The sequence below is a fragment of the Corynebacterium sp. ACRPE genome (genome assembly GCF_022347435.1).
In the GTDB taxonomy this organism is placed as follows: domain Bacteria; phylum Actinomycetota; class Actinomycetes; order Mycobacteriales; family Mycobacteriaceae; genus Corynebacterium; species Corynebacterium tuberculostearicum_D.
This window is the reverse complement of the sequence record NZ_JAKRNA010000003.1, coordinates 1-113,793: the sequence shown is the minus strand read 5'-3', so window position 1 is coordinate 113,793 and position 113,793 is coordinate 1. Positions and strand designations below refer to the sequence as shown.

At 60.4% G+C, this 113,793-nt stretch carries 107 protein-coding genes and 4 tRNA genes (1 of these 111 only partly in view); 44 read left to right on the top strand and 67 right to left on the bottom strand.

Annotation, left to right across the window (positions count from 1 at the left end):
- Positions 1 to 1,232: the 3' portion of a carboxylesterase family protein gene (locus MHY13_RS03005; RefSeq protein ID WP_239280636.1), read on the top strand. Its footprint begins 67 nt before the window's first position; the window shows 1,232 of its 1,299 coding nt (coding positions 68–1,299); its start codon lies off the left edge, out of view; its stop codon occupies positions 1,230 to 1,232.
- Positions 1,233 to 1,248: 16 nt separating this feature from the next.
- Here MHY13_RS03005 and idi read toward each other — a convergent pair whose 3' ends face one another.
- Positions 1,249 to 1,785, bottom strand: a complete 537-nt coding sequence (idi, locus tag MHY13_RS03000; protein ID WP_239280634.1) for an isopentenyl-diphosphate Delta-isomerase — start codon at positions 1,783 to 1,785, stop codon at positions 1,249 to 1,251.
- Positions 1,782 to 2,330 (bottom strand): hypothetical protein, encoded by a 549-nt coding sequence (locus MHY13_RS02995; protein WP_239280632.1) that lies wholly within the window; start codon positions 2,328 to 2,330, stop codon positions 1,782 to 1,784. The genes idi and MHY13_RS02995 overlap by 4 nt, the downstream gene beginning before the upstream one ends.
- A gap of 185 nt (positions 2,331 to 2,515) precedes the next feature.
- On the opposite strand from MHY13_RS02995, the gene MHY13_RS02990 reads away from it, so the two are divergent.
- The 4 genes from MHY13_RS02990 (at position 2,516) to MHY13_RS02975 (ending at position 8,436) form a co-directional block, all read left to right on the top strand.
- Positions 2,516 to 4,426: an ABC transporter ATP-binding protein gene (locus tag MHY13_RS02990; RefSeq protein ID WP_239229428.1), complete on the top strand. Its 1,911-nt coding sequence runs from the start codon at positions 2,516 to 2,518 to the stop codon at positions 4,424 to 4,426.
- 52 nt (positions 4,427 to 4,478) lie between these two features.
- Entirely contained in the window at positions 4,479 to 5,609 is a 1,131-nt protein-coding gene (locus MHY13_RS02985) for a MalY/PatB family protein (protein ID WP_239280630.1), read from the top strand.
- Positions 5,610 to 5,813: 204 nt separating this feature from the next.
- A complete protein-coding gene (gene brnQ / locus MHY13_RS02980) occupies positions 5,814 to 7,214 on the top strand; it encodes a branched-chain amino acid transport system II carrier protein (protein ID WP_239280628.1) in 1,401 nt (466 codons plus the stop codon).
- Positions 7,215 to 7,416: 202 nt separating this feature from the next.
- Complete coding sequence (locus MHY13_RS02975; RefSeq protein WP_239192482.1) at positions 7,417 to 8,436, top strand: LLM class flavin-dependent oxidoreductase; 1,020 nt, start codon at positions 7,417 to 7,419, stop codon at positions 8,434 to 8,436.
- Here the strand turns inward: MHY13_RS02975 and MHY13_RS02970 are convergent.
- Positions 8,433 to 8,969 (bottom strand): hypothetical protein, encoded by a 537-nt coding sequence (locus tag MHY13_RS02970; protein WP_239280626.1) that lies wholly within the window; start codon positions 8,967 to 8,969, stop codon positions 8,433 to 8,435. The genes MHY13_RS02975 and MHY13_RS02970 overlap by 4 nt on opposite strands.
- Before the next feature lie 200 nt (positions 8,970 to 9,169).
- On the opposite strand from MHY13_RS02970, the gene MHY13_RS02965 reads away from it, so the two are divergent.
- The 6 genes from MHY13_RS02965 (at position 9,170) to MHY13_RS02940 (ending at position 16,544) form a co-directional block, all read left to right on the top strand.
- Positions 9,170 to 9,934, top strand: coding sequence for a GntR family transcriptional regulator (locus MHY13_RS02965; protein ID WP_239280624.1), 765 nt, complete (start codon positions 9,170 to 9,172; stop codon positions 9,932 to 9,934).
- Between the two features lie 39 nt (positions 9,935 to 9,973).
- Entirely contained in the window at positions 9,974 to 11,545 is a 1,572-nt protein-coding gene (locus MHY13_RS02960; RefSeq protein ID WP_239280622.1) for an ABC transporter substrate-binding protein, read from the top strand.
- Entirely contained in the window at positions 11,545 to 12,513 is a 969-nt protein-coding gene (locus MHY13_RS02955; protein ID WP_239280620.1) for an ABC transporter permease, read from the top strand. Before MHY13_RS02960 ends, MHY13_RS02955 begins: the two co-directional genes overlap by 1 nt.
- Positions 12,513 to 13,334, top strand: a complete 822-nt coding sequence (locus MHY13_RS02950) for an ABC transporter permease (RefSeq protein WP_239280610.1) — start codon at positions 12,513 to 12,515, stop codon at positions 13,332 to 13,334. Before MHY13_RS02955 ends, MHY13_RS02950 begins: the two co-directional genes overlap by 1 nt.
- Positions 13,331 to 14,785, top strand: coding sequence for an ABC transporter ATP-binding protein (locus tag MHY13_RS02945; RefSeq protein WP_239280609.1), 1,455 nt, complete (start codon positions 13,331 to 13,333; stop codon positions 14,783 to 14,785). Before MHY13_RS02950 ends, MHY13_RS02945 begins: the two co-directional genes overlap by 4 nt.
- Positions 14,786 to 14,852: 67 nt before the next feature.
- The gene (locus tag MHY13_RS02940; protein WP_239280607.1) at positions 14,853 to 16,544 is read left to right on the top strand and encodes an FUSC family protein; all 1,692 of its coding nucleotides are present in this window, start codon (positions 14,853 to 14,855) and stop codon (positions 16,542 to 16,544) included.
- On the opposite strand, the gene thpR is transcribed toward MHY13_RS02940, so the two are convergent.
- The 3 genes from thpR to MHY13_RS02930 form a co-directional block, all read right to left on the bottom strand.
- Positions 16,541 to 17,083, bottom strand: coding sequence for an RNA 2',3'-cyclic phosphodiesterase (gene thpR / locus MHY13_RS02935; RefSeq protein WP_239280605.1), 543 nt, complete (start codon positions 17,081 to 17,083; stop codon positions 16,541 to 16,543). The genes MHY13_RS02940 and thpR overlap by 4 nt on opposite strands.
- 3 nt (positions 17,084 to 17,086) lie before the next feature.
- The gene (locus MHY13_RS12170) at positions 17,087 to 17,209 is read right to left on the bottom strand and encodes a hypothetical protein (RefSeq protein ID WP_255342548.1); all 123 of its coding nucleotides are present in this window, start codon (positions 17,207 to 17,209) and stop codon (positions 17,087 to 17,089) included.
- A gap of 85 nt (positions 17,210 to 17,294) precedes the next feature.
- Positions 17,295 to 18,677 (bottom strand): YeeE/YedE thiosulfate transporter family protein, encoded by a 1,383-nt coding sequence (locus MHY13_RS02930; protein ID WP_239280603.1) that lies wholly within the window; start codon positions 18,675 to 18,677, stop codon positions 17,295 to 17,297.
- A 275-nt stretch (positions 18,678 to 18,952) separates the two neighbouring features.
- On the opposite strand from MHY13_RS02930, the gene MHY13_RS02925 reads away from it, so the two are divergent.
- Positions 18,953 to 20,782, top strand: a complete 1,830-nt coding sequence (locus MHY13_RS02925; RefSeq protein WP_239280726.1) for a BCCT family transporter — start codon at positions 18,953 to 18,955, stop codon at positions 20,780 to 20,782.
- Positions 20,782 to 21,162 (top strand): hypothetical protein, encoded by a 381-nt coding sequence (locus tag MHY13_RS02920; RefSeq protein WP_239280601.1) that lies wholly within the window; start codon positions 20,782 to 20,784, stop codon positions 21,160 to 21,162. The genes MHY13_RS02925 and MHY13_RS02920 overlap by 1 nt, the downstream gene beginning before the upstream one ends.
- 6 nt (positions 21,163 to 21,168) lie before the next feature.
- On the opposite strand, the gene MHY13_RS12240 is transcribed toward MHY13_RS02920, so the two are convergent.
- From MHY13_RS12240 to MHY13_RS02890, 6 genes are all read right to left on the bottom strand, one after another.
- Entirely contained in the window at positions 21,169 to 21,822 is a 654-nt protein-coding gene (locus MHY13_RS12240; RefSeq protein ID WP_239280599.1) for a response regulator transcription factor, read from the bottom strand.
- The gene (locus MHY13_RS02910) at positions 21,819 to 23,030 is read right to left on the bottom strand and encodes a sensor histidine kinase (protein ID WP_239280597.1); all 1,212 of its coding nucleotides are present in this window, start codon (positions 23,028 to 23,030) and stop codon (positions 21,819 to 21,821) included. The genes MHY13_RS12240 and MHY13_RS02910 overlap by 4 nt, the downstream gene beginning before the upstream one ends.
- Before the next feature lie 66 nt (positions 23,031 to 23,096).
- On the bottom strand, positions 23,097 to 23,762 hold the full coding sequence (locus tag MHY13_RS02905) for a response regulator transcription factor (protein WP_239280595.1): 666 nt from the start codon (positions 23,760 to 23,762) through the stop codon (positions 23,097 to 23,099).
- Positions 23,759 to 24,370: a hypothetical protein gene (locus MHY13_RS02900; protein WP_239280593.1), complete on the bottom strand. Its 612-nt coding sequence runs from the start codon at positions 24,368 to 24,370 to the stop codon at positions 23,759 to 23,761. The genes MHY13_RS02905 and MHY13_RS02900 overlap by 4 nt, the downstream gene beginning before the upstream one ends.
- Positions 24,367 to 25,587, bottom strand: a complete 1,221-nt coding sequence (locus MHY13_RS02895; protein ID WP_239280591.1) for a sensor histidine kinase — start codon at positions 25,585 to 25,587, stop codon at positions 24,367 to 24,369. Before MHY13_RS02895 ends, MHY13_RS02900 begins: the two co-directional genes overlap by 4 nt.
- A gap of 42 nt (positions 25,588 to 25,629) precedes the next feature.
- Positions 25,630 to 27,006 (bottom strand): M20 family metallopeptidase, encoded by a 1,377-nt coding sequence (locus tag MHY13_RS02890; RefSeq protein WP_239280589.1) that lies wholly within the window; start codon positions 27,004 to 27,006, stop codon positions 25,630 to 25,632.
- A gap of 157 nt (positions 27,007 to 27,163) precedes the next feature.
- Here MHY13_RS02890 and MHY13_RS02885 point away from each other — a divergent pair, with 157 nt between their 5' ends.
- Positions 27,164 to 28,153 carry an HNH endonuclease signature motif containing protein gene (locus tag MHY13_RS02885; protein WP_204611200.1) on the top strand — a complete coding sequence of 330 codons (990 nt, stop codon included), beginning with the start codon at positions 27,164 to 27,166 and terminating at the stop codon, positions 28,151 to 28,153.
- Between the two features lie 103 nt (positions 28,154 to 28,256).
- On the opposite strand, the gene lepA is transcribed toward MHY13_RS02885, so the two are convergent.
- Complete coding sequence (gene lepA / locus MHY13_RS02880; protein ID WP_239280587.1) at positions 28,257 to 30,107, bottom strand: translation elongation factor 4; 1,851 nt, start codon at positions 30,105 to 30,107, stop codon at positions 28,257 to 28,259.
- Positions 30,108 to 30,125: 18 nt separating this feature from the next.
- Between lepA and MHY13_RS02875 the strand changes: the two genes are divergently transcribed.
- Together MHY13_RS02875 and rpsT are read left to right on the top strand one after the other, a co-directional pair.
- A complete protein-coding gene (locus MHY13_RS02875; RefSeq protein WP_204611198.1) occupies positions 30,126 to 30,662 on the top strand; it encodes a type II toxin-antitoxin system PemK/MazF family toxin in 537 nt (178 codons plus the stop codon).
- Between the two features lie 271 nt (positions 30,663 to 30,933).
- Positions 30,934 to 31,197 (top strand): 30S ribosomal protein S20, encoded by a 264-nt coding sequence (rpsT, locus tag MHY13_RS02870; protein ID WP_049378501.1) that lies wholly within the window; start codon positions 30,934 to 30,936, stop codon positions 31,195 to 31,197.
- 117 nt (positions 31,198 to 31,314) lie between these two features.
- Here rpsT and MHY13_RS02865 read toward each other — a convergent pair whose 3' ends face one another.
- Positions 31,315 to 31,893, bottom strand: a complete 579-nt coding sequence (locus MHY13_RS02865; protein WP_204611196.1) for a TetR/AcrR family transcriptional regulator — start codon at positions 31,891 to 31,893, stop codon at positions 31,315 to 31,317.
- A 333-nt stretch (positions 31,894 to 32,226) separates the two neighbouring features.
- Here MHY13_RS02865 and MHY13_RS02860 point away from each other — a divergent pair, with 333 nt between their 5' ends.
- Entirely contained in the window at positions 32,227 to 33,069 is an 843-nt protein-coding gene (locus MHY13_RS02860) for a DNA adenine methylase (RefSeq protein WP_239280577.1), read from the top strand.
- The gene (locus MHY13_RS02855) at positions 33,062 to 34,393 is read left to right on the top strand and encodes a hypothetical protein (RefSeq protein WP_239280575.1); all 1,332 of its coding nucleotides are present in this window, start codon (positions 33,062 to 33,064) and stop codon (positions 34,391 to 34,393) included. Before MHY13_RS02860 ends, MHY13_RS02855 begins: the two co-directional genes overlap by 8 nt.
- On the opposite strand, the gene MHY13_RS02850 is transcribed toward MHY13_RS02855, so the two are convergent.
- The 18 genes from MHY13_RS02850 to MHY13_RS02765 all read right to left on the bottom strand — a co-directional run bounded on the left by MHY13_RS02850 (position 34,390) and on the right by MHY13_RS02765 (position 52,795).
- Complete coding sequence (locus tag MHY13_RS02850; RefSeq protein WP_204611193.1) at positions 34,390 to 35,037, bottom strand: LysE family translocator; 648 nt, start codon at positions 35,035 to 35,037, stop codon at positions 34,390 to 34,392. The two genes, MHY13_RS02855 and MHY13_RS02850, sit on opposite strands and share 4 nt — an antisense overlap.
- Positions 35,034 to 35,423 carry an ankyrin repeat domain-containing protein gene (locus MHY13_RS02845; RefSeq protein ID WP_239230333.1) on the bottom strand — a complete coding sequence of 130 codons (390 nt, stop codon included), beginning with the start codon at positions 35,421 to 35,423 and terminating at the stop codon, positions 35,034 to 35,036. Before MHY13_RS02845 ends, MHY13_RS02850 begins: the two co-directional genes overlap by 4 nt.
- Positions 35,424 to 35,433: 10 nt before the next feature.
- Positions 35,434 to 36,414, bottom strand: a complete 981-nt coding sequence (gene holA / locus MHY13_RS02840) for a DNA polymerase III subunit delta (protein ID WP_239280573.1) — start codon at positions 36,412 to 36,414, stop codon at positions 35,434 to 35,436.
- 1 nt (position 36,415) lies between these two features.
- Positions 36,416 to 37,828: a ComEC/Rec2 family competence protein gene (locus tag MHY13_RS02835; protein ID WP_239280571.1), complete on the bottom strand. Its 1,413-nt coding sequence runs from the start codon at positions 37,826 to 37,828 to the stop codon at positions 36,416 to 36,418.
- A gap of 18 nt (positions 37,829 to 37,846) precedes the next feature.
- Entirely contained in the window at positions 37,847 to 38,545 is a 699-nt protein-coding gene (locus tag MHY13_RS02830; protein ID WP_239280569.1) for a ComEA family DNA-binding protein, read from the bottom strand.
- 99 nt (positions 38,546 to 38,644) lie between these two features.
- Complete coding sequence (locus MHY13_RS02825; RefSeq protein ID WP_239280567.1) at positions 38,645 to 39,520, bottom strand: DegV family protein; 876 nt, start codon at positions 39,518 to 39,520, stop codon at positions 38,645 to 38,647.
- Positions 39,520 to 40,218, bottom strand: coding sequence for a histidine phosphatase family protein (locus MHY13_RS02820; RefSeq protein WP_239280565.1), 699 nt, complete (start codon positions 40,216 to 40,218; stop codon positions 39,520 to 39,522). Before MHY13_RS02820 ends, MHY13_RS02825 begins: the two co-directional genes overlap by 1 nt.
- 6 nt (positions 40,219 to 40,224) lie before the next feature.
- The gene (gene rsfS / locus MHY13_RS02815) at positions 40,225 to 40,668 is read right to left on the bottom strand and encodes a ribosome silencing factor (protein ID WP_239280724.1); all 444 of its coding nucleotides are present in this window, start codon (positions 40,666 to 40,668) and stop codon (positions 40,225 to 40,227) included.
- 146 nt (positions 40,669 to 40,814) lie between these two features.
- Positions 40,815 to 41,432 carry a nicotinate-nucleotide adenylyltransferase gene (nadD, locus tag MHY13_RS02810; RefSeq protein ID WP_239280563.1) on the bottom strand — a complete coding sequence of 206 codons (618 nt, stop codon included), beginning with the start codon at positions 41,430 to 41,432 and terminating at the stop codon, positions 40,815 to 40,817.
- 23 nt (positions 41,433 to 41,455) lie between these two features.
- The gene (locus MHY13_RS02805; RefSeq protein WP_239280561.1) at positions 41,456 to 42,724 is read right to left on the bottom strand and encodes a glutamate-5-semialdehyde dehydrogenase; all 1,269 of its coding nucleotides are present in this window, start codon (positions 42,722 to 42,724) and stop codon (positions 41,456 to 41,458) included.
- A 96-nt stretch (positions 42,725 to 42,820) separates the two neighbouring features.
- Complete coding sequence (locus tag MHY13_RS02800; RefSeq protein WP_239280559.1) at positions 42,821 to 43,123, bottom strand: hypothetical protein; 303 nt, start codon at positions 43,121 to 43,123, stop codon at positions 42,821 to 42,823.
- Entirely contained in the window at positions 43,123 to 44,028 is a 906-nt protein-coding gene (locus MHY13_RS02795; protein WP_239280557.1) for a D-isomer specific 2-hydroxyacid dehydrogenase family protein, read from the bottom strand. The genes MHY13_RS02800 and MHY13_RS02795 overlap by 1 nt, the downstream gene beginning before the upstream one ends.
- A complete protein-coding gene (locus MHY13_RS02790) occupies positions 44,028 to 44,957 on the bottom strand; it encodes a D-isomer specific 2-hydroxyacid dehydrogenase family protein (RefSeq protein ID WP_239280556.1) in 930 nt (309 codons plus the stop codon). The genes MHY13_RS02795 and MHY13_RS02790 overlap by 1 nt, the downstream gene beginning before the upstream one ends.
- Before the next feature lie 33 nt (positions 44,958 to 44,990).
- Positions 44,991 to 46,223, bottom strand: a complete 1,233-nt coding sequence (gene proB, locus MHY13_RS02785; RefSeq protein ID WP_239280554.1) for a glutamate 5-kinase — start codon at positions 46,221 to 46,223, stop codon at positions 44,991 to 44,993.
- 60 nt (positions 46,224 to 46,283) lie between these two features.
- The gene (gene obgE / locus MHY13_RS02780; RefSeq protein ID WP_239280552.1) at positions 46,284 to 47,816 is read right to left on the bottom strand and encodes a GTPase ObgE; all 1,533 of its coding nucleotides are present in this window, start codon (positions 47,814 to 47,816) and stop codon (positions 46,284 to 46,286) included.
- A gap of 244 nt (positions 47,817 to 48,060) precedes the next feature.
- A complete protein-coding gene (rpmA, locus tag MHY13_RS02775; RefSeq protein WP_005324079.1) occupies positions 48,061 to 48,339 on the bottom strand; it encodes a 50S ribosomal protein L27 in 279 nt (92 codons plus the stop codon).
- Between the two features lie 42 nt (positions 48,340 to 48,381).
- Positions 48,382 to 48,687: a 50S ribosomal protein L21 gene (rplU, locus tag MHY13_RS02770; RefSeq protein WP_049377209.1), complete on the bottom strand. Its 306-nt coding sequence runs from the start codon at positions 48,685 to 48,687 to the stop codon at positions 48,382 to 48,384.
- A 226-nt stretch (positions 48,688 to 48,913) separates the two neighbouring features.
- Positions 48,914 to 52,795, bottom strand: a complete 3,882-nt coding sequence (locus tag MHY13_RS02765; protein ID WP_239280550.1) for a translation initiation factor IF-2 N-terminal domain-containing protein — start codon at positions 52,793 to 52,795, stop codon at positions 48,914 to 48,916.
- Positions 52,796 to 52,998: 203 nt separating this feature from the next.
- On the opposite strand from MHY13_RS02765, the gene MHY13_RS02760 reads away from it, so the two are divergent.
- Positions 52,999 to 53,766 carry a hypothetical protein gene (locus MHY13_RS02760; RefSeq protein WP_239280540.1) on the top strand — a complete coding sequence of 256 codons (768 nt, stop codon included), beginning with the start codon at positions 52,999 to 53,001 and terminating at the stop codon, positions 53,764 to 53,766.
- On the opposite strand, the gene arsB is transcribed toward MHY13_RS02760, so the two are convergent.
- Positions 53,763 to 54,827, bottom strand: coding sequence for an ACR3 family arsenite efflux transporter (gene arsB / locus MHY13_RS02755; RefSeq protein WP_239280539.1), 1,065 nt, complete (start codon positions 54,825 to 54,827; stop codon positions 53,763 to 53,765). The genes MHY13_RS02760 and arsB overlap by 4 nt on opposite strands.
- Positions 54,828 to 54,935: 108 nt before the next feature.
- On the opposite strand from arsB, the gene MHY13_RS02750 reads away from it, so the two are divergent.
- Entirely contained in the window at positions 54,936 to 55,286 is a 351-nt protein-coding gene (locus MHY13_RS02750; protein ID WP_239192360.1) for a metalloregulator ArsR/SmtB family transcription factor, read from the top strand.
- A gap of 269 nt (positions 55,287 to 55,555) precedes the next feature.
- On the opposite strand, the gene ndk is transcribed toward MHY13_RS02750, so the two are convergent.
- The 6 genes from ndk to MHY13_RS02720 form a co-directional block, all read right to left on the bottom strand.
- The gene (ndk, locus tag MHY13_RS02745) at positions 55,556 to 55,966 is read right to left on the bottom strand and encodes a nucleoside-diphosphate kinase (protein WP_005324068.1); all 411 of its coding nucleotides are present in this window, start codon (positions 55,964 to 55,966) and stop codon (positions 55,556 to 55,558) included.
- A 79-nt stretch (positions 55,967 to 56,045) separates the two neighbouring features.
- Positions 56,046 to 56,357 (bottom strand): hypothetical protein, encoded by a 312-nt coding sequence (locus MHY13_RS02740; protein WP_239280537.1) that lies wholly within the window; start codon positions 56,355 to 56,357, stop codon positions 56,046 to 56,048.
- 46 nt (positions 56,358 to 56,403) lie between these two features.
- Positions 56,404 to 56,916, bottom strand: coding sequence for a DUF4233 domain-containing protein (locus MHY13_RS02735; RefSeq protein ID WP_239280535.1), 513 nt, complete (start codon positions 56,914 to 56,916; stop codon positions 56,404 to 56,406).
- Complete coding sequence (locus tag MHY13_RS02730; RefSeq protein WP_239280533.1) at positions 56,913 to 58,448, bottom strand: folylpolyglutamate synthase/dihydrofolate synthase family protein; 1,536 nt, start codon at positions 58,446 to 58,448, stop codon at positions 56,913 to 56,915. The genes MHY13_RS02735 and MHY13_RS02730 overlap by 4 nt, the downstream gene beginning before the upstream one ends.
- Positions 58,448 to 61,168 (bottom strand): valine--tRNA ligase, encoded by a 2,721-nt coding sequence (locus tag MHY13_RS02725; protein ID WP_239280531.1) that lies wholly within the window; start codon positions 61,166 to 61,168, stop codon positions 58,448 to 58,450. The genes MHY13_RS02730 and MHY13_RS02725 overlap by 1 nt, the downstream gene beginning before the upstream one ends.
- Positions 61,169 to 61,248: 80 nt before the next feature.
- The gene (locus MHY13_RS02720; RefSeq protein WP_239280521.1) at positions 61,249 to 62,199 is read right to left on the bottom strand and encodes a malate dehydrogenase; all 951 of its coding nucleotides are present in this window, start codon (positions 62,197 to 62,199) and stop codon (positions 61,249 to 61,251) included.
- Positions 62,200 to 62,532: 333 nt separating this feature from the next.
- Between MHY13_RS02720 and MHY13_RS02715 the strand changes: the two genes are divergently transcribed.
- Complete coding sequence (locus MHY13_RS02715) at positions 62,533 to 63,297, top strand: TetR/AcrR family transcriptional regulator (protein ID WP_204611162.1); 765 nt, start codon at positions 62,533 to 62,535, stop codon at positions 63,295 to 63,297.
- A gap of 10 nt (positions 63,298 to 63,307) precedes the next feature.
- Here MHY13_RS02715 and clpX read toward each other — a convergent pair whose 3' ends face one another.
- On the bottom strand, positions 63,308 to 64,603 hold the full coding sequence (gene clpX, locus MHY13_RS02710) for an ATP-dependent Clp protease ATP-binding subunit ClpX (protein WP_204611160.1): 1,296 nt from the start codon (positions 64,601 to 64,603) through the stop codon (positions 63,308 to 63,310).
- A gap of 227 nt (positions 64,604 to 64,830) precedes the next feature.
- On the opposite strand from clpX, the gene fabG reads away from it, so the two are divergent.
- Positions 64,831 to 65,598, top strand: coding sequence for a 3-oxoacyl-ACP reductase FabG (gene fabG, locus MHY13_RS02705; protein WP_239280519.1), 768 nt, complete (start codon positions 64,831 to 64,833; stop codon positions 65,596 to 65,598).
- Between the two features lie 96 nt (positions 65,599 to 65,694).
- On the opposite strand, the gene MHY13_RS02700 is transcribed toward fabG, so the two are convergent.
- The 6 genes from MHY13_RS02700 to MHY13_RS02675 form a co-directional block, all read right to left on the bottom strand.
- Positions 65,695 to 65,949, bottom strand: a complete 255-nt coding sequence (locus MHY13_RS02700) for a hypothetical protein (RefSeq protein ID WP_239280517.1) — start codon at positions 65,947 to 65,949, stop codon at positions 65,695 to 65,697.
- Between the two features lie 166 nt (positions 65,950 to 66,115).
- Positions 66,116 to 66,406, bottom strand: coding sequence for a hypothetical protein (locus MHY13_RS02695; RefSeq protein ID WP_239280515.1), 291 nt, complete (start codon positions 66,404 to 66,406; stop codon positions 66,116 to 66,118).
- 3 nt (positions 66,407 to 66,409) lie between these two features.
- Complete coding sequence (locus tag MHY13_RS02690) at positions 66,410 to 67,708, bottom strand: inorganic phosphate transporter (RefSeq protein ID WP_239280513.1); 1,299 nt, start codon at positions 67,706 to 67,708, stop codon at positions 66,410 to 66,412.
- A 319-nt stretch (positions 67,709 to 68,027) separates the two neighbouring features.
- Complete coding sequence (locus MHY13_RS02685; protein ID WP_200435300.1) at positions 68,028 to 69,530, bottom strand: peptide MFS transporter; 1,503 nt, start codon at positions 69,528 to 69,530, stop codon at positions 68,028 to 68,030.
- Positions 69,531 to 69,765: 235 nt separating this feature from the next.
- Complete coding sequence (locus tag MHY13_RS02680; protein ID WP_005324052.1) at positions 69,766 to 70,389, bottom strand: ATP-dependent Clp protease proteolytic subunit; 624 nt, start codon at positions 70,387 to 70,389, stop codon at positions 69,766 to 69,768.
- A 20-nt stretch (positions 70,390 to 70,409) separates the two neighbouring features.
- Positions 70,410 to 71,009, bottom strand: a complete 600-nt coding sequence (locus tag MHY13_RS02675) for an ATP-dependent Clp protease proteolytic subunit (RefSeq protein ID WP_005324051.1) — start codon at positions 71,007 to 71,009, stop codon at positions 70,410 to 70,412.
- Positions 71,010 to 71,147: 138 nt separating this feature from the next.
- Between MHY13_RS02675 and MHY13_RS12205 the strand changes: the two genes are divergently transcribed.
- The 7 genes from MHY13_RS12205 (at position 71,148) to MHY13_RS02630 (ending at position 77,917) form a co-directional block, all read left to right on the top strand.
- The gene (locus tag MHY13_RS12205) at positions 71,148 to 71,828 is read left to right on the top strand and encodes a metal-dependent transcriptional regulator (protein WP_005324050.1); all 681 of its coding nucleotides are present in this window, start codon (positions 71,148 to 71,150) and stop codon (positions 71,826 to 71,828) included.
- A gap of 115 nt (positions 71,829 to 71,943) precedes the next feature.
- Positions 71,944 to 72,411 (top strand): class Ib ribonucleoside-diphosphate reductase assembly flavoprotein NrdI, encoded by a 468-nt coding sequence (gene nrdI / locus MHY13_RS02655; protein ID WP_150850436.1) that lies wholly within the window; start codon positions 71,944 to 71,946, stop codon positions 72,409 to 72,411.
- Positions 72,412 to 72,461: 50 nt separating this feature from the next.
- On the top strand, positions 72,462 to 74,657 hold the full coding sequence (nrdE, locus tag MHY13_RS02650) for a class 1b ribonucleoside-diphosphate reductase subunit alpha (protein WP_005324048.1): 2,196 nt from the start codon (positions 72,462 to 72,464) through the stop codon (positions 74,655 to 74,657).
- A gap of 52 nt (positions 74,658 to 74,709) precedes the next feature.
- A complete protein-coding gene (gene nrdF, locus MHY13_RS02645) occupies positions 74,710 to 75,735 on the top strand; it encodes a class 1b ribonucleoside-diphosphate reductase subunit beta (protein ID WP_005324047.1) in 1,026 nt (341 codons plus the stop codon).
- An 85-nt stretch (positions 75,736 to 75,820) separates the two neighbouring features.
- Entirely contained in the window at positions 75,821 to 75,991 is a 171-nt protein-coding gene (locus MHY13_RS02640) for a hypothetical protein (RefSeq protein ID WP_005329175.1), read from the top strand.
- A 39-nt stretch (positions 75,992 to 76,030) separates the two neighbouring features.
- On the top strand, positions 76,031 to 76,612 hold the full coding sequence (locus MHY13_RS02635) for an NADPH-dependent FMN reductase (RefSeq protein ID WP_005329174.1): 582 nt from the start codon (positions 76,031 to 76,033) through the stop codon (positions 76,610 to 76,612).
- A gap of 88 nt (positions 76,613 to 76,700) precedes the next feature.
- Positions 76,701 to 77,917, top strand: a protein-coding gene (locus MHY13_RS02630; protein ID WP_143111770.1) for an IS3 family transposase whose coding sequence is annotated in 2 segments (ribosomal slippage) — positions 76,701 to 76,962 and positions 76,962 to 77,917 — 1,218 coding nt in all. Because the reading frame shifts where the segments join, the coding sequence is not laid out codon by codon here.
- A 195-nt stretch (positions 77,918 to 78,112) separates the two neighbouring features.
- Here the strand turns inward: MHY13_RS02630 and tig are convergent.
- The 3 genes from tig to MHY13_RS02615 all read right to left on the bottom strand — a co-directional run bounded on the left by tig (position 78,113) and on the right by MHY13_RS02615 (position 80,591).
- Positions 78,113 to 79,471, bottom strand: coding sequence for a trigger factor (tig, locus tag MHY13_RS02625; RefSeq protein ID WP_005324044.1), 1,359 nt, complete (start codon positions 79,469 to 79,471; stop codon positions 78,113 to 78,115).
- Positions 79,472 to 79,561: 90 nt separating this feature from the next.
- A tRNA-Pro gene (locus MHY13_RS02620) sits at positions 79,562 to 79,635 on the bottom strand.
- Between the two features lie 134 nt (positions 79,636 to 79,769).
- Positions 79,770 to 80,591, bottom strand: coding sequence for a DUF1542 domain-containing protein (locus MHY13_RS02615; protein ID WP_239280511.1), 822 nt, complete (start codon positions 80,589 to 80,591; stop codon positions 79,770 to 79,772).
- 122 nt (positions 80,592 to 80,713) lie between these two features.
- Between MHY13_RS02615 and MHY13_RS02610 the strand changes: the two genes are divergently transcribed.
- From MHY13_RS02610 to MHY13_RS02595, 4 genes are all read left to right on the top strand, one after another.
- Positions 80,714 to 80,788: transfer RNA gene (locus MHY13_RS02610), tRNA-Gly, on the top strand.
- A 105-nt stretch (positions 80,789 to 80,893) separates the two neighbouring features.
- Positions 80,894 to 81,586, top strand: coding sequence for a nitroreductase (locus MHY13_RS02605; protein ID WP_239280509.1), 693 nt, complete (start codon positions 80,894 to 80,896; stop codon positions 81,584 to 81,586).
- Between the two features lie 180 nt (positions 81,587 to 81,766).
- A complete protein-coding gene (locus tag MHY13_RS02600; protein WP_239280501.1) occupies positions 81,767 to 82,399 on the top strand; it encodes a hypothetical protein in 633 nt (210 codons plus the stop codon).
- Positions 82,400 to 82,417: 18 nt separating this feature from the next.
- Entirely contained in the window at positions 82,418 to 83,251 is an 834-nt protein-coding gene (locus tag MHY13_RS02595) for an aldo/keto reductase (RefSeq protein ID WP_239236224.1), read from the top strand.
- 82 nt (positions 83,252 to 83,333) lie between these two features.
- On the opposite strand, the gene MHY13_RS02590 is transcribed toward MHY13_RS02595, so the two are convergent.
- A complete protein-coding gene (locus tag MHY13_RS02590) occupies positions 83,334 to 83,807 on the bottom strand; it encodes a ribose-5-phosphate isomerase (protein ID WP_005327249.1) in 474 nt (157 codons plus the stop codon).
- Positions 83,808 to 83,923: 116 nt separating this feature from the next.
- On the opposite strand from MHY13_RS02590, the gene MHY13_RS02585 reads away from it, so the two are divergent.
- Positions 83,924 to 84,331 (top strand): MFS transporter, encoded by a 408-nt coding sequence (locus MHY13_RS02585; RefSeq protein ID WP_204611138.1) that lies wholly within the window; start codon positions 83,924 to 83,926, stop codon positions 84,329 to 84,331.
- Positions 84,332 to 84,519: 188 nt separating this feature from the next.
- On the opposite strand, the gene MHY13_RS02580 is transcribed toward MHY13_RS02585, so the two are convergent.
- Positions 84,520 to 84,681, bottom strand: coding sequence for a hypothetical protein (locus MHY13_RS02580; RefSeq protein ID WP_005327251.1), 162 nt, complete (start codon positions 84,679 to 84,681; stop codon positions 84,520 to 84,522).
- 256 nt (positions 84,682 to 84,937) lie between these two features.
- On the opposite strand from MHY13_RS02580, the gene MHY13_RS12235 reads away from it, so the two are divergent.
- The gene (locus MHY13_RS12235; protein WP_367398069.1) at positions 84,938 to 85,129 is read left to right on the top strand and encodes an excalibur calcium-binding domain-containing protein; all 192 of its coding nucleotides are present in this window, start codon (positions 84,938 to 84,940) and stop codon (positions 85,127 to 85,129) included.
- 257 nt (positions 85,130 to 85,386) lie between these two features.
- On the opposite strand, the gene MHY13_RS02575 is transcribed toward MHY13_RS12235, so the two are convergent.
- Positions 85,387 to 86,010: a disulfide bond formation protein DsbA gene (locus MHY13_RS02575; RefSeq protein WP_204611136.1), complete on the bottom strand. Its 624-nt coding sequence runs from the start codon at positions 86,008 to 86,010 to the stop codon at positions 85,387 to 85,389.
- Between the two features lie 97 nt (positions 86,011 to 86,107).
- Here MHY13_RS02575 and pepN point away from each other — a divergent pair, with 97 nt between their 5' ends.
- Positions 86,108 to 88,624 carry an aminopeptidase N gene (pepN, locus tag MHY13_RS02570; RefSeq protein WP_239280499.1) on the top strand — a complete coding sequence of 839 codons (2,517 nt, stop codon included), beginning with the start codon at positions 86,108 to 86,110 and terminating at the stop codon, positions 88,622 to 88,624.
- On the opposite strand, the gene MHY13_RS12230 is transcribed toward pepN, so the two are convergent.
- The 7 genes from MHY13_RS12230 to MHY13_RS02535 all read right to left on the bottom strand — a co-directional run bounded on the left by MHY13_RS12230 (position 88,617) and on the right by MHY13_RS02535 (position 96,592).
- A complete protein-coding gene (locus MHY13_RS12230) occupies positions 88,617 to 89,399 on the bottom strand; it encodes a GntR family transcriptional regulator (protein ID WP_239280497.1) in 783 nt (260 codons plus the stop codon). The genes pepN and MHY13_RS12230 overlap by 8 nt on opposite strands.
- A gap of 75 nt (positions 89,400 to 89,474) precedes the next feature.
- Positions 89,475 to 90,191: an SDR family oxidoreductase gene (locus tag MHY13_RS02560; RefSeq protein ID WP_204611133.1), complete on the bottom strand. Its 717-nt coding sequence runs from the start codon at positions 90,189 to 90,191 to the stop codon at positions 89,475 to 89,477.
- Between the two features lie 65 nt (positions 90,192 to 90,256).
- Complete coding sequence (locus MHY13_RS02555; RefSeq protein ID WP_204611132.1) at positions 90,257 to 91,471, bottom strand: alkylhydroperoxidase domain protein; 1,215 nt, start codon at positions 91,469 to 91,471, stop codon at positions 90,257 to 90,259.
- A gap of 29 nt (positions 91,472 to 91,500) precedes the next feature.
- Positions 91,501 to 93,123 (bottom strand): ABC transporter ATP-binding protein, encoded by a 1,623-nt coding sequence (locus MHY13_RS02550; RefSeq protein ID WP_239280495.1) that lies wholly within the window; start codon positions 93,121 to 93,123, stop codon positions 91,501 to 91,503.
- Positions 93,123 to 93,935 carry an ABC transporter permease gene (locus tag MHY13_RS02545; protein ID WP_204611130.1) on the bottom strand — a complete coding sequence of 271 codons (813 nt, stop codon included), beginning with the start codon at positions 93,933 to 93,935 and terminating at the stop codon, positions 93,123 to 93,125. Before MHY13_RS02545 ends, MHY13_RS02550 begins: the two co-directional genes overlap by 1 nt.
- Positions 93,932 to 94,933: an ABC transporter permease gene (locus MHY13_RS02540; RefSeq protein ID WP_204611128.1), complete on the bottom strand. Its 1,002-nt coding sequence runs from the start codon at positions 94,931 to 94,933 to the stop codon at positions 93,932 to 93,934. Before MHY13_RS02540 ends, MHY13_RS02545 begins: the two co-directional genes overlap by 4 nt.
- A 3-nt stretch (positions 94,934 to 94,936) precedes the next feature.
- Positions 94,937 to 96,592, bottom strand: a complete 1,656-nt coding sequence (locus MHY13_RS02535; RefSeq protein ID WP_239192284.1) for a TIGR04028 family ABC transporter substrate-binding protein — start codon at positions 96,590 to 96,592, stop codon at positions 94,937 to 94,939.
- Positions 96,593 to 96,794: 202 nt separating this feature from the next.
- On the opposite strand from MHY13_RS02535, the gene MHY13_RS02530 reads away from it, so the two are divergent.
- The gene (locus tag MHY13_RS02530; RefSeq protein ID WP_239280493.1) at positions 96,795 to 98,663 is read left to right on the top strand and encodes an FAD/NAD(P)-binding protein; all 1,869 of its coding nucleotides are present in this window, start codon (positions 96,795 to 96,797) and stop codon (positions 98,661 to 98,663) included.
- A gap of 35 nt (positions 98,664 to 98,698) precedes the next feature.
- On the opposite strand, the gene MHY13_RS02525 is transcribed toward MHY13_RS02530, so the two are convergent.
- Entirely contained in the window at positions 98,699 to 99,856 is a 1,158-nt protein-coding gene (locus MHY13_RS02525; protein ID WP_204611124.1) for a cystathionine gamma-synthase, read from the bottom strand.
- 142 nt (positions 99,857 to 99,998) lie between these two features.
- Between MHY13_RS02525 and MHY13_RS02520 the strand changes: the two genes are divergently transcribed.
- Both MHY13_RS02520 and MHY13_RS02515 read left to right on the top strand, forming a co-directional pair.
- Positions 99,999 to 101,009 carry a mechanosensitive ion channel family protein gene (locus MHY13_RS02520; RefSeq protein WP_239280491.1) on the top strand — a complete coding sequence of 337 codons (1,011 nt, stop codon included), beginning with the start codon at positions 99,999 to 100,001 and terminating at the stop codon, positions 101,007 to 101,009.
- Complete coding sequence (locus MHY13_RS02515; RefSeq protein WP_239192278.1) at positions 101,010 to 101,393, top strand: globin; 384 nt, start codon at positions 101,010 to 101,012, stop codon at positions 101,391 to 101,393.
- 95 nt (positions 101,394 to 101,488) lie between these two features.
- Here MHY13_RS02515 and ald read toward each other — a convergent pair whose 3' ends face one another.
- The 6 genes from ald to MHY13_RS02485 form a co-directional block, all read right to left on the bottom strand.
- Complete coding sequence (gene ald, locus MHY13_RS02510) at positions 101,489 to 102,580, bottom strand: alanine dehydrogenase (protein WP_204611120.1); 1,092 nt, start codon at positions 102,578 to 102,580, stop codon at positions 101,489 to 101,491.
- A 256-nt stretch (positions 102,581 to 102,836) separates the two neighbouring features.
- Complete coding sequence (locus MHY13_RS02505; protein ID WP_204611119.1) at positions 102,837 to 103,475, bottom strand: hypothetical protein; 639 nt, start codon at positions 103,473 to 103,475, stop codon at positions 102,837 to 102,839.
- 42 nt (positions 103,476 to 103,517) lie between these two features.
- Positions 103,518 to 103,934: an acyl-CoA thioesterase gene (locus tag MHY13_RS02500; protein WP_204611118.1), complete on the bottom strand. Its 417-nt coding sequence runs from the start codon at positions 103,932 to 103,934 to the stop codon at positions 103,518 to 103,520.
- Positions 103,935 to 103,959: 25 nt separating this feature from the next.
- Complete coding sequence (gene ettA / locus MHY13_RS02495; RefSeq protein ID WP_204611117.1) at positions 103,960 to 105,630, bottom strand: energy-dependent translational throttle protein EttA; 1,671 nt, start codon at positions 105,628 to 105,630, stop codon at positions 103,960 to 103,962.
- A 119-nt stretch (positions 105,631 to 105,749) separates the two neighbouring features.
- Positions 105,750 to 106,394, bottom strand: a complete 645-nt coding sequence (locus MHY13_RS02490) for a single-stranded DNA-binding protein (RefSeq protein WP_204611116.1) — start codon at positions 106,392 to 106,394, stop codon at positions 105,750 to 105,752.
- 182 nt (positions 106,395 to 106,576) lie between these two features.
- A complete protein-coding gene (locus MHY13_RS02485) occupies positions 106,577 to 108,628 on the bottom strand; it encodes a cytochrome c oxidase assembly protein (RefSeq protein WP_239280489.1) in 2,052 nt (683 codons plus the stop codon).
- Between the two features lie 66 nt (positions 108,629 to 108,694).
- On the opposite strand from MHY13_RS02485, the gene MHY13_RS02480 reads away from it, so the two are divergent.
- From MHY13_RS02480 to cmrA, 3 genes are all read left to right on the top strand, one after another.
- The gene (locus MHY13_RS02480) at positions 108,695 to 109,612 is read left to right on the top strand and encodes a LysR family transcriptional regulator (RefSeq protein WP_239280487.1); all 918 of its coding nucleotides are present in this window, start codon (positions 108,695 to 108,697) and stop codon (positions 109,610 to 109,612) included.
- A 39-nt stretch (positions 109,613 to 109,651) separates the two neighbouring features.
- Positions 109,652 to 109,725, top strand: a tRNA-Arg gene (locus tag MHY13_RS02475).
- A 553-nt stretch (positions 109,726 to 110,278) separates the two neighbouring features.
- Positions 110,279 to 111,079 carry a mycolate reductase gene (gene cmrA, locus MHY13_RS02470; RefSeq protein WP_005327278.1) on the top strand — a complete coding sequence of 267 codons (801 nt, stop codon included), beginning with the start codon at positions 110,279 to 110,281 and terminating at the stop codon, positions 111,077 to 111,079.
- Here cmrA and MHY13_RS02465 read toward each other — a convergent pair.
- On the bottom strand, positions 111,076 to 112,623 hold the full coding sequence (locus MHY13_RS02465) for a sodium:alanine symporter family protein (protein WP_239280485.1): 1,548 nt from the start codon (positions 112,621 to 112,623) through the stop codon (positions 111,076 to 111,078). The genes cmrA and MHY13_RS02465 overlap by 4 nt on opposite strands.
- A 211-nt stretch (positions 112,624 to 112,834) precedes the next feature.
- Between MHY13_RS02465 and orn the strand changes: the two genes are divergently transcribed.
- Entirely contained in the window at positions 112,835 to 113,482 is a 648-nt protein-coding gene (gene orn, locus MHY13_RS02460; protein ID WP_239230017.1) for an oligoribonuclease, read from the top strand.
- A 49-nt stretch (positions 113,483 to 113,531) separates the two neighbouring features.
- Positions 113,532 to 113,607: transfer RNA gene (locus tag MHY13_RS02455), tRNA-His, on the top strand.
- The last annotated feature ends 186 nt before the right edge of the window (positions 113,608 to 113,793 follow it).

The window sequence follows — 113,793 nt, the reverse complement described above, 5'->3', positions numbered from 1 at the left end:
ATGGCCTGCACTATTTCCACTCGGTGCGCTATAGCACCATACCCAGCCCCTTCTCCCCCGCCAAGCCACTAGAGGGCACCTGTGACCAGGATGCCCGCGAGCCGCATCCAGACGACATTGCGCTGTCTATTACCGCGCCTGCCGACGCCGCCGAGTGCCCCGTCGTGGTCTATATCCATGGCGGGCGCTACGAGCACGGAACGCACGAAGACCCGCGTCTTACGGGTACGACAAATGCGCGCCACGGCGTTATTCAAGTGCAGGTGGGCTACCGCGTCGGTTTGGCTGGCTTCGCGCGCTTCGACGGCGACGAGGCAGACCGCTACCGCGGCATTGATGATTGCCTGCTGGCCCTAGAGTGGCTGCAGGACAATATCGAAGCCTTTGGCGGCGATAAGACCAATATCACCTTGGTGGGCCAATCCGCCGGGGCGGCGATTAGCCTGTGGCTGGCGCGCCGCGATCATTTTCGGGGCGGGTTCCGCCGCGTGCTGGCACTCTCGCCGGCATTCCCGCGTGACCGTTTTGAGCATCGCATCACCGACCTGCGCCGGGCCCTCGGCGTGCCGGTCACGCGCCAGGCGCTGGAGAAGATGGACCCGGAATCGCTGGCCAAGGGCTATGCCAAATTCCGCAAGAAGTACCGCTTCGACGTTGCCTTGGGCCCCGCACCACTGCGCGCCGAAGAACTAGCGGATATTCCCATCGTGGTGACCTCCACCCGGGATGAGTTCTACAACATGCCCGCGGCCCAGCGCATAGACAAAATGGCGCTGGCCGGCTTTATCACCAGCTACCTTTCACCCAAGTTTGGGATATCGCAGGGGCGCTTCAAGCAGTGGCGGCAATTGGCGCACTACGTCGATCCGCAGCGGCCGATGGGCCGACTCATCGGTGATGCCGCCGTGCGCCGGTGGACCGCCCAGGTAGCCGAGCACGCTCCGGGCCCGACCTGGATGATGGAATTTACCCGCTCTGATTCGCCCGCAGTGCACTGCGCCGAGTTGGACCCGCTCTTTGGCGGCAGCGGAGGCGAGGAGGCGAACAACGCTCCCGCCGGTGAGCTCAATGAATGGCTGCGCCACTTTGCCACCACTGGCGAGCCCGGATTCCCCAGCTACGGCGATGACCATAACGTGCTGGAATTTGACCTGGATACGGACGAGCGCCGCTTAGCCTATGCCACCTTGGATTATGTGGCCGCGGCCTTCTACGACGAAGATGACCTATAAAACTGGCGCACCGAAATTACAGCGCAGCGCGCAATTTATCGTCCGCTAGCTCGTCAATCATCCACGGGCTAAAGACTCCGGGCATGGCATCGGCCGCGGCGAAAAGCTGCGCCGGCTCGACCCATTGATAGGAATCCACCTCGTCTGGGTTGGGTTCCCACGCGGCGTCGGTAGAAAGCTCCACCGTGTACACGGGGCAGATTTCATTTTCTACCGTGCCCGAGGAATCCACGGCGCGATAAGAAAAATCCGGCAGGATAAGCTGCGGGGTAGACAGGTCTCCAGGCGCAATACCCAACTCAAAGGTGGCGCGGCGCAGTACCGCATCGGCGGTTTCCTCGCCGGGGGCGGGGTGGCCGCAGAAGGCATTGGTCCACACCCCGGGCCAGGTGAGCTTACCCAGCGCGCGGCGGGTTACCAGCACCTTGCCGCTGCAGGTTAGCCAGGCGGAGAAGGCAAAGTGCAGCGGGGTATCAGTGGTATGAACTTCGGCCTTGGGAGCGGTGCCGATGGGTTCGCCCTCGGCAGAGGCCAAGACTACAAGTTCTGTCATAGATTAAGGTCTCCCACCCAGGTCACGTTGCCAATGTGCAAGCGCGCATTCCACAGGTTGCCGGGCGTCACGTCAAAGCGGTACTGCAGGTTGACCGAAGCGCCCGCGCCCAACGGGTGATCGAGTCCCGGTGGCTCCACGTCTGGGGCAGATTCCTTGTCATAGGGCAAGGAGTTGATCTTGGCCCAGCCGCCGTTGCCGTCGGCACGCTCAAGGGTGGGATCCTCAAAGGCGTCGACCGGCAAGGGCACGTCGTTGTCGTTCTTCAGCAGGATGGTCACCACGGAGCCACCGGAATTGTTATCGGAATACACTCCCTGTAGTTCCCAGCTCACGCCAAGGCCCTTATCCTCAACGGGTTCGGCCAGGTTAGAGGTGACCTCTTTATCATCGGTGTCCTTGGCCTCGTACGGGGCCTCTTCGGAGCTGGAGACGGTGATATTGTCCCCGAGCCCTGTTTCTTCCGGCTGGAGAACGCTGCATCCGGTCAGGGTCACGGCGAGTACGCTGACCACGCCCGCGCCGAGTGTGTGGGAAATTTTCACCGTGGATGGATCCTTTGCACGCGAAGATTGTTGTATTTCTGCACAAGTACCTTAGCCTAAACCTCCCTGAACTTAAGTATTTACGCTCGTTAACGCCGCATGTGGCATACTGGGCAGTCGCTTAAATCTCTCCTATTTCCTAAATTCGCGCACTACCCGCCGTTTTGAATTGAGTGTGGTCATTTATGAATTCCATTTTGCGCATCACCCGCAGTGCTTCTGCCCTGTGGCCTTTTTATCTCGGCGTGCTAGCCGCCGCCGCGGTCACCGCGGTGCTGGCTTTGGTCTCTCCCTTTTTGACCCGCCAGGCCACCGATACCATCGTGGAGGCTCTGCAAAACGATGGCCCGGTCGACGCTGCGCTGCGCACCGTTTTACTCTTGGCCTTTGCGCTTTTTCTTGCCGACGCCGCCAATGCCCTCTTCCGCAATATCGGCGGCTATATCGGCGATGTCATGGTCGCGCGCTTGCGCCAAATCCTATCCACCCGCTACTTTGCCAAGCTTTTGGCACTTCCCCAAGGCTATTACGATAACCAGGTCACCGGCACGATCATCGCCCGGCTAGATCGCTCGATTGCCAATATCACGCAATTCGTACAGTCCTTTTCTAATAACTTTTTCACGATGATCATCCAGACCGTCGCCGTGCTGGCCATTACCGCGTGGTATTACTGGCCGCTGGCCATCTTGCTGGCTCTGCTCTTCCCCGTCTATATGTGGCTTACGGCGCTGACTTCGAAGCGCTGGCAGAAATTTGAGGCCACCAAAAATGAAAATATCGACTTAGCCAATGGCCGCTTTGCGGAGGTCATCGGCCAGGTCAAGGTGGCCAAGTCATTTGTGAGCGAGACCCGCGAGCTCGACCATTTTGCTCGCCGCTACCGTAGCGTGGTTGATACCACCAAGCCGCAATCCAACTGGTGGCACTTGATGGATACCTTCCGCGGGATTGCCATGGCATTAATCTTCTTGGGCATTTATGCGGTGGTCTTTTGGCGCACGCTCGAGGGCCACTTCACCCTCGGTGACATGGTCATGCTGTTGCAGATGGTGGCCATGGCCAAGCAGCCGGTGTTCATGATGAGCTGGATCGTCGACTCTGCCCAGCGCGCGATCGCCGGCTCTAAAGACTATTTCAAGGTCATGGAAGAAGACCTCGAACCCACCGCCTCGCGCGAGCTGGTAGCCGCCACCACCGGCTCCGATACCCCGCAACTGGATCTCACTCCTATCCCGCCGCTCGAGCCCACACCCGGCGCGCCGGTCTTCTCCTTTGACCACGTCTCCTTCGCCTACGAGGAAGGCAAGCCCGTGGTGGAGGATATTTCCTTCGCCGCCTCTGAGGGCCACAAGGTGGCGCTCGTGGGCGAATCCGGCGGCGGCAAGTCCACGTTGGTCAATCTCCTGCTAGGCCTTTACCACCCCTCGGCCGGGCACCTGGATGTATTGGGGCACCGGGTAGACGATCTCACCGCCTCGCGCCTGCGCGCCTCGGTGGGTGTGGTCTTCCAGGAGTCCTACCTCTTTTCCGGCACCATTCGCGAGAACATCGCTTATGGCAAGCCGGGTGCCACGGAGGAGGAAATCGTGGACGTCGCCAAGCGCGCCAATGCCCATGAGTTTATCCAAGCCTTCCCGGACGGCTATGACACGGTCATTGGTGAGCGCGGTCTGAAGCTTTCCGGCGGGCAGAAGCAGCGCGTCTCCGTGGCGCGCGCCATGCTCAAGGACGCGCCCATCCTGGTCCTGGATGAGGCCACCTCGGCGCTGGATACCAAGTCCGAGCGCGCCGTGCAGGCCGGCCTGGATGAGCTAATGAAGGACCGCACCACGCTGATTATTGCCCACCGCCTGTCCACCATTGCGGATGTGGATACCATCATCACCCTGGATCGCGGCCGCATTGATGAAATGGGCTCGCCGGCCGAACTGGCGCAATCCGGTGGCATTTATGCCGAGTTGCTCAAACTCACCCAATCCACCTCGGCCGCGGACCGCCGCCGGTTGAAGAAGTATGGTTTTGTCTCCGGCCCTGCCTCCGAATCCGAAGACGCGGAGGAGGACTCCCGGTGGGCTGACAAGGCAGATGAATAAAAGCGCATAAAAGCGCTGGGGTGGCCGCGGGCTTCGCGTTATGGTTATGGCCATGGAGTTTCCTAGCCTAGAAGAGTTGCAAGCCCGCGGAACCCGCAAGTGGACCGTCTTCGAGGAAGACGTCCTGCCACTGTGGATCGCCGAGTCCGATTTCCCCACCGCGCCCGCCATAAAGAAGGCGCTGGAAGACTTGGTGGATAAGGAAACCTTTGGCTATACCCCAGCACCCAAGGCCTCGGGGCTGCGCGAGGCTGTGGCTGATTTTTATGACACGCGCTATGGCTGGCGCCCCAACTCCGACCATATTTTCTGGATCGGCGATGTGGTGCGCGGCCTATTGCTCGGCGTACAGTACTTCACTCGCGAGGACTCCCCCGTGATTGTGCCGGTTCCTTCCTACCCACCGCTTTTGGAGCTGCCGCGCACCGCGGGCCGCGAGAAAATCGAGACCAGCTTGGAGCTCGACGATATTGAGCGTGCCTTCCAGGCGGGCGCGGGCTCTATTTTGCTGGCCAATCCCTATAATCCGCTCGGGCGCGTCTTGGATGAGGAGTTCCTCACCGAGCTAGTGGAGCTGGCGGAGAAGTATGATGCGCGCATCTTGGCCGATGAAATCCACGCCCCGCTGGTCTATGAGGGCCGGCATATCCCGGTAGCCTCGCTCGGCGCGGTGGCCGCAGAGCGCACCATCACGGTCACCGCTACGTCTAAGGCCTTTAATACCGCCGGGCTCAAGTGCGCCCAGATGATTTTCTCCAACGCGGCCGATGTTCAGACCTGGAACTGCCTTTCTGGCGTGGCCAAGGATGGCACGGGCACCTTGGGCGTGTTGGCCGCGGAGACCGCGTACCGCGAGTGCGGCGATTTCCTCGATGAAGAGGTGGCCTACCTGCGCGGGACTCGCGATTGGTTGGTGGAGGAGTTGCCCAAGCGCATTCCCGGCCTCAAGACCAGCAAACCGGATGCCACCTACCTGCTGTGGTTGGATTTTGCCGATACCGCCATCGGCGGCAATCCGCAGCCGGCCAAGTGGCTGCGCGAGAATGCCAAGGTGGCACTCAATGAGGGCGATACCTTCGGCACCGGCGGCCCGGGCCATGCACGGTTGAACTTTTCTACCTCGCGCGAAATCTTGGAAGAAGCGCTCGACCGCATGGAGCGCGCCTTCGCGGACCTCGATTAGGCCGGCCCAACTGGGGCCACCATGTATTCTGCATCACCCCCACGCTTTGATTTCTCACCATGTGGGCGGTAATGTCTCATTACACGAACAGGCGTGACCCGCCATCTCGGACCGCGAAGAGGCACCCCGCCTCCGCCACCACCCTCGGCGGAATGGGAAAGCTTCCTCGCATTCTAGCTGTACATGGAAAATTAAGGAGCCACAATGGCTACCCCAGTTGCGTCAAGCACCTCCAAGCCCGGCGCCACCATCGTAATTGCGTCGCTGATGCTGTTTTCGATGTTCTTCGGCGCCGGCAACCTCATCTTCCCGCCCATGGTGGGCGTTTCGGCCGGCACCAACTTTTGGCCCGCCGTCCTCGGCTTCCTGGCCGCCGGCGTGCTCCTTCCGGTCCTAGCTATTATTGCCGTTGCCATTTCTGGCCGCTCCGTGCGCGATTTGAGCTCCAACGGCGGCGCCCTCTTCGGCTTGGTCTTTTCCGTGATGGCCTACCTGGCCATCGGTGCTTTCTACGCCCTGCCGCGCACCGGCGCCGTGTCCATGGAAACCGCCATTACCCCACTTCTGGGCTGGGAAGGAACGATGGCCAATGGCATCTTCAATATCGTCTTCTTCCTTATCGCTTTAGTGCTGGCCTGGAGCCCGAACACCATCATCGATACCTTGGGGAAGTTCCTTACCCCAGCCCTGGTAGCGCTGTTGATCGTCCTTATCACTTTGGCCGCTTTTAGCAACGGCCGCGATCCCCAGACCCCTACCGAGGATTATTCTTCTTCCCCCATGGTCACCGGCCTGTTCGAGGGCTATAACACCATGGACGCGATTGCCGGCTTGGCCTTTTCCATCGTGATTGTTGCGTCCTTGCGCTCCAAGGGTTTTAAGACCCGCAAGTCCCTGGTCAACGGCACCATCACCGCCGCGCTTATTGCGGGCTTTTTGCTGGCCGCAATCTACCTGGGCTTGGCCTGGGTGGGCCAAACTATCCCTAACGGCCAGTCCTATGAGTCGGGAGCGCCCCTGCTTGCCGACGCCGCCAATCTCACCATGGGCACCATCGGCCAGGCAGTCTTCTCTGCCATCGTCATCCTGGCCTGCATGACCACCGCGGTGGGCCTTATCACCTCCACCTCGGCCTTCTTCGAGATGCTCATGCCCAAGGTCAAGTACCACGTATGGGCGTGCCTGTTTACCGCGCTGTCCATCCTCTTTGCCTTCCAGGGCCTGGATACGGTGCTGTCTATCGCGGTTCCGTTCATCACCTTCTTGTACCCACCCGCTATCTCCCTGATCGCCCTCACCCTGATCCAGCCGGTGGTAAAGAAGTCCGTCGTCTTTTACTGGACCTACCGCCTGGCGCTGTGGGTATCGGTGCTGTGGTCGGCTCTGTCCGTCATCGCCGCCCAGGGCTGGGGCGCCGACACACTCGATCCCCTCTTGAGCCTGGCGCCCGGCCAGTCCGTGGACTTGGGCTGGATTGTTCCTACCGCTATCGCGGCAGTCATCGGCCTCGTTGTCGATATCGCCACCAAGGCCGGCGAGAAGCACGCCGCCGCCAACCCGCAAGCGGAAGAACCGGCCGAGGCTGAGGCCCTCGCAGAGGCCTAGTCGCCTTTCGCTTCCTCCACACTCCCCTCCCCTCTCTCTCCGCTGCATCGCAGCGCCGAGGCGGAGGGGAGATTTCTGTGTGCCTACCGCTCCCCACGCAGCCTTGCTGTATCGCCCCCGGACCGGAATAGTCGAGCGGCGCGTACCGTTGGAAGGAGAGAACTTATAGAGCATCTACCGAAGCAAAGGAAGGCCCTCCACCGTGACCGAACGCGCGCATCTTTCCGTCTTGGACTTCTGCACCATCTATGAGGGCGAAACCCCAGCACAGTCCATCGCCCGCTCCGTGCAATTGGCACAGGAAGCAGAGAAACTGGGCTACTCCCGCATGTGGTACACCGAGCACCACAATATGAAGTCCATCATGTCCTCTTCCCCGGCCGTGCTCATCGCCCACATCGGTGCGAAGACCGAGCGCATCCGCTTGGGCTCCGGCGGCGTGATGCTGCCCAACCACTCTCCTTATGTCATCGCCGAGCAATTCGGCACCTTGGAGGAGATGTACCCCGAGCGCATTGACTTGGGCGTAGGCCGCGCCCCCGGCACGGACATGAATACTCTGGGCCGCGCGCTGCGCCGCGACGCCCACTCTGCCGAGCGCTTCCCCGAAGACGTCAAGGAGCTCAACTCTTACCTCGAAGGCAAGTCCTATATCCCGGGAGTCAGCGCCATTCCAGGCGCGAATACCAACGTGCCTATCTATATTTTGGGCTCGTCCATGTTCGGCGCCTCGCTGGCCGCCAAGCTCGGCCTGCCTTATGCGTTTGCCTCCCACTTTGCCCCGCAGCACCTCGAGCAGGCCACCACCTACTATCGCGAGCACTTCCAGCCTTCCGAGCGCTTTAGCAAGCCCTATGTCATCGCCGGCGTCAACGTCACTGCCGCCGATACCACCCAAGAGGCACAGGAAGAATACGAGCGCGTGTGCTTCAACCGCGTCAAGGCCTTCGCCGGCCGCGGCAAGCACCTCACTGATGAGCAGGTAGAGCAGATCATCGGCTCGTACCAGGGCCAGCAGATCCTCGACATGTTGAAGTACTCCGCCGTCGGCACCGCCGATGAGGTGGCCAACTACCTCGATACCTTCCAGGAGCACGCCAAGGCCGATGAGCTCATGGTCTCGCTGCAGTCCAGCTCGCACGAGGAAGTAATCAAGAATATGCAGCTGCTCGCGCAGGGCTGGCAGCTCGATCCGGCACGCGTTGCCGGCACCCCGAGCTAGTCTTCGGCCCGCACCTGGCCCAGGTGGTCAATGGGAACGCCGGGGAACCGTTCCCGGAGCTTTCCCTCGAGTTCCCGCGGGCCCAGGTTCGCCTGCTCCGGCAGGCGGGCCGAATACCGTTGGGCCTCGTCCAAGGTAGAAACGCGCACCCCGCCTGGAATCAGGGCGAGGAAATTCTGACCCAACTCGAGCGAATAGAACTGCACGCGCTCTAGTTCAGAGGCGGCGAAACTGGTCTGCTGGTGGGGCAAGGAGATCTCCTCGCCGATCCGCAGCACCGGACGCGCCCGGCGCCGCACGGAGGCCACCACCGCCAGCATGGCGCACAGCGCCCCGCCTAGGGGCATGAGCGCGGCAATGAGATAAACGGAATGCAGGCGCGTATCGGCCGGTTCCTGCAACGCCGAGTAGATAAGCACCCCACCGATAACCAGCAGCGCGATGGCGATGATGATCGCCACCGCTACCGCCTTTCCTAGGCGCGCGCCGCCGCTGGCCGCGCGTACTTCAATCGTTTCGGTGCTCTCGTCCACGGACACTTAGCCTAGCGCGCTCGCCTAGCATCTCGGTGCTGGTCGGACGGCGCGTGACTTATTATTTTAACGCCTTTACCCGGGCAACGCGTTGTTTCTCCGTGACGCTGTTGCATTAGCGCGCCTTTGCAAAATGGAATAACATTACTGTGCTTCGCTCCGCTGGGAAAGGCCCCGGAGAAACTAAGGACAAAGGTTGAATGAGCCCACGCGATAAACAGCAGCATAAGAAGATCGCTGATTTCCTGCGGGAGCAGATCAGCTCCGGCGTGCTGCAACCAGGCGATTTCCTGCCTAGTGAAGCAGACTTGTGCGAGAAGTTTTCTTCCTCCCGCGGACCCGTGCGCCAGGCCGTTGCGGCCTTGCGGGCCGAAGGGCTGGTTTCCTCCGGCCGCGGGCGCCGCTCTACCGTTTTGGCCTCCACCCAGGCAGAGCTTTTTGAATCGATTTACTCCATTTCCAGCTGGCTGAGCGAATATGACGTGGATCCGCAGCAGCACACCCTGTGGTTAGCTCGCCGCCGCGCTCCGCGAGACATCACCCGCTTTCTGCGCGTAGACCCAGAACAAAATGTCGTCTTTGTCCACCGCGTGCGCTATGCCGAGGACCACCCCATTGCCATCGAGCGCATGTATTTCCCCATGGTGGTGGGAAAGCACATCCTGGACTTCGATGCGGATGCCGGATCCATTCATGCGCACCTGCGCGATTGCGGCGTGGACTTTGATAATGTGCGCCGCGAACTCACGTTGGAAGAAGCCAATGCGGAGGACGCTGAAGCGCTTGGCGTGGCTACGGGTACCCCACTGTGGCGGCTGCAGATGGAGATTTCCAACCACTCCGGCGAACCGGTGGAATTGGCGGTCTACCTCTACCGCGCGGACCGCATGAAGCTGGCGATGAATAGCGTGCGCGGGGGCGTTTCACCCCTAGAAGTTATCCCCACTCCGGGAAATTTTGCATAAGTTTCACGGCAGCTAAACCCACCGGCTACCCTGCTTTCTATGAGAAGATTTCGCGCCAGTAGGGCGCTGGGCAGCCTCGCCATGGCGGCCGCTGTAGGAACCCTCTCGGCGTGTTCCGCGGGCCATACCGCGGTGGTTGATACCACCCAGGCAGACAGCGACGCCGCACCTTCTGCCCTCACCGTGGCTTCCACCTCTGCGGCCACCTCGCTGGATTTCACCACCACCGGTGGCGCCGCCATCCCCGCCGTGCTTATGGACAATGTGTACGAGACCCTCGTGCGCATCGATGAAGACGGCTCCATTACCCCAGGACTTGCCACTTCGTGGGATATCAGCGAAGACGCCCGCACCTATACTTTCCACCTGCGCAAGGGCGTCACCTTTTCCAATGGCGATGCCTTTAACGCTGACACCGCCGCCTTTTCCATTAACTATGTGCGCGAGAAGTGGACCAACGGCATCGCCGCCGCCATGGATCCGGTAGACACGGCCACGGCAGTAGACGATCACACGCTGCAGGTGCACCTCAAGCAGCCGTCGAATGGCTGGTTGTGGTCCATGGGAACAGCCACCGGCGCGATGATGACGCCCCACGGCATGGATAACCTCGCCGCCCAACCGGTGGGAACTGGCCCCTATGAGGTTTCCCGCTTTGCGCCCTCGGAATTCGTAGAGCTGCACGTTCGCGACGGATATTGGGGAAAGCCCGCCGCACAGGATGTCACGGTGCGCTATTTCCCGGATACCATCTCCTCGGTTAATGCGCTGCAGGCCGGCGGCGTGGACGTGGTCTGGGGCGTGCAGAACCCGGAGCTTCTTGATGACGTCAAAGAGGGCATCGCTACCGAGGTCGGCACCACCAATGGTGAGGTGCTGTTGTCCATGAATAATGCCCGCGCACCTTTCGACGATCCACGGGTCCGCCAAGCCGTGGCCTATGCCGTAGACCGCACGGCGGCCAATGACATTTTGTGGAATGGGATGGCCAAGGACACCGGCGGCGCACCCATCCCGCCTACGGATCCATGGTTCGAGGACAAGCACTACTACGATTACGACCCAGATAAGGCCCGCCAACTGCTCACGGAGGCCGGCGCAGAAGGCGCCGAAATTACGCTGACCACTCCGACGCTGCCCTATGCCCAGACCGTCGCCGAGCTGCTGTACTCGCAGCTTACTGAGGTTGGTTTTAAGGTGACGCTGGAATCCGCCGAATTCCCGGCCGTGTGGCTAGGCCAGGTGATGGGAGCAAAGGACTATCAGATGTCGCTCATCTCCCACGTGGAGCCGCGCGATGTACCCACCTTGTTCGGCGATCCGGACTATTACCTAAATTACGATTCCCCGCGCACCCGTGAGCTTTTGGCCCAAGCCGATTCCGCCCCCGAGAAGGACTACCCCAAGCTCATGGCGCAGGCCGTGGACCAGATCATGGCTGATGCGGGCGCGCTGACGCTCATGAATATGCCCAATATCGTGCTCACCCGCGCCGGCGTACGCGGTCTACACCCAGATCAAATCACCGACGCGCTCATCCTGCGCGACCTCACCACCGCTGAGGCGGGCGCGAGCGGCAAAGCCACCAACAATATCGAAAAGGAGGCCTGATGAGTTCCCTTCGCACCACGGGGCGCGCCATCGTGCGCCCGTTGCTGCGCTTCGCGTTGACGCTCTTTGTAGCCTCCATCATCATCTTTGCGCTCATGCGCGCGGTGCCGGGCAACCCGGCGCGGGTGGCGCTGGGGGTCAATGCGACCGAAGAGGCCGTCGGCAAGCTGAGCTCCGAGCTGGGGCTGGACCGCCCGCTACTTACGCAGTATTGGGAGTGGATAAGGGGCCTCTTTACCGGCAGCTTTGGGCAGTCATTGTCCTCGCAGCAGGATATTACCCCGCTGGTGTTAGACCGCGCCCAGGTCACGCTCATCCTCATTGGCCTGGCGATGTTGCTTGCGCTGGCCGGGGCCATCCCGATGGGCATGTGGCTGGCGCTGCGCAACCGTACCCGCGGCGCGGATGTGGTGTCGGCCGGCACGCAGCTGGGCATTGCGGTGCCAAGCTTCCTCCTCGGCATCATTCTGGTGGCCATCTTTGCCGTCCATCTGGGCTGGCTGCCGGCCAATGGGTGGGTGCCGCCGAACCAGGGCGTGGGCGAGTTTATCCGCCACCTTATTTTGCCGGTCATTGCGCTGGCCGTGGTGCAAGGTGCGATGCTCACGCGCTATGTGCGCTCGGCGGTGCTTGATGTGCTGCATCAAGACTATATCCGCACCGCCCGTGCGCTCGGCCAGTCCCCGTGGGAGGCGCTCAAGCGCCATGGCCTGCGCAATGCGGCGCTGCCAGTGCTTACCGTGGCGGGCGTGCAGCTGACCACGATGGTCGTGGGTGCGGTGGTGATCGAATCCGTCTTTGTCATCCCCGGTATTGGTTCCATGCTGTTGGAGGCGGTGGCGGTGCGCGATCTGACTACGGTGCAAACCCTGGTCATGCTCCTCGTTGCCTTCGCCTTGGTGGTCAATGCCTTAACGGATGTGGCCTACCGATTCATCGATCCGCGCATCACGGCAGGTGAGAAATAATGAAGCTGCGTTTTTCTGGCTGGCTGGGAGCCTTCCTCGTTGCCGCCACGGTGCTGGTGGCGCTACTTTCGCTGGTGTGGACGCCGTATGACCCGACGCTCGCGCACCCGGATGTGCGCCTTGCTGGCCCCAGCGCCGAGCATCTCCTAGGCACGGACCGCTTTGGGCGCGATACCGCCTCCCGCATCATGGCGGGAGCCCAGATTACGGTCTTCGTCGGGCTCATTGCGGTGGGCATCGCCGCCCTCGTGGGCGTGCCCTTGGGCATCCTGGCCGGCATGCGCCGCGGCAGGTGGGCCGATGCGCTGGTGATGCGCGGCGCGGATCTACTGCTTGCCTTCCCCGCGCTGTTGTTGGCGATCATTGCCGGCGCGGTGTGGGGCCCTTCGACGCTGACGGCCATGGTTGCCATCGGCATCGCCGGCATTCCCTCCTTTGCCCGCGTGGCGCGTTCGGGCACGCTGCAGGTTATCACGCAGGACTTTATTTCCTCCGCGCGCATTTCCGCGGTGCCGGGCTGGAAGGTGGCGCTGCGCCATATCCTTCCCAACCTCACCGGGCTGCTCATCGTGCAGGCCTCCGTCTACTTCGCCCTCGCCATCCTGGCCGAGGCCGGCCTGTCCTACCTCGGCCTGGGCACTGCCCCACCGGCGGCCTCTTGGGGCCGGATGCTGCAAGATTCCCAGTCGCTGCTGGGCACCGCTCCCCTGCAGGCCTTCTGGCCTGGCCTTGCCATTGCTGCAACGGTGCTGGGCTTTAACCTGCTTGGCGACGCCCTCCGTGACCTCCTCGATCCCCGCCTGAAAGGATCCGCGCGATGAGCCTGCTCCACGTAGATAACCTGACGGTTACCGCCACCGGGTCCACCACTGCCCTACTCGGCCCCATCAATATCGAGCTCGCGGCCGGCGAGAAGCTCGGCATCATTGGTGAATCCGGCTCCGGCAAGTCCCTCACGGCGCTATCCATCATGGGCCTTCTGCCCAATGGGGTGCGGGCGAGCGGCTCCGTCACCGTGGATGGGACCGAGGTGATCGGCGCGCGCGATGCCCGCATCCGCCCCTTGCGCGGGTCCACCATGGCGATGGTCTTCCAAGAGCCGATGAGCGCGCTGGATCCGCTCATGCGCATCGGCACGCAGCTCTCCCAGGCCGGGGTGCGCGATTGCGCGGCCGCGCTCGACGAGGTGGACCTAGCCGCCGATGTCGCCTCCCGATTCCCGCATCAGCTCTCCGGCGGGCAGCGCCAGCGCGTGCTCATCGCCATGGCCATGGCCGGGCGCCCCGATCTGCTCATCTGCGATGAACCAACCACCGCGCTGGATGCCACCACCCAGGACGGCGTGCTGCGCGTCATCGAGCGGGTGACCAAGGCCCACGGCACCGCTCTAATCTTTATCACCCATGACCTGGGTGTTATTCGCCGCATGTGCCCCACCGTTCTAGTCATGCACCAGGGCGCGGTGGTGGAATCCGGCCCCACCGAGCGCGTACTTGTCCACCCCGAGCATCCCTATACCCGCACGCTCATCGCCTCCTCGCGGCCGCCGGAGCTGAGCCTTTCTCCGGCCACGGCGGAAGATGCGCTGGTGACGCTACGCGGGGTCAGCAAGGTCCACGGCGCACATGCCGCGCTCGATGGTATCGACCTGCGCGTGCACCACGGCGAGCGCCTCGGCATCGTGGGCGGCTCCGGCTCGGGCAAGACCAGCCTGCTCAAGCTCATCGCCGGGCTCGACCAGCCCACGAGTGGTGACATCGACGTCCGCGGCCGCGTGCAGATGGTCTTCCAAGACCCACAAGGCTCGCTCAACCCGCGCCTGAAAATCTGGAAATCCATCGCGGAGGCCATCCCCGGCAACCTCGGCAAAGCCGACAAGCGCGCTCGCGCCGCGGCCGCGCTTGAGGAAGTCGGCCTGCCGGCCGATAGCCTCGACCGCTTCCCGCACGAGTTCTCCGGCGGCCAGCGCCAACGCATTTCAATCGCCCGCGCACTGTGCGGCGAGCCGGATATCTTGCTGGCCGATGAAGCCGTCTCTGCCCTCGATATGTCCGTGCGCGCCCAGGTGCTGGAGCTATTGGCGGGGGTCATCGCCAAGCGCAAGCTCACCCTGCTCTTTGTCACCCACGATCTCGCGGTGGTGCGCCACCTATGCCATAGCGTTGCGGTCCTTGACCGCGGCCGGCTCATCGAGCACGGCGCGACCGACTCCATATGGTCCTCGCCCAGCACGGACTACACGCGCCGGCTCATCGCGGCCGCCGACATGTAAAGCGGGTGGCTTCGGGCGTAAGGTAGTCGGGTCAGATAACTCCGCCGAGAAAGGATCCTGCTGCTCCGTGGCCACCCAGCTTGACTATCCCATCCCGCAGCGCCCCAGCACCACCCAGTTGCTCACCGCGTTTAATAGCGCCTCGGTGCGCTGGCCCAGTGCCCTGCGCGCGGGCTTGGCGATTCTCATTCCCGGCGCCATCGCGCTGCTGACCGGCCACGACTACGCCATCCTGCTCATTTCCACCGGCGCGTTCACCGTCATCTTTGGCGAGGACCACCCTTATCGCACCCGCCCGCGCGTCATGCTCACCGCCGGTACTGCACTCATTACCGTCGCGGCCGTGGGCGTATTGGTAGGCCACCTCATCTTTGCGCCTGGCCACGGCCATTGGTGGCTGTTGCTAGCGGGCCTGTACACCACGGCATTGGCCGCCGTGTGCGGCTTTGCCCAAAATGCCCTGCGCTTACCACCACCGGGCACCTTCTTCTTGGTCATGGTTGGCGGCGGTTCGGTAATGCTCGCGCGCACCGACGTCACCGTGGGCCAGCTGCTCTTTTGGGCGCTGACGGGCATGGTGGCCAGCCTCGTGCTCGGCATGGCGCCGGCCCTGATTGATGCCCACGGCCCCGAGCGCCGCGCGGTCGCCGCACTGGAAAAGGCCGCGGCCGCATTCAAGGATGACCGCGACGATTCCTTGGCCCGCCACCACCAGGCGCAGACCGCGCTCTTTGCTGCCTGGCAGGCGCTTTCCGACGCCCGCATTATCCGCGGCGGCCGCGTCATCGACTCCCAGGGCGCCCACCTAGTAGAGCGCACCCTCGCAGCCCAGCACACCATCGTGGCGCATAACCGTGCCTTGGATTTGGGCGCCGATTCGGATCAGCTCACCGATAATGTCACCGACGTCGATCCGGATCGCACCGCCATCCCGCACACCCGCCCCACCGGCCGCTACCGCCTGTACCGCGCCGCGGTCCGAGATTCGCACGCCATGGTCACGACACAAAAGGTGGTCCTTTCCGCGGCCATTACCGTACTGGTGGGCCTTACCCTCGGCTTCGACCGCCCGGACTGGGGCGTGGTCTCTGCCTTCCTCATGCTGCAATGGGGACCCGAGCACGTGCCGGGTACCGTCCGCGGCATCCACCGCATGCTCGGCTCTGTCGTCGGCGTACTGCTGTTTTCTATTCTCCATTACTTTGGCATTCAAGGTTGGACGCTCCTGCTCGCGCTGGCCGCGTGCCAATTCTGTGCCGAAATCTTCGTGGCCAAGAACTACGCCATCTGCGTTATCTTCTCCACCCCGCTCGCCCTCCTCATGGGCAATTCCGCCACCCGTCCCCTGTGGCCCACCATCCAGGCTCGCTGCGGCGAAATCATCTTGTCCATCCTCATCGCCACCGCGGTGCTGTGGCTGTGGCAGCGCAGCGCCCCCGTTCGCAATCAGGCCCGCCTGCAGGTCCGCGCGATGGAGTCCATGGCCACCCTGCTCGGTCTGCTCTTTGTCAATACCCCAGATGCCGTACTGTCCGCGCGCCGCGACCTGCAATACGAGCTGCTCTCGGAGCGCCGCGCCATCCAATCCCTCGCCGTGGATAACCCCGATGCCGTGCGCCAATTCTGGGCCCGCCACATTGCCGTACAACATGCCGGTTACTTCCTGCTAGATTTCTGCACCACCCATCCGGATCGTACCGCCACCCGCGCGGAGCTTGATTCCCTCGTCCGCGAAATCCGCACCGCACGCGCCGCTTAAAACAGCGGATACTCCTCTATAACTTCGTAGCGTGGGCCACCGCCGCGGCCCTCACCGAGGTGCGATTGCATCAGGCACACCCGGTCCGCGCGAAATTCCGGCCCCCGATACACCGATAACGCGCGCACATAATCCGCCAGCGCCCACGGCTCGCGGGTCCGCCGACCAGCGCGCGCGACGGTGAGGTGGGGGCGGTGGTGGCTAAAGGGGACGTCGGCAAGCTGGCACTCCGCCATCAACTCCCGCACACCGCGCGCCTGCCCGCCGACGCCCACCCATAGCGTGCGCTGCTCAAAGCTCCCCGCCCCGCTCAGGTGCACATCCAACGCCGCGCGCCCAGCCACCGCGTGGGCTAGGTGCTCGCGCACCGCCGCGGCATCATTGGGCTGCTCTCCATAAAACGCCATGGTCACATGCCAATTATCCGGATCCGTCCAACGCAGCTCATTAGTAGTTGCCGCGTGGATGGGCCGCAGCGTATGCCCCAAATGCTCACGCGCGGCGGCCGAGGGCAATAACGCAGCAAAGACGCGGATCATGGCCTAGCTGGCATAGACGTTGAGCCGCAGTTCCGCGTCCAGCAGGTGTTCTTCCTCGCGCTCAAAGACGGCGAAGGCATGCAAAATATCCGCAACAGCGGTGGAATTATCATCAAACTCGGGCATGCAATAACTTCTTTCAAACCACAAAGGAGGCACAAGAATCACGCTCGATTCTTCTGCCTCCACATAGTAGCTGACAATGATGTAATTATCCGCCCTTGACCACCGTGACCTGCCAACCAGCATCGCCCGAGCGATGGAAATCACGAATCTCATAGCCCTCATCGGCCGCCCACTGCGGAATGGATTCGGTGGCCTGGGTGCAGTCAAAGTCAATGACAAGCGCCTCGCCCGGCTCCAGCTCCGCCATGACCTGCTTGGCCTCAATCAGCGGGAACGGGCACACCGCGCCGAGGGTATCGAGCGCATAGCGCCCGTTACCCAACGCGCGAGCCTTCTCCTTGGCCTGCGGCTTGGTCTTGAGCGCTACCGCCCCGGTGGCAGTGGCGAAGCTTGGCAGGACCTTGTCCTCGGCGGAGACCACCGAGTTATCCACGGATTCCTCGGTGGAGTAGGTCTGCGGCTGCTGCGGCTCACTCTTGGGTTTCAGCCACAGGCGCGCGCCCGCACCTACGCCCAGGGCCATAAAGAACAGCGCTACCCAGCCCTGGAAGCTAAACAGGGAGGTCTCCACCATGCCATTGCCCACGGTGCAACCGCCGGCCAGCGACGCACCCACGCCCATCATGATGCCGCCCCAAATGGCGCGGGTTGCAGTCTGTGCATCCGGGACACGCACGCGGAACTCACCGGCGGACTTCGCGGCAAGGAAAGCACCTACCAGAAGGCCGATGACCAACAGGGTGCCCCAGTTCATGCGCGCGGAATCGCCGGTGGCGGTCCAGCGAACGATGTCCGCCGTCGGCGTCGTGATGCCGAGGCCGCCATTGCGGCCGGCGTTGGCCGAAAGAACAAAGCCCACTGTGCCAATGACGCCAACGAGCACGGCCGCGACATTTATATTCAGCGGCTTGGCGTACCACGCTTGGCCCAGGTCTACCTTCGGGCGGCCGGCGTCTTTGGCGCGATAGTGGCGCCACAGCAGGAAGGTCACGACCCACAGGACCGCCACCAGGATCCACGGCGAGATATGCAGCGCGCCGTGGATGGTGGTGACCGGGAGGCTCCACTGCTTGAACCAATCATTCGCCCCAGCCAGCGGGCCGGACTTCATGGCCGCGGCCGAAAGCCCGTAAAACAGCAGCGCAATCCACGAGCCGACCAGGCCCTCGGCCGAGCGGTACCACGTGCCGGACGCGCAACCGCCGGACAAGATGATGCCGAGGCCAAAGATGAAGCCGCCCACGATGACGGCTACCGGCTTGAAATCGCTAATCTCCGGCGAAAGCACGCCCGTGCCTGTCAACAGAGTCAGGCCAAAGGCATGCACCGAAATCAAAATGAGCAGGGCGGTAAAGCCGCGCCAGGTCTTATTGAGAAAGATATCGCGCAGCATTCCGGTCACGCAGAAGCGCCCGCGCTGCAACACAGCACCGAAGACGATGCCGGTGAGAAGTCCCGTAATGATCACTGTGTCTCCTTGTATCGAGTCAGGGGCTTCAGCCTACGACAATAAAGACCGAATTGTCTATCTTTTGTGCACCAGTTGGTCCCATAATGCAGTATTTATGCACTTTATTTGCGGTTTTACAGGCGGTGCAGGACAATAAGAGGACCGTCTAGTAAGGCAGGGACCTACCCTTGCCGCGTAAGGAACTCGTGAACTCCCCTCGATCCGCCCGCGCATATAAGCGCTCCCTCGAGTCCAATGACAAGGGCAGCGCCGTGGGCATTTACCCACATGACATGCATCCGGGGCTGGTTCCCGGTATCAACGTCGAAGACCAGCGCAATAAATTTGGCCTGGATAAACCGCTGTTTTTCATCACCGCCATTCTCATCGTCGCCTTCATTTTTTGGGGCGTCCTCATGCCAGATAGCGTGGCCAGCGCTTCATCCTCCGCCTTCGGCTGGGCCATTACCAACGCCGGCTGGCTGCTCAATATCACCATGATGCTGGCCATTGTCACCATGGCCTATATCGGCTGCTCCCGATTGGGTCGCATCAAGCTCGGCACCGATGACGAGGAGCCCGAGTTCAGCTACTTCAGCTGGGTAGCCATGATGTTCGGTGCCGGCATCGGCGTGGGCATCTTCTTCTATGGCCCGTCCGAGCCGCTATCGCATTACCTCACCCCGCCGCCGCATACGGTAGACGGCAATACCGTCGAGTCCCTGCACCAAGCCATGGCCCAGGCCCACTACCACTGGGGCATATCCCCATGGGCGGCCTACGCGCTGGTCGGCGCGGCGATTGCTTACTCTTCCTACCGCCGCGGGCGCGTGCCTTTGGTCTCTTCCATCTTCAAGCCGCTTTTCGGCTCCCGCGATACGGATGGGCCGGTGGGCAAGCTTATCGACGTCCTCGCGCTCATCGCCACCCTCTTCGGCACCGCCGCAACCTTGGGCCTATCTGCCATCCAGATCGGTGAGGGCATCAGCATCATCCGTGGTGCTGGCCCTATGACTAATACCGCGCTTATCGTGATTATTGCGGTTCTCGGCTGCGCGTTTATCATCTCTGCGGTCTCCGGCGTGGCGCGCGGCGTGCGCTACCTTTCCAATATCAATATCTCGCTGACCCTAGGGTTAGTGCTCTTCGTCTTCCTCGTTGGCCCCACCCTGCTCTTGCTGAACCTCATCCCAGCCGGCATTGTCACCTACATCGATCAGCTTCTGCCAATGATGGCCAAGGGTTTGTCCTGGGGCGATGAGACCATCGAATTCCAGTCCTACTGGACCGCCTTCTACTGGGCCTGGTGGATTGCCTGGACGCCGTTCGTCGGCCTCTTTGTCGCCCGAATCTCCCGCGGCCGCACCATCCGGGAATTTACTGCCGTCACGGTATTCGCACCTACCACCATCCTCATCCTCGCCTTTACCATCTTTGGCGGCACCGCGATTTCCTTTAACCGCGAAGGCATCGCCGGCTTCGACGGCGAATCCTCTAATGAGCAGGTGCTCTTCGCCATGTTCCAGGACCTGCCTTTAGGTTCCATTACGCCCTATATCCTGCTTGTGGTGTTGGCCGTTTTCTTCGTTACTTCCGCGGATTCCGCTTCCGTGGTGATGGGAACGATGTCCTCCAAGGGTGATCCCACCCCGAATAAACTCGTAGTCATCTTCTGGGGCGTGTGCATGATGGGCATCGCCGCCGTCATGCTGCTGACCGGCGGCGAAGACGTGCTAACCGGCCTGCAAAACCTCACTATTCTCGCCGCCCTGCCCTTCTGCCTAGTGCTTTTGGCCATGATGGTGGCCTTCATCCGTGACCTGCGCTCGGACCCGATGTTTATCCGCCGCACCTACGCCCGCACGGCAATGGACAATGCGATCATGCGCGGCATCGAAAAGCATGGCGATGACTTCGAATTCACCGTTCAACACGCAGAAGGTGACCGCGGCGCCGGCCACGACTTCGACTCCTCTGCTGAGCGCTATACCGAGTGGTACCAGCGCACCGATGAGGAAGGCGAGAACGTCGACTATGACTTCGATACCGGCGCATGGTCCGACGGGTACGACCCCAAGCACGATAAGAATCACCCCAACTTCGAGGGTGAGAAGGAGAAATAATGGGAATCCCCGGCGACGTTGTCCTTGATGGATATACCCTCATCGAGCAACACGAAATTGACCATGAGTTCTTGCTGCGCGGCTCTCCGCTGGGCACCGAAGCTCCCCTGTTATTTGCGCTGACCATCGCCGGCATTGTGCTCGTTGTGGCCAGCTTCTTCCTCCGCGGAGGCAGCCGCGTCGCCGCCGGCCTGGTGGGCGCCATCCTCACGCTAACCAAGCTCTGGTGGATGCCCATCGCGCTGTGGCAGCACTTCGACGACGGCCAAGTATTCGGCTACACGCTCAAGTACTACCCGCAGTACTGGCTGGCTGCCTCCATCATTGTTGGCGTTATTGCGCTTGTGGGCCTAGCCTCCGCCATTTTCCGCCGGCCCTAGCCACGCCTAACCGCCGAGCACCGCAATCGCGATGTGCACCCGGTTGGTGCCATCGATCTTGGCCAGGATGTGTTTCATGTGCGTTTTAACCGTGGTCAGCGAGATGAATAGCTGCTCGGCAATCTCGGCGTTGCTCAGTCCTTGGGCCACCAGCTGGGCAATTTCATTTTCGCGCTCGCTCAGCTCGGCTAACCCGCTGGGCTGAATCATCTCCTGCTCTGGCTGCGGCGGCGTGTCCGCCAGCCCCACCAGGTTTTCTAGCACCTTCGGGCTGAGCTGTTGCTGGCCTTGGGCCGCCGCTCTTACCGACGCCACCAGCGCCTCCGGCGCCGTCGTCTTCAACAAGAAGCCCACCGCCCCAGCGCGCAGGGCGTGCAGGATGAACTCGTCGGTATCAAAAGCAGTAAGCATCACCACCGGGATATCGCGCGCGCCTGCAAGCGAGTGCAGCTGCGCCGTCGCCTCAATGCCGTCCATGACCGGCATGCGAATATCCATCAGCGCCACATCTGGTTCCTCTGCCAGGATAAGTTCGATGCCTTCCTTGCCGTTGCCGGCCTCGCCGACGACGCTAATGCCCGGCGCGCCTTCCAAGATCATGCGCAGCCCGTGGCGCAGCAGCGGCTCATCGTCGACGAGCACCACCCGAATCTCACTCACTGTACTTCCTTCCTCGGCAGGCGCAGCGTCCACGAGAAGCGTCCTTCCTCATCGTTTACCTGCAGCGATCCGCCCACCACACTAGCGCGCTCGCGCATGCCGACGATCCCATACCCACCACTGTGCAAACTCCCCTTCTCACCAGCCTGGGCTGCGGGGTTAGACATGGTGATAGACAGGGCGTCGGCAAGCGCGGCGATGGTGATGGTCACCGGCTTACCCGGCGCGTGCTTGCGGGCGTTGGTCAAGCCCTCCTGGACCGCGCGGTTGAGCGCGTGGCCGGCCATGGTGCTCAGCTCCTCCAGCGATTGCGGCCCCGCGCCCGCCTGGTAGCGCACTTCCACCTCCATGCCCGCCTGGCGGGAACGCTCCACCAGCGATTCCACGCCCTCGCGCGGATCGATGCGCCCCTCGCTGCGCAGCGAGTGCAGCGCCTCGCGCAGATCCCCCACGGCGGCCTCGGCTTCATCGCGAATCGTGCGCGCGGATTTCCGCGTCTCTTCCGGATCTAGGTCCTTACGGTAGGCCAGCCCGCCGGCATAGACCGCAATCATGCTCAGCCGATGCGAGAGCGTATCGTGCATATCCCGCGCAATCCGGTCGCGTTCCTCCTGCCGCGCAAAATTCTCCCGCGTAGCCATTTCCTCGTGTGTGAGCTCCGCCTGCGCCTGCAGCGCAATCGTGCGCTCTTTTTGGTTCGAGCGGACCAATCCGACGATCAAAACCACTACTGCTGGGAGGATGATGCCAGAGAAAAATCCCAACTTCCCGGGCGCACTAAGCCCTTCGCTTCGAGATATATCAAAATCGACCAACTCCGAGAGCACCATGGCCGTGCATACCAGCGCCATCCACAACCGGCTGCGGCGCGAGGCCGCAGAAAACGCCGCTATAAATACCGAAGGCCGGAACTCAGCAATCGTCACCGTCGCCGAAATAATGGTTGCGGCTACCAATGCACTGCGCGGGCCAGGCTGCGTGCTGCGCGGGTCACGCTCCCCAACGGCATGGCGCAAAGCCAAAGGTAAAAGCGCCCAAGTACCGACCAACACCGCAAGTATAACAAGCACCCGATTCTCTGAGACATCATTTACCGAAACACTATCCGACGCGGCCAACACGTCGCCGACGACAGCGATTACTGCGATGAGAATTTTCTGCCACAGCGGACGCTGGAGCATCTCGTCGGATTTTCGGAACAACTTCATAACGCGCACCAGTCTAAGCCGACCCACCGCCAGCGCGGTATCCCCCGCAGGGAGGATTCTCCGGCCTCAGCCACGCGCCTCTAAGACCATAATTGCGATGTGCACGCGGCTCGTGCCGCCGATCTTTTTCAAAATGTGCTGCATATGGGACTTTACCGTGGCCATGGACACCACGAGCCGGTCGGCAATTTCCTGGTTATTCAAGCCCTGCGCCACCAGCTCGGCGATTTCGCGCTCGCGGGAGCTAAGCCTACCTAGGCGGTTGCGGGCGGTGCGGGTGTGGTGCGAATGGGCGTCGTCAAGCGCGGGCCCCTGCATGCTTACCAGCTTGTCGACGACCTGCGGGCTCAACAACGGCTGCCCCGCCGCGGCCGCACGCACGGCCGCCATGAGCGATTCCGGCGGCGTCGACTTCAGCAGGAACCCAGCCGCCCCGGCACGCAGAGCCCGCAGGATGAAGGAATCGGTATCGAAGGCCGTGAGCATGATGATCGGCACTGCGTGAACGGACAGAATCTTCTCCACGGCCGCGATGCCATCCATGACCGGCATGCGAATATCCATCAGCACCACATCGGGCTGCGCGTCGAGCACGGTAGCCACCGCGTCCCGGCCATTGCTCGCCTCGGCCACGACCTCGATATCGGGCGCGTTGGATAGCAGCAGGCGCAGGCCGCTGCGGACTAGATCCTCGTCGTCAACGAGCACTACACGCAGTGCGTCGGCCATCATGCTTCCTTTCCCACTGGTTGATTCCACCGCGCGCGCCAGAACTGCGACGCAACGGGCGTATACGCCACTGTAAGCGCCACGAAGATCGCCAGTACTACCGGCACTATCTTGGCGTGGCCCGCCACTACGGCGTTAAGGAACGAGGGCACGAGAATATCGTTTAACTTTTCGAAGAATTTCGGGAAAAAGTCGATGACTAGAGTGGCCGCAATGAATGTCAGCGCAGTCTGCAGGAGCAACGTCCATAAGTTCACCCGATGCAGGCGCTTATCGACGTCCACCTTCCCCACCGCCGCAAACATCACCCTTGCTCCTTGTCCGCGAAACTCCGGAACGATGTAACCACGGCGCTCATGTAACTCGACGCGATCTGCGTCTTCGGGAGCATTATCATCGCTATTTCCGCGCAGGAATTCCACGCTATAGGCCGAGTCATCGGTGTCGATATAGCTGAGCTTGCGCGTGGTTCCGTCGACCGTAGAAGTAAAAAGGCTGCGCGTGGAATCCAAGTACTTTCCGGTCCACCCCTCGCGCTCCGTGGTCTCTTCCAAGTCGATGCGCATAAGCCCGTAATCGGGATGGCGCAATTGCCAACTCATTTCGCTCATTGTGTGGCCTCCTTGTGCGCCAGTGGTAGCAGGATGCTCCAGCTAAATTCCTCACCTTCTTCGCCGACGTGGACATTCATGCGCCCGCCGGATAGCTCCACACGCTCGCGCAGTCCCACCAGCCCGTAGCCGCCGGCGCTGGCACCTGCGCGATCCCCGGCCTTAGCCGCCGAGAGCGGGTTGCGCATCTCGATGCCCACCTCACCGGCCACCTCGCGCACCGTAATGCTCACCGGCTGGCCAGCGGCGTGCTTGCGCGCATTGGTCAGGCCTTCCTGTACTGCGCGGTGCACGGCGTGCTGCGCCATCGTGGATAGCCCAGTAAAAACATCCGGGCTGGCACCGTCCGCGTAGGTCACGGTCACCTCGGCTCCGGCCTCACGCGCGGCCGCGACTAGCTCTTCTAAGGTGGTGCGCGGATCCTCGGAAAGGTCTTCGCGCAAGGCGCTTAAGACGGTGCGCAAATCTTCTACCGCGTTCTGGGCTTCCGTGCGGATGGTGCGCGCTGCGTCTGTGAACTCGTCGGGCACGCCCTCGCGCGGATAGCTCAGCGCACCCGCATGGATGGCCACCAGGCTCAAGCGGTGCGAGAGCGAATCGTGCATGTCCCGCGCGATATTCGCGCGCTCCTCTTGCCGCGCGCGTTCTACCCTGGCGCGCATCTCTTCGCGATTCATCCGGGCTTGTTGCTCCACCCGCCACCGCTTTTCGCGCAGATTGCCACGCTTTTGGCCTACCAATAACCCCGCGACCATCACAACAACAACGAAGATGGCACCAACCCATCCGATATCGTCCCAGGCCATATAGGGGTTAAAGCTAGTTTCAACCGCAAACGCCACCACGAAGCACGCCACTGCGGCCACCGAACGCAAGGTCGATCGGCGCGAGACCATGGAAATAAAAGCCACAACTCCACTAGCCGCACCAAAATAGGAGCTCGACCCCAACAGCACGATGCAACCGGCGATGAAGCTGCGGGTGGAGCCGGCATAGTCGACGTCGGAAAGCTCGCGCGGCTGGTGCTCTAAGGCAAAGGGCAGGGCAATAATCGTCAACACGCCCACCGCAAAGCCGGTGCAGATATAGGGCCCGTACTCCTCAAACGACGGCGAGTATTCCTCAATATCGAAGCTCATCAACGCCACGCCGATGAGCCAATTCGCCACTGCACAAGCGGCAACAATTCCCGCCGTGCTCCACTTCGTTCTGACCATGGCCTCAAGCTTAAGCCGGCGGCCATAGTCCCTAGGGATGAATTATCTTTGCACCCCGGCCGCATCGCGCATGGCCTTCGTCTGCGCGGACGGATGCTCGTTCTCGGTAGCGAGGCGCTCAAACGCCACGGCCGCCAGCGCGGCGGCCTGCATGCCGAGTACGGAATCATCAAAGCGCATCATTGGCGAGTGATTCCACTCGCGCTGATTTTCGGGCTTTTCCGGATTGGCCGTGCCCATCCACATAAAAGTGCCCGGCACCTGGGAGAGGACGTAGCCGAAGTCCTCGGAGGCCATCATCGGGGCGTCGAAAGGCTGGACATTCTCCGCGCCAAACATCTGGCCCCACAAGGTGGCGGCGAACTGGTTCTCGCGCGCATTCGTCTTGGTGGTCGGGTACAAAATCTCAAAATCCACCTGCGCGGTGCAGCGGTGCGAGGCAGCGACGGAGCTGGAGACCTCCGTAATCATCTGGCGCACGGCGTCGATCTTCTCATCGCGCAGCACGCGGACTGTCGCGCCCAAGGCCGCGCGCTCCGGGATGGCGTTATACGCGCCGTCGCCCGCCCACAGGTTGGTCACGGTAATCACGATGGGCTCCAGCGCATCAAAACGGCGGGTCAGCGCCGTCTGCAGCGACATCTGAATCTCCGCCAGCGCCGCTACCGGGTCGATGGCATCGTGCGGGCGGGAGCCGTGCCCGCCCTTGCCCAGCACCGTGATGGTCAAGTTGGAGGAGCTTGCCATCATCGGGCCTGGCACATAGTGAAAGGTGCCGCGGTCTTGGGGGCCGACGTGCAGGCCGTAGGCGGCAATGGGGCGTCGGCCAGCGGCGTCGAGCACGCCCTCCTCAATCATCGGCAGCGCGCCGCCCGGGCCTTCCTCGCCGGGCTGGAACATGAAGGTGACATCGCCGTGCAGCTCCTCGCGGTGCTCGCACAGAATCCGCGCCGCGCCCACGAGGCCGGCCGTGTGCAAGTCATGGCCGCAGGCGTGCATATAGCCATTCGTCGACGCGAACGGGCTGCCGGTCTGCTCGCGCACCTCCAAGGCGTCCATGTCCGCGCGCAAAAGCACCGACACCGGCCGCTCGCCGCGCTGGCCGCCGCGCAGCACGGCCACCACCGAGCTCAAATCCTGGCCCACGTGAATCTCCAGCGGCAGGCCCTCCAGCGCTTCTAGGACCTTCTTCTGCGTGCGCGGCAGGTCCAGGCCGATTTCCGGGTTGCGGTGCAGGTCGCGGCGGAAGTTCTGCAGCTCCTCGAGCATGCCCTCGCCCATTTCCTGGAAAACCTCGGTGGCTACCCGCTCACCAATGCGCGCCCGCGTCACCGGCAGGGGCGGCAGCTGCTGGGCCTGGCGCGGGGCAGCCAGGCGGCCAGGGTTGGTGGGGCGAATACGCTTGGTCGGGTCAGTCATGGGGAGCTCCTTTTCTCGCTTTCGCATTCGAGGGTACCGCAGGTTATCCACAGGCCGCCCGGCGGGTTCGGGGTTGGTGTGACAGGTGGGGCGAGTTATCCACAGGCGGGCGCTGGTGGGCTATCGCGGGCTTGCGGGGTGCCTTAGGCTCACCGGCATGACCCGCTTGCAGGACTACGCCCGCCAACTTACCTCGCCGATGGAGCTTCTCGGCGAGGTCTCTGGCGCGCGCGAGGCCGACCTGCGGCGGCTGGGGCTTCCTCGGCAGGAGGCCCGGAGCCTCCTTGCGCTTGCCGACGTCTACTTTGGCCCCACTCCCTTCACCCGCCGGCAGCGCTCCTGCCGGGCGACCAAGCATTGCTTGGCGACGTTGAAGATTATCGAAAAGTACGTCTCGCGCACGAAATCCAAGCGGGATGCGTGGGCGCTGCGCGCTGAACTATGCGCGACCGACCAGGACGTGGAGCGGCTCGCGCGCACGCGGTTGAAGGAGCTGTATCCGCCGCGGCAGCCGGAGAAAGGCGTGCGGATGACGCGGCGCAAGGGTGGCCCGTCGACGCTATCGATTACCGGCGATTCCGATTTCATTGCTGACCTGCACGCCAGCATCAACGAGGAGATGCCGCTTGATTCCGTGGAGCATATCTTCTTCCGCGGCGGGGCTGCGGCGCGGCCTGCCGCGACGACGAATATCATCATCCAGCTCGATGAATTGGATGAAATCTTAAGCGGCGGAGGTGAGGAAATTACGCTGCGGTTAACCAATGGTGCCGAAATAAGCGGCGCGAAGCTGGTGGAAAAGCGCTTGGCCGAATGCGGGCTTGTCACCCTCGTCCATCCTTATGAGGGAGCGGTGAACCTGTATCGCACCTCGCGGCATGCCTCGGATAAGCAGCGGCTGATGGCGGGCGCGGAAAATCCCACCTGCCCGTGGGCCGAGTGCAACTATCCGGCGGATAAGTGTCAGATCCACCACTTGCAGGCGTGGAAACACGGCGGCGAGACCAATATGGCAAATCTCAGCGTGGCGTGCCCGTATCACAACGGCGTCAACGACGACGATCCGCACGCGCCGCCGGTGCGCGGCAGGCTTGAGCGGCGGCAGGGCCGAATAGTCTGGGTCCCGCCCTGGGCCGGATCGACCTAGTTACACGCCTTGAACACTCAGGTCGTCCGCTCAGGCCGTCCGCTCAACCTGGCCTCGCAACCACGGCATGGCTGCGAGGTGGGTTCGGCGTGCGTGGGGTGGATTAATCGTCGGCGTCGGTAGACAGCGCGGCCACGAAGGCTTCCTGCGGCACCGAGACGGAGCCCAGCGTCTTCATGCGCTTTTTGCCGGCCTTCTGCTTTTCCAGCAGCTTGCGCTTACGGGAGATATCGCCGCCGTAGCACTTGGCCAGCACGTCCTTGCGCATAGCGCGGATGTTTTCGCGGGCGATGATCTTCGAGCCGATGGCCGCCTGGACGGGCACCTCGAACTGCTGGCGCGGGATGAGCTCCTTGAGCTTCTTGGTCATCTTATTGCCATACCACTGGGCGGAATCGCGGTGGACGATGGCAGAGAAGGCATCGACTGGGTCGCCATTGAGCAAGATGTCGACCTTTACCAGGTCCGCGAGCTGCTCGCCGGCCTCCTCATAGTTCAGCGAAGCGTAGCCCTTGGTGCGGGACTTGAGCATATCGAAGAAATCAAAGATGATTTCACCGAGCGGCATGGTGTAGCGCAGCTCCACGCGGTCCTCGGAAAGGTAGTCCATGCCACCCATCTGGCCGCGCTTGGACTGGCAGAGTTCCATGGTGGGGCCGACGAACTGCTCGGGCACGATGACGGTCATCTTCACCACGGGCTCATAGACCTCGTTGAGCTTTCCTTCCGGCCAGTCAGACGGGTTGTGGACCCACTTTTCCTCGCCGTCTTCGGCCACCACGCGGTAGGTTACCGATGGCGCGGTGGAAATCAGGTCGAGGCCGAACTCGCGCTCCAAGCGGTCGCGGGTAATTTCCATATGCAACAAACCCAAGAAGCCGCAGCGGAAACCAAAGCCGAGGGCGACGGAGGTTTCGGGCTCGAAGGTTAAGGAGGCGTCGTTAAGCTGCAGCTTTTCCAACGCATCGCGCAGGTCCGGGAAGTCGGCCTGGGAAATGGGGAAAAGGCCGGAGTAGACCATCGGGTCCGGGTCCTTGTATCCCTTAAGTGGGGTTTCGGCGCCGCCGTTGGACCAGGTGACGGTATCGCCCACCTTGGTCTCGCGGACGTCCTTTACGCCGGTAATGAGGTAGCCCACCTCGCCAGGACCCAAGCCCTCACACTTTTGCATCGTGGGCGAAACGATGCCGATTTCCAGCAGCTCATGGTTGGCGTTGGTCGACATCATGGTGACCTTCTGGCGCGGGGTGAGCTTGCCGTCCACCATGCGGATATAGGTCACCACGCCGCGGTAGGTGTCATAGACGGAGTCAAAAATCATGGCGCGGGCCGGCGCATCGGCGTCGAACTCAGAAGATGGCGGCGGAACTAGCTCGCAGACCTTGTCCAGCAGCTCGACGACGCCCTCGCCGGTCTTGCCCGACACGCGCAGCACCTCTTCCGGCTCGCAGCCGATGATATTGGCGATTTCCAGCGCGTATTTTTCCGGGTCGGCGGCCGGCAGGTCGATTTTATTGAGGACCGGGATAATTTCCAGGTCGTTTTCCATCGCCAGGTAAAGGTTGGCGAGGGTTTGGGCTTCGATGCCCTGGGCGGCGTCGACAAGCAGGATAGCGCCCTCACACGCCTCGAGCGCGCGGGAGACCTCGTAGGTAAAGTCCACGTGGCCGGGGGTGTCAATCATCTGCATGACAATCTGTTCCCCCTGCACAGTGCCGGACTGGGGCACCCACGGCAGGCGCACGTTCTGCGCCTTAATGGTAATGCCGCGCTCGCGCTCGATGTCCATATTATCGAGGAACTGGTCACGCATATCGCGCTCCGCAACCACCTTGGATAGCTGCAGGATGCGGTCCGCCAGCGTCGACTTGCCGTGGTCGATGTGAGCAATAATGCAGAAGTTTCGGATTCGGGCGGGATCCGTAAACGTCGTGGCCGCAAAGTTTTCAGACATACGTCTACAATAGTCGACATGAAAAGCGCCATGCTCACCCGTCTGCGCCAAGCGCTGGGAATCAGCGAGCGCGAGCCCATAGACACCGGCCTGAGCCGCATTAATTCCCGGTTGGGGCTGGATAGGTCGGATGAGTTCCACGGGCCGCGCAAGGCCGCCGATATCCAGGTAGAGGCCACTGCCTCCCACCCCCGGTCCATATTTTTCACCCCCGATATGGACGGCCAGGCCGATTCCGGCGAGGTGGTCTGGGTGTGGGTACCGGCCGAAGGTAAGCAGGCACCACCGCGCGAGCGCGCCATTTTGGTCGTCGGCCGCACCCGCACCACGGTGATGGGTTTGCTTATCTCCCCCAACCCAAAGCATGCGCTTGACGACGCCTGGCTGGAAATCGGTTCCGGCGAATGGGACGAATCCGGGTGCGATTGCTGGGTGCGCCTCGACCGCCTGCTCGAGGTATCCGAGGAGCAGGTGCGCCGGCAAGGCACTCTTTTTCCGGAACGCAGATTCGAACGAATCGCGAATAGGTTGCGGGCGCGCTACCACTGGGCCTAGCCGCCGCGCGGCCGGCGGCTAGGAAGCCAGCGGGCCGGGAGCCAGCGACCTGGGAGACGGCTGTCGCGGGGAGGGTTTTGGCAGGTCGGGTTCGGTACTGCTATTGTGTGTTGGTTACTTACTTGCCGGGCGCGCTGGTCGGGGCGGGCAGGACCTTGGGTTCGCTCTTCGAATACCAGCGCCGAGCGCGCCAGTGATTGCTGGCCGCGGGAGTAGTCCGAGTAGGTCGGTTTCTACGTCAATCACTTTCGATTACTAAGAGGTATTTTTCATGGCAAATATCAAGTCCAAGCAGAAGCGCGTTATCACCAACGAGAAGGCACGTCGTCGCAATAAGGGCGTTCGCTCCGCCGTCCGCACCGAGATCCGCAAGTTCCGCGAGACCGTTGCCGCTGGCGACAAGGCTGCTGCTGAGAAGCAGCTGCGCGTGGCATCCCGCGCCCTGGACAAGTCCGTGTCCAAGGGTGTCTTCCACCGCAACACCGCAGCCAACAAGAAGTCCGGCATGGCTTCCGCATTCAACAAGATGGACTAAGAGCCATTGCACAGATTATCCCCCGGTCGCGCTCTACGGAGCGCGCCGGGGGATTTTCTTGGCTTACTTTGGCCGACGGAACCGGCAGGTAGGGCCGGTAAGACTTAGGCGGGGATCTTAGGCCAGTTCGTCGTTGAAGTAGTCTTCGAAGATGGCGCCGGCGTTGTGGAAGGCGTCGGCAAGCGAAGTGCCGCCACGGGTTTCCACGAAGGTCTCAAAGGCGGTCAGGAACTGGGTGTGGATGATGTTGACGGTCGGCGTAAGACGCGGATCGGATGACTTCCAACCTTCGCGAGCCTGCACCGCCTGGCGGACGCGCTGAATTATGCGGCTATTGCGCTGGCAGTACAGGGCGCGCAGCTTCGTATCCTTAGCCAAAGCCTGGGCCGTGAGCTGGGAAATTTCGGGGAAGAACTCATCGCCTACGGCACGATTGAATACGGTCATGGCCATGATCTTGGAATCTTCGCGCAGGCTTCCGGTGGGCAATCCCGCGGCGAAATTTTGGAATTGGTTCTCCACTTCCTCCGACATTTCGGAGCCTAAAACTGCCGATTCTTTGTCTTTTATGTAATTAAAAAGCGTACGGCGGGAAACGCCCACTTTGTGAGCGAGCTCCTCCATGGTGAACCCGTCATAACCATTCTCGATGACGAGGTTGAGCGCAGCGACTCGGATTTTTGATATACGCGGCATGAATGCCCCTTTCTGTCCCGACGCTCTTCAAGCTTCAGTATCTTTTCTTTCTCCCTAAGAAATTGTGAGGAAATTCTATTTTGCCTACAAGCTAAGGGATTTTGAGGCGATTTTATTACCTTATATTCGGTCAGAGAAACTGCCATGCACACCAGGGGAATTCCCCGCCGGCACGGCTGCGCATTTTCGCCCGTCATGGCACTATTAGGCGAAACTGTGACGTTGGACAACCAAGATGGCGCCGCCGCGTGGCCGTGCACCCGATTTATCCGCTCACACGTTCGAAAGCCCGATGGTGCTCGTGTCCGGTGGGACGGCTAAGATGAATCAACGATGAAAAACGTTAAGCCACTGGTGAAATGGGCGGGCGGGAAGCGCCAGCTCTTGCCGCATATCCACGCCGCCCTGCCGGCGGAGGCCCCGCGGCGTTATTACGAACCCTTCATCGGTGGCGGCGCGGTGCTTTTCTCTCTGGAGCCGGCCAGCGCACGGGTCAACGATCTCAATGGTGAGCTCATTAACCTCTATGAGGTGGTGCGCGGCGGCGTCGATGAACTGATTGCGGAACTCGCGGGCTACCCCAATGAGGCAGAGTTTTTCTATGCACTGCGCGCAGTGGACCGGGATGCCCACAAGTTTGCCGCCCTCTCCCCCGTCGAGCGCGCCGCACGAACGTTGTATCTCAATCGCACCTGCTATAACGGCCTGTATCGCGTGAACGCGGCCGGCCAATTTAATGCCCCGTTTGGGCGTTATAAGAATCCCACCATCTGCGATGAGGACACGCTACGCGCGGTGCACCGTTATTTTGCGGATAATGATGTGGCCTTCTCGCAGGGCGATTTCGCTGCGGCGGTAGCACAGGCACGCGAGGGGGACTTTGTGTACTTCGACCCGCCCTATGACCCGGTGAATGTGACGAGCTCGTTTACCGGCTACCAGAAGGGCGGCTTTGACCGTGCGGAACAAGAGCGTCTCAAAGAGGTCTGCGATGACTTGGATAGGCGCGGGGTGAAGTTCCTGTTGTCTAATTCGGCCACCGAGTTCATTCGCGAGCTCTATGCGGACTATGAAGTGGGCATCGTGGGGGCAACGCGGGCGATTAACTCCGTTGGTTCGAAGCGGGGCAAGGTCGACGAGGTCCTGGTGCGCAATTACGAGGTCCACGGTGACTAGCGGGCCGGAAGCGCGGGAGCTGCGGGCGCGCTTTGGTGTGCCGGAGTCGGTGAAACTCGGCGTCAATGACTGGGGCTGGCTGCGCATCCTGGCGGCAGGATACGACGCGGAGCTGGAGCGGTGCGGCTATTTCTATATCGGCGCGAGGGAGCTAGAACGGCTCTCAGGCCGGCAACCGCGGCTGATGGCCAAGCATGATTTTTCTACGTCGCGGCCGTGGATTTTTCAGCGTCTCCAGCTGGGAATCGTACCGGTCAGCCGCAGCGAATACCTGGTAGGGCGATTCAACCTCTACGAACGGTTTCCAGGAACGCAGCGCGGCGAGGTACGCACGCTGGAGTTGCCCGCGGGGCTGGACACCCTCTCGTTGGAGGGGGTGAGCTCGGAGGCGGTGGCGTTAAATGGGGCGTCGGCAAGCGGGATGCTAGAGGACTTCCTGGGCTGCGGGCCATTGCAGGCGACGGTGGCCGGGCGCATGTCCACGCGCGGGCTTAAGGTGCGGCTGCCGGACTTGGGCGTGGATGTGGCGGTGGACCGCGCGCAGATGGAGATCGACGGCGGCTTCGAATCGCTCGAGCACCTGGTGCTGGTGGAGGCGAAGAACCACCTTTCGGACGATTTCAATATCCGGCAGCTATATTTTCCGTATCGCCGGTTCCAGCAGCGCCTGGCCAAGGATGTCGTGCCGGTTTACCTGGTGTACTCCAATGGTATTTTCCACCTGTACCGCTATGAATTTCGGGACCCGGCGGATTTTCGCAGCATTGCGCTGGTCGATAGCGCCCGCTACGCGCTGTCCGCCTCGACTCTGGATGCGCAGGCGGCGCTCGATATTGTGTGGGCGGTAGAGCCCGAACCCGAGCCAGCCGTGCCGTTCCCGCAAGCTAATAGCTTCGAGCGGGTGGTCAACCTGCTGGAGCTCATCGCCCTGCAGCCGCTAAGCAAGGCGGAGATTACCCAGCGCTATGATTTCGACCCGCGCCAGGCGGATTATTATGCCAACGCCGCGCGCTACCTGGGCCTGGCGGAGCCGGTGCAGGAAGCGTGGGAGCCGACGGAGCACGGGCGGCGGGTTATCGAGCAGCCGCAGCGCGACGCCCGGAATGCGGCGCTCATACGGGCGCTGGCGGCGCGGCGGGTTTTCCGCGAGGTGCTTGAGCTCAGCTTGGCCCGCGGCGCGGTGGCTAGCACCGCGGAGATTTGTGCGGCCATGGAGGGGCTGGGGCTCAGCTTGGCGACGTCCCGGCGGCGCGCATCCACCGTCGCCCGCTGGACCCAGTGGGTGCTGGACACGGTGGCAGAGGGCACGCCGCGCCTGTTTTAGGCCAGCAGGTTCTGCCCGCCGGAGATGATGAGGACGATACCGGCGATGATAAAGAAGAGGCCAGAGCCGATGTCGATCCACGGGCCGGCGGCGATGAGCTTGCGGCGCACGGCATTGGTGGAAATTACCGTGGCGACGACGAGGAAGAAGAGGAAGGCCGACAGCGAGAGCGAAAGTGTCAGCGCAATGGCCAACCAGATGGGTGGGCTAGCCGGAAGCAGCGGGGCGATCATCGCGGCGAGGAAGAGCACGATTTTCGGGTTGGACATATTCGTGGCCAGGCCGACCTTGAAGGCGGTGCGCAGGCGGCCGAGCTGGGCGGCGGCGTCTTCCAGATCCACGGGCGGGTTGGCGCGCTGGGCGATGCCGCTGCGCAGCGCGCGGGTTCCCATAAACACTAAGAAGCAGCCGCCGATGGCCTGGACCGCGCCGAGGATTTCTGGAAAGGCGGTCAGCAGCGCGGCGGCGCCAAAGACGGTGGCGGCGCACCAGAAAAGCACGCCGATCTGGATGCCGGCGGCCGCGGCAATGGCGTGGCGGCGCGAGCGGGTGGCGTAGCGGGTCACCAAAATGATGTCCGGCCCCGGCGAGGCGACGCCCACCAGGTTCATCAGCAAGAGGGTGAAAAAGGATGTCCAGGTCACTCCCCCGCCTCGCTTTCGAGGCGGGGGATAAGGTCCTCGCGGCCGAACAGCCGGGCAGAATCCAGCGCGGAAGGCTGGCCGGCGGTGGGGTCGGCGTGGGCGGCAAGGAGGGCGTCGATAACCGCGTCTTCCTTCTTGAAGATGGCACCGGCCAGCGGGGACTGGCCGCGGTCATTGAGTAGGTTGACGTCTGCGCCGGCGCGGGCAAGTGCGGTAACCAGCTCGGCGTGGCTGTGATAGGCGGCGAGCATGATAAAGGACTGGCCTTCGTGGTTGACGAGATCGATATTCACGCCGTGGTCGATATAGGCGAGGAGGTCCAGGTTGCCCTCGCGCGCCATGTCAAAGAGTCGACCGGCGAATTCTTGCACTTGCGTCTCAGACATGGTTTCTAGCTTATCGCGCCAGTTCCGCGACGCGTTTGACGGCCGCCTCAAGGGCGAATTCGGGCTCACCGCCTTGGCCTTTGACGGCGGCATCGAGCTCGGAGACGAGGATGACGGCCTTGGTGACATTATCGGCGGACCAGCGGCGGGCCACGGGCTGGGTCATTTTGACCACGTAGGGTGCTAGGCCGGTTTGGCTCGCCAGCGAGTATTGGTCCCCGCGCGCGGAGTAGAGGCGGGCGACAGCGCCGACCTTATTGGCCAGCGCGGCGGCAATCGCCACGGGGCTCGCGCCCAGCTGGAGGGCGCGGCGGCAGGTGGATACGGCGGCTTCGACGCGGCCGGCGACGGCGGCGTCGGCAATGTCCCAATTGGCCACCTCGGCCACGCCGACGTAGTAGTTTTGCACCGCCTCGCGGGTGACATTGCCGCCGGTATCGGAGACCAGCTGGGAGATGGCCGAAGCCAGCTCGCGCAGGTCAGAGCCCACTCCCTCAAGCACGGCGTGGATAACGTCCGGGGTGGGTCGCACGCCGTGGCTGGAAAATTCGCGGGTGGCCCACTGGCCCAGCTCATTGGGGTAGAGCGAAAAGACCTCGTGGACCTCCGCAATCTTGCGCAGCTTGGCCACGAGCTCGGGCTGCTTCTTCTTCTTTTTCTTCAGCGTCTTGGCCGTCACGGAGTAGATGATGACCATGGTCATGCCCGGCGCGGGGTTGGCACAGGCGCGCAGGAGGATATCGACTACTTCTTTGCCGGCACGCTCGCAGTCGCTGATGACGATTACGCGGTTATCGCCAAAGAGCGACGGGCTGGTGGCCTCGAGGAGCTCTCCCTCAGAGACCTCGGAGGCCTTGAGCTTGGTCAGCTCGGGCCGGGTGCCGGAAGATCCGCTCTCCTCGGCCGCGGCGCGCTGGATGTGCAGGCGGGCGCGTTCGGTGAGGAATTCATCGTCGCCGAGGATGAGGTGTACTGGAGGCATGCCCGCCATTCTAGCCTGCGGCCAGGCCGAGCCAGGCGATGCCCGCCAGCGTCAGCGCCAAGGTGAGCCACGGGCGGTGATAGAGGAGGCCGGCAATGATCCAGGCGTAGGCAAGCAGCGTAAAAAGCGGGTTAGCAGGAATGGTGACCACGGGCAGGTGGGCCACGCCGTGGGCGACGGTATTAATCCACCACGAGAAGGGCTCAATGAGGCGCAGCAAGCCGGCGCCCAGCACGTCGAGCGGGCCGAGCTGGGCAAAGATGGCGGCGATAAGCCCCACGATGGTAATCGGCACGGTGGCGGGCTCGACAAGGATATTGGCTAGCACGGAGACCACGGAGACCTCGCCGGACATGAGTGCCACCAGCGGCAGGGTGACGATATCGGCCGCGATGGCCACGGCAACCGCGCGCAGGAAGATGGCGGGCCAGCCGGTCACGGCCAAGTGCTTATAGATGAGCGGGCTCAGCGCCACGATGCCGAGCGTCGCCGCACAGGATAGGGCGAAGCCGAAGTGCACGGCGAGGTCGGAATCCACAAAGAGCAGCGCGATGATGCCGAGGCTGAGCGCATGGATGGGCTCCATGCGCGTGGAATTGAGCACGGCAAGCAGCCCCACTACTCCAGCGACGGCCGCGCGCTGGACGGAAGGTTCGAAGCCCACAAGCAGAACATAGGTGGCAAGGGCGCACAGGGAGGCGGCCACGCGGGCGCGGGGCCCGAGCGCGAAGGCGGCGCAGACCACGGCCGCGGCGGAGCAGACTATGGCCACATTGGCGCCAGATACAGCACTTAAGTGTGAGAGCCCGGTGGCGATATACAGGTCGCGCTCGGCGGTATCTTGCAGCGCGGTATCGCCGAGCACCATGCCGGGAATCAGGCCTTGGCTGGAGGGGCCTACGGTATCGAGGACCAGCGCGCGGAAATTCTCAGCCACCTCGGCCGCCCAACCGGCCAGGCCTTCGGGCTCGGCGGTTACCTGCACGTCGGTGGCATTGGCGCTGAGCTTTCCGACGCCCGCCCTATCCGACTCCCCTACCCTCACCCTGGCCGTAAGCTCGGCGCCAGCGGCCGCTGGGACTGGTTCTGGGCTAAAGACCGGCAGCTGGGTCGGGTATCCCGGAACCTTGAGCTTGAGCAGCCAGCCGCCCGTACTGGTCTGCGTTGGTTCAGTGACAAGGCGCCCGGTGACTTCGCTGCCGAGGTCGAATGCGGCAGCACGATCCTGGCGCACCGCGGCGACGAGCGCCGCACCCCCAGCGACCGCCCCGCAGAAGAGCGCTTGGCCCCACTGACGAGCAATAAGGCACAGCGCGACGACGACTGCGATGAGTGCGATGGCCCAACCGCGGCCGGCGAGCAGCACGGCGATGACGGCCAGCCAGGCGGTAGCCGCGCCGGGGACGAGCCGCAGTTCTCGCATCGCACGCTCAGGTACGGGCTAGAGCTGGACTTGGTCTTTAAGCTGTGCCAGCTTCGCCGGCCCGATGCCGGAGACCTCCAGGAGCTCTTCCACATCCTTGAAGCCGCCGTGCTCCTCGCGGTAGGCCACGATGGCCAGCGCGGTCACCTCGCCGACGCCCTTGAGTTCGGTGAGCTCCTCGGCGGTGGCGTTATTGAGGCTCACGCCGCTGCCGCTAGCGCTGCCGCCAGGGCTGCTGGAGTTGTCGCCGGCGGGGGCGGGTTCACCGGGTGCGGGAGGTGGAGCGGCGCCGGAGGGCAGAATGTGGAGCTGTTGGCCGTCGGAAAGCCGCTGAGCATGGTTGAGCGCCATGGTCTCGGCGCCGGGTAGCGGCTGGGCGGCATCGAGGGCATCGGCCACACGCGCGCCGGGCTCGAGTGTTTTCAGGCCGGGCTCTGCTACCTCGCCGATGACCGAGACGATGATCTCGCTAGGTTCTTCGCTGGTGGCCGCGCCTGGGCTCATTGCCGCAGGCTCGGGCATGCCGGAAGATTCTTCGGAGCGTGCCTTGATGCCGAGCCAGACCACCACGCCGATAACGAGAATGACCGCCACTGCGCAGGCCTGCCAAGGGCTGATGCGCAGTCGCGGGCGCGGGTAATCGACGGCGAGGAGTTCTTCCTCACCGGTGGGTTGGGTAAATTCGCGGAGTCGTTCGCTGATCTTGGGTGCCGCCATGGCGCTGAGGCTAAGCGCAGGCGCAATCAAGCGGTAGGTCGAGCGAAGGTGGGCTGTGGATAACTTGTTGTGGGCGTCAACGAACCCGGCGCGCTGGGGCTAGTTATCCACAGATCGGCGCGGTGGGAAGGCGCGGGGTCGACCACGTGTGTGAGAATGCACAGGTTCGGCGGGCGGCTCGGAGCTAAACACGGCGGAGACGCCGATGGCGGAGGGGCCGGCGTGGACAGAGAGGACGTCGTTAAGCGGAGTGCAGATGAAGGACGAGCCCTGCGGCAGCGCCGCTTCAAGGAGCGCCTCCAGCTTGGCAGCCGCGTCTTCGGCCTGGTTGTGCTGAATGGCAACGAAGGCCGGCTCACCGTCCGCGCGGGAGGCGATGAGATCCACCAACTTGGTAAAGGCCTTGGTCTGGGTGCGGGTCTTGCCCACCAGCTCCAGCTTGCCGCGGGTAATCGACATAATCGGCTTGGTAGCCAATAGCGCCGTAGAAAGCACGGCCGTGGCCGGGGAAAGGCGGCCGGAGCGGCGCAGGTCCTCCATGGAATGAAGGTAGACCCAGGTAGCCGCGCGCTTGAGGGTATCGATGGCCGCGGCATAGCACTCGTCCAAGCTGGCGCCGCGGGAGGCGAGCTTAGCCGCGGACATGGCGGCCGCGCCCATGGCCATGCCGGCCGAACCGGAGTCAATCACCCGCACCGTGTGCGGGAAAACACCCGAAGCAGAAACCGCAGCGGAATAGGTAGAAGATAGCTCTTTAGATAGATGTATGGCCACCACACCTTCGTCTTGGGCGCGCTCCATCTCGCGACCATAGGCAGCGGCCAGCTCCAGTGCGCTTAGCCCGGAGGTAGAACGCTCTAGGCCCTCCTTGCCATGGCTTTCCATGAGGTGGAGATCGATGACGGTGATGGATAGCTGCTCCGCCAACTCCGGCGGCAGGCCCGCCGAGGAATCCGTTATGACGCGAACGGCCACTAGATATCCGCCCCGCCGTCCCCGGTGACCTCTCCGCCCATATTCCAGCCGTCGAAATACCACTTGGCGGTACCGACGTTCTGGGCATTAAATTCCAGGGAAGACAGCGGCGTGTCCGGGTTGAAATCAGGGCGGGCTGTCAGCTGCGACCAGTGCGTATTCTTCAGGCCGGAAAGGATTCCGTACTGCGCATGATCAAGGCCCAGCAGGTGGCAGGTCAGCGCCGAGATAGCGCCGCCATGGGCCACGATGAGCACGGGGCCGGCTTCCCAGCCGGCGAAATCTTGCATGAGCTCATCGATGACGGGGCGGGCGCGCTCGGCCACATCCACGCGGGACTCGCCTTCCGGCGGCGCCCAGGTGGGATCATGGCGCCAAATGGCGCGCGCGCCTGGGAACTCTGCATCTACTTCGGCGGAGGTTCTGCCCTGCCACTGTCCTAGGTGTGTCTCGCGCAGGCGGGCATCCGTGGTGAAATCCATGCCGAGGGCCTCGGCGACCACGCGCGCGGTTTCGCGCGCGCGGATGAGGTCAGAGGCGACGATTTTAGACACGCCCTGATCCTGCAGCAGGCGCGCGGCGGCGCGGGCCTGCTCATAGCCCAGCTCGGACAGCTCGGTATCCAAGTGACCCTGCATGCGGCCGGTGGCGTTGTAGGTAGTTTGTCCGTGGCGGATCAGGATCAGGCGGCGGCTCATGCGGGTTTAAAGCTCCTCGTCCTCACCAGGGACCTTATCGGCCAGTGGGAGCTCATCGATGGAATCGACTTCGCGCGGGTTGATGCCATTGGTCCATTCGCCCGGACGCTCTGGGGCCTCGATGCCCTCGATCTCCAGTGCTGGGCAATCGTGGTACAGGCGGTCCAAACCGTAGAACTCGCGCTGGTCATTGCGCTGGACGTGGACGACGATATTGCCATAATCCAGCAGCACCCAACGGTTCTCACGGTTGCCCTCACGGCGCTGCGGCTCGAAGCCCTGCTTAGTCATTTCGTCTTCGACTTCATCCACGATGGAGCCAACCTGGCGCTCGTTATCCGCAGAAGCGAGTACGAAGACCTCGGTGATAGCGAGGACATCGGAGACATCAATGGCCGCGATATTAGTGGCCAGCTTTTCTTGCGCGGCGTGGGCCGCGGTTTCTGCCATGCGGCGGGCAAGATCAGAAGTAGACAATGTGTAAAAATTCCCTTTTCGCGTCTGAGTATATTCGGTATGAACTATCTCTAGTGAGAATCTATTCTTGCACGTTTAGCAGGCCCGTGCCCAAAATCTGGGGAAGGCCGCGGAAGTTTCTACAGGGGCTTATCTGGGTTAGGCCCATAGAGATTGTTCTTGGTGATGTACTGCACCACCCCATCCGGAACGAGGTACCACACGGGTTGCCCCTGCCCGGCGCGTTCGCGGCACGCCGTGGAGGAGATGGCCATGGCGGGGATATCGATAAGATCGATAGCCTCCTGCGCATCGGCAGGTAGCATATCGGCGCTTAATTCATAGCCGGGGCGAGTCACGCCCACAAAGTGCGCCATATCCAGCATCTCTTCCCAGTTATGCCAGCTCATGATGGAGGCCAGCGAGTCGGCGCCGGTGATGAAGTAGAACTCCGCTTCTGGGAAGAGTTCGCGCAAATCCCGCAGCGTATCGATGGTATAGGTGGGCCCCTCGCGGTCAATGTCTACGCGCGAGACGGTAAATCGCGGATTGGAGGCCGTGGCTACCATCGTCATCAAGTAGCGGTGCTCGGCCGCAGTGACGTCGCGGTGGGACTTTTGCCACGGCTGGCCGGTGGGAACAAAGACGACGGTATCGAGGGCAAAGCGGTGGGCGGCCTCGCTGGCCGCTACCAAGTGGCCGTTGTGGATGGGGTCAAAGGTGCCACCCATGATGCCGATGCGCTGTGGGCTAGTCATGGGTGGTGATTATAGCCGTCCCACTAGGGGCGGGTCTGCCCGGTACCCTGCAGGATCCACTTAGAAGAGGTGAGCTCCGGCAGCGCCATCGGGCCGCGGGCGTGCAGCTTCTGGGTGGAAATGCCGATTTCGGCGCCCATGCCGTAGACCTCGCCATCGGTGAAAGCGGTAGAGGCGTTGAGCATGACCGCGGCGGCATCTACCTCGTTGCCGAACTTCACTAGCACATCGGCGTCTTGCGCGGCGATGGCCTCGGTGTGACCAGTGGTGAATTCGGCGATGTGGGCAATGGCACCGTCGACGCCGTCGACCACCTTGGCGCAGATATCCATAGACAGCGACTCTTCGCGCCAGTCCTCATCGGTGGCCTGTACGGCATCCTGGACGCCGAAGGCCTCGAGCTCGGCGACGTCGCCCTGGATGGTCACGCCCGCCTCCTGCAGCGCGGTGATGATGCGCAGCTTGGCGGAGTCATCCAAGGTGGCGTCGATAAGCACACACTCCGTGGAGTTGCACACGGAGGTGCGGCGGGTCTTGCCGTTGATGACCATGTCGATGGCCTTGTCTAGGTCCGCAGAGGCGTCCACGTAGAAGTGGCAGTTGCCGGTGCCGGTCTCAATGGCTGGGACGGTGGCGCCGGTGACGACGGCCTCAATAAGCTTGGCGCCACCGCGCGGAATGACCAGGTCCACCAGGCCGCGAGCGGTGATGAGGTCCTGGACGGAATCGTGCGTCTCGCACGGCAGAAGCTGCACGGCCTCGCGCGGAAGGTCAAACTCGGCGAGGGTATCCTGCAGGATTTCTACCAGCTTGGCATTGGAGTTGCGGGCGGATTTAGAGCCGCGCAGTAGGGGCACGTTGCCGGATTTAATGGCCAGGCCGAAGGCGTCCACGGTGACGTTCGGGCGGGCCTCATAGACCATGCCCATCACGCCGAGCGGAACGCGCACCTGCTTCATCTGAATGCCGTTGTCCATGGTGCGGCCCTGCAGGATCTCTCCTACCGGGTCCTGCAGGCCGGCTACCTGGCGCAAACCACCGGCAATGCCTTCCACACGCGCGGCATCGAGAGACAGGCGGTCAATAAGAGACTCGGACATGCCGCGTTCGCGGCCGGCTTCGATGTCCCGCTTATTAGCGGCGAGGATATCTTCGGTGTGGGCAATGAGGTTTTCGGCTGCGCGCTGCAAGATCTCATTCTTGCGCGGCGTGGACAGCTGCGCCACGACGGGCGCGACTTCCTTGGCAGCACGGGCTTTGGACAGAACTTCTTCGCGTTCAGTGTTGCTCATGCCATACCAGCTTAACGAAAGACCACGCGCATTTCAGCCGGTTGGGCAGCAAGCACCCGCACGGTGGCCTACTTATTAGCCGAGCTCGCGGCGGCGTTAGTCGGATGCACGGCGGCGGCGCTTCTCGCCCTTCCGCTCGAACATGAGGTATTCCTCCTCAAAATAGCTCAGATTATAAACGTGGCGGGCTCCGGCCGAGCATACAAAACAGATGATCGGGATAACCCAGAAATAGGGCCAGTGGTAGAAGAAATAGCCGAGCACAATGGAAAGAATGGTGGCTGCCCAGGCAGCATAATCGACCGTCTTTACTTTCTTCCGGCGCTCCCTCATATCCGTAACCTCAGCCGCGGTCGGGTTGAGCCGGCCATCGTCAGTGCGGTTACCGGGGCTATCCATCAGTAGCCAGCTTCAATATCTACTTCCGTGGGAATTGCCTCACCTGCAGCAAAGCGCTCCATGGCCTGCACTGTATGCGAGCCAATGCGTCGGCGCACCGAATATGGTGGGTTGGCCAGGTGCGGAGTGATGACTACGTTAGGCATGTCCCACAGCGGGTGCCCATCAGGCAAGGGCTCGGGGGCGGTGACATCTAGGCCGGCGCCGGCGATCTGGCCGGAGCGGAGAGCGTCAACAAGGGCCTCGGTGTCCACGAGCGGACCGCGGCCGACGTTAATTACCACTGCGTGGTCGGGCATAGCGCGGAAGGCAGCAGCATCGAAAAGCTGGTGTGTCTGCTCCGTTAGCGGCGCAAGTGCCACGAAATAATCGGCGGCCGGCCACACGCGCTCGATGTCGGCCGTGGCGAAGGTTTCATCGGCGCCCTGCACCGGATTACCGGAGCGATTAACCGCAATGATGCGTGGGCCGAAGCCTTCTAGCATGCGGATAAGCCGCTTACCGATGCCCCCTGCTCCCACCACCGCCACGGTCTTATCCTCAAAAAGGAAGCTGGTGTGAGCCTCGACCTCATCGCGATTATCCCAGCTAGTCCCCACGCGCTTATGCGCATGCAACTGGGCAAGCAGGAGTGCAATGGTGGATTCAGCCACGGTGGCGTCATATAGGCCTGCGGCATTGGACCAGCGGGCGGTGGTATCGCGCATGACGCCGAGCAGATGGTCCACCCCGGCAAAAGGAACCTGCACCAAGCCCACGTTCGGCGGCAGGGGCTGTGGGAAATCATCTGGACCGCCGTTGAAGATGAGCACCTCGGCGTCCTCCAATGGCGCGCGCTCGTGCCCCGTCGCATCGAGTGCCTGCAGGGTTTCCTCCCACGGGGTGGGCAACATCGCGTACTTCATTAGTAGCCAGCCTCCGCATCCACGCGGGTGGGCATGGCCTCTCCCCTCTCCCACGCCGCGGCATTGGCGTTGAAGATAGCGCCCAGGTGGTACTGCGCCACGTGCGCAGAGGCGGCCATGTGCGGGGTCATGGTGCAATTGGGCAGGTCATAAAGCGGATGGCCATCGGGCAGCGGCTCGGGATCCATAACCTCCAAGCCGGCGCCGGCGATGTCGCCGCAGCGCAAGGCCTCCACAAGGTCATCAGTGACCACGGTGCTGCCGCGGCCGACATTGATAAAGATGGCGGAGGGTTTCATGGCGCGGAAGGTGGCGGCATTGATAAGCCCCTCGGTGTCCTTGGTGGCCGGCAGGATGCAGAAAATGAAATCCGCCTCGCCCCACACGTGCTGGGCTTTATCCATGGGCACGACCTCATCGGCGCCTTCCACCGCGCGGCCGGAGCGATTGACCGCAGTAATGTGCACGCCAAAGGGTTGCAGGAGCTTAATGAGCTGCTTGCCGATGCCCCCAGCACCAAAGATCGCTACCCTCTTCGGCCCTTGCTGGTCATAGAGCCAGGCCTGGGACTCGTCCAGCTCCTTGGCCACCGACCAGGTAGCGGCTTGGGCGAAAGCCTTATGGTGGTGCGCCTGGGAAAGGGCCAGCCCGAGTGCGGACTCGGCCACTGGCTGGGCAAAGGCGCCGGCGGAGTTGCACCATGGCACGCTGTCTGGGGTAATGACCCCTGCATCGATGAGCTGATTGACGCCGGTATAACAATGCTGCACCCAGCCGATATTCGCCGGCATCTCCGGGATGCGGCGCGGGTTGGGCGCATTATTGATATAGACCTCGGCGTCCTCGATGCTGCTCACGCGTTGGTGCCCGGCAGCCTCGATGTCTTCTACCATCGGCTGCCAGGTTTCCGGTCCCATGAAATACTTCATGCCCCAACCATACGGGGAATCTCGGACTCGGGTTTAGATGCGGGAGGCGAAGTTGGACAGATAATCCGCGTGGACGACGGAACGGCGCTGCTCCTCGGGAAGCTCTTCCATCTTCTTGCCCTTGATGGCGTGGAGCTCCTCGGAGTCGAAGCGGACCTCGCCGCGGCCGATGACCTCACCGTTCGGGCCCAAGATGTCGATGATTTCGCCCTTGGTGAACTCGCCTTGCACATCGGTAATGCCGACGGCCAGCAAAGACGTTCCGCCCTTGGTCACGGCCTCCTTGGCGCCTTCATCGAGACGGACGGCTCCGCCGGTATCGGCGCAGTAGAGAGCCCAGAACTTCCAGGCGGACAGCTGGCGTTCCTCGCGGGTGTGGAAGACGGTGCCCACGGAGGCGTCGGCAAGCGCGGGGCCAATATTGTCCGTAGAGGTCAGCAGCACTGGAATGCCGCCGCGAGTAGCAAGGCGGGCCGCGGAGACCTTGGTGGCCATGCCGCCGGTGCCGACCTTGCCGCCATCGCCAGCCACAACGCCCTTCAGATCCTTGCCGGTGCGCACCTCATCGATGAACTTGGCATCCGGCTCGGCCGGGTTCTTATCGTAAAGGCCATCCACGTCAGAGAAGAGGAAGAGCGCGTCAGCGCCCACCAGGTTGGCCACCAGCGCGGAGAGGCGGTCGTTATCGCCAAAGTGCATCTCGGACGTCGCCACCGCATCGTTCTCGTTCACGATCGGGATGGTGCGCAACTGGCGCAGGCGGTCGATGGTGCGCTGCGCATTGCGGGCACGGTCGCGGTGGCCGGTATCGGACGCGGTCAGAAGGACCTGGCCGATGGTGCGCTTATAGCGCGCAAAGGACTGGCCCCACACATAGGCCAAGTGCACCTGGCCGACGGACGCGGATGCCTGCTTGGTAGCCAAATCGGTGGGGCGCTGGTGCAGGCCGAGCGGGCCCATACCGGCGGCAACCGCACCGGAGGAGACGATGATGACATCGGAGCGGCCCATACGCGCATGGACGGCATCGACGATGTGATCAATCTTTTCCTGGGAGACACGGAAGTTCTCATCCGTGAGAGAAGAGGAACCAATCTTTACCACGACGCGCTTAGCCTGAGCGATTTCGTGGCGGAGATCCGACTCAAACCCTGAAGCAGTGGGGTTTTCAACGCGAGGTTCCGGGAAAGGGGTATCAGCGGTAGGACCGGCAAAAGGTTCTACCGGAAGCGGAAGGATGGGTTCTTTCTGTTCATCAGAAGACATGCCAACCGAGTTTACAAAGCCCACCCTCCAGCACACCCCAAGAATAGGGGGATCTGGAAACTAGCCCTGCCACCTATCGCGGTTAGCGCCCTCGCGGGTGACCTCTTCATCATTGCCATAATCGTACTCATCAATAAGGCCACGGCGCGCCTGCGAGGCACGCTTGCGCTCGGCGGCGGAAACGCGGCCGGTGCCCTTCAGGCGGGCGTCCTCGCCACGGCTTGCCATCGTCGGATCACCGCCGGTCATCGGCTCCCACTCGAAGGTAATGCCGCCGATAGTCACCGGGCAGCCTTCCACAGCACCCTGCTCGCGCAGCTCATCCTCCACACCGGCCTTGGCCAAGCGGTCCGCCAAGAAGCCCACTGCCTCATCATTTTCAAAGTCAGTCTGGGTAATCCAGCGATCAATCTTCTTGCCCTCAACAATGAAGCCACCCTCGACCTCAGGATCGGCCTTCACGGTGAAATCAGCAAACGCGCCGGTATGTTTCTTATGGCCCTGCGCCTTGGGATGGATAACGGTGTGGTTCTTATCCTTCTTTGGCAACGGCTGGGCCTTACGGTGCTCAGTAACCATATCCATGAGCCGGAACTTCAGCGGATCCAGCCCCTTGCGAGCGACGGCCGAAATAATAAAGACAGGCCAGACAAGCTTCTCTTCCAGATCATCCTTGACAAATTCCGCCAGCTCTTCGGCCTCAGGCACATCTGCCTTATTCAAGATGATGACGCGGGGGCGCTCACGCAGATCCCCCAAACCAGTATCTTCCTGCAAAGCCTCCTGGTACTTAGCCAACTCATTTTCCATCGCCTCAATATCAGAGACCGGATCACGGCCGGGCTCAATAGTGGCGGTATCCACCACATGGGCCAGCACCGCCGTGCGTTCAATATGGCGCAAAAAGTCTAGACCGAGCCCCTTGCCATCGGCCGCGCCTGGGATAAGGCCCGGTACGTCCGCGATAGTAAAGGAGCTATCTCCCATATCCACCACGCCGAGGTTCGGCTGCAGCGTGGTAAAAGGATAATCACCGATCTTGGGCTTTGCGGCCGATAACACCGAGATGAGCGAGGACTTGCCTGCCGATGGAAAGCCCACCAGCCCTACATCCGCCATGGATTTCAGCTCAAGGATCAGGTCATGGGCTTGACCCGGTTCACCCTGTAGAGCAAAGCCTGGTGCCTTGCGGTTCTTGGAGGCCAATGCGGCATTGCCCAGACCGCCAAACCCGCCTTCTGCGGCCACGAAACGCGTTCCGGGAACAGTAAGGTCCGCCAAGGTTTCGCCCTTTTCGGTGCGGACCACCGTGCCAGCCGGGATCTCCAAAATCAGGTCTTCACCGCGAGCACCATTGCGCATATCGCCGGCGCCATTGCCACCGCGTTGCGCCTTAATATGCGGGCGGTAGTGGAAATCCATAAGCGTATGGATTTGTTCAGAAACCTCGAGGATGATGTCGCCGCCGTGGCCACCATTGCCGCCATCCGGGCCGCCCAAAGGCTTAAACTTCTCGCGGTGGACAGACACACAGCCGTGTCCACCGTCGCCTGCTTGCAGGTGCAGGACAACACGGTCAATAAAACGTGCCATGGTCAAACCCTCCGTTAGTTAAATCTTTGTCCCCGCCAGTGTAATGCGTGTCTTGGGCTGGACTCCAACCGCAACCGGATTGAGTCCGCCTACCTAGTCGGCCATCCCATCGGTTGTGTCCGCTAGCGTGGTGTATCTATTATCCGGGTGGAGCCTCGTTTCGGTATCCACAAAACCAGAAAATCCTCGAGCCACCCTCACACTACTGTGGGGCAGGCTCGAGGATTAACCTCATCGGCCTTAGTTAGGCAGTTGCCTCTGCAGCAACCTCTTCAGCCGGAACGATGTTGACCATACGACGGCCACGCTTGATACCGAACTCAACGGAGCCAGCTGCAAGCGCGAACAGGGTATCGTCGCCGCCGCGGCCTACGTTCTCACCTGGGTGGAACTTGGTGCCGCGCTGACGCACGATGATCTCGCCGGCATTAACCTGCTGACCACCGAAGCGCTTGACGCCGAGACGCTTGGACTCGGAATCGCGACCGTTGCTGGAGCTGGAAGCACCCTTCTTGTGTGCCATGTGGTTTTCCCTCCTTTAGGGATAATTACAGCCGGTTAAGGCTTACTTGATACCGGTGATCTTCAAGGTGGTCACAGGCTGACGGTGGCCCAGACGCCTCTTGTAACCAGTCTTATTCTTGTACTTCAGGATATCGACCTTCGGGCCCTTACCCTGCTCAACGATTTCTGCGGAGACAGAAACCTTCTCCAAGTCGGAAGCCTTGGACTTAACATCGGCGCCATCGACGAGCAGAACCGGGGTGAGAGCTACGGCAGAGCCTGGCTCACCCTCGATCTTCTCGACCTTGACGAGGTCACCTTCAGCAACCTTGTACTGCTTGCCGCCGGTCTTGACGATCGCGTACATAGAGGGTTACCCCTTATCTAAACTCGCTCGGAAGCAACCGGGGAGGCCACGTTCCGAATGGACACTTACATATTGCGTTTAGTTCCCGCGCGAACATGCCCGCACAGCTCACTTAGTGAGTGTCGGACTGATCCAGCGCCGTGAGTACTAAACAGCGACTGTCAAAGACTACCCCGTAGCGGGCACAAAATACAAACCACACTGTTTGCGCCCGCGTGGCGTAGCCCTAAGACGTGCTTCGCCGTGCTACGCGGCGTCGGCCGCGCCCAGACTTAGCGCGCGACATTTCCTTGTGCGCACCGCTCGCGGAAGACTGCTTCTGGGCCGGATTATCCTGCGCCTTTGGGGCCTTGGCGCTTGCCGACGTCCCCTTCTTGCGCACCGCCCTCTTCTTTCCGCGGCGCAGCACCTTGGTATCGCCCGTGGTCGCCCGCTGGCCAGCATCGAAACGATCCGGCGAGCCGCCCTGCTGCGTCGAACGGCCTTGGGCGGTCTTCGCTGCCTTCGGATTCTCTGCTACCGCCTTTTTAGGAGCGGCCTGGCGCACGGCACGGCGACGCCCACGGCCCTTGCCACCGGCGCGCCCCGCACGCGCGGTGCCAGCGGCCTTTTCATGGCGCTGCTCGGCGGACCCGCCCGCCTGCTTGTGCTCGTGCTCCTGCGCCTTTTCCTTGACCTCGTGCGGCACGCGCGAGGTGGTCCGACGCTTGGCCTGCTGGGTGCGCACCGCACGACGGCGGCCACGCCCGCGAGCCTTGCGCTCTTCGCGCGAGGCCTGCTGCCCGTGCTGGGCTTCAGCCCCGCTAGCGTTACCGCCGGTGTCGGCGGAGTCCTGCTCACCAGAGACCGCGAAATCCTGCGGCTGCGGGCGCCTATCGGAGCGCGAATTTCCGCGGGTGCGGCGCTTGCGGCGTGGGGAAGCCTCAAACTCAGCTACTGCCTCGTCATAGGTCTTTTCAGTTGCCGTCTCCGTAGCCGTTGCCTTCTCGGTAATCTTCTGCTCGCCGCCCGCAGCCGTACGCGTGGCCTTAGACCGGCGCGTCGCCCGGCGCGGCTTCTTGCCACGCTTGGAGCCCGCCCCGGCACCTGGGTGTACCTGCGCAATAGCACCCGAGTCGGCGTCCGTATCCGCATCGGGGACGTAGGAATTAAATTCCTGCGCCTCGTCACTCTCAGCAGCATTATCCGCCGCGGCGTACGCGATGGCCTCGATATCGGATACCTCAGTCTGGGTGTGCTTGCGCGCGCGGGGGCGACCGCGTCCACGTCCGCGCTCCTTGTTGCGGTCATGCTCCCCGCTGTCCTCTTCCGATCCAGCGTGCGACTGAGCCGGACCGCGCTCATCTACAACGACGTTCGCTACGAGATCTTCCAGCGACGTCTTCGCAGATTCCCGTGCGGCCTCTTCGCTCTCGGTACCGTAGACCGGCGCCTGGGTCTTCTTAAATCGCTTAGGCTTGGAGGAGCTTTCGGCGGCGTCGTCAAGCTCGTGCTTATGCATCGCCACCGCAGCCGGTTGCTGCTGCGGATCGTGGTGTTGCTTCTTGTGCGCCTTGGGCTTGCGGCCAGAATGCTTGGAGCGCTGCTCGTCCTCGGCCTCATCCACCGGATACTGGTGAATGATGATGCCACGGCCGTTACAGCACTCGCACTCGGTGGAGAACGTTTCTACCAAGCCGGTGCCGAGGCGCTTGCGGGTCATCTGCACCAGACCCAGCGACGTCACCTCCGAGACCTGGTGGCGGGTGCGATCGCGGCCCAAGGCTTCCTTCAGGCGGCGCAGCACCAGATCCTGGTTTTCCGGCAGGACCATATCGATAAAGTCCACGACGATCATGCCGCCGAGATCGCGCAAACGCATCTGGCGCACGATTTCTTCGGCCGCCTCGAGGTTATTGCGGGTTACCGTTTCCTCCAGGTTGCCGCCGGAACCGGTAAACTTTCCGGTATTGACATCAATCACGGTCATGGCCTCGGTGCGGTCGATGACCAACGTGCCGCCGGAGGGCAGCCATACCTTGCGCGAAAGCGCCTTATGCACCTGCTCATCAATGCGGTAGGCATCGAAGGCATCTTGCCCGCCGTGGTCCTTGGCACGGTAGCGCACCACGCGGTCCGCAAGGTCTGGCGCCATGGAATCCACATAAGCACGGACGGTGTTGAAAGAACGCTTGCCATCGACGATGAGCTCAGTGAAGTCTTCGTTGAAGAGATCGCGCACCACCTTGATGAGCATGTTCGGCTCTTCATACATGGTCACCGGTTTGGCGCCCTTGGAGGATTTTTCTTTCTTAGCGTGTGCCACGATGTCCTCCCACCGGCTGTGCAGGCGGTTGACGTCGGTAGCGATTGCCTTTTCCGGTACGTTTTCGGCGGCGGTGCGGATGATCGCTCCACCATCGCCTGGAACCACGTGGCCGAGGATATCCTTCAAGCGCTTGCGCTCTGGGGCAGGCAACTTGCGGGAAATGCCGGCGCTGCGCCCGCCCGGTACGTAGACCAGGTAGCGGCCAGCAAGGGAAATCTGGGTGGTAAGGCGCGCGCCCTTATGACCGATGGGATCCTTAGCCACCTGCACCAGCACTTGGTCACCGGATTTCAGGGCGTTTTCTACCTTGCGGGCGCGCCCGTGCAGCTTGGTCTTGCGCCAGTCGATTTCACCGGCGTAGAGCACGCCGTTTCGGCCCTGTCCAATGTCCACGAAAGCCGCCTCCATGGACGGCAGCACGTTTTGGACGCGGCCCAAGTAGATATTGCCAATGAGCGAGGCCTGGGATTCGGTGGTCACGAAGTGCTCGACCAACAGGTCATCCTCTAACACGCCCACCTGGGTGATAATGCCGGCGCCGTCCTCGCGCTCCTTATCGCGCACCACCATGGTGCGCTCCACAGCTTCGCGGCGGGCAAGGAACTCCGCTTGGGAGACGATGTGCTGGCGGGTGCGGCCCTTTTCGCGCAGCTCGGCACGGCGGCGCTTCTGAGCCTCGATGCGCGTGGAGCCGCGGATGGCTTTCGGCTCTTCAATGTGCTCGGGCTCGTCTGCCTGCTCTTCACGCTTCGCACCGGCGCCGCGTCCGCGGGATGCGCCGCGGCGCCCGCGGCGGCGGCCCTCAGACTTTCCGGAACCGCGGTCGGAGCCGGAGCCGGAGTGCTCGCGGCTATCTTCGGCGGAATCGGCAGCGCCCTCATCGTCGTCGCGTGCGGAGTCGTCTGCAGAGAAGTCCTCCTCCGCTGCATCTACAGCCGGTGCGAATGCCCCTGCCTCGTCCTGCTGCGGGGCCATGAAGATAGGCGCAAAGTCATAGTGGTCGGAGTCTTCCTCGGACTCGGCGCGCGGGACGATGTGCGGGGCGTAGTAGTCATCCTCGAAATCTTCACCGGCTTCAGCCAACACCTCGTGCAGCTTCGCTGCATCAACCGTTCCGGTATCAAGCGCGCTAGCCGGTGCTTCGTCCGCCTCATCCGTGGCTTCTGCCGCTTCGGGTTCCGCCGCTTCCGCGTCCTCAGGCCCCTCGGCCGCTGCGCCAGTTTCGGCTGCGGCCTGGGCAAGCGATGCCTCTACCTTGTCTTCGATCTGGGAAATCTCATTGTCCACGTTCTTGCGCACGCGGTGGCGCAGGTGTTCTTCATCTTCCGCGGACTGCTCCCCCTCCCCTGGCTCGGCGGCATCGGCCGGCTCTTCGGGTTCCACGGCAGCGGACTTACGGGTGGCCTTGCGGGCGCGCTTGGTGCGCTTCTTAGCCGGCTTCTTTTCCTTATCCTCGTCCGCGTTCTCTTCCGATTGTGCGGCGGCCTCGCCCTTGGCCTCTTCAGCCGGTGCTTGAGTGGAAGCTTCGGGGGAGGTTGCGGGGGCGTCGGCAACCGCGGCGGCGTTCGCTACGGTATCCAGCACCTGGCCTGCTTCCTCGCGGGAAAGGGAGCTTTGCGCGCTCTTTTTCAGGCCCATGTCTTTGAGCTGTGCCACCAGCTCGCGCGAGGAAAGCCCCAGCTGCTTGGCCAGGGAATACACGCGGGTCTTGTCCTTTAGTTGGCTACGGTCCAGGTTCTGGGCCAAAGACGCCGCTGCCTTGAGGCTTTCAGTTGTTTCTTGAGAGTTCTGTGCCACCATGTTCGGGCTTACTCCTGTACATCGTCTGTATTTGGCGCGGCCTCGGGCGCAGGCACGGCCGAAGACCGTACCGCCGCCGCACGAGGCATAGTGCGCGCTAAAAAAGTTTGTGGGATATGAAGTTATGCCGCGTCTCGTACGCGCTATCCCCCATTGTGTCACAGAACCGCGGGCAAGCTGGCAGGCGGTGTTATGTTGGCGGGGTGGCAGAACTAACACGAATCCCCGCCCGCGAACTGGCGCAGCATCGGCAGCGCAATGAAGTCCCGGTGCGCTCGGCGCTCTACTTTGGCGTGCCGACCGGCTTTGCCATTGGCTTCGCCAACACAGGCGTGGATTATATGTTGATGGGAGCCGGTGTTTTTGCCGTCTTTGCGGTGCTGGGGTTGGTGCACCTCATCCGCAATTACCCGCGCGGCATCAACGCTGCGCAAGAGGAGTTCCGCGATGGCGACTATCCCACGATTGCCTATATCGCGCCGTTTATCCCGATCGCTGCGCCGTTGGTCATGGCTCCACTGAGCGCGGCCGACCTTCTTCCAGAGATTGAGCTGGCACCGCCCGTTGCCGGGATGCTGTCCGGGGCATGGTGGGCCTTTGGCTTGCCGCTGGGTATATGGGGCATGTTTTCCCAGTCCTTCCGCATCGGCCGGCGCCGCATTAAGAAGATCCTGCAAAAGGACCCGCTCGACGGGGTTACGGAGGCTCGCTTGCAGCTTTCCGACGCCCACTCGGACATCCTCACCGCCCTCGTCGCCGCCGGCGCGGTGCAGGGAAACACGATTAATTCCACTGCCCTCTCGAAGTTCATGAAGGTAGACCTCGACCCTCTATCCGAACACCTCGATGCTTTGGCAAAGGCGGACCTGGTGAAGCTCAGCCGCATGGGACTGCGCACCGCGCCCGCAAAGTGGACCATCACCATCACGCCGACTGGGGTTCGCTGTTTGTATCAAGTGGGCCGGCGTTAACTTGGCAAGCTTTTGTCTCCTGGGAAAATTTTCGGACCTATCCAGAGCATCACGTACACAAGTCCTACGAGCACTGGAATTTCAATTAGTGGCCCAATGGTACCGGCAAGGGCCTGTGCTGACGTAGCTCCAAATGTACCGATGGAAACTGCAATGGCTAGCTCGAAATTATTACCAGCTGCGGTAAACGCAACGGAAGCGGATTGCGCGTAGTTCATTCCCACAACCTTTGCCACACCCAAAGCTAGGAAAAACATTCCAACAAAGTAAATGACCAACGGAATCGCAACCTTGATCACCACCGTGGGCTGCGCTACCAACTGTTCTCCCTGCAGGGAGAACAGCAACACAATGGTATAGAGCAAGCCGATCATCGCCAAGGGAGAAACTACCGGAAGGAAGCGGTTTTCAAACCATTCGCGGCCTTTGACTTTCTCACCCCAGACCCGTGAGAGCACACCAAGCAGCAGGGGGACTCCCAAAAATACGAGAACCGCGGTGACGATAGACCAGAAAGAGAAATCAGCAGAGGTGGTATCTAGCCCCAACCACCCTGGCAAAATCTGCAAATAGAACCATCCCAGCACACCGAACATGGCTACCTGGAATACAGAGTTTATGGCGACAAGAACGGCGGTGGCCTCCCGATCGGCGCAGGAGAGATCGGACCATACTAGGACCATTGCGATACAACGGGCTAGCCCAACGATAATCAGGCCGGTTCGCAGCTCTGGCTGATCGGCAAGAAATATCCACGCCAGGGTGAACATCACTGCAGGCCCCACCAACCAGTTCAACACAATCGATACCACCATCAACCGGCCATCGGCAGCAATATCTCGGGTCTTTTCATAGCGGACTTTAGCCAGGGGCGGATACATCATAACTAGCAGGCCCAGCGCGATTGGAAGAGAAATACCGCCAACCTCTAGAGCAGACAGTGCTTCTCCAATGCCTGGCAGGAAGTGGCCTATCAATAGCCCCACAGCCATGGCCATGATGATCCAAACGGGAAGGAATCTATCGAGAAATGACAACTTTGGGCGTTGCGTAACGGCCATGGCTCTCCTTGTGCGACGAGGAATTCAACTTTCGAGCAGTACTTTAGTCACCCATATTGATACTCGTCAATATAACGGAGTGGGAGGCAGACTCCTTATACTGTGTACATGGACTCCTCCCCTAGCAATGCCGATAACACCCCGGATGCACAGTGCTGTTCCCTGAGCAGTGGCCCGCTCAGCCAGGGCGACTCCCTCCGCTTTTCCCAGCAATTTAAGGTACTTGCCGACCCAGCCCGCCTGCGCCTGCTATCCGTATTGTGCGACGAGGGCTGCGGCCCAATGAGTGTTACGGAGTTAACCGCGCTTTCCGGCCTTAGCCAACCGACGGTTTCTCATCACCTCGGCAAGTTGAGGGAATCCGGTCTTTTAATCAAGCAACAATCGGGCCGTACCGTTACCCATCGAGTGCAAAAGGAAGCCTTCCGCACACTGCGCCAGTTACTCTCCTTCGATTAGGAGAACTCCAGTCCTAGTCTGCGAAGTAAATGACTTCGCGTGCTATATCCTCAGCAATGATCTGCCGCGTTAAGCACCTTCAGCCCCGAAACAAAACCCCTGCTCCAGTTCTGCTTCTCTACGTATTTGCGGCTTTGCCGTTTCAATACTTATTCAGGGTAGGGCCGGATTCTCGGCATGTGGCTCTCCGCCTAGGCTTATGAGTCAAGCAATAAATAAAGCCCGAGCCTACAGGCTCGGGCTGAATGATGCGCTAAGTGCGCAGAAGTTTAGAGGTTCGGGAACCAGATAGCGATTTCGCGCTCTGCGGACTCTGGGGAGTCAGAGCCGTGCACGATGTTCTCGCCAACGGTCAGGGCGAAGTCACCGCGGATGGTGCCCGGGGTGGCCTTGGAGACTGGGTCGGTGCCGCCAGCCAGCTGGCGCCATGCCTCGATGGCGCGCTCGCCCTCAACAACACCAGCGATAAGCGGTGCGGAGGTGATGAACTCGACGAGGTCGCCGAAGAATGGCTTGTCCTTGTGCTCCTCGTAGTGCTTCTCCGCGGTCTCGCGGTCAGCAACGCGCAGGTCGAGCTCGGCCAGCTTCAGGCCCTTGCGCTCGATGCGGGAGATGATTTCGCCTACGTGGCCGTTCTTTACGCCGTCCGGCTTGATGAGAATCAGTGTACGTTCAGTCATGCCCCACACTGTACCGAAACCGCACGCATGCGTCGCGCGCTGGGGTATTCCTTTGGGGTAAAAGTGTGGGGGTCCAGGGCTATGCGAGTTGTTTGACTATCTCTTCGGCGCGCTCCTGCGAAGTCCCCCTGAACCACAGGCGCACCTGACCTACTGCTGCGCCGAATTGGCCGTTGGCCAGCAGTCGTTGCAGCTCCGCGAGCTGCTCCTTATCCAAATCCTCAAAGGTGGCTTCTTTGGCCGGCTCGAAGTTGCTCCGCAGGGCCAAAACTAGAAAAACGCCGCCAATAATGAGGGCGACTAGAGGTAGCCACGGCGTTCCCGTTGCGGCGCGGGCTACCACCGCAGCGATGCAGGCGAGTGCGGCAAGGACGAGATAGAGAGTGCGCATGGGCGCTAGTCTATCGTGTCTGCCCCACCCGCCGGAGGTATCGAGCCTATTTCTCGTTGAGGTGCTGCGTGGTGAGGTATCCGCGCTTCATGCGGGCAATGAGGTTGCTGCGCAGGTAGACGGCCAGCAGCCACTCCATGCCAAAGATGATGAAGATGGCGGCCACAGCCCAGTGGACCATAAAGCCCACAATGACGCACAACAGCTGCGCCCATACGATGACGGACAGCGCCCACTTCTTATTCATGAACGCGATCATCACGAGGTGGAATACCACTGCGGCGATGACAAAGCCGTAGTTGAAGGGGGCCCACAACGTACCGTCATAGAGCTTGTAGAGCATCGGCAGCGCGAAAGATAGGGCGAGCGCCTCCATGGTCAGGGAGCTGGCAATGACCATCCCGTTGAAGCTTTTGAGTGGGTCCTTGACTGGGGCTTGGCCCATGCCAAGCGGGCCGATCTCGCTTTCCGGGATCTGTTCTTCGCGGCCACGGCCGCGGGTGCGGCGGGGCGGGCGAGGCTGGTGCTCGCCGCGCGGGTGGTGATTGTCGCGGCTCATGCAGGTTCCTTTCCAAACATCGCGCGGGCATCACCAGCGGTGACGACCGAGCCGGTGATGATGATGCCGGAGCCGGACTGGACCTCGGCGTCCTCGGCAAGCTCCACGGCCTGGGCATAGGCGCCCGGCAAGTTATCGGCTACGTACACTCGCTCCTCGCCAAAGATATCGCGGGCGGTCTCTGCCAAGTCGTAGGCATCGAGGGCGCGCGGCGAGGAGTTTTGGGTGATGACGACCTCGGTGAGGTAAGGCTCTAGTGCGGTGAGGATGCCGGTGGCGTCCTTATCCGCAAAAATAGAGAGCACACCGATGAGGCGGGCGAAATCGAAATCGCGGTCCAGCGCCGCGCCGAGGGCCTTGGCGCCATGTGGATTATGGGCGGCGTCAATAAACGTCGTCGGCGAGGTGCGCACGCGCTCTAGGCGGCCAGGAGAAATTGCCTGCGCGAAGCCATTGCGCACGGTCGCAACATCCAGCGGGTGGCCGGCCGAGACGCCGAAGAAAGCCTCCACCGCAGCAAGAGCCACGGCGGAATTTTTGGCCTGGTGCTCGCCGTGCAGGGGCAGGAAAATATCCTCGTACAGGCCGCCAAGGCCCTGGATATTGACCTGTTGGCCGCCGACGGCGATGCGGGACTCGAGGGCAGCAAACTCAGAACCGGAGCGGGCCACACCCGCCTCCACGTCTACGGCCTGCTGCAGGATGACCCGCATTGCCTCAGGGTCCTGTTCTGCAACAACCACAATGTTTTCGTTGGGAGTCAGCGGATCATCGGCATCCTCGCGCGACTTGATAATGCCGGCCTTTTCACCGGCAATCTCTGCGAGGGTGTCGCCCAGGTAATCCGTGTGGTCCAGGCCCACCGGGGTAATGACGGAGACATCCGCATTGACCACGTTGGTGGCATCCCACCGGCCGCCGAGGCCGACTTCGACGACGGCGACGTCCACGGGAGCGTCGGCAAACGCGGCATAGGACAAGCCGACAAGGACCTCGAACTTGGACATGGGAACGTCCGACTGGGCATCGACCATCTCCACAAAAGGCTTGATCTCGTGCCAGATGCGCACATAATCGCGCGGGTGGATAGGCTGGCCATCGATGCCGATGCGCTCCGTGACGCGCTGCAGGTGCGGGCTGGTGACAAGGCCGACGCGGCGGTGGAAGGCGCGCAGGAGCGAATCCACCATGCGTGCGGTAGAGGACTTGCCGTTGGTGCCGGCAATGTGGATGACATCGAAAGAACGCTCGGGGTGGCCGAGCAGATCCATGAGCATCTCGATGCGGTCGAGGGAAGGCTCAATCTTGGTTTCCGGCCAGCGTTCGTTGAGCTCTTCTTCTACCTCCGCGAGGGCGCGCAGCTCTTCGGCCGACACCTCTTGTGGGGCGGCCTCGTTGTACTCGTCCTCGCTGCCCATGCCCAAATTGAGCGTCAGGCCGGACTCGGTGATTTCCACCGGGCCACCGTCGGTTCCTTCTTTGAGGGCATCGACGATTTCGAAGTCCTCAGTCTCCTTGTCCTTGTCCGCCACTACTTCAGGCCCTCCAAACGGCTGGTGATGCGCTCGACCTCTTCGCGGGCGACCTGCTGGCGCTCCTTGATCTTATTGACCACTTCTTCCGGCGCCTTGGACAAGAAGTTCTCGTTGCCCAGCTTCTTGCCGGTCTGCTCCAGTTCCTTATTGGCCTTGGCCAGATCCTTTTCCAGGCGCTTGCGCTCGGCTTCTACGTCCACCGCGCCGTGGGTGTCCAGGGTGACCTCCACGGTGGCCTGGGAAAGGCGCACCTCGATGGAGGCGGAAGGATCGAAGTCTTCGCCAGGGGCGGTGGTATTGGCCAGGTTGCGCACCAGTTCCTCTTGGCCGGCGAGATCCGCTGCGGCGAAGTCGAGGCGGCCCGGCACCTTCTGGGAAGGCTTTACGCCCTGGTCGGAGCGGAAGCGGCGTAGCTCGGTGATGAGCTTATCGGCGTCCTCGATGCGGCGGGCGGCCACCTCATCCTTGGTGGCGCCACCATTGGTATCGGCAACGGTTGGCCACGGTGCCACGACGATGGACTCGCCGCCGGTCAGCGCCTTCCACAGCACCTCGGTAACGAATGGCATGGTCGGGTGCAGCAGGCGCAGGACGACGTCGAGCACGCGGCCCAACACGATCTGGGTATTGCGGCCCTGCTCGCTTACACCATCGCGCGGGATCTGGGTCTTGGCAATCTCCAGGTACCAGTCACACAGCTCGTCCCAGGTGAAGTGGTAGAGCAGCTCGTTGGCCTTAGCAAACTGGTAGTCATCCAGGTAGGCATCCACCTTGACGCGGACTTCTTCGGCGCGGTCAAGGATCCACCGGTCGGCGTCGCTAAGCTCCTCGCGGTTCGGCAGCGTGGCCACTCCAGCGCCGTTCATGAGCGCGAACTTGGTGGCGTTAAAGAGCTTGGTGGCAAAGTTGCGGGCGGCCGCGGCGGCATCGGAGCCCAGCGGCAGGTCCACGCCGGGGTTGGCGCCGCGGGCGAGGGTAAAGCGCAGTGCGTCCGCACCGTAATCGCGCACCCAATCCATCGGGTCAATGCCGTTGCCCAAGGACTTGGACATCTTACGGCCCTGCTCATCGCGCACCAAGCCGTGCAGATAGAGATCCTTGAACGGCACCTGCGGGCGGCCTTCTGCGCCCTCACCCAAAAGCTCTGGGGTGTGGGTGCCGGCAAAGGTACCGAACATCATCATGCGGGCTACCCAGAAGAATAAGATGTCATAGGCCGTAACCAGCACGTTGGTGGGATAGAACTTCTCTAGATCCGGGGTCTTTTCCGGCCACCCCAGGGTGGAAAATGGCCACAGCGCGGAGGAGAACCAAGTATCCAGCACGTCCGGATCCTGCTCGTATCCTGCCGGCGGCTCCTCATCAGGGCCGACACAGACGATGTCTCGCTGGCCATCCTCGCCCTCCGGCCCGTACCAGATAGGAATGCGGTGGCCCCACCACAGCTGGCGAGAAATGCACCAATCGTGCATGTCATCGACCCACTCAAAGTAACGGGGCTCGAGCGACTGCGGGTGCAAGGTGGTATCGCCCTCGCGCACGGCGTCGCCAGAGGCCTTGGCCATCTTGGCCACGTCCACGAACCACTGCAGGGACAGGCGCGGCTCGATGGGCTCGCCGGAGCGCTCCGAGTGGCCCACGGAGTGGACGTATGGGCGGATTTCCTTAACAATGCGGCCCTGCTCGCGCAGCGCTTCCCGGATCTCCACGCGTGCTTCCTCGCGGGTCAGGCCGTCGAAGCGGGTACCGGTATTGGCAATGTGGCCGGTGGTATCGATGACCGTGGGCATATCCAAGTCATGGCGGGTGCCCATCGCGTAGTCATTCGGGTCGTGCGCCGGGGTGATCTTCACCGCGCCGGTACCGAATTCCATGTCCACGTAATCATCGGCGATGATCTTGAGCGTCAGGTCATCGCGGAACGGGTGCGACAGCTCCTTGCCCACCAAGTCGGCATAGCGCTCATCGTCGGGGTGGACGGCAATGGCGACGTCACCCAGCATGGTCTCCACACGGGTGGTGGCCACGATGAGGTGCGGTTCATCGTCATTGAGCGAGCCATAGCGGATGGACACCAGCTCGCCCTCGACGTCCTTGTACACCACCTCGATATCGGAGACGGCGGTCTCAAGCACCGGCGACCAGTTCACCAGGCGGTTGGCCTGGTAGATCATGCCCTCATCGTAGAGGTTCTTAAAGATGGTCTGGACGGCGCGGGAGAGGCCATCATCCAAGGTGAACCGCTCGCGGGACCAGTCCACGGAGTCACCGATGGCGCGCATCTGGTTCTGGATGGTGCCGCCGTACTGCTCCTTCCATTCCCAGACCTTGTCAATGAACTCTTCGCGCTCATAGTCCCAGCGCTTTTTGCCCTCGGTCTCCTTGAGCTTGGCCTCGACCTTGGTCTGGGTGGCAATACCTGCGTGATCGGCACCAGGCAGCCACAGGGTGGCGTAGCCCTGCATGCGCTTGCGGCGGATAATGGAATCAATCAGCGTGTGGTCCAGGGCGTGGCCCATGTGCAGCTGGCCGGTCACATTTGGCGGCGGCAGCACGATGGAATAAGGCTCAGCCTCCGAATTCGCATCCGGAGTGAAGTAGCCCTTTTCTACCCAGCCCTCATAGAGGTCCTTCTCTACGGCCTGCGGCTCCCACGACTTAGGCAGCGCATCGGCGCGGTTGGTACCAACTAATTGCTCATTATTTTGCTCAGTCACCTGGCCGATTCTACCTTGCACGTCAACCGGCTCAGCCAGGCAGGGTGCGCACCGAGTATGAGGTGCGCACCAAGCGGGTTTTAGAGCAGGTCCGCCACGGCCTTGCGCTCCTCGCGCAGCTCGGCCACAGAGGTCTCGATGCGCTCTTTTTGGAACTCGCTAAGCTCCAGTCCCTGCACGATCTCCCACTGGCCGTTGCGGCTGACCGTGGGGAATCCGCAAATAAGGCCCTTGTCGACGCCGTAGGATCCGTCCGATGGCACCGCCGCAGTGCGCCAGTCCTCGGTGCCATGAATCCAGTCATGCATGTGGTCCACGGCTGCCGACGCCGCCGATGCGGCCGAGGAGCTGCCGCGTACCTCAATAATCTCCGCACCGCGCTTGGCCACTTTGGGGATCATTTCCTCGCGGTACCATTCCTGGTCCACCTCCGCGTTGGAGTAGGTGATATCCGGGAACTGGCTAGCGGAATGGTTGCCCCAGACCGCCACCTTGGTGAATTCGGTGGTGGACTTGCCCGTCTTTAGCGCGAGCTGGCTCAGGGTGCGGTTGTGGTCCAGGCGCATCAAAGCGCTGAACTGGGAGTTATCCAAATCGGGGGCATTATTCGCAGCGATGAGGGCATTGGTATTAGCCGGGTTGCCCACAACGAGCACGCGGACATCGCGCGCGGCGTAGTCATTGATGGCCTTGCCCTGCTTAGTGAAGATGGCGCCATTGGCCTCCAGTAGGTCGGCGCGCTCCATTCCCTTGCTGCGCGGGCGAGCACCTACAAGAAAGGCGGCGGAGGTGTTTTCAAAGGCTTCCTTGAGATCATCAGTAACCGTAATGGAGTTAACCAACGGCAGGGCGGAGTCGTTGAGCTCCATGGCTACGCCTTGGGCCTTATCCACCGCAGCGGGAATTTCCAGCAATGCTAGGTCTACCGGGGTGTCTTTTCCGTACACATCGCCGGCAGCGATGCGCCACAGCAGCGAATACGCGATGTTGCCGGCGGCGCCGGTGACAGTGATCTTGACGGGCTGAGTCATGATGTAAAAGCCTCCTCAATCAGGGCTGCGACAATGTAATTCATCCCCGAGCTTAGCCCCACCGCCAGCCTCCGCGCTGTGAATCTGGCCCCCTCTTTTGGAGGGAAAATCTAGGGCACTTGCGTTAAATTACCCCCATTCACCTCCAAATTAGCGCCCCCAATGGGCCAGATACTCCCGCACGGGGTGATTAATCGGGCATGATAGGAAAAGGAAATGCGGGACACTCCCCCACGCTGCACACCCAGAATGCAGAGGGATTGCCAACTCCCGCACTATTAGACATCAGTTCACCGCGCCACCGCCGCGCCGCAAGGATTAAGGACTTACGCAATGAGCACTGAGAATACTGACCCACTGCAGGCTGCAGACCAGGCGGATTCTCCTCACGCTGCCCACGCGGAATCCGTCAGCATTGACTCCGTGGTGGACGTTGCGATCAAGCAGTTTTCCCGTTTTGGCTTTACAGAAACCAAGCTAGAGACCATCGCCCAAGAATCCGGCATGTCCAAGCGCATGATTCATTACCACTTTGGCGATAAGAAGGGCTTGTACCTGCGTGCGCTGAGCACCGCCGCGCAGCGCCTTAATCCACCTGAGGATGCCCTGGAAATCGATACCGCAGTTCCGGTCGAAGGCGTGCGCAAGTTGGTGGATTGGCTCTTCCGCGAGCGCGTAGCCAACCCGGAGGCCATTCGCATGCTGGTATGGGAAACTAACCAGCAGATTGTGGACCCGGCACAGCAGGCTATTGCCGACGTCGCCGGGGTAGCCCTCCACCTTGACCGCCTGCTGCTCTTGGGCCAAGACGCCGGCGCCTTCCGCCCGGGCATTTCCGCCAATGACATCTTCACCCTGATTTCCTCGTTGACGGTTTACCGCGTGACAAACCAGGTGATGGTGGAAAACATGCTGGGCGTGAACTTCAATACCCAAGAAAATATCGACGGCATGCATAGGCTCACCGTCGATGCTGTGCTGGCGTTTTTGACCGCCAATATTCCGGACTCAGGCCACGAGTCCTACCTCACCTCGTCCTCGTTCGATACCAAGGAAGGCGACGAGGCCTCCCCGCAGGATATCTACAACGAGGAGTAATAGCGCCGGCTTAAGCGGATTCCTTTGCCTCATCCTTATAGCTAAACTGCGGCTCCGCTCCCTCGGTCACGCACTCCGACGTGATGTGTACCGTGGCAATATCCTCGCGGTCTGGCAGGTCGTACATGACTGGGACCAAAAGCTCTTCCATGATGGCGCGCAGGCCACGCGCACCCGTCTTGCGCTCCAAGGCGAGCTCCGCGATGGCATCCAATGCCGCCGGCTCGATGTCCAATTCGCAGTCATCCATCTCAAAGAGGCGGCTGTACTGCTTAACCAGGGAGTTCTTGGGCTCGGTAAGCACCTTGACCAGGGATTCACGGTCCAGGTTATCCACCGTGGCCACGACCGGCAGGCGGCCGATGAACTCGGGGATAAGACCGAACTTCACTAGGTCCTCGGGGCGCACCTGGGAGAAGAGGTCAACCTTTTCGCGCTCGTCCTTGGTATCCAGGTTGGCGCCAAAGCCCACGCCCTTCTTGCCCACGCGATCCGCAATGACTTGGTCCAGCCCAGCGAAAGCGCCGGCGACGATGAACAAAATATTGGAGGTATCCAGCTGGATAAACTCCTGGTTCGGGTGCTTGCGCCCGCCTTGCGGCGGGATGGCCGCCACGGTGCCTTCCAGGATTTTCAGCAGGGCCTGCTGCACGCCCTCGCCGGACACGTCGCGGGTAATGGACGGGTTCTCCGACTTGCGGGAAATCTTGTCCACCTCGTCGACGTAGATGATGCCGCGCTGGGCACGCTCCACGTCAAAGTCCGCGGCCTGCAGCAGCTTCAGGAGGATATTTTCCACATCTTCACCCACATAGCCGGCCTCGGTGAGGCTGGTGGCATCGGCGATGGCAAAGGGGACATCGAGAAGCCGGGCCAAGGTCTGCGCCAGGTAGGTCTTACCGGAACCGGTGGGGCCCAACATCAAGATATTGGACTTAGAGATTTCTACTTCATCGCCCTCGGCCTTCTTGCGGCGGGCCTCCAACGCGGCCGACTCTTCGGCCTTGATGCGCTTGTAGTGGTTATACACCGCCACAGACAACACGCGCTTGGCCTTGTCTTGGCCAATGACATATTTGTCTAGGAAGGCGGAAATCTGCGAGGGTCGGGGCAGGCGCACCTCTGCATCGGAGGATTCTTGCGCCTGCTCTTGGCCCAGTTCCTCTTCGATGATCTCATTGCATAGCTCGATGCACTCGTCGCAGATGTAGACACCGCCGCCGGCGATGAGCTTTTTCACCTGCTTCTGACTCTTGCCACAAAAGGAACACTTGAGCAGGTCAGCGCTTTCTTGCATACGTGCCATTAAGTTCTTTCACACTCGCTTTTCGTACCGCTATCCACAGTTGGAAGGACGATTCTACCCTTCCGAGCGGCTTAATCTTCATCTGTTTCTACCTTAGTAAATCAACCCGACAGGCCCTTCATTCATTCCCTCCCGCGTGGCGAATTTCCCAGGCCCTTCCTGCTCCTGCGGCCTAAACTAGAAGGTGAAATCACCCTCATCCCACCCCTTTTAGGAACAGGAGCATCATGTTCGATCTCACAGGCCGGGTAGCCGTTGTCACCGGCGGCGCCTCCGGCATTGGCCGCGGCATCGTCGCCTCGCTGCGGGAGGCCGGCGCCACCGTCATCATCGCCGATATCGACTTAGACCACGCCACCGCTACCGCTAAGGAGTTGGGTGCCAGCGCCATTCGCGTGGACGTCACCGACCGCGCTTCGGTTAAGGACATGTACCGCCAGGTCACTGCCGAGCACGGCGGCTTCGACATTGTGTGCTCCAATGCTGGCGTCTTTCCCAACTGCCCGCTGGCAGAGATGACCGATGATAAGTGGGAGGCGATGTTTGCCATCAACACCCACGGCACTTTCAAGGTGGTCCAAGAGGCGCTCCCCTACCTCAAGCAACGCCGCTATGGACGAATCGTCATCACCACATCTATCACCGGCTCGCACACGGGCTTTCCCGGTTGGGCCCACTACGGCGCCTCCAAAGCCGCCCAGCAGGGGTTTATGCGCTCGGCCGCGCTCGAGGTGGCCCGCGATGGCATCACCATCAACGGGGTCCTCCCAGGCAATATCCTCACCGAGGGCCTCGAGGCCCAAGGCCAGGAGTACCTCGATCAAATGACGCGCTCGGTACCGCTGCACCGCCTGGGCGCCCCACGCGATATTGGCAACGCAGCGGCCTTCCTGGCTTCGGAAGAGGCGGGCTACATCACCGGCCAAACCCTCGTCATAGATGGCGGTCAGCTCTTGCCCGAGACTCCCGAGGCTATACTGCCGCCGCGCGATTAGCCGCGCTTGCCGACGCCCCCCATGTGCACAAAGCACGAGGCCCCTTGCTACACAGTGTGCGGCGAGGGGCCTCGTGGGATTTCATTCATTTGCTGCTTACTGCAGCCAGTCGAAGTCGAGCAGGAAAAGTTCTGCATCGAGCATCTCAAGTTCATCCGGTGCATGACCGGTGACGGTTTCTAGCGCCTCTGCAACGTCCTTAGTCGTAGCGGGGGTCTTATCAGCGTCAAGCAGGGATTCTGCCACCAAAGCACGAACCGGAGCACCCGACACAGTGTCCAGCCCGGTACCAGTGGTGGAGCCCTTGAACGCATCAGCGATGCCGTCGAGCAAAGTACGCATCTTGTTCATTTCTCACACCTCCATGTGGCTTTCTCTCTGTTTGATAGAGAAGAATATACGCGGCACACCTCCACCAAGCAACCCTTTAGTCGCTTTAAGTTAACCTTTTGTTAACTTACGGAAAGTGTGCCGCGCACCACATGAGAGGTTTATCCCCCCAAGGAAGGACAATGACTTAGAGGTCACCAAACGGCGTGAAGCCAAAGTAGTGATCCAGCGTATCGCGGGCAATCCACATGATGGCCACCAGGATAACTACGGCCAGCACCGCATAGACAGTCCAGCCAAGCACCTTCATCTGAGCGCTTGCGGGGGTATCGCCAACAACGACGCCGTTGTCGTCGCGAATGGGGTCACCGGTCATACACCGCATACCCAAGGAGAAAAGTAGCGGAATGCCAGCGCCGAAGACCAACGCCAAGCCAGCAACGTGAATGAGGGACTGGAAGATTTCTGCAGCAGTCATGGTTTAGCGCTCCTCTTGAGCAATAGACGGCGCGGAGGCATCCTCCGCATTGGTAGCGGACACTGGTGCGGCGCCGGCAGCAACTGGCTCCTTGCGGTCAGAGCCCGCACCCATGGAGGAATCCACGGACTCGGCGTTTGGATCCCAGTCATTGTTGACGTTGGAAGCATCCACCGGGTTCATACGGGAACGGATGACAATGAGCGCGGCCATTGCCAGCAGCAAGACGAAGTCCACGATGGCACCGGTTGCGACGTTGGTAAAGGAGGAGACGCCGTGTGCCAACCACCAGGTAGCAAAGCCCACGAACGCAGCACACGGCAAGGTAATGAGCCATGCGGACACCATGCGCATGGCAACACCCCAGCGAACCTCAGCACCGCGGCGCCCCAGGCCGGTACCCATAATGGAACCGGTGGACACGTGGGTGGTGGAGAGCGCCATACCACCGGTAGCAGAGGTTAGGATGATGGCTGCAGAAGTAGCTTCAGCGGCCATGCCCTGTGGGGACTCAATCTCCACCAGCCCCTTGCCCAGGGTGCGGATAACGCGCCAGCCGCCGGACATGGTGCCGGCCGCGATAGCCACAGCACAAGAAACGATAACCCAGGTTGGAATGCGGGCGTCAGCAACCGCATGCCCAGAGGCAACCAGTGCCAGGAAGATAACGCCCATGGTCTTCTGTGCATCGCCAGCGCCGTGCGCCAAGGACACCAGGCACGCGGTGACGATCTGACCGTGGCGGAAGTGCTCGTTCTTAGCCTTATTCGGGATGGTGTTGGTTACCCAGTAGATAAGGAACGTGGCACACGCCGAAACCAGCGCCGCGATGATAGGCGAGGCAACGGCCGGGATAATGATCTTGCCGGCAATGGAGGACCACTCCACGCCAGCCGAGCCCATCGCAGCGAAGGCGGCACCAATAAGGCCACCGAACAAGGCGTGGGAGGAACTGGACGGCATACCCAGCAACCAGGTGAACAGGTTCCAGATGATGCCGCCGATAAGGCCAGTGAAGACGACCATCAACAGTGCCTGGCCGTCGGTATCAGCGGCGGCGCCAGACAGGTCGTAGGAATCAAGGTTAACAATGCCTTTTGCGACGGTCGCAGCAACATTGACCGAAAGGAAGGCACCCACAAGGTTAAGCACTGCGGAGATGGCTACCGCAGTAAAAGGCTTCAAAGCACCGGTGGCAATGGACGTAGCCATCGCGTTGGCAGTGTCATGAAATCCGTTCGTAAAGTCAAAGGCAAGGGCGGTTACCACCACAATGCCGAGGATAATCAGAGTCGCTGTCACAGCGTTGGCCCCTTGGAAAGAAAAGATGAACACGGTATGCATCTGCGGCGCCTTCACACGTCGCGGACGAAATGCAGATTACTCCTGCGCCTATCCGCAGACAATTGCTTTTCTTTAATATTTCCTTTGGTTAACCTTTTGTTAACCTGCTGGGGCTCAGAATCGAGCCCAAGAGGATTCCGAAGGGATAAAAATTCCCCAGCTAATGCCAATTAAATACCCCCACCTGCCCCCGCTTAACCCGAGTGATAAAAACCACTTAGGGAGGTATGCCAACATCACGCCGACATACCTCCCATTTAAGGGTGCTTTACAGCGCCTAGCGGAAGGTAGAGAACTTCTTTACCACCCAGCGGCTTAGAACAAGCAGGATGGCACCCAACACGATGGATACAACACCAAGGGAGATGAAGAAGGTATTCTCCGCGCCTGCATCATCCGGGTTATAGAAGCTAGCCAAGGAGCCGGCCAGCGAGGTACCCATAGCCACCGCCATCATCCACACCGCCATCATGCGGGACGGGAATGCCACCGGCGCCACCTTGGTGGCAAGCGCATTGCCCACCGGCGAAAGAAGGAGCTCCGCCATGGTGAAAAGGAAGAGGATGAAAACGATGACAAACATCGGGGTGGAGTTCGCTTCCGCACCCGAGAAAGGAAGGAAGAAGAACAAGGAGATGCCGATGACGATATTGGCTACGCCGAACTTTACTGGGGTGGACCACTGCCTATCCCCTAGCTTCGTCCACATCGTTGCGAAGACAGCGGAGAAAATAACAATAAAGATCGGGTTAATGGACTGCACCAGTGATGGCGGGATTTCCCAGCCAAACATGTGGCGGTCCAGGCGCACATCCGAATAAATCGTCATCACCGTAAACTGCTGCTGGAAGATTCCGAAGAACAAAACACCGGAAATAAACATCGGAATAAAGCCCAACAGGCGGTTCTTTTCCTCGCGGGTCACCAACTTCGAGGTATACATCTGTGCCCACAGATAGATTGCTGCAACCAGAGCAACCGCGGTGACAATATTGGACAGCCAATCAACCTGAATAGCGCCGGTAGCCAATGCCACCACCATAACCACGATGATGGCTGCAACTACCACCACACCCATGAGCAATTGCTTCCGGCTAGCCGGGTTTGGAACCTCGTGCCCCGCATCCTTAATGGTGGTCTTGCGCATGAGCGAATACTGGATCAGGCCGAGCGCCATGCCAATTGCTGCAATACCGAAACCCCAATGGAAACCCTGCCAGCCCCACAGCGCGGTGGTGAGCAGCGGACCAACAAGCGCGCCGATATTAACGCCCATATAGAAGATGGAGAAACCACCATCGCGGCGCGGGTCATCGCGGGAGTACATGGAGCCAAGCACAACCTGCGCAGTGGTCTTAACGCCACCGGAACCAACCGCAATGAGGACAAGACCAATGGCCAAACCAGTTACCGCGGGGATAAATGCCAAGGCGAGGTGACCAGCCATGACCAGAACGGCCGAATAAAACAAAGTGCGCTCTGCACCCAAGACTCGGTCGGCAACAAGGGAAGCCAACAAGCAAGCCATGTACACCAAGCCGCCATAGGCACCCACGATGGACGTCGCGTCCGCGCGGTCTAGACCAAGACCGCCATCGGTAGTGGCGTAATACATGTACAGCAAGACAAGTGCCTGCATACCGTAGAAGCTAAATCGCTCCCACATTTCCACGCCAAAGAGGTTGGCCAAGCCCCATGGGTGGCCAAAGAATGTACGTTCGCCGCTCTGCGGTGTGGGCGCAGCAGCCTGGGCCGCCGCGTCAGATGTGTGTTTCTCCATAAAAATATATGACCACTTAGAGGTCTAAATCACAAATCGACCATTATAGGTTTAGTGTCGCACGATAGAAATTAACCTAACGACCTGCAGAAATTGTATGAAGAGAGATACCCCCCTTCGGGTGCAGCGCGAGCCAACAGGACACCCCTTCTCTGCTTTAAAAGCAGAAAACCCCTGCCATGCAACCGGAGTGCCGGTTGAATGGCAGGGGCCACGTGGAAAGCGTTATTCCAAATTATGCATTGAGCTTGCGGTAATCAAAGACCGTATCGATGATGCCGTATTCGACGGCCTCCTGAGCGGTCAGAATCTTATCGCGGTCAGTGTCAATGCGGATCTGCTCAGCGGTACGACCAGTGTGCTCAGACAGGGTGGTTTCCATCAGCTTACGCATGCGCTCAATCTCGGCGGCCTGGATCTCCAAGTCAGAAACCTGGCCTTGGGTACCCTGGGTCGCCGGCTGGTGGATAAGCACGCGGGAGTTTGGCAGCGCTGCGCGCTTGCCCGGTGCCCCCGCAGCTAGGAGCACTGCTGCTGCGGAAGCAGCCTGGCCCAAGCACACGGTCTGAACGTCAGGACGCACGTAGCGCATGGTGTCATAAATAGCCATCAGCGCGGTAAAGGAACCACCCGGCGAGTTGATGTACATGGTGATGTCACGGTCCGGGTCTTGGCTTTCCAGGACTAGCAACTGCGCCATGATGTCATTGGCGGAAGTATCATCCACCTGGGTCCCCAGGAAGATGATGCGCTCTTCAAAAAGCTTGGAGTATGGGTTGGTTTCCTTAGTGCCCTGTGCGGACTGCTCAATGAAGGACGGCAGAACGTAGCGGGAACTTGGCATCTGGGATTGATTCATAGTGATTTTCTCCTTATTCCCTAGTTGCTCAGCGGACCGTTAACGGACTCAATGACATGGTCAACAATGCCGTAGTCCTTAGCCTGCTGTGCGGTCATCCAACGGTCACGATCGGAGTCTTTGGTGATCTGCTCAAAAGTCTGGCCGGTGTGCTCTGCAATGAGCTCGGCCATCTCGCGCTTAGTCTGAGCAAACTGCTCAGCCTGGATCGCGATATCCGCAGCGGTACCACCGACACCAGCGGAAGGCTGGTGCATCATAATGCGCGCGTGCGGCAGAGCGTAGCGCTTGCCCTTGGTGCCGCCGGAAAGCAGGAACTGACCCATGGAGGCAGCCAGGCCCATGCCGTACGTGGCAATATCGCACGGCGAGTACTTCATGGTGTCATAAATAGCCATGCCCGCAGTGACAGAGCCACCCGGGGAGTTGATGTAGAGCGAAATGTCGCGAGTGGGGTCCTCGGCGGACAGCAGGAGGATCTGGGCGCACAGCTTGTTCGCAATCTCATCATCGACCTGGGTTCCCAGGAAGATAATGCGCTCGCGCAACAGGCGCTCGTACACGCTATCGCTCAGATTCATACCCGTAGACGACGAGTTCATTGAAATCTTCTCAGACATTAGTGGTTCTCCTTCAAGTGAAGAATGCTTTAACTGGCCCCACCTTACCGGCATTCCTCTCAAACTTGGCCTCTGTTCGCTATGAGCGTTGGGCCACAGCGCCAAAGGCGCACACGGAAGCTGGGTTAACATTTACTCATGTCTGTTTCCGAGCTGTCCACCAGTACCCAGAACTATTTGAAAGCTATCTGGGGGCTAAAGGAATGGTCATCCGAGCCCGTTACCGCCACGCTTATAGCGAAACAGCTGGGACTCAAGCTCTCCTCGGTTTCCGATGCAGTGCGCAAAATGGCGAAGCAAGGGCTCGTGTCACACACGCCCTATGGCTCTGTGGAGTTAACCGAACTTGGCAGGCAGTACGCATTGGTCATGGTGCGCCGTCACCGATTGCTTGAGTCTTTTTTGGTTCAAGCATTGGGCTACACCTGGGACGAAGTCCATAATGAAGCCGAAAATCTCGAACACGCGGTGTCTGACATGCTCATAGAACGTGTGGATAAGTTCCTTGATTACCCCACTAGGGATCCGCACGGCGATCCTATCCCTACGGTTGATGGACAGATCACCATCCCCAGTGCGCATCGCCTCACCGACAGCGGTGCACAATCGCAGGTGACCGTGGAACGCATTTCTGATTCCGACCCACAACTGCTGAAGTTCCTTGAAGAGCGCGGCATTGTCACTGGGGCTGTTCTTAGCACGCGCGAGGGAGCGCCCTTTTCAGATTCTCTCGAAATACAGGTGGCCGGCGGCACTCAGTGGGTAGTACTTGGACGCCCAGCTACCGACGCAGTGTTTGTAGCACACCACAACCTTTAGACATTCCCCTTTGCATTAATCCTGCTCTCACCTGCCCTTTTCAAAACTACGTTAGACCGTAGTTGCAACTACGGCATTACGTAGTTAGTCTTTTCGAATATCACCTACCCCACTTATGGCTAAGGCCAGGATGAGCAGGATTGCCATGTCAGACTCACCAGATTTGGTGTACTTTTCCAGCGTTTCAGAGAACACGAAAAGGTTCGTCGAACGCTTAGATAGACCCGCGGTGCGCATTCCACTGCGCCCCAAGAAAACCGGGATGATCCAGGTTTCACACCCGTACGTACTCATCGTTCCCACCTACGGCGGCGGCTCGCTCAAACGCGCAGTCCCCAAACAGGTCATCGACTTCCTCAATGACCCAATCAACCGCTCCTTTATCCGGGGCGTTATTACCTCAGGGAATACCAACTTCGGAAGTGCTTACTGCGTCGCCGGACGCATCATTTCCGCCAAGTGCCACGTACCGGAGCTGTATCACTTCGAGCTTCTCGGCACCCAGAAGGACATCGCCGCCGTAAAGCAGGGCCTTCAGAAGTTTTGGAAGCAGCAAAAGCAGCTAACGATGACACCCCATTAATCCCCCACAAGATGAAGAACACATCCGCATCACACAGATTGGAAAACACAATGTGGCCTCTTGATGCCACCCCCACACAGACTATTGGCGCTACGCCCCGCACCGCTTCAGCAGACAATGCCGGCGGTGTCGGCAAGCGCAAGAGCTACCACGCACTCAACGCGCAGCTGAACTTGTTCGACGCTTCTGGAAAAATCCAGTTTGACAAGGACATTCAGGCAGCACAAGACTATGTCACACACCATGTCGCTCCCCGCATGCATCAGTTCGATTCCACCAAGCAGCGCTTGGAATGGTTGGTTGATAACGAGTACTACGAGCGGGATTTCCTTGAGCTTTATGATGACGCCTTTCTGTGCGCCATGTACGACAGAGCACATCGAGTTAAGCATCAGTTCCGCACCTTCCTCGGCGCATTTAAGTTCTTCACTTCATATGCACTGAAAACCTTTGATGGCTCCCGATTCCTAGAAGGCTACGAAGAACGCGTCGCCACCACAGCTTTATACCTTGCACAGGGCGACGAAGAGCTCGCAGAAAAGCTGGTGGATGACATCATGACCGGACGCTTCCAGCCCGCCACCCCTACTTTTCTCAACGCAGGCAAAGCCCAGCGCGGCGAAATGGTCTCCTGCTTCCTCCTGCGAATCGAAGACAATTTGGAGAGCATTGGCCGCTGCGTGAACTCTGCACTGCAACTATCAAAGCGCGGTGGTGGAGTGGCCCTGTTGCTGAGCAATCTGCGCGAATCCGGAGCCCCGATCAAAAAGATTGAGAACCAGGCTTCCGGCGTAGTCCCAGTCATGAAGATTCTCGAAGATAGCTTCAGCTATGCCAACCAATTGGGCTCCCGGCAGGGCGCTGGAGCCGTCTACCTGCATGCGCACCATCCAGATATTCTTCGCTTCCTGGATACCAAGCGGGAAAATGCCGATGAGAAAGTCCGCATCAAGACTCTTTCGCTGGGGGTTGTTATTCCAGATATAACCTTCCGTCTGGCCAAAGAGAACAAGGATATGCATCTTTTTAGCCCGTATGACATCGCTCGCGAGTACGGCGTAGCCATGTCTGACATGTCCATCACCGAGTACTACGACGAGCTGGTTGCCAATCCGCGAATCTCTCACACGACCATTAAGGCCCGCGAGTTTTTCACCACGCTGGCTGAGCTTCAGTTTGAATCCGGATACCCCTACATCCTCTTTGAGGATACGGTCAACCGCGCTAATCCCCTCAAAGGACATATCAATATGTCCAACCTGTGTAGCGAAATCCTCCAGGTCAACACGCCATCGACCTACGGAGCTTCGGGTGACTACACCACTGTTGGCCAGGATATTTCCTGCAATCTAGGTTCGCTCAACATTGCGAAGGCTTTTGAATCGCCGGACTTCGGGGAGACCGTCGAAACCGCAGTGCGTGCCCTCACGAAGGTTTCAGACCTGACGAATATCGAAGCTGTTCCCTCCATCGCTCACGGAAATGCTTCCATGCATGCCATTGGTCTGGGCCAAATGAATCTCCACGGCTTCCTTGCTTCACAGCGTATTCCTTATGGCTGCGCCGAGGCACTGGACTTTACAAATATCTATTTCCTCACGGTGACCTACCATGCGCTCCGCGCATCCCATGCACTCGCGGTTGAAAAAGGTCAACGATTCACAGGCTTCGAAGAATCCACCTATGCCACTGGCGCCTACTTTGACAAATACATCGACCAAGACTGGGCGCCAGCCACTGAACACGTAAAACAGCTCTTCCACGAAGCAGGCGTGCAGATCCCTCAACGCGAGGATTGGCTACGGCTCAAGAATCAAGTGATGCAAGACGGCATCTACAACGCCTACTTGCAGGCAGTTCCACCCACTGGATCAATTTCCTACATCAATGACTCCACCGCGTCCATCCACCCAATTGCCTCCAAAATTGAAATACGCAAGGAAGGCCGCTTGGGGCGCGTGTACTACCCCGCGCCGGAAATGACCAACGACAACCTGGAGTATTTCGATGACTCCTACGCCGTGGGATACGAAAAAATCATCGACACCTACGCCATGGCCACCCAACACGTGGACCAAGGGCTTTCCCTGACCTTGTTCTTTACCGCTGATACCACCACGCGGGACATCAACAAGGCACAAATCTATGCCTGGAAAGCCGGAATCAAGACCCTCTACTACATCCGTTTACGCCAATCCGCGCTCCAAGGAACCGAGGTCGAAGGCTGCGTCTCCTGTGCTTTGTAGGAGCACGGTCCTCCCCCTTGTCCACAACCACTCACTCAGAAAGAAAGAAGCTATGTCGTCAACATCGAATAGTGCTGAACTAACCAGCATTTCAGTTACTCCGCCGAGCTACCGGCATGATCCTTCAGCCCGCATCCGCGCCATCAATTGGAACCGGGTGAGCGATGACAAGGATCTTGAAGTGTGGAACCGTCTAACCACCAACTTTTGGTTGCCAGAGAAGGTCCCGCTTTCTAATGATCTCCCGGCGTGGCAGAAGATGACACCCGAGGAACGCAACCTCACCATGCGGGTGTTCACGGGACTCACCACCCTGGATACTGTCCAGGCCACCGTGGGTGAAATCTGTCAGATTCAAGATGCCCGCACCGAACACGAGGAGGCCGTGTATACCAACATCGCGTTCATGCAGTCAGTCCATGCCCGTTCATACTCTTCAGTGTTTTCTACCCTGAGCAGTACAAAGGAAATTGATGAAGCATACCGCTGGGCGGTGAATAACGACCTTCTCCAGGCACGCGCCAAGAAAGTTCTCGCGCACTATTTTGGGCCGGATCCACTCAAACGCAAGGTGTCATCGACGTTGCTTTCCTCGCTGCTTCTCTACGCGGGTTTCTATCTTCCCTTGCACTTTTCTGTCCACGCCACCCTGACAAATACGGCAGACATGATCCGCCTCATTCTGCGTGACAAGGCAGTGCACGGCTACTACTCGGGTTACAAATATCAGCGTGGTCTGGAATCCACGACCCCGCTACGGCAGAAGGAGATGCATGATTTCACCATTTCTTTGCTAGAAGAGCTTTATGCACTAGAGCTGGACTATTCCGGCGAGCTATATGAGCCTTTGGGACTCATGGATGATGTAGCCGTGTTCGTTCGCTATAACGCCAATAAGGCACTCATGAATTTGGGCTACCCGGATTATTTCCCGCCCGAAGAAACGGAAGTGAACCCAGAAATCCTCGCGGCCCTAGCCCCCGGAGCAGATGAGAACCATGACTTCTTCTCCGGATCTGGTTCCTCCTATGTCATTGGTACTGCTGAAGAAACGAGTGATGATGACTGGGATTTCTAAACCTTTTCCGCGACCGGACCAAGGAAGCTGGCTTGAGACCATCGCGCTGTTTGAAGCCATCCGCGAAGGAAACCAACCCGCAGCCATGCGGCTGTTGAATACATCCGCCGCACGAGAGGCCGTCCTCGGGGGGCTTCTAGGACTCATCGAACTGTACTTCCGCCATGAAGAAGGAGACAAAGTAGATGGCTTCCTCACCGCCGCCCACGCTGCCGGCCCACCACCGGCCTTTGGCTGCAAGCCTTTTCTCCCTTGACCACGTCTCCCTACACCCAACTAAGAAAGAAGGTTTACCATGACCACCCCACATATCAGCGTTATCGTCGGCAGCCTGCGCCGAGAGTCATTTGCACGCAAGATTGCACACGAGGTGCTCACGATGATCCCTGAAGGCTACGAGGCAAACATCGTGGAAATCCGTGACTTGCCGCTCTATGACTTCGACTACGATGACCCCGCCGTCACGGACAAGCCCACTCCGGCTGAGTACACCACCTTTCGCGAGACCATCAAGAACTCGAGCGGGATCCTCTTCATTACGCCAGAGAACAACCGCACTATCCCTGCCTGCCTCAAAAACGCAGTGGACATCGGCTCTAAACCCAACTCAGATGTGGCGTGGAAGAACCTTCCCGTAGGTATCATTAGCCACTCTGTAGGCCGCATGGGCGGCTACAGTTCACAGAAGAACCTTCGCCTCGCTCTGTCCTACTTCGACATGCCGCTCCCTGGTCAGCCCGAAGTATTTCTGGGCCAATCCCCCACCCTTTTCGAAGAGTCCGGACATCTCAATCAACGTACCGCAGACTTTGTCAAGGATTACGTTATGCGCTTCCTGCAGTTGACCGACGAGGCCTTTAGAGCCAAGAACGGCTAGCGGTATCCCCAGCCAACACACATCATGCTGAGGTTACCCTCGTTTAGTGGACACCCTATTTGTGCGGATCTTGTGTCCGTAGGAGAGGATGTTCATTGTGAGTCAACAGCGCAAGAAGTACACGCCGGAGTACCGGCGTGAAGCCGCGAACTTGGTAATCGAGTCAGAGCGCCCGATCGCTCATGTGGCTAAGGAGATTGGCGTCTCCGCCGGGCTTTTAGGCCGGTGGGTCAAACTCGAGCGTGAACGCCGAGGGGCCTCGGATGGGATGAGTGAGGCGGATCTTCGTGCTGAGAATGCTCGTCTGCGCCGTGAGTTGGCGGAAGCCAAGATGGATAATGAGTTCTTGTCAAAAGCGACAGCCTTCTTCGCCGCGAAGCAACGCGAGCAGAAAAGTTCGAATTGATGCAGCAGGAGAAGGCAAACTACAGCATCAAACGCATGGCACGGCTATTAAAAGTGTCTCGGTCTGGATACTACAAATGGGCTGATACGCAGCAGAAGCGACTATCTGGCGAAAATGATCGTGCTGCATTTTACGATGGCGTTGACCGAAAGATTCATCAGATTTGGAAAGACTCCGATGAGGTTTATGGTGCTCCGCGGATCACCGCAGAACTTACCGAGCGCTACCAGATCACCCTGAATCGCAAGACTGTGGCTAAGCGGATGCGCATGATGGGCATTGAAGGGATTTCACCGCGTGCCTTTGTCCCGGTGACAACGATTCAATCCAAGCGTAAGTCAGCTCTTCCTGACCTGGTCAAGCGCATGTTTGATACTGGTGAGCTCAACCGAGTGTGGATGTCGGATATTACCTACCTACGCACCAGCGAGGGATGGTTGTACTTGTGTGCGGTCCGCGACGGCCATTCCCGCAGGGTGCTGGGCTGGGCGATGGATAGCGTTCAAGATACATGCCTGGTCGAACGGGCCCTGCGGATGGCATATACACTGCGCGGTGACGTTCCTGATGGGCTGGTGTTCCACGCTGACCGCGGAACGCAATTTACCAGCGAGAAGCTCTGGGAAGTCTGCCATAACCTGGGCATTGCTCAGTCTGTGGGGCGTACTGGTGTGTGCTTTGATAACGCGATGGCTGAGTCGTTCTGGTCGACGCTTAAAACCGAGTTCTACGACCGTAAGCGTTGGCCAACCCGTGATGCTGCGCGCAAGGCCGTTGCCTACTGGATGGAAGTCGTTTACAACCGTCGGCGCCGGCACTCTGCACTAGGGATGGTCAGTCCCGTCGACTTCGAAAACCACATTGGTCTAACCACCAGTAGAAAAGAAATAGCTGCCTAAGCACTAGGTAGCCCCACTACGTGTCCACGATTTGCGGGCAACCCCAATGCCCTCTTCGAAGTACTCAAAGACTCCTAGAGGGCGTTCACAATGACACAAACCCCGGATTCAGGCTCATCCTTGAGTTACCTGAATCCGGGGTTTCATGCGCGCTCGCCACCACACATGTGGCAGCAGCGCGTTACAAGCGGGAGATTACTTCTCCTCGGAAGCTTCTGCAGCGTCCTCTTCTTCGATTTCACCGAAGTACTGGTCAACGTCCACGTCGTTTCCCTCTTCATCCTTGACGGTGGTGCGGCAGATAGCGGCAGCCAGTGCCTTGCCACGGCGCACGTCAGAGAAGAGGTTTGCGATCTGGCCGTTGGACTGCAGCTGCTGAATGAACTGGTTCGGGTCCATGCCGTAGGACTGAGCGGTGAACAGGATGTGGTCGGTCAGCTCCTGCTGGGAAACTTCCGGCTCTTCCTTCTCGGCTACGGCGTCAAGGAACAGCTGGGTGCGGACGGACTCTTCTGCCTGCTCGCGAGTCTGCTTATCAAACTCTTCGCGGGAGGTGCCCTGTGCCTCAAGGAGCTGAGCCAGTGCCTTCTCATCGTGAGCCAGCTGGCCCAGGATCTGGTGCAGCTGGGAGTGAGCCTGCTCGTCCACTACGGACTGCGGGAGTTCGAATTCAACCTCGGACAGTGCGGACTTCAGAACCTCATCGCGGATCTGTGCAGCCTGCTCAGCCTTCTTGGTCTCCTCCACCTGGGTCTTGGTGGATTCACGCAGCTCGTCCATGGTGTCGAACTCAGAAGCCATCTGAGCGAACTCATCGTCCATAGCCGGCAGCTTGCGCTCCTTGGACTGCTGGACATGGACCTTGATGGTGGCCTCTTCGTCCTTGTGCTCACCGGACTGGATGGTGGAGGTGAACTCGTTATCCTCACCGGTCTTCATGCCGCGCAGGGCGGTATCCAGACCCTTGATAAGGTCATCGTCGCCAATGCGGTAGGACAGGCCCTCGGTGGAAGCGTCTTCGATCTTCTCGCCGTCAATTTCAGCGGTGATGTCGATGATGGCGTAGTCGCCGGTCTTCATCTTGCGCTTGGTGTCCTTGAGCTCACCGAAGCGCTCTGCCAGCTCCTCCAGAGCCTTGTCGACGTCCTCTTCGTCAGCCTTTAGGGCTGGGACGGTAACGGAGATCTTGGAGAAGTCCGGAATCTCGAACTCAGGGCGGATATCAACCTCTGCGGTGAACTCTACGAAGTCCTTGTCCTCGATCTTGGAAATGTCAACGTCCGGCTGACCGATGACCTTCAGATCGTTTTCCTTGACTGCCTGCTCGTAGCGGGAAGGCAGCATGTCATTGACAACCTGCTCCAGGATGGGGCCGCGGCCGAAGCGAGCGTCAATAAGCTGGCGCGGTGCCTTGCCCTTACGGAAACCTGGAATAGAAACCTGCTGCGCGATTGCCGCGTAAGCTTGATCGATTTCCTGGTCCAGCTCCGCAAACGGAACGTTGACGGTGAGCTTAACGCGGGTATCGCTCAGCTTGTCTACGGTGGTCTTCACGAGTGAATCTCCCTGGCTTCATTGTTTTACGTACATAAACTTAAAGGGGGTCCGGAAATCCTTATTAGGGCATTTCCAGACCCCCATACGTCGGGGCGACAGGATTTGAACCTGCGACCCCCTGCTCCCAAAGCAGGTGCGCTACCAAACTGCGCCACGCCCCGTATGTAGGCCACCAAGTTACCTTGGCTGCGTTGCATACCTGAGACAGTGTACCGTGTCCGTTTTAAATCTCCTAAACGGGCCCCCACTTAATGGAATCAACGCAGCACAGAGGACGATTTTGACAGCCTATCGGCTAGAAATCGAAGTCGAAATCAAACATTCCGTCAAAGAATCCACCGCCATCGCCATCGCCAAGGCCGTCAAACAGGCCGCCGCCGTCATCGCCACCGCCCATGTCGCCAGCGTCGCCAGCGTCACCGCCCATGTCGCCAGCATCGCCCATGCCGTCACCACCGCCCCAGTCGCCGCTTTCAGCAGCGGCCGCGGAATAACCAATGCCAGACATACCGGAGAACAGGGCATTAAACATCATGGAGTAGCCAACCATCCACACGCCGGTCTGCAATGCATCGGCCCACCACGGACGCGAGTACCACCCTGCCGGAACTGGGCGCCCTGCGACGGTTCCGCCTGGGTAGTAGTTCGGGGTATCCGCGGAGGCATACGGCGAGGCCGTAATCTGCTGACCATTCGCTTCCACCGTGCGCCTTTCCGTTACCTTGCCGGCGGCGCGCTGCCCCTCGAGCGGTGGCAACTCTGGGCCCGGGTTCATGCCCATAATCTCGCGCGCGGCATTCACATAGTGCATGCCTTCCAGAGCGGACTCACGCGCTAGGTTTGCCTGCTTTGCGGTGGTGGCGCGCGAAATTGCTGAGTTAGCCGCAGTAAAGCGCTCGGATGCATCGGCCATTGCCTGCTGGGAGGCAGAATCGGTGCCAGAAATCTGCATTACCTGTCCACCCAGGCGTTCAATCCACCGGCGAGCATCTGCTTGCGCATCGGCCAATTGCTGTGCTTCTCGTTCCTCGCGGCGTTTTTGCGAGTTGCGCGAAGACATAAACCACGCGCCTCCACCCACTGCCAGCACAAGGAGCAAAATTACCACTATGATCATCGCTTTCTATTGGTAGGGCCGTTCCGCTTATAACAACGGCTCGGGCGCCAGCCTAGTTCCCTATTTTCATTTTTGCCGCCGCGTGCGCTAAAGTATGGCGCAGCGTTTCAATAGCGCGCTGTGGGAATGTCGTATAGTGGCTAATACCTCAGCCTTCCAAGCTGAAGACGCGGGTTCGATTCCCGTCATTCCCTCCACGTATCGCCCATCTTTCAGGTGGGCGATTTTCTGTTTTGCATCCATCATCGCTGGCTACTCATGGTAAACGGCGTACGCGTGCAACGAAGTGTAGGGTGGCGCGCATGACTTCAACCAATAAGTATTCGGAGTTTATCCGCAACCGTCATTCGCCTCGCGCGTTTCTGCCAGACCCCATGCCGGTAGAAGACATCAAGCAGGTCTTGGAGGACGCTCAATCCGCACCGTCCAACTCCAATACCCAGCCGTGGAACGTCCACGTGGTGGGCGGAGAAAAGCTCAAAGAGCTCAGCGCCGCGCTGATTAAGGAATTCGACACCAACGGCCTCAGCCCGGACTTCACCACCGATTATGGTGAGGGCATCCATCCCCAGCGTTCCCAAGAACTGGCCGCCAAAATGTACGGGCTGCTGGGCATTGAGCGCGAGGATAAAGAAGGCCGCGTGGAGTTCGTCCGAGAAAACCTGCGCTTCTTTGGCGCGCCGCATGCGGTACTTCTTTTTATCCCACCGATGGGCGACCGCATCCGTGCCGCCTTTGACCAGGGAACCTACACCGAAAACTTCCTGCTTTCCCTGGAGGCACACGGTTATCACGGCATCCCGCAGGGCATGATTTCCCTAATTGCGCCAACCGCACGCGAATTCCTCGGCGTGGACGAGGACTACAAGCTGGTCACCGCCATCACCTTTGGTACGGCCGATGAATCTAGCCCAGTCTTTAATACGGCCCCAGGCCGCGCGCCTCTCTCAGAGACCGTGACGGTGCACGGTATCGAGGGGCTGGAGCTCGATTAGCGCCAGCTCCCCTTAGGAAGCTACTTTCAACGATTTCGTCCATTTAAACCACCGCGACCGTCGACGAAATAGGCGATTTATAGGGACGAAATCGTTGAATCGTCTCGGCGAGCGTCCGCTCACCAATATCACTAAGCAAAGTTGGCCGAAGGGGGCGTCGGCAAGCCTAGAATTGAGTCCATGGATATCACTCTTGCGACCTTTGACCATGCGCCGGAAACCGCACTGCGCGGCGTTCGTTTTAAAAACACGTGGGTGCCTTCGGAAACCTATGCGGACTCCCGCCGCGGCACCCTGACCGGCCAGTACCCGCAGCGACAGGCCACCACGCGCATCAACGAGGTTTTTGCTGGGGTGGGCTATGAGGTCCGCGAAGACACGCAACCGGCCGGTGAAGACGTCTTTCGCTTGCTAGAACAGCCCAGCCTGGAGGAACTCGACCAGGTTGAAGGCGTCATTGCCGTCTGCTCCCTGCTAGGTGGAAATGCCCCGATGTCGGTGCTATGGCCGGGCGTGGCGGAAACCGGAGAGAATAACGAGCTGGTCTCCCCTATTGACTTGGCGCCCACCCTCGCCGCCATTGCCGGGCTGGATGTGCGGCCCAATGCTCGCTTGTCCTTCGATGGGTTGAACTTGGTTCCGGTACTGCGCCATGGCGCCTCGGGGCACGCCGCGTTGTTCTTTGACAATGGCGTGCGCATGATTGATGCCGCGCTTATCGACGGCACCGCTACCCCACCCCACGAGCGCGCCCGCCTGCAAGATGAGTGGGAGACGTGGAATAAATTCATCACGCTCGGCCCACTGCAGTAGGCAGGTAGTCTGGGGCGCATGAGCGTACCTAACATCACCCTTAATGACGGCAATACCATCCCGCAGCTGGGCTTTGGCGTATTCCAGATGGATCCGGATAAGACCGAAGAGCTGGTAGCCGAGGCCCTGCGCGTGGGCTATCGCCATATCGATACCGCCGCTATCTATGGCAATGAAGAAGGCGTAGGTAAGGCTATTGCGAAGTCCGGCATCCCGCGCGAGGAACTTTTTGTCACCACCAAGCTGTGGAATGACCGCCAGACCGATGCCGCCGCAGCTCTTGATGAGTCTTTGGACAAGCTCGGCCTAGAGTATGTGGATCTCTACCTCATCCATTGGCCGACCCCGGCGAAGGGAACCTACGTCGAGGCCTGGCAGCAGCTCATCGAGTTGCAGAAGCAGGGCAAGGCAAAGTCCATCGGCGTCTCCAACTTCGAGCTCGAGCACCTGGACCAGCTGGAGCTCAAGACCGACGTTAAGCCGGCGGTCAATCAGGTCGAGCTTCACCCCTACCTGCAGCGCTGGCGCGAGCTGGACGCCTTCCGCGCCCACACCGTAGCTATTGAGGCATGGGGGCCTTTGGGCCAGGGTAAGAGCGATATTTTGGATGCCCCCGAGGTCACCGACGCCGCTGCAGCGCACGATGTCAGCCCAGCGCAGGTCGTCATCCGCTGGCACCTGCAGAATGGCGTCATCCTCTTCCCCAAGTCCGCCACGCCATCGCGCATCGCGGAGAATTTCGACGTCTTCGGCTTTGAGCTCACCGAGGACGAGATGTCTGCCATCACCGCCTTGGATGAGGGCGAAGAGGGACGTGGCGGTCCGCACCCGAATGACATGAATGACGCTTAAGCCTTAGCGCCTCGGCCGAGCCGACCGGTGCGCACACAGAAACGCCGCGGAACCACCATTGGTCCGCGGCGTTTTGCGTGGCTTAGGCCTCTGGCAACTCCGGGGCGATGCCGGTGCGCTCGTATTCCGCCAAGATGTCGATGCGGCGCTGGTGGCGCTCCGCGCGGGACCATTCTTGGTCTAGGAAGGCGTCGACGATTTCCAGTGCCTGCTCCTCGGTGTGCATGCGGCCACCGATGCCGATGAGCTGGGCATTGTTGTGCTCACGGGCAAGGCGGGCGGTCTCTGCGGACCAGGCCAGTGCGCAGCGAGCACCCTTGACCTTATTGGCGGCAATCTGCTCGCCGTTGCCGGAGCCGCCGAGCACGATGCCCAGGGAGCCTGGGTCGTTGACGGTGCGTTGTGCCGCTTCGATGCAGAAGGCTGGATAGTCATCCTCGGCATCGTAGGTATGGGCGCCGCAGTCAATGACTTCGTGGCCCTGCTTGGTGAGGTGTTCAGCGATCAGGTTCTTGGTTTCGAAACCTGCGTGGTCTGCTCCTAGATATACGCGCATGGCCCACATTCTACCGGCCCGGCGCGTCTGGAGGAGGCTTAGCGCCCACCCTGTTTCGTATTACATTTTCCTGATAGGCTCGCGGGCGACCACAATCGCTATAAAGGAGGAAAGCCATGCCTATAACCAAACCAGTCCTCGCGCTCTACGGCGGGAGCCTTCTCGCCTGCATCATTATGCTTGGCGTTCAAGTTTCCGGCAGCGGGGGCTTCCTCCTCCCGCTTATCGCAAGCATTCTTGCCACTTTGGCTCACCTGGGCCTGGGAGTGTGGTGGATTGCGCAAAAGGTGCGCGGGAAACCGAGGTCCAACGGGGGCGCAATTGCGGCCGGCATTATCGCGCTTCTTGCCGGTGCCTCGTGGGCATCCTGGGCGCTAGTCGCGTGGGACGACTTTCGGGCCGGCATGGAACTTCCCTCTATCAATATCGCAGGTCTGCCGGCGTTCATCTTGACCCCGCTAACCATCGCACTGTGCGTCGGCGCTGCGATTCAGCTGCGCCGACGCGAAAAGAGCGCCCAGTAGCTCCAAGAAACAGATTTTTTGGGTGGAAACTCTTTCTTTGCCTTTAGGCTGCCGGCAACGATCAGCTCCGGCACCACTTACCGTCGCTTCAATTCTAGAAATCAGACGATTCATATCCAGAACAGGACAGGAAATGGCTAAGAACCGAGTAGCCTCTTAGTAAGAGTCTGAAACTCTCCCCCAAAGGACTAGAGCATGAAAAAACTACTACCTATTCTCGTCACAACCACGCTTTTGATATCAGCATGTAGCGATTCAGGTGAAAGCTCCGAGACCACTTCGAGCACGACCAGCAGCAGTCCGTCGAGCACCACCACGTCCTCTACGACTAGCTCGACAAGTAGCGCCACTACCTCCTCAATTAGCGAGGTTACGCCTCCATCAGAGGTCGAAGAACCTGGCGAAGAGGATGAGCACGACGATGACGATCTCCACGTACACGATAACCCGAACGCTGCATTAGGCGACTCAGATGAGGAAGAACAAGCTGAGCAAGCTCCTGCAGAGAAGACCGTTTCCTCTTGTGGAGACCCCTCAATTCATGAACGCGGCACAACGTTTTTCTCGGACGGCACCTCCGGTTGGACTCAACAATGCTCAGATGAAATGGCGCCACAGGTTGCACAGCAATTCGTAGCACCGCCGGCCGAGCAACAAAACGACCCAGCACCAGCCGGTGGTGGATCTGGTCGAACCTGCGCCGAAATTGGGCACAAAGTCTATCCTGGCGACCCTGACTACTCGCCGGCACGGGACGCTAACGGCGACGGTGTGGGCTGCGAATCCTATCCGGGATAATGCATTCTCTGATTTATGCGGAGAATTAAAGACTAAATAGGGGCAGGCAAGGAAGGCACGCCCTGTCTTCCGGCTTCCCTTAGTTTCTCCGCAGCTTCTCCGCTTACCGCTGCTGAGTTCTCCTTGCAAAACCATTTTGGTCCCGCAAATCCAGCAGCAAGAGTGCGCAATTTAGCCCCATGCCCCTACGTCAGAAGGGTTTGACTCACCAGCGCCTTCTACTGGAGCGTGAGGTGAGTAATGATCCTCGTTTTGGCTTAGTTCTCCTCCACCTGGGGCATCTCGGTGCGGGAGCGCTTGAGCTCGAAGAAGTAGGGGTACTGGGCAAGGCGCAGGGAGGCGTCGAAAAGCTCGCCTGCTTCTTCGCCGGTAGGAATGCGGGTAATGACTGGGCCAAAGAAGGCGGTCTCGCCCAGCTTGATAACCGGGGTGCCTACCTCATCGCCCACAGCGGAAATGCCGTTGTGGTGGTACTCGCGCAGCTTCTCATCATAGTCCTCGGTATTGGCTACCTCGGCGAACTCGGCGGGGAGGTCCACCTCCGCTAGGGCCTGGGCGATGATGTCATCATAAGCGCCAAAACCGGTGCGCATACCGTTGCCCTTGGCGTGAATCAGGGTGCCCATTGCGGTGTAGAGCTCGTCTACCTTTTCTGGGCGCTCGGCCTTGACTTTGGCAAAGACGCGGGCTGGGCCCCAGTTAGCCTTCATCATGTCCATATAGGTGGAGTCAAGATCGCGGCCGTCATTGAGCACGGACAGGGACATAGGCTCGAACTCGACCTCAATGTCGCGCACCTTTTCTACTTCCTTAATCCAGCGCGAGGTGGCCCACGCGAAGGGGCAAGATACGTCGAACCAGAACTTTACTGCGTCAGCCATAAATACTCCTTTGATTGAAAAAGTTTGCCCCACCAGCCTAGGTGCACGACTACTGTGGATGCAGAACTATTTTCGGCTTAGAAGGAGAATATAGGCCATGACCTCTATAAACCTGACTCGCGAGGAAGCGGTTCAGCGCTCCCGAATGATCGAGGTGGACCACTACGATGTCACTTTAGACCTCAAGTATTCGGACACCCACTTCTTGTCCACCACGAAGGTGAGCTTTACCTCGCGGGAGATCGGCTCCGCGTTTATCGATCTGCGCGCCGAGGAAATCCAGGAGGTACGCCTCAACGGCAATCCCCTGCCCACTGAGTCCTATAACCCCACCTACGGCATTCCACTGTCTGGCCTTCAGGTAGCCGATTACACGCTGGAAGTCACCGCCAAAATCCCGTACTCCCGCACCGGTGAGGGCCTGCACCGCTTTGTCGACCCCGCCGATGACAAGGTCTACCTTTATACCCAGTTTGAAACTGCCGATGCCAAGCGCGTCTTCGCCTGCTTTGACCAGCCGGATATGAAGGCCACCTACGCGCTGCATTTTAAGGCGCCCGAAGAGTGGACCATCATTAGCAATGGCCCGGTGACCTGGGAGGGCGATGTGGCCAGCACGACTATTGACTACCCGTTGTCCACCTACCTGGTAGCCCTGTGCGCCGGCCCGTACCACGAGGTGACCGATACCTGGCGCGGCGAGCTGACCGCACACCCAGAGGGCAAGCCGGCCCAAAAGCTCGAGGTGCCACTCGGCATCTACTGCCGCGCTTCGCTCGCCCACGCGCTGGATGCCGAGCGCCTATTTACTGAGACCAAGCAGGGCTTTGATTTCTACCACCGCAACTTCGGCTTCCCCTACCCCTTTGGCAAGTATGACCAAATTTTCGTGCCGGAGTTCAACGCCGGCGCGATGGAAAATGCCGGCTGCGTCACCATCCGCGATGAGTACGTCTTTACTTCCCAGGCCACGCACTATAAATATGAGCGCCGCGCCGATACCGTCCTGCACGAGTTGGCCCATATGTGGTTCGGTGACCTGGTCACCATGCAGTGGTGGGACGATTTGTGGCTCAATGAGTCCTTCGCCACCTGGTCCGCCGCCATCTCCCAGGCAGAGGAAACCGAATACGATACTGCGTGGGTCACCTTTGCGAATGTGGAGAAATCCTGGGCTTATCAGCAGGATCAGCTGCCGACCACCCACCCGATTTCCACCGATGCCAGCGATATCGAAACGGTGGAGCAAAACTTCGATGGCATCACTTACGCCAAGGGCGCTTCAGTGCTGAAGCAGCTGCAGGCTTATGTCGGCCGAGAGAACTTCCTGGCCGGTGTGCGCCGCCACTTCGCCGCCCATGCATGGGGAAATGCCACCTTTGATGATCTGTTGCGCCACCTGGAAGAGGCCTCCGGCCGCGACCTTTCCTTCTGGGCGCAGCAGTGGCTCAAGACCTCCGGCATCAATACGCTCAGCGTAGCGCTCAATGCGGATGAGTCCGGCACGATTACCCATGCTTATCTCACCCAGGGCGGCGATACCCTGCGCACCCACCGCGTGGCGGTAGGCCTGTATAACCTGCAGGACGGCAAGGTGGTGCGCACCGATCGCATCGAGATGGATATCGATGGCGCTTCCACCGAGATTCCAGAGCTCATCGGCCGCCAGTTGGCAGACATTGATTTCCTGCTGCCCAACGACGATGACCTGACCTATTGCCTCATCGAGCTGGACGCGGGTTCCCTGCAATTCCTGCTGGACAATATTGATAAGTTCGCCGATCCCATGGCCCGCACCCTGTGCTGGTCTACTGCTTGGGAGATGACCCGCGCCGGTACTATGCGCGCCCGCGATTTCATCCAGCTGGTTGCCCGCGGCATGCAGGCGGAGACGGAGCTCGCCGTCCTCGAGCGCATTGTCTTGCAGGCGTCTAGCGCGCTGAAGAACTATGCCGATCCACAGTGGGCCGCCCAGAGCACCCTGCTTGCCGACGCCCTCCTCGACGGCGCCCACAGCCCCGATGCCCAGCGCTCCATCATCTGCACCCAGGCACTGGCGAAGATTCGCCTGCACGATAGCGCGCGCGACTATCTGCGGGGCGTGCTCGAGTCCTCCGCGGATGCGGGGCTGCGCTGGTCCGCACTGGCGGCACTTGCCGCCGATGGCGCGGTAGAAGACGTCCCCGCTGCCGCGGATGCGCAACTCGAGCGCGATAATTCCGCCACCGGCTACTACTCTTCCCTGCGTGCCCGCGCAGCCGTGGCAACCGCCGAGAACAAGCGCGCGGTATGGGAAGAAATCGTGGCGGGAAATCTCACCAACCGCGAGCTCACCTCCAAGCTGGAAGGCCTGCTCTACCCGCATAGCGATGAGTTCCTGCCCACCGCGGAGTTCTTCGATATCGCAGAAAAGGTATGGTCTTCCCAATCCTCCGAGGTGGCACTGACCACCGTGACGGGTCTCTTCCCTTCCTGGGATATCACGCACAAGGGCCTGGAGCGCGCCGATGCCTTTTTGAAGAAGGATCTGCCGGGTGGTCTGCGCCGTACGGTCACCGAGCAGCGTGACCGCGTGGCCCGCGCGCTGCGCAACCGCCAGGTAGACGCTAGCTAAGCCGACTTCCCGCGCCGTTGCCCTGGCCCGGTAGGGGTTGCGGCGCGGGATCCTCGCCCAAGACCACTTCGACGTTGGCGATATCAGAGCGCAGCGACTCTTCAATATAGGCAAAGACCCCGCCCGATTTGGTCTTGAGCAGCCGCACGAACCGAAGCAGCGGGTGTGATCGGCTCACGTGCAAAAGTTTCTGCTCTTCGGTACGAGCGGTAGCGGCGCGCATGCTCTCGCGTTTAAAGACGGGCTTGAGGTTGTAGCCAGCCAGGATTTCCATAATGGGCTCGCGCAGATCGTGCTGATTGAGATCGGGAGCCATATCTACCGGGATGGTGTAGCGCGAAAGGATGACGGGCTTGCCATCGACGGTATAGAGGCGCTTGATATCCCACGCAAAGGTGGAATCGCTAACGCCCAGTACCGCTGCTACATGCTTGGGCACGTGGGCCTTGTTAACGGAGACCACGCGCACGGCGGTGTCGTGCCCGCGCTCTCGCAGCTGGGTGACGATATTGTCCTTGTTGGTCAGGCTCAGTGTAGGGGGAACCGTGCGCACGTAGGTGCCGCCACTGCGCCCGCGGCGGCGGTCAATGAGGCCTTCTACTTCCAAAATGTCTAAGGCATGGCGCACGGTCATGCGCGCGACATGGAATTCCCGGACCAATTCGCGTTCGGTAAGAAATTTCTGACCGGGTTCTAGTTCGTTGCGTTCGATCTTGTCGCGTAGGGCATCCGAGATACGGAGATAGGCGGGCCGTTTTCGGCTTTGGGAAGTCACAGCCCCCGAGTGTAATGGACACCCCTGGAGACCAACCCCATTAATGTGTGATGTCCATTACCACAACTTGCGTTCCTACTTGCGCAGATGTAACTCGATTCGCGGCCTGACCTGGATTTCCGTCAGCTGGGTGGTGGGGCCTGCCTCTACCACGGTACGAATGGCACGAGCCACCTCAGCCGGGGCAATGACCTGGGAGGGATCATAATCCTGCAGACCCTTCAGCATCGGGGTATCGGTAGGCCCCGGAGCCACCGTGGATACGCGGATACCCGGCTCAGAGATGCGCAGTCCATCGGCGAGTGCATACAACGCGTGCTTGGTCGCCGCGTAGATGACGTTATCGCCGTAGCTGTGGCGTCCAGCGCCAGAGTTGATAAAGACCACGGTGCCTTCCGCTTTGCGCAACTGCGGCAGCAAGGCGCGGGTGAGCTCAGCAGGGGCGTGCACGTTGAGGTCCATGTGCGCGCGCCAATTTTCCGGCGTGGCTTCCTCCACCGAGTACTTGGTAGCCCGTGCGGCCGCGTGGACGAGCACGTCCACACGGTCTAGCTCCGGCAGCTTCATACCTTCATCGAGGCCGGCGACGAGGTCGATGGCCACCGGCGTAATGGAGTCCGATTCGGGCAGTTCCGCCGCGCTACGGCCCAGTGCATACACGTGGTAATCACCGGCCAGGTCAGCGATGATTTCGCGGCCCATGCCGCCGGTAGCGCCGGTGACGACGGCGACCTTCTGCGGGGCTTCGCTCTCCGAGAGTGCTGGTGCGGTGGCGTTCTTTGTATCAGTCATGCCGCCCCATCATAGGGATCCTTTGCTCTAAGCGTCGCACCGAACCAGTCACCGGCGGTAGCCGATTAACGGAAGCGCTTAGGCACGTCCGGCTGGCCCAGGGTGAGCATCAAACGATTAGCCCAGTTGAAGAAGGAGGAAGCATAAATCAGGTCCAGGATGGACTGATCATCGAATCCGGCCGCACGCAGGTCTGCGCATAGGGCCGCATCGAAGGCAAACGGGGTTTCCGTCAGCGCCACTGCGGCGCGACGGATAAGGTCCCATTCCTTTGAGCCAAGGTCGGTGTCGATGCCCTCGTCCAAGAGGCGGTCTACGATTTCACGGTCGCCGCCTTCCTGGACGCACCGCGCCTGGTGCACGGAGGCACAGTACTCGCAGCCGTTGTAGCGCGAAGCCACAGTAGCGGCGAGCTCGCGGTCCGCACGGGAGAGGCCGCCCTCGGTGTTATAGAAGATGTCCAGGTCAGTCAGCGTGCGCGCCTTCAAGGCCGCAGGGTCGCGGGCAAGCAAGCGGAAGTACTCGGAATCGATGCGCTCTGGCTTAATGAGGGCATCGGTATGCACCGCGGTGAAATCCTCCTTCGCCAGCGCCTCTACCCAGGGCTTCCAGCCCAGGGAGTGGTTGGCAAAGCGATCAGGCAGCACGGTATCGGGCTGCAACGTAGTCGCAGTAACCTCCCAACCCGGATCGGCCACGCCGGCGGCGCGCTCGGCTGCGGGGTGGGATGCGGGATCCTCGCCAGAAAGTACACGCAGGCCGTGGACCACGCGCAGCTGGAAGGCCAAAAATGCCACCAGCTGGGACAGGCTGACGATATCCGTGGCGGACCATCCTGCGGCATCGAGGTGCCCGATGGCCTGCGGGGAGGCATCCTTGGGGTGGAAGGCCAGAAGGTGCGCCCAATCAAAGGCCGCAGCTAGGCGCGTGCCCAGCGCGGCTTCCGCTGAGGTATCGCCGAAGATAAGGAAATCACCCTGGTGATACGGGCCGGTGGACACGCCGCGCTGGCTCGCGGCGCGCACGGCGGCAACAAGGTCCTCGTCGGCCTCATCTTCCAGCAAGTCGAAGTAGAAATCCGCAGCCTCGCTCGCTTGGTAGATTGCAGCGGTAAAAGCCGCAACGGCATAGCGCTCCGTATAGGAGAACTCGCCTGGTTCTGCAGGCTCGAGCAAAGCGCTAAAGCTCAGTTGCGCATTGTCCTGCGCATCATGGCGCGCACGGCGCAGCTGTTGCACCTCGGCGCTGGCGTGGGAGAGCTCATTAATAATGTCAGTCATATTTTCAGTCCAACCTTTCTGGGGCGCGGTTATAGCCCCAAGTTTAGGTCTCCGGCACGATAGCGGGAGCCGGGGATGGCGTCAATTAGTTGGCGCGTGTACTCGGTTTCCGGATGCGCAAAGACCTGCGCGGTAGGTCCGGATTCCACTTGCGTGCCGTGGGAGAGCACGGAAACGGTATCGGAAATTTGATTAACTACCGCCAGATCGTGGGAGATGAAGATATAGGTAAGCTCCAGCTCGCGCTGCAGCTCGTCGAGCAGCCGCAGGATCTGCGCCTGCACGGTGACGTCGAGCGCGGACACGGCCTCATCGAGCACCACGAGATCGGGTTCGATGATCATGGCGCGGGCGATGGCCACGCGCTGGCGTTGACCACCGGAGAGCTCGCGGGGGCGCCGGGAAGCCATGGAAGAATCCAAGGCCACCAAATCAAGAAAGTCGCGTGCTTTGGCACGCGCATCACGTTTGGAAGCGCCGGTGAAATTGCGCACCGGTTCGGCGATGGTATCGCCGATGCTCAAGCGCGGATCCAGCGAGCCAAACGGATTTTGGTAAACCATCTGGATAGAACGGCGCAGCTCACGACGGCGCTTGCCACGGGCAGAGCTAATGTCTTCCCCGCCCAAGCGAATGCTGCCGGAGGTGGGCGTGCTCAACAAGGAAATGGCGCGGCCGGTGGTGGTCTTACCGGAGCCAGACTCCCCCACCAATGCATGGGTGGTTCCGCGGGCCACGGAAAAGTTGATGTCTTCCACCGCGGTGAAATCCCCGAAGCGTTGGCTCAGCCCCTCCACCTCGAGCAAGGTTTCGCGTTGTGCGGGCGCGGCGGCCCGCACAGGAGATGCGGCCTGGGAGGAAGTGGGGGCGGTGAGCGAGGGGGCGTCGGCAAGCAGGCGCTTGGAGTAGGCGTGCTGGGGGTCGGTGAGGACGCGGGCAGCAACGCCCGACTCGCGGACGGTACCCTTTTCCATCACCACGATGTTATTGGCACGGTCGCCCGCCACGGCCAGATCATGGGTAATGAAAAGGATGCCCATGGTGAGCTCTTCGCGCATCTCATCCAGGAGGTCCAGGATGATCTTCTGCACGGTGACATCGAGCGCGGAGGTAGGCTCATCGGCGATGATGAGCTCCGGCTCCAATGCCACGGCCGCGGCGATAAGCACGCGCTGCTTCATGCCGCCGGATAGCTCATGCGGGTATTGGTCATAGCGGCGCTGCGGATCATCAATGCCCACGCGCTCCAAAAGCTCCAGTGCACGCTTCTTCCGGGAGGCCTTATCGCCCTGCCCGTGGATGGCCATGCCCTCCTCCACCGAGGCACCGATGGTCTTGAGCGGGTTAAGCGAGTTATTGGGATCCTGCGGAATCAAACCAATGCGGCGACCGCGCAGTTCCCGCCATTGCTTTTGGGAATACTGGGTCACGTCGCGGCCGTCGAAAGTAATGGTGCCGGAAACGATCGAAGCATTGTCTGGCAGCAGGCCAATGGCGGCCATGGCGGAGGTGGACTTGCCGGAACCGGACTCGCCAACGATGGCGGTCATCTCGCCAGGGTTTACCTCGAGCTCAATGCCGCTTACCGCTTCTACCTCACCGTGCGCGGTGCGGTAGGTAATGGATAGATCACTAATGCTAAGCAGGGACATTAGGCCGCCTTTCGCAGTGTCTGGCTGAGGTGGTTGGCCGCGAGGACCACGGCGACGATCACAATGCCCGGGGCGATGGTCAACCAGCCGGCCGTGGCGATGTAATCGCGCGATTCAGAGATGAGAAGACCCCATTCCGGAGTTGGGGGCGGTGCGCCATAGCCCAGGAAGCCTAGGGTGGCTAGCTGCAAAATGGCCAGGCCAAATTGCAGGGCTGCTACGGCGAAGACCGCGGTGAGTGAATTGGGAAGAATATGGCGCACGAGCACCTGGAAGGAAGAACCGCCGGAGCCATAGGCGGCCTCGACGAAATCGGAGCCGGCAACGCTAAGCACCTGGGAGCGTGCAAGGCGCGCAAAGGTGGCCACGGAGGTGATACCTACGGCGATGGCGGCATTGAAGATGCCGTGGCCCAGCACGATGATGACGGACAGGGAGAGCAGCAGGCCGGGGATGGACAGCAGCACGTCCACGATGCGCATGATGACGGCATCGACCCAGCCGCGGCGCACGCCGGCGATGATACCCAAGATGGTGCCGACGATGAGGCCGAAAAGAACGGCCAGGAGCGCGCCGAGTAGGGATTGGCGCGCGCCGTAGACCACGCGGGTGTAGAGATCACGGCCGACGGCATCGGTGCCGAACCAGTGTTGGAAGCTGGGTTGCAGCAGCGCCGTGGTGTCCCCGCCCTGATTAGGGTCCTGGGAGGTAAATAGTTGGGGGAACAGAGCGCAGAGCACCGCCAGCCCCAGCATAATCAGCGAGATGATGGTGCCCGGGGTGAGCTTCAGCTGTGTGGATTTAAGCTTCATGCTTGGACCTTCTTCTCGTTCGTTGCGGTGGTATCGGCGGTGGCGGAGCTAGATGCAGTCTCGTGCTCGCGCTCGCGCAGGCGCACGTCAAGCACTGGGTAGAGCAGGTCCACAATCAGGTTGATAAGGACAAAGACGGCGGCGGCCAGCACCACAATGGCCAGCAGCACCGAGGTATCGCGGTTAGCCACCGCATCTACGGTCAGCGCACCGATGCCGTGGCGGGCGAAGACCGCCTCCGTCACCACGGAGCCGCCGACGAGCTCACCAAAGGTAAGGCCGGCCATGGTCAGCGCCGGCAGCAGCGCATTGCGCAGGACGTTGCGCCACAACAACCAGGCACCGCTAGCACCCTTGGCACGCACAACCTGCACGAAGGACATATCCATGACCTCATCGATGGAGCGCAGCAGCACCTGCGCCAGCGGTGCGGCCACGAAGATGGCCAGGGTAATTACCGGCAGGATGAGGCTTTGGGCATCGCTTGCGCCGATGACCGGCACCCAGCCCAAGCCAAAGGAGAAAATCTGGATCAAAATGATGCCGATCCAGAAGGTGGGCAGGGAAACCATCACGGAAGGCAGGCTGCGGAAAAAGCTGCGCAGCCAAGAAAATGGGCCAAAGGTGGAGACAATAGCCACCAGGAAGGCCAGGACCACGCCTACAAGGAAGGCGAAGACCGCCAGCGCCAGCGTGGAGGGAAGGGCATCTGCCAGCATCTCCGATACGGCGGTACCGGTGGCGACGGAAAAGCCAAAATCACCGGTGAGGAATCCGCCGAGCGCGCTGAAGTAGCGGCTTAAGATCGGCTCATCGGCACCATAAACCTCGCGGATGGCGGCCAGCTGCTCGGCGTTGAGCCCCAAGTTGGGGTTGTCATAGCGGGTCGCGACGGCGTCACCAGGCAGTGCCGCCAAGAGGATGAAAGAAAGGGTAAAAGTTGCCCAGATAACGAGCACGGCTTGGCCGATGCGCAGGGCAATAGTTTTCAGGCTCATGGTTTAGTCCTCCCCTTCTGCGGGGTTGATGTCTACCGCATAGAACGATGGGCGGCCGATGGCCTCGGTGCTAAAGCCCTCGATATAGGGCTGGAAGCCATAGACCTGCGGCTCTTCAAACATGGGCAGGATATAGGCCTGTTCGGACAGATAGTCCTGCATGCGGCCGGTCATGGCTAGGCGATCCTTTTCACTGCTGAGGTCGAAGTAATCCTCCACCAGTTTCTGCAGTTTCTCATCACCAAAGCTATCGGTCTTCTCGTCGTAGTTGAGGAAAGAATTGCGCCCGGTGCCATCCAGCCACGTGGCCAAGGTGTCCACATTGGCACGGCCGGTCATGGTGTGGCGTACCTGCACGGTGTCTTGGTCCTTCATGGCCTTTTGCTGCGCAGAGCGGTCACCCGGGTTGAGGTTGGCCTCGATACCGACGTTCTTGAGCATCTCTTGAGCCTTGGTGAACATCTCTTTAGAGCGCGGCTGTGGGACGGCTTCATTGAAGGTCACGGACAGGCGCTTGCCGTCCTTTTCGCGAATGCCATCTTCACCTGGGCGCCAGCCGGCCTCATCGAGCAGGCGCTTGGATTCTTCCGGATCGAAGGCATAGTTCGCGGACTGATCCTTATAGCCAATAGCCGTCTTGGCCAGGATCGATGTTCCCTTGGGGTAGGAATCAGAAAAGAGGGTGTCCAGGATGTTATCGCGGTCAATGGCATGGATGATGGCCTGGCGCACGCGCTTGTCTTCCAAGAGTGGATGGCGGAAGTGGAAGTGGAAGCTATTGTTCACGCCACGAGTGGGGGCGGCAAAAATCTGCAGGTTTTGATCCTTCAGGTGCTTCTCATCGGGGGCTTCGATCTGGCGCGCGACATCGGACTGGCCGGCTACAAGCGAGCCCACACGCACGGAGTCTTCGGCCGCAAGCACGATATTGATGCCCTCGATATCGGCCGGGCCTTGGTGATCCTTTCGGGCCGGGGGCGCCCAGTCATAGTCCTCGCGCTTCTTGAGCACCAGCTTGGTGCCCAGCTCTTCTCCCTCAATGACGAAGGGACCAGAACCGGAAATCGCGGTGGCATTGCCCGGCGCGAAGCCGGTGTCATCCAAATCCAGGGTGGCATTAGAAAGCAGGCCCTGGTTCATCACGGAGGTGGACTGCGGGAAGCCCGGGGAAGGCTCGCTGAAGTAGAACTTCACCGTGTAGTCGTCGATGACCTCGGATTTTTCATAATTGGGCAGCTGCTCCGATGGAGTGAGCATGCGATCTTCGTCGCCCAGGGCATAAAGGTCATAGTTCTTCTTCACGTTCGCGGCATCCAGGCGGGAACCATCGGAGTAGGTCACGCCCTTGCGAATCTTGAAGGTGAACTCAGTATTGTCCTTGTTTGCCTTGGGCATCTCCTCCGCAATCCACGGGTGCAGCTCGAGGGTATCCGGGTCCTGCCAGAGCAGGCGGTCCGTGATGTTATTGAGCACACCACCGTTGGGGTAATAGCCGCCGGAGGGCGGATAGAGGTTGTTGAACATATTGGGCTCGACATAGGTGACCATGCCATCTTCCGCGGCGTGGGAAGTAGAGGCGCACGAGGTAAGCGAGAGAGCTAGCGCGCCGCTGGCCAGGACCGCGGCCACGGGCCGCAGGAGCCGAGAAAGTTGCTTCATAAAAGCTCGAGTTCCTTTAAGTCTTAAGTAGTACTCGCCCATTAGACCACACTCATACCCCCAATTACAAGACTGGACAGTCTACCGCATTACCTGCCAAAACGGCGCCATGACAAGAATACCGTAGACCGACTAGTCTATTTTATTCTAACTGCCAGGTCCGATGATCCTGAAAGGGCCTGAATGTGGCACGATAGGAGGTATGTCTACTCCAGCAATCGCGATCGTCGGCATGGGCCCGCGCGGCATTTCCATCTTGGAACGCCTCTCTGCCCGCATGGACGATTCCAGCGACCCCATTACCGTCCACCTCATCGATGACGCCCAACATGGCGCCGGCCGCATCTGGGAAACGGATCAAACCAAGACTCTGTGCATGAATACTCGCGCCGGCGCGGTCACCCTCTTTACCGAGCCCGGCTCCACCGTTGATGCCCCGGTGCTCGAGGGACCCATCCAGTACGAATGGATTCAGCTCCTGCGCGGCGATGGTGAGAATATCTCCGCCGCCAAGCGCGAGCTTTTCGAGCAGCACCCACCGGCCGCACATATTGCCCAGGACTACCGCGAAGAGCTCGCGGCAACCCGCCCCGAGTCCAACCCTTCGCGCGCACTGTATGGCGAGTACCTGCGCTGGGTCTATGACGTGGTCATTGCGCGCCTGCCCAAGAGCATTTCCACCGTGAATCACTTCAGCCGGTTGGAGACCATCAATGAGGACGGTCACCAAGACGTCCTCCACCTGGCCGATGGCTCAGAGGTGCGCGCCGATGCCACGGTACTGGCCTATGGCTGGATGATTCCGGAATACACCGAACAAGAAAAGCAGTTGGCCGCTTCCGGTTTGAACTGGATCGCCCCTAATAACCCGGTAGAGCAGGACTACGCCGCCATTCCGGGCGGCGAGGACGTGCTGGTGCGCGGTCTGGGCATGGGCTTTTATGACATCATGGCGCTGACCACCATCGAGCGCGGCGGCACATTCGTAGAGGATCCTTCCGCGCGTTCCGGCCTGCGCTATGAGCCTTGCGGCCAGGAGCCCAACTTCATCATTTCCTCCGGCCGCGGCTACCCCTACCACCCCAAGTCCGAATACGGTGAGCTGCCGCCGACCATGCCGCGCCGCCGCCTGCAGGAGGTCATTGCGGAGCTCAGTGGCACCCAAGACATCGACTTTGATGCCCAGATTTGGCCCGCCATCGCGCGCGATAGCTACGAGGCCTATATCACCACCTTGGAACGCGTGCGCCCGGATTCCCTCCTGCGCCCGCGCGCGGAAATCCTCGAGGTCATCGATGCCACCGCCCCCGATGAGCTGGGCGCAGCCATTGCGCCCATGGTCACCGAGCCATGGGACATGAACGATCTCATGTACCAGATTGCCGGGTTTACCGGGGACATCGCTGAGCTCACCGAGCACATTGCCCAATCCATGGAAGGCGATATTCGGGAGGCCGCCGCCGGCCACGACTCCCCCATCAAAGCCGCGCTGTGGTCGCTTTCGCAATCGCGCAAGCCGGCCTCCATCCTCGGCGCAGAGGGCCGCTACACCCGCGAGTCTCGCACCGGCCGCTACGGCCAGGTCATGTCCTTTGGCCAGATGATCGGCTCCGGCCCGCCGCTCTTCCGCGTGCGCCAGTTGCTCGCGCTTGTCGATGCCGGCCTGGCCCACTTCCTAGGCGATCACCCCACCGTGTCCATCGAGGCTGATCACTTCACCTTGACCTCCGGCCCGCGCTCGGCTTCGGCGCCCACGCTTGTCGACGCCTTTATGCACCGCCCCGACATCCGCACCGCCGGCGATGCCATGACGCGCTGCTTGGTGGATTCCGGCCGCGTGCGCCCCTTCCCCGATCACGGCCAGCCCACCGGTTCGCCGGAAACGGATGGGGCCACCCGCCGCACCGTCCACCCAGACGGCGAGTTGGATGCACGCCTGCATATCGTGGGCATCCCCACCTATTCCCAGTGGCCGGACACCACCATTTCCCCCATGCCGGGAACAGACCCGCTCATGCTGCAGGAAACCGACAAGGCCGCCGGTTCCCTCCTTGCCGTGGTGCGCTCCTAGCCACCGCACCTGCGCTATGGGCCCAGTGCCGCGGCCTATAGAGCGTCGAGGGCCTGCTCCAAGTCCGCGAGCAGGTCATCGATGTCTTCGATACCGATGGAGATACGCACCAGATCCTCCGGCGGCACCAGCTCGGACCCTTCCGCGGATACGTGCGTCATATTCTTTGGGTGCTCGATGAGCGATTCCACCCCGCCCAGCGATTCTGCCAGGCAGATAAGCCGCGTATTGAGGCAGATCTGCTTGGCATGCTCCGCGCTGTGGAAGCGCACGGACATCATGCCGCCGAAGCCACGCATCTGTTGTGCCGCCAATTCATGCCCCGGGTGCCCCTTGAGCCCCGGGTAGAGCACCTGCTTGACCTCGGGTCGCGCCTGCAAGAATTCCGCTACTCGCTGCGCATTCGCGCAGTGGCGGTCCATGCGCACGGACAGCGTCTTAATACCGCGGGCGGTTAAGTAGGCGTCGAAAGGCGAGCTCACCGCGCCCACATTGCCCTGGAAGTAGAGCAGGCGCTCGTCCACGTGGGCGTCATTAGTAACTACCGCGCCACCGAGCACATCGGAATGGCCGCCTAAGTACTTGGTGGTCGAGTGCAGCACGTGGTCGGCGCCGAGTTCCAGCGGGTTCTGCAGGTAGGGCGTAGCAAAAGTATTGTCCACCAGTACCTGCGCGTTGCCCTTAATCTTGGCCACCGCGGCAATATCGGTGATATTTAGCGCCGGATTAGTGGGCGTTTCTAGCCAGATGAGCTTGGTATTTTCTTGAACCGCGGCCGCAACCGCTGCGGTATCGCTGGTGTTCACGATGGACATCTCCACGCCCCACTCGGTGAAATCATTGAGCAGGCGGTAGGAACCACCGTAGGCGTCATTGCCTAAAATGACGTGGTCCCCTGGGCGCACCAGGATGCGGATCAAGGTATCGGCGGCGGCCATGCCGGAAGAAAACACGCGTGCATACTCCGCGCCTTCCAGTGCCGCTAGAGTGCGCTCCAGCGAGCGCACGGTCGGATTGGCCACTCGGCCGTATTCGAATCCGCCGCGCAGCTGCGCCAAACCGTCTTGCGCAAACGTGGTCGAGGCATAGATGGGCACGTTGATAGAGCCCATGTGCGGATCCGGGTGATAGCCGCCGTGGATGGAACGGGACGTAAAGCCTTGAGCGAGGTTCTGCGTGCTGCCTTCTGTCATAGCCACACAGTCTAGACCAAGCTGTTCATTTCCTACGGGCAGATGAGTATTTATTTTCACAAACCTTAGCCTGGGGCCCGTCGAACTTTCAGGAGCAACCCCTACAATGGGCGTGGTTCCCATTGTCCACGACTAAGAAAGAATGATGAATACGCAATTCTTAGCCTCCGCCGCTTCCACCACGGACTCGGCCGTCGAGTCCGTGTCCAATTTTTGGAATGACGAGAAGGTGCAAAGCTGGCTTATCGAGCGCCCCATTCGCATCGCCATCATCCTTATCCTGGCCATTATCACCCACTGGCTCCTCCGCCGAGTTATCAACAAAGTGGCCGAAAATAGCATTAAATCCTCCGGACTAGATAAGCAGCGCCTGCGCGGGAAATTCAAGGACCGCGCCAATCGCCCCGAGCTCAGCCAACAAGAAGAGGCCATGCGCCAAACCCGCGAGACCCGGCGCGCCTCCCGCATCAAGACACTTGCCGGCGTAGCCCGTTCTGCCGCCGCCATCTTCGTCTGGGTGTGGGCGATTATCGCCATCCTGGATGAGTTAGAGGTCAACGTAGCACCGCTTATCGCCTCCGCCGGTGTCATTGGCGTTGCCCTCGGCTTTGGCGCACAGGCGCTGGTGAAGGACTTCCTTTCCGGCATCTTCATGCTCATTGAGGACCAGTACGGCATTGGTGACGTGGTTGATTTGGGCAATGGCGTCTTTGGCGATGTCGAGTCCATCTCCCTGCGCATCACCACGGTCCGCGATATCGATGGCGCCCTGTGGTACGTGCGGAATGGTGAAATTCTCCAGGTGGCCAACCACTCTGATGAGTACTCCGTTGCCCGCATCCAGATTCCGGTAGGTCTTTCTAATGACCCAGAGGTTGCTGGCGAAGTCATTGAGAAGGCAGTGAAAGAAGCCGCACAGGACGATAAGGTGCGCAAGCTCATCCTCAGCACGCCACGTGTGGACGGCATGTCTGGCTTTGAGCCGGATTATGTATCCTTCCGCGTCTCGACCAAGACCTTGCCAGGCAAGCAGTGGGACGTTCAGCGTTTCCTGCAGTCCCGCGTGCTCAATGTCATGCACACTAAAGGTATTACTACCCCCTACCCTCACGGCATCGGCATTCCCGATCCCCGCAAGGAAGAAGAAGAGTAAATGGATTCTGTTTATGAGGCCATTGGCGGCATGAAAACCTTTGAGCGCCTCGTCCACGGCTTTTATTCCCAAGTCAAAGAGGACGATGTCATCGGCCCAATGTACCCCGATAATGACTGGGAAGGCGCCGAGCAGCGCCTTACCTGGTTCTTGGCACAGTATTGGGGTGGCCCGCAGCTCTTCTCTGAAAACCGCGGCCACCCGCGCCTGCGCATGCGCCACGCCCCTTACCCCATCGATATAACCGCGCATGACCGGTGGTTAGAGCTTATGGGTAACTCCCTCGCCAAGATCGACGAGGAAACCATCCCACCGGCCTACCGCGAGATGATCTGGGATCATATGCAGCGCGTAGCAGCCATGATGATCAACAAAGCGCCCTAGCCGCCCGTTGTCGCCCGCGCACAACATGAGCCCGGCCCCCTTTGACGGAGAGCCGGGCTCATGGTTTATCTAGCGCGCGGGATGCAACGCGGTGCTTAGTCGTCCCAGTCAAAAGCCTTACGCACAGGCTCGGACACCAGACGACCGCCTCGGGTCATCACACCGCCTTCTAGGCCTGGGAAGCGCTTGATGGCGGCATCCAAGTTGTCCTTGGCTACCGCGCGGATATACGGCAACGTCGCAGACGATAGCGCGCGGGTCGAGGTATTAGCCACCGCGCCTGGCATATTAGCCACGCAGTAGAACAAGGTGTCGTGCACCTTAAAGGTGGGATCATCGTGGGAGGTCTTCTTCGAGTTTTCGAAGCAACCGCCCTGGTCGATGGCCACGTCCACGAGAACAGCGCCCTTCTTCATCTTCTTCACGGTCTCCTCGCGCACCAGTTTCGGCGCAGCGGAACCTGGAATGAGCACGGCACCGATGACAAGGTCAGCTTCCTGTAGCTCCTTTTCGATGGTGGCCGGATCCGAGATCAGAGTGCGCACGCCACCGGCGTACTGGTCATCGAAGCGCTGCAAGACGTGTGGATCAAGGTCCAGCACGGTGACTTCGGCGCGCAGGCCGTGGGCCATCGCAACGGCGGAGGCGCCAACTTGGCCGCCGCCGATCACGACGACACGTGCCGGCTGGGTGCCCGGAACGCCAGAGACCAGCAAACCGCGACCGCCCTGGGTGGACAGCAGGTGGTGGGTGCCTTCGATAACGGCAAGGCGACCAGCCACCTGGGACATTGGAGTCAGCAGAGGCAAAGTACCGTGGCGATCGGTGACCGTTTCATAGGCAATCGAGGTGGTATCGGCCTCCACCAGTGCCTCCGCCAGCGGGCGGTCCGCAGCGAGGTGAAGGTAGGTAAAGACGGTAAGGTCCGAGCGCAGGTACTTGTACTCGGACTCGAGTGGCTCCTTGACTTTGAGCAGCAGTTCCGCTTGCGACCACGTCTCTTCCGCTGAGTCCACAATTGTGGTACCGGCATCCTTGTAGGCAGAATCGGGGAAGGATGCGCCTTCACCGGCACCGGTTTCAACGTACACTTCATGGCCATCAGCAACGAGGGTTTGCGCTCCCATAGGAGTGAGAGCCACGCGGTTCTCGTTATTCATGATTTCTTTTGGTACCGCAATACGCATTACACCGTCTCCTTGTAGGTGCAGGAAATTACTTTTACAGTTCCAGAGTAACGCAGCACACGTTTAGCTGGATGTCTAATCTAAAACTCACATAGCCGAAAAAGCACGAACCTATATGACTACCGTTATTGTCCTGCTAGACGAGGGTTTTGCGAGATAAGCACCACTCCTCACCCTCCCAAAGGTGGACCGCTTTTGGGGGTCCATGTTCTCCGAGGAGGAGGCCCTCGCCGAGTCTTGCGGTAGATGGATGGGCTTAAAACAGCGAGAGTCGGGTGGACCGATAAATGCTGCCGAAGGGGGCGTCGAGACGCACCCAGCGGCCCAGCTGAGCCACGCGCAAGTGGCGCGGCACGTCCATCGGGGCGGAAAATCCAGGGATAAGGCCCAGATTGGTACACGCAAAGATCATGCGCATAGGGATTTCCACCGTGGCGCCATCGTCTTCTACAGTAACGACGGTTTGATTCAAGAGGCTGGACGGCGGGCCCATGGGCCCAGAAAATTGTCGCGTCAGTTGTTGGCCTTTATCGGAGAGCTCGCGCACCACAGTGACCGGCAATGTATCGACCACGCTATAACCAGTGGCCGGCGGCAGGGCTCCTGGCCATGACGGATCACGGGCGGGGCCCAAATCGAGAGTCCCGGTTGACTCATGTTCCTTGAGTTGCTCGGCCAGCGTGCCGGCAGAAACCACCGCCCCATCGCGGGAAGCAACGCCTTGGACGCGGCGGGAGGCAACCACCTCGAAGGGGGTGGTGACAAAGACATCGACGACGTCGCCAGTCAGCTGGCGCAGCCGTACCGAGGCACCCGCGTCCAAGCCGACTGCGCGCGTGACAAGGGCCCGAAGGCCAGGTCCACCGCTTCCAATTTCTAGAGTCTCGGTGACCATACCTTCGGGCCCTGCCTTTCTTTTCTTTGCTCTGCGCCGCAGTTAGTTGGCTGCGGTATTTTGCAGAATATCCTTTTCCTGTTCCGTCAGCGGGCGCGGGGTCTGCTGCTGGCGGTCGACGACTACCTGCACGCACTCCACAGTTGCCGCGACTTCCCCTTGGTCATCCTTGACCTGCTGGGTAGTGGTAAACGAGGTGGTGCCAATCTGCGAAATGGTAGTTTCTACCTCCACCGTAGTGGTGTCCTTAAACTCCATCGGGCGCAGGAAATCCACATCGAGGTGGCGCACGAACGCAATGAAATCGAGGCCTTTGGAATAGATATGCTCCTTGGCAAAGGCCAAGCGCGCTTCCTGGGCGAGCTCGATATAGTTTGCGTTCATCATGTGGCCGTACATATCAAAGTCCGACCAGCGGGTCTGAATACGATACGTGTGCACACTTGGGGTTGCCATCATTCTCCTCAATAAAGGCTTCAGCTACTTAGCGGGTCAGCTTGCGGTGGGTCACGCGAGAAGGACGAGCTGCCTCTTCACCGAGGCGGTCGACCTTGTTCTTCTCGTAATCGCCGAAGTTACCCTCAAACCAGAACCACTGGCCTTCTTCCACGTTGCCCTCCCAGGCCAAGATGTGGGTACAGGTGCGGTCCAGGAACCAGCGGTCGTGGGAAATGACCACGGCGCAGCCCGGGAACTTCTCCAGCGCGTTTTCCAGCGAGCCGAGGGTTTCCACGTCCAAGTCGTTGGTCGGCTCGTCAAGGAGGATCAGGTTGCCGCCCTCCTTCAGGGTCAGCGCCAAGTTCAGGCGGTTGCGCTCACCACCAGAAAGCACCTTGGATGGCTTCTGCTGATCCGGGCCCTTGAAGCCGAACGCGGACAGGTAAGCACGCGAAGGCATCTCGTTTTGGCCAACGTGAATGTAATCTAGGCCGCCGGAGACAACCTCCCAGACGGTTGCTTCAGGGTCGATGTTCTCACGGTTCTGGTCCACGTAGGACAGCTTGACGGTATCGCCCACCTCGACGGAACCGGCATCCGGCTGCTCCAGGCCAACGATGGTCTTAAACAGGGTGGTCTTACCCACACCGTTCGGGCCGATAACGCCCACGATGCCGTTGCGCGGCAGGGTAAAGGAGAGGTCCTTAATCAGGACGCGGTCATCGAAGCCCTTCTGCAGGTCCTTGACTTCCACGACCTTATTGCCCAAGCGCGGCGGGGTAGGAATCTGGATCTCTTCGAAGTCGAGCTTCTTGTACTTCTCGGCCTCGGCAGCCATCTCCTCGTAGCGCTCCAGACGAGCCTTGTTCTTGGCCTGGCGGGCTTTTGCACCGGAGCGAACCCACTCCAGCTCGTCCTTCAGGCGCTTGCGCAGCTTCGCATCCTTCTTGCCAGCAACCTCCAAGCGCTCCTGCTTCTTATCCAGGTAGGTGGAGTAGTTGCCCTCGTACGGGTAGAGCTTGCCGCGGTCAACCTCACAGATCCAGCCCGCGACGTGGTCAAGGAAGTAGCGGTCGTGGGTCACGGCCAAGACAGCACCCGGGTAATCGGCCAAGTGCTTCTCCAGCCACTGCACGGACTCGGCGTCCAGGTGGTTCGTAGGCTCGTCGAGCAGCAGCAGGTCCGGCTCAGTGAGCAGGAGTTTAGCCAGCGCTACACGACGGCGCTCGCCACCAGAAAGGTTGGTCACTGGGGCGTCGGAAGGCGGGCAGCGCAAAGCTTCCATGGCCTGCTCGATCTTGGAATCAACCTCCCAAGCATCGGCGGCGTCCAGCTCTTCTTGCAGCTTGCCCATCTCTTCCATGAGCTCGTCGCTGTAGTTGGTGGCCATTTCCTCGGCGATCTGCTCGAAGCGCTGCTTCTTTTCAAAGATATCGCCCAAGCCCTCTTCGACGTTGCCGCGTACGGTCTTCTCGTCATTGAGCGGCGGCTCCTGCTGCAGGATGCCCACGGTGGCACCCGGATCCAAGAAGGCCTCGCCGTTGGAAGGCTGATCCAGGCCGGCCATAATCTTCAGAATGGAGGACTTACCGGCACCGTTAGGGCCGACCACACCAATCTTGGCACCTGGGTAGAACGCCATTGTTACATCGTCAAGGATGACTTTATCGCCAATTGCCTTGCGCACGTTTTTCATCGTGTAGATGAATTCGCCCACTTTTACCCCTTTGCAAAAATTTGGGAGACGTATTTATCTACACAAACACTACATCAGAACCACCGCCCAAGTGCCTCGGGTCAGGTACACCCGAGGCGATCAAGCCGGTGGGGAAACGCTTAAGCGTTCACTGGGGCGGATTCTGCCTCGGCAGCCTCCTCTTCCACCTCGGCGTCGTCGAAGGAATCTTCTTCCCCACCACGTGCGGCTGCGGCGCGCTCGGCTAGATAGCGGTCCGCCGCGGTATCGGCCGCGGTATCTCCCTGCGCTGCCTGCTGCGGCGGCAGGCTGTGGTCCACGTCCGGTTCGATGGCGTTGTCCCCCAGTTCTGGGACCGCAATATTTTCCTGGTTGTACTGCGGAGCGAGACGCTTGGTACCGATAACGTGGCGGTTCAGGTCCAGGCCCACATACTGTGCCTTAATGAACGTGCGGAAGTGATCGGTGCCCTGGTCATCGCGCCATTGTTCGGTAACTAAGGAGCCCACGATGACCAAAGGCATGCCCTTGGCTAGGGATTTGCGCACATTGATGGCGAATTGATTCCACATTTCGACGTCGATGTAGAGGTGGTCCACATCGCGCCACTGCGGGGCCTTGGGGTTGTTTCCTTCCGGGTCATTAGCGCCGGCATCGACCTGACGGTCCGGAATTCGGCGGGAGGAGGCGACGCGCAGCTTAGCCTTATAGGCCCCAGTTGAGGTCTTGGTCAGGATGGGATCGCGAGTAAGGCGACCGGTCAAAGTAATTGGGTATTGGGACATGGTGCTAGAAAATCCTTTGCTGGATAGTTGGATAGGCGAGTTCGGTTTTCCTCGCTCGCTTCCATATCCTGATGCCGGCGCGCAACCTGCACCATGCCGGCAACCCCTACCCTGTGAATAACTTGTTGTACCCGTCAACAAAGCTCGGGTTTGGGGGCAATTTTGGGCCGGTTATCCACAGGCTAGCGCCCGCGGAAGCTCGATTCATCGCCGTGACCCATATCCTGGAGCATCGCGTTATAGCGTTCCAATTCGGCATCATCGTCCGCATCCGCCTGCATATCGTGGCGGCGAGCCGTAGCGCGATCATCACTGAGCCAATCCAGGAAGAGTTTGCCAAAGACGATAACCAGCGGGAACTGGCCAAAGCCCCACGCGATGCCGCCACCTACGCGTTGGTCTTGGAGCAGATCCTGATCCCAAGGCAGCTCCAAATACTGGTAGAAGTCTGCACCCAACACACTTTGCAGCTGCATCAGGTACACGCCGGCAAAGAGGTGAAATGGCATGGAAAGGAACAGCACGGCCAATCGGAACGGGGTGGAGTGGCGCTTGGGAAGTGGATCCGGCCCGATGATTTCCCAGAAATAGAAGCAGCCGGAGATGATGAACGTGAAGTTCATAATGAGGTGGCCCGCGTGCTCGGAGATGGCGAATTGATATAGGCCCGGGAACAAATACAGCACGTAGAGGAAGAATAAGTACTGCAGGAGGTTGACGAACGGATTCGTAATAAAAGCGACGATCTTGGACTGGGTGGCCGCCAGTGCATAGTCGTGCAGGCTGGGCTTCCCCTTCGGTCCTGCCTCAAAGGCCTCCATAAGCAGGGTCAGTGGCGCACCCAGAACGAGCAGGAGCGGGACCGCCATCGACAAAATCATGTGCACCAACATGTGCATGGAGTACATCGCCGGCATGTACAGGCCTAGACCGGTAGACATCACGAGGGTCAGGCCCAGCGCACCGCACATAAACCATGCGGTGCGCCCCTTGCTCCAAGTCAGGCCGCGCTTGTGTACACGGTAGACGCAGTAGCCATAGGCCGCAGCCAAAAGCAGGCCAATGGTGCCAAACATGATGTCAAAGCGGAACATGGTCCACACGTTGAGCACCGTGGGCTTTTCAAACAGCTCATAGCCCATCAGAATCTGCATCGAGTTGAGGTTGGGATCCCGCGGTGCGGGCGGCACAGTGCGGCCCAGCGTGATGGCTACGCCAATGGTGGCGGCCATGACCGCTACTTCCACGATGGCAATGCGAATAAAAAGGCGCGGGTTCTTGCCCAGCTGCGGGATGGTGAGCTCGCGGTGAGCGAGGCCGAAAATGCCCAGCAAAATCGTCAGCACGAACTTGGTAATCAGAATGATTCCGTACGCAGAATCCACCAGATCGGAAATATTCATGCGGATGAGCGTGTTAATCAAGCCCGAAACAGCAAGCACCACAATGGCCATAAAGGCGATGCCGGAATAGCGCTTCACCGCAAAGACGAGATTGGGGCCGAGGCGCCGACCATGGGCGATAAGCGCCATAAGCCCGCCTACCCAAAGCATGACAAAGACCAAGTGCCACAGGAGCGAATTGGTGCCGTAATCATGGTCGCCGCCCGCCGCGGAATGGCCTTCCATGCCAATGGGCACGACCTGCATTATGGACAAGAAAAGCAGGACCGGCTGCATGGACCAGCCACGGCCCACGAGCCCGAGAATGCCCACTACCAGGGCAATGAGCACGGAGATTGCCCACACAATGGTGGTGGAAATTTCCGTCAGCGCCATTTTCATGATGGAAGGCTCGAATACCTGGGAAAAGGGCGCGCCGGTGAGGTCGGACATAATGAGCGGGATTTCCACGAGCCCCACGGCCGCCATACCGAAGGAAGCCCACGTACCGGTGCGGGCGGCGATGTGGCCGTCGACGGACAAGGGGGCATCGATAAGCGTGGCATTGTCACCGCGCGGAGCGATGAGGAAGGACGAGGCCAAGAATGAGCCCACGGACAAAGCCATGAGAATCCACGCCACACCTCGAAAGAGCGGCAGGCCAAAGGTGGTTATGCGGCCGGGGTCCGGGATGCCCAGGGCCGCCAGGGAATCGGCCAGGAGGAACAGGGAAATAAAACCGGCGATCAGGCCGGCAATAAGCATCGCTGCGATATAAATTCCCCAGGAAGGGCGGGGCTTCTTACCCGCCGCGTTCACACTGTTAACCTGCTCATTTGCCATAGTGCGCATTGTATAGCGCGACCTAGTTTCTCACCTAACACACATTTTGTCTTTACATGTGCCATTATGGAACTTATGGACACCCGTCAACTTCTTTATTTTCGCGCCGTTGTAGACAATGGCTCCTTCACGCACGCTGCCGAATCTCTCGATATGACCCAGCCATCTCTGAGCCTTTCCATCCGGAAGCTAGAAAAGGAGCTAAACGCCCAGCTGCTTTCGCGCGGTCGCTCCGGTGTCTCCACCACTGACGCTGGCGATTATGTCTACGAAACGGCCGTCAAGGTTGATGCGCTGCTCAGCGAAACCCAGCGCCATATCAGCGAAATCACCGGCGACAAGGCCAGCACCGTATCCCTCGCCTCCGGCGCCATCTTGAACTGGGAATTTACCCCTGCCGCCCTGGCTGAGCTCAAGCGGATTTACCCCACCGCCAATATCTCGCTGGACGACGCCGAGCCGGCTTCCGCTATCAAACACCTACTGGATGGCCAGGTGGACCTAGCGCTCTTGCCGACGTCCGATCCGAAGGCCTTCATCCGCCGCTACTCCCCCGAGCTCACCGTCCACCAGGTGGCCACGTTCGATTACTCCGTCGCCCTTCCCCAGCGCCTCGCCGAGTTGGAATCCCCCGTCTCCCTCGCCGAGCTGAAGAAGGAAACTTGGCTTGTCCCACCGCGCAGCCGCGAACTTCCTGAACTGGCCGAGTTCTACCATGACCTGTGGAATAGCCGGCCGGGCCTCAAGCCGGAAAAGACCCAGGAGGTCGCCAGCCTCAATAGCGCAATTCCTATGGTCTCCAGTGGTCTCGGCGTCAGCATCGTGCCCAATTGCGCACCCGCTGTGCAGCCGCACGGCATCATCACTCGCCCCATTGCTGATGACCTGCCGCGCTACTACGCCATCGTGGCCTACCGCACGGATCGCGAGCTGACCGCAGCTGCCCAAGACTTGGTGGACATCCTGCGCACGCCGCAGCGCACCCTGGCTTAGGTTTCCCCGCCCTCGTGGGCTACTATGAGTGCGTTGTAAGCCCCCATAGCTCAGTGGATTAGAGCAGTGGGTTTCTACCCCATGTGTCGCGGGTTCGAATCCTGCTGGGGGCACCGTGTCATGAGTCGCGACATGTTTGACAGATGAGTCGCGACATCGTTAACAAACCGGCATTCCAGTTGCTTTTTGTTCTGGGGTGCCGGTTTCTTCGATCAGGCGGGCAGTGCCAGGGCGCATCGTTCCAAGCAGCAGTACCAAGACGCCGTAAGAACACCTACGCCTGACGGGCGGAGCCCTTTCCCTCTTGGGCTCTAGAAGGTGCCTTAGGCCCTGAATGGCCGCGCTCTATTTCGACGCCACCGGATTGGCGTACAGCTTTGACGATGGCCATATTGCGGTTAGGACTATTCATAGTGTCAAACATGTCCCGACTCACCAGTCAAGCATCACCCGACACGGTAAGGTAGCCCTAAGCGTCAAATATGTCGCGGCTCACCTGTCAAGCATCACGACGGTTCCCTCAGGCACAGACTGTCAAATATGTCATGAACTCAGACACTGCTGGGGGCACCGCGCGAAAGCCTTGAGGCGCCGAGTTTCTCGCCGCTTCAAGGCTTTTTGTTTACGCTAGGACTCACCATGCCCCCACTCCGGAAAGGCTTAACCATGTCACTTCCCGCCCCTTCCCGAACGTCCTATGCCCTCGTTACGGGCGCCAGCCAAGGCATTGGCAAGGCCATGGCGCAGGATTTCGCAGCACTGGGATATAACGTCATCCTTGTGGCCCGCCGCCGCGAGGTCCTGGAGTCCATCGCCGCCGAGCTCGAGCAGCGCCATAATATCGAGGCCATTGCCCTGCCGGCGGACCTAGCGGTAGCTGACGACGTCGCCCGCGTGGCCGAGACCATCGCCACCCGCGAGGTGTCGATCCTGGTCAACTCCGCCGGCATCGCCAGCTTCGGCCCCTTCATGGACCAGGACTGGTCATACGAGACGACTCAGTTCGAGCTCAACGGAACTGCCGTCCACCACCTCACGCGAGCCGCCTTGGAACAGATGCTGCCTCGCCGCAGCGGCGCTATCTGTAATGTCGGCTCTGCCGCGGGCAATATCCCCATCCCTAATAACGCCACCTACGTTTTCACCAAGGCGGGCGTCAATGCGTTTACGGAGGCCCTACACTACGAGCTGAAGGGCTCCGGCGTCTCGTGCACCCTGCTCGCCCCCGGCCCCGTGCGCGAGGCCACCATCGCAGAGGAAGACCAGTCGATCGTGGACAAGGTGGTGCCGGACTTTTTGTGGACCACCTACGAGTCATGCTCCCAAGAAACCATCGAGGCCATGCGCCGCAATCAGCGCCGCGTGGTGCCCGGCCCGCTATCTAAGGCGATGAATACCCTCAGCCAGGTGCTGCCCACCCCGGTGATTGCACCGCTGGTAGGCAGCTTCTACGCCAAGATGGGCTAGGCCCCGGCGCCTTCTAAGTCCTTGTCTTTGTCTTTGAGCACGCTGCCCTCGCCGCGTGCTCGTTTGCGCTCTACCCAGAAGTCCGCATTCTTAATGCCCAAAGCTTCTGGGTCGAACTGCGGATCCTTGCCGGCCTTCTTCTGCTTTTCGTAGTCCTTGAGTGCCTTAAGCGCAGGGACCTGCAGGAAGAGGATGGCGATGATATTAAGCCATGCCGTCGTGCCGACACCGATATCGCCCAGCGCCCACGCCGCACCCGGAGTGGTGGTGGCGCCAACCACGACGGAAACAATAATCAGCGCGCGCAGCACCCAAATCAGGCCACGGCGGGCCGTGCGGGAGCGGACCCAACGGTTGAAGTAGGTCAGGTTGACTTCGGACATGTAGTAGTACGCCAGGACCGTGGTAAAGGCGAAGAAGGCAATGGAGACGGCGATGAAGGTTGGGCCCCAACCGGCAAAGACGCTATCGAGGCCGGACTGCACGTAGCCAGGGCCAACCTCGACGCCATCAGGAAGCGAGCCGTTGTAGACCACCTCACCGTCCTCGGAGCTGCCGCGGAAAACGGTGTACATGTCCGTAGAAATAATCATGAACGCGGTGGCCGAGCAGACAAAGAGCGTATCGACGTACACCGCGAAGGACTGCACAAAGCCCTGCTTAGCGGGGTGGGAGACCTCGGCGGCTGCAGCGGACTGCGGGCCGGTACCCTGGCCGGCCTCATTGGAGTAGATGCCGCGCTTAACACCCCACATGATGGCCGCGCCCAGCATGCCGGAGAATCCGGCTTCCATATTGAATGCGGACCTGAAGATGAGCCCGAAGACCTCCGGAATCTGCGAGAAGTTCATACACATGACCACCACGGAAATCACGATATAAATGACCGCCATGAATGGCACGACAATGGTGGCGAAGGTCGCAATGCGCTTCACGCCGCCAATAATGATGATGGCCAGAATGCCCGCCAAGACGACGGCTGCCCAGGTGGAGTTGATGCCCCAGGCGGTATCGGCCGCGGCGGCCACCGCATTGGCCTGGATGGCAGGCAAGAAGTAGCTGGTAGCCAAGATCATGGCGACGGCAAACACGATGCCGTAGACCACCATGAACGGCGCCGCCTTAGTGTGCTTGTAGGCCTTTTCGATGTAATAGGCGGGCCCGCCGCGGTACTCACCGGTGTCCTGGCCCTTCTCCTTGTAAATCTGCGCCAACGTACTTTCGATGAACGAGGTGGACGAGCCCAACAGCGCCACTGCCCACATCCAGAACACGGCGCCAGGCCCACCGAAGGCGATGGCTGTGGCCACGCCGGCGATATTGCCCACGCCCACGCGGCCGGAGAGCGAAACCATCAAGGATTGGAAGGAAGACACGCCATCGGCGGACCTTTCTCCGTTAACGATCTGCTTGAGCATGTCCGGTATGCAGCGCACCTGCAGGCCGCGTGTCACCACGGTGAAATAAATACCCGCGCCGAGGCATAAAAACACCAAGACGGGGGACCAAATTACGGTATTGAGGGCATCGAGGAAGTTTGCCATCTGGTCTCTCCTAAGTCTGTCGCACCTCCCGAATGAAGAGCGATTAACCAGAGTATGCCCTAACTCACATCTGCGAGTGAGGCAAATCACCGATTAATTTTATGCAGTACGGTGCCACACTTTCTAAAAGGTTGCGCTGCCCAGTAGTAATCGCCCCTCCTGAGCACCCCAGCTCGTACCCCATACAGGGGTAAAAGCACACGGGCGTAGAATGGACTGCATGCCACATTCCGAGATAGCCGCAAAACACGACCGCCTCGTCTGGATCGATTTGGAGATGACGGGCCTCGACCCCGAGCGCCACGTCATTGTTGAGGTCGCTGCCGTCATCACCGATGGCAACCTCAATATCCTGGGCGAAGGCATCGACCTCGTCGTCCACGCCACCGAGGATGAGCTGGCACAGATGGATTCCTTTGTTACACAGATGCACGCTAAGTCCGGGCTGGATAAGGAAATCCGCGAGTCCACCACCTCCATCGGAGAAGCCGAGGATGCCGTACTCGCGCTCATCAATGAGCATTGCGATCCCGAGCACCCCGCTCCCCTGGCCGGCAATTCCATCGCCACGGATCGCACCTTCATCCGCACTTATATGCCGCGGCTCGATAGCGCCCTGCACTACCGCATGATCGACGTCTCCACCATCAAGGAGCTTGCCCGCCGGTGGCACCCGCGTGCTTACTTCAACCAGCCCGATAAGGGCATGGCCCACCGCGCACTGCAGGACATCATCGAATCCATCCGCGAGTTGGACTTCTACCGCCGCAGCGTCTTCCGCACCGACGAGGGCCCCACCTCCCCCGAGGCGGAGGAGATCAAGGCCGAAACCACCGCAGATTACCAGGCGTTTTTGTAATTTAGGCGGCGTGAGTTAACCTATATCTCGTTGCTTTCACGCAGCGATGGTGGCTGTAGTTCAGCTGGTAGAGCACCAGGTTGTGATCCTGGGTGTCGCGGGTTCGAGTCCCGTCAGCCACCCCAAGTGCCCGAGCCTTGCGCTCGGGCTTTTTCAGTTTTCCACCTGCTCGGGTTAAGGGTCAAAATGTGGGGTTAAGGGTCAAAATGTGTGTCTGGCTCGGCGTGTCGCGGGGGTTAGATTTGGCCTTTTTGAATGCCGATTGAGTGGGTGTAGTCGGTGTCGATAGCGTTGTCGTAGAGGGCTGGGCG

Bases quoted from the DNA above. Each gene is read 5' to 3' on its own strand.
- MHY13_RS12170 (WP_255342548.1), bottom strand. From the start codon at position 17,209: ATGCCCGAGTTTGATGATAATTCCACCGCTGTTGCGGATATTTTGCAT.
- MHY13_RS02885 (WP_204611200.1), top strand. From the start codon at position 27,164: ATGACCCGCTTGCAGGACTACGCCCGCCAACTTACCTCGCCGATGGAG.
- MHY13_RS02795 (WP_239280557.1), bottom strand. From the start codon at position 44,028: ATGAAGTACGCGATGTTGCCCACCCCGTGGGAGGAAACCCTGCAGGCA.
- lepA (WP_239280587.1), bottom strand. From the start codon at position 30,107: ATGTCTGAAAACTTTGCGGCCACGACGTTTACGGATCCCGCCCGAATC.
- MHY13_RS02530 (WP_239280493.1), top strand. From the start codon at position 96,795: ATGTCTACTCCAGCAATCGCGATCGTCGGCATGGGCCCGCGCGGCATT.
- MHY13_RS02845 (WP_239230333.1), bottom strand. From the start codon at position 35,423: ATGTCTGAGACGCAAGTGCAAGAATTCGCCGGTCGACTCTTTGACATG.
- MHY13_RS02680 (WP_005324052.1), bottom strand. From the start codon at position 70,389: ATGAATCAATCCCAGATGCCAAGTTCCCGCTACGTTCTGCCGTCCTTC.
- MHY13_RS02715 (WP_204611162.1), top strand. From the start codon at position 62,533: ATGAGCACTGAGAATACTGACCCACTGCAGGCTGCAGACCAGGCGGAT.
- MHY13_RS02740 (WP_239280537.1), bottom strand. From the start codon at position 56,357: ATGCGCACTCTCTATCTCGTCCTTGCCGCACTCGCCTGCATCGCTGCG.
- MHY13_RS02575 (WP_204611136.1), bottom strand. From the start codon at position 86,010: ATGGCTGACGCAGTAAAGTTCTGGTTCGACGTATCTTGCCCCTTCGCG.
- MHY13_RS02790 (WP_239280556.1), bottom strand. From the start codon at position 44,957: ATGAAGTATTTCATGGGACCGGAAACCTGGCAGCCGATGGTAGAAGAC.
- MHY13_RS02945 (WP_239280609.1), top strand. From the start codon at position 13,331: ATGAGCCTGCTCCACGTAGATAACCTGACGGTTACCGCCACCGGGTCC.
- MHY13_RS02900 (WP_239280593.1), bottom strand. From the start codon at position 24,370: ATGAGCGAAATGAGTTGGCAATTGCGCCATCCCGATTACGGGCTTATG.
- clpX (WP_204611160.1), bottom strand. From the start codon at position 64,603: ATGGCACGTATGCAAGAAAGCGCTGACCTGCTCAAGTGTTCCTTTTGT.
- MHY13_RS02490 (WP_204611116.1), bottom strand. From the start codon at position 106,394: ATGTCCCAATACCCAATTACTTTGACCGGTCGCCTTACTCGCGATCCC.
- MHY13_RS02890 (WP_239280589.1), bottom strand. From the start codon at position 27,006: ATGACTGACCCGACCAAGCGTATTCGCCCCACCAACCCTGGCCGCCTG.
- MHY13_RS02955 (WP_239280620.1), top strand. From the start codon at position 11,545: ATGAGTTCCCTTCGCACCACGGGGCGCGCCATCGTGCGCCCGTTGCTG.
- MHY13_RS02765 (WP_239280550.1), bottom strand. From the start codon at position 52,795: ATGGTGGCACAGAACTCTCAAGAAACAACTGAAAGCCTCAAGGCAGCG.
- MHY13_RS02560 (WP_204611133.1), bottom strand. From the start codon at position 90,191: ATGACTGATACAAAGAACGCCACCGCACCAGCACTCTCGGAGAGCGAA.
- MHY13_RS02485 (WP_239280489.1), bottom strand. From the start codon at position 108,628: ATGCGCACTATGGCAAATGAGCAGGTTAACAGTGTGAACGCGGCGGGT.
- rplU (WP_049377209.1), bottom strand. From the start codon at position 48,687: ATGTACGCGATCGTCAAGACCGGCGGCAAGCAGTACAAGGTTGCTGAA.
- MHY13_RS02695 (WP_239280515.1), bottom strand. From the start codon at position 66,406: ATGACTGCTGCAGAAATCTTCCAGTCCCTCATTCACGTTGCTGGCTTG.
- brnQ (WP_239280628.1), top strand. From the start codon at position 5,814: ATGGCTACCCCAGTTGCGTCAAGCACCTCCAAGCCCGGCGCCACCATC.
- MHY13_RS02465 (WP_239280485.1), bottom strand. From the start codon at position 112,623: ATGGCAAACTTCCTCGATGCCCTCAATACCGTAATTTGGTCCCCCGTC.
- MHY13_RS02505 (WP_204611119.1), bottom strand. From the start codon at position 103,475: ATGGTCACCGAGACTCTAGAAATTGGAAGCGGTGGACCTGGCCTTCGG.
- thpR (WP_239280605.1), bottom strand. From the start codon at position 17,083: ATGATCCGCGTCTTTGCTGCGTTATTGCCCTCGGCCGCCGCGCGTGAG.
- MHY13_RS02720 (WP_239280521.1), bottom strand. From the start codon at position 62,199: ATGACTCAGCCCGTCAAGATCACTGTCACCGGCGCCGCCGGCAACATC.
- rpsT (WP_049378501.1), top strand. From the start codon at position 30,934: ATGGCAAATATCAAGTCCAAGCAGAAGCGCGTTATCACCAACGAGAAG.
- MHY13_RS02585 (WP_204611138.1), top strand. From the start codon at position 83,924: ATGCCTATAACCAAACCAGTCCTCGCGCTCTACGGCGGGAGCCTTCTC.
- nrdE (WP_005324048.1), top strand. From the start codon at position 72,462: ATGTGGCCTCTTGATGCCACCCCCACACAGACTATTGGCGCTACGCCC.
- MHY13_RS02990 (WP_239229428.1), top strand. From the start codon at position 2,516: ATGAATTCCATTTTGCGCATCACCCGCAGTGCTTCTGCCCTGTGGCCT.
- MHY13_RS02535 (WP_239192284.1), bottom strand. From the start codon at position 96,592: ATGAAGCAACTTTCTCGGCTCCTGCGGCCCGTGGCCGCGGTCCTGGCC.
- idi (WP_239280634.1), bottom strand. From the start codon at position 1,785: ATGACAGAACTTGTAGTCTTGGCCTCTGCCGAGGGCGAACCCATCGGC.
- orn (WP_239230017.1), top strand. From the start codon at position 112,835: ATGGACTGCATGCCACATTCCGAGATAGCCGCAAAACACGACCGCCTC.
- rsfS (WP_239280724.1), bottom strand. From the start codon at position 40,668: ATGGCAGAAACCGCGGCCCACGCCGCGCAAGAAAAGCTGGCCACTAAT.
- MHY13_RS02515 (WP_239192278.1), top strand. From the start codon at position 101,010: ATGGATTCTGTTTATGAGGCCATTGGCGGCATGAAAACCTTTGAGCGC.
- MHY13_RS02480 (WP_239280487.1), top strand. From the start codon at position 108,695: ATGGACACCCGTCAACTTCTTTATTTTCGCGCCGTTGTAGACAATGGC.
- MHY13_RS02830 (WP_239280569.1), bottom strand. From the start codon at position 38,545: ATGGCGGCACCCAAGATCAGCGAACGACTCCGCGAATTTACCCAACCC.
- MHY13_RS02605 (WP_239280509.1), top strand. From the start codon at position 80,894: ATGACTTCAACCAATAAGTATTCGGAGTTTATCCGCAACCGTCATTCG.
- arsB (WP_239280539.1), bottom strand. From the start codon at position 54,827: ATGGCCGTTACGCAACGCCCAAAGTTGTCATTTCTCGATAGATTCCTT.
- MHY13_RS02905 (WP_239280595.1), bottom strand. From the start codon at position 23,762: ATGATGGCCGACGCACTGCGTGTAGTGCTCGTTGACGACGAGGATCTA.
- obgE (WP_239280552.1), bottom strand. From the start codon at position 47,816: ATGGCACGTTTTATTGACCGTGTTGTCCTGCACCTGCAAGCAGGCGAC.
- proB (WP_239280554.1), bottom strand. From the start codon at position 46,223: ATGTCTTCTGATGAACAGAAAGAACCCATCCTTCCGCTTCCGGTAGAA.
- MHY13_RS02640 (WP_005329175.1), top strand. From the start codon at position 75,821: ATGCGGCTGTTGAATACATCCGCCGCACGAGAGGCCGTCCTCGGGGGG.
- MHY13_RS02860 (WP_239280577.1), top strand. From the start codon at position 32,227: ATGAAAAACGTTAAGCCACTGGTGAAATGGGCGGGCGGGAAGCGCCAG.
- MHY13_RS02750 (WP_239192360.1), top strand. From the start codon at position 54,936: ATGGACTCCTCCCCTAGCAATGCCGATAACACCCCGGATGCACAGTGC.
- MHY13_RS02960 (WP_239280622.1), top strand. From the start codon at position 9,974: ATGAGAAGATTTCGCGCCAGTAGGGCGCTGGGCAGCCTCGCCATGGCG.
- MHY13_RS02985 (WP_239280630.1), top strand. From the start codon at position 4,479: ATGGAGTTTCCTAGCCTAGAAGAGTTGCAAGCCCGCGGAACCCGCAAG.
- MHY13_RS02895 (WP_239280591.1), bottom strand. From the start codon at position 25,587: ATGGTCAGAACGAAGTGGAGCACGGCGGGAATTGTTGCCGCTTGTGCA.
- MHY13_RS02800 (WP_239280559.1), bottom strand. From the start codon at position 43,123: ATGGATAGCCCCGGTAACCGCACTGACGATGGCCGGCTCAACCCGACC.
- MHY13_RS02540 (WP_204611128.1), bottom strand. From the start codon at position 94,933: ATGAGCCTGAAAACTATTGCCCTGCGCATCGGCCAAGCCGTGCTCGTT.
- MHY13_RS12235 (WP_367398069.1), top strand. From the start codon at position 84,938: ATGGCGCCACAGGTTGCACAGCAATTCGTAGCACCGCCGGCCGAGCAA.
- nadD (WP_239280563.1), bottom strand. From the start codon at position 41,432: ATGACTAGCCCACAGCGCATCGGCATCATGGGTGGCACCTTTGACCCC.
- MHY13_RS02635 (WP_005329174.1), top strand. From the start codon at position 76,031: ATGACCACCCCACATATCAGCGTTATCGTCGGCAGCCTGCGCCGAGAG.
- MHY13_RS02735 (WP_239280535.1), bottom strand. From the start codon at position 56,916: ATGAGCCGCGACAATCACCACCCGCGCGGCGAGCACCAGCCTCGCCCG.
- ald (WP_204611120.1), bottom strand. From the start codon at position 102,580: ATGCGTATTGCGGTACCAAAAGAAATCATGAATAACGAGAACCGCGTG.
- MHY13_RS02615 (WP_239280511.1), bottom strand. From the start codon at position 80,591: ATGATCATAGTGGTAATTTTGCTCCTTGTGCTGGCAGTGGGTGGAGGC.
- fabG (WP_239280519.1), top strand. From the start codon at position 64,831: ATGTTCGATCTCACAGGCCGGGTAGCCGTTGTCACCGGCGGCGCCTCC.
- nrdI (WP_150850436.1), top strand. From the start codon at position 71,944: ATGGCTAAGGCCAGGATGAGCAGGATTGCCATGTCAGACTCACCAGAT.
- MHY13_RS02820 (WP_239280565.1), bottom strand. From the start codon at position 40,218: ATGAGCCGCCGCCTGATCCTGATCCGCCACGGACAAACTACCTACAAC.
- MHY13_RS02550 (WP_239280495.1), bottom strand. From the start codon at position 93,123: ATGTCCCTGCTTAGCATTAGTGATCTATCCATTACCTACCGCACCGCG.
- MHY13_RS02520 (WP_239280491.1), top strand. From the start codon at position 99,999: ATGATGAATACGCAATTCTTAGCCTCCGCCGCTTCCACCACGGACTCG.
- MHY13_RS02875 (WP_204611198.1), top strand. From the start codon at position 30,126: ATGAAAAGCGCCATGCTCACCCGTCTGCGCCAAGCGCTGGGAATCAGC.
- MHY13_RS02865 (WP_204611196.1), bottom strand. From the start codon at position 31,893: ATGCCGCGTATATCAAAAATCCGAGTCGCTGCGCTCAACCTCGTCATC.
- MHY13_RS02700 (WP_239280517.1), bottom strand. From the start codon at position 65,949: ATGAACAAGATGCGTACTTTGCTCGACGGCATCGCTGATGCGTTCAAG.
- rpmA (WP_005324079.1), bottom strand. From the start codon at position 48,339: ATGGCACACAAGAAGGGTGCTTCCAGCTCCAGCAACGGTCGCGATTCC.
- MHY13_RS02595 (WP_239236224.1), top strand. From the start codon at position 82,418: ATGAGCGTACCTAACATCACCCTTAATGACGGCAATACCATCCCGCAG.
- MHY13_RS02685 (WP_200435300.1), bottom strand. From the start codon at position 69,530: ATGGAGAAACACACATCTGACGCGGCGGCCCAGGCTGCTGCGCCCACA.
- MHY13_RS02835 (WP_239280571.1), bottom strand. From the start codon at position 37,828: ATGCGAGAACTGCGGCTCGTCCCCGGCGCGGCTACCGCCTGGCTGGCC.
- MHY13_RS02925 (WP_239280726.1), top strand. From the start codon at position 18,953: ATGCATCCGGGGCTGGTTCCCGGTATCAACGTCGAAGACCAGCGCAAT.
- MHY13_RS02920 (WP_239280601.1), top strand. From the start codon at position 20,782: ATGGGAATCCCCGGCGACGTTGTCCTTGATGGATATACCCTCATCGAG.
- MHY13_RS02805 (WP_239280561.1), bottom strand. From the start codon at position 42,724: ATGAGCAACACTGAACGCGAAGAAGTTCTGTCCAAAGCCCGTGCTGCC.
- MHY13_RS02525 (WP_204611124.1), bottom strand. From the start codon at position 99,856: ATGACAGAAGGCAGCACGCAGAACCTCGCTCAAGGCTTTACGTCCCGT.
- MHY13_RS02590 (WP_005327249.1), bottom strand. From the start codon at position 83,807: ATGCGCGTATATCTAGGAGCAGACCACGCAGGTTTCGAAACCAAGAAC.
- cmrA (WP_005327278.1), top strand. From the start codon at position 110,279: ATGTCACTTCCCGCCCCTTCCCGAACGTCCTATGCCCTCGTTACGGGC.
- holA (WP_239280573.1), bottom strand. From the start codon at position 36,414: ATGGCGGGCATGCCTCCAGTACACCTCATCCTCGGCGACGATGAATTC.
- nrdF (WP_005324047.1), top strand. From the start codon at position 74,710: ATGTCGTCAACATCGAATAGTGCTGAACTAACCAGCATTTCAGTTACT.
- MHY13_RS02555 (WP_204611132.1), bottom strand. From the start codon at position 91,471: ATGACTGACATTATTAATGAGCTCTCCCACGCCAGCGCCGAGGTGCAA.
- MHY13_RS02965 (WP_239280624.1), top strand. From the start codon at position 9,170: ATGAGCCCACGCGATAAACAGCAGCATAAGAAGATCGCTGATTTCCTG.
- pepN (WP_239280499.1), top strand. From the start codon at position 86,108: ATGACCTCTATAAACCTGACTCGCGAGGAAGCGGTTCAGCGCTCCCGA.
- MHY13_RS12205 (WP_005324050.1), top strand. From the start codon at position 71,148: ATGTCTGTTTCCGAGCTGTCCACCAGTACCCAGAACTATTTGAAAGCT.
- MHY13_RS02675 (WP_005324051.1), bottom strand. From the start codon at position 71,009: ATGTCTGAGAAGATTTCAATGAACTCGTCGTCTACGGGTATGAATCTG.
- ndk (WP_005324068.1), bottom strand. From the start codon at position 55,966: ATGACTGAACGTACACTGATTCTCATCAAGCCGGACGGCGTAAAGAAC.
- MHY13_RS02950 (WP_239280610.1), top strand. From the start codon at position 12,513: ATGAAGCTGCGTTTTTCTGGCTGGCTGGGAGCCTTCCTCGTTGCCGCC.
- MHY13_RS02910 (WP_239280597.1), bottom strand. From the start codon at position 23,030: ATGAAGTTGTTCCGAAAATCCGACGAGATGCTCCAGCGTCCGCTGTGG.
- MHY13_RS02500 (WP_204611118.1), bottom strand. From the start codon at position 103,934: ATGATGGCAACCCCAAGTGTGCACACGTATCGTATTCAGACCCGCTGG.
- MHY13_RS02600 (WP_239280501.1), top strand. From the start codon at position 81,767: ATGGATATCACTCTTGCGACCTTTGACCATGCGCCGGAAACCGCACTG.
- MHY13_RS02545 (WP_204611130.1), bottom strand. From the start codon at position 93,935: ATGAAGCTTAAATCCACACAGCTGAAGCTCACCCCGGGCACCATCATC.